Source organism: Nocardioides secundeburneus, from assembly GCF_039939255.1.
In the GTDB taxonomy this organism is placed as follows: Bacteria; Actinomycetota; Actinomycetes; order Propionibacteriales; family Nocardioidaceae; genus Nocardioides.
Genome location: NZ_JBDUUE010000006.1, coordinates 393,298 through 507,663, shown reverse-complemented (window position 1 = coordinate 507,663; position 114,366 = coordinate 393,298). Strand labels below are relative to the sequence as shown.

At 72.9% G+C, this 114,366-nt stretch carries 105 protein-coding genes and 1 tRNA gene (2 of these 106 cut by a window edge); 65 read left to right on the top strand and 41 right to left on the bottom strand.

Annotated elements, in window-relative coordinates; genetic code table 11:
* Positions 1 to 620: the 3' portion of an LCP family protein gene (locus tag ABFT23_RS18785; protein WP_347897941.1), read on the top strand. Its footprint begins 289 nt before the window's first position; only the last 620 of its 909 coding nucleotides appear in the window; its start codon lies off the left edge, out of view; the stop codon is at positions 618 to 620.
* Between the two features lie 213 nt (positions 621 to 833).
* Here ABFT23_RS18785 and ABFT23_RS18780 read toward each other — a convergent pair.
* Positions 834 to 906: transfer RNA gene (locus ABFT23_RS18780), tRNA-Arg, on the bottom strand.
* 94 nt (positions 907 to 1,000) lie between these two features.
* Between ABFT23_RS18780 and argS the strand changes: the two genes are divergently transcribed.
* The 25 genes from argS (at position 1,001) to ABFT23_RS18655 (ending at position 25,130) form a co-directional block, all read left to right on the top strand.
* The gene (argS, locus tag ABFT23_RS18775; RefSeq protein WP_347897939.1) at positions 1,001 to 2,668 is read left to right on the top strand and encodes an arginine--tRNA ligase; all 1,668 of its coding nucleotides are present in this window, start codon (positions 1,001 to 1,003) and stop codon (positions 2,666 to 2,668) included.
* Positions 2,665 to 4,071, top strand: a complete 1,407-nt coding sequence (lysA, locus tag ABFT23_RS18770) for a diaminopimelate decarboxylase (RefSeq protein WP_347897937.1) — start codon at positions 2,665 to 2,667, stop codon at positions 4,069 to 4,071. Before argS ends, lysA begins: the two co-directional genes overlap by 4 nt.
* Positions 4,071 to 5,393: a homoserine dehydrogenase gene (locus ABFT23_RS18765; protein ID WP_347897935.1), complete on the top strand. Its 1,323-nt coding sequence runs from the start codon at positions 4,071 to 4,073 to the stop codon at positions 5,391 to 5,393. The genes lysA and ABFT23_RS18765 overlap by 1 nt, the downstream gene beginning before the upstream one ends.
* Entirely contained in the window at positions 5,390 to 6,457 is a 1,068-nt protein-coding gene (gene thrC / locus ABFT23_RS18760; protein WP_347897933.1) for a threonine synthase, read from the top strand. Before ABFT23_RS18765 ends, thrC begins: the two co-directional genes overlap by 4 nt.
* The gene (gene thrB, locus ABFT23_RS18755) at positions 6,457 to 7,356 is read left to right on the top strand and encodes a homoserine kinase (RefSeq protein ID WP_347897931.1); all 900 of its coding nucleotides are present in this window, start codon (positions 6,457 to 6,459) and stop codon (positions 7,354 to 7,356) included. Before thrC ends, thrB begins: the two co-directional genes overlap by 1 nt.
* A 115-nt stretch (positions 7,357 to 7,471) precedes the next feature.
* Positions 7,472 to 9,322, top strand: coding sequence for a transcription termination factor Rho (gene rho / locus ABFT23_RS18750; RefSeq protein WP_347897929.1), 1,851 nt, complete (start codon positions 7,472 to 7,474; stop codon positions 9,320 to 9,322).
* A 1-nt stretch (position 9,323) separates the two neighbouring features.
* Entirely contained in the window at positions 9,324 to 9,692 is a 369-nt protein-coding gene (locus ABFT23_RS18745; RefSeq protein WP_347897927.1) for a response regulator transcription factor, read from the top strand.
* Positions 9,693 to 9,813: 121 nt separating this feature from the next.
* Positions 9,814 to 11,400, top strand: a complete 1,587-nt coding sequence (locus ABFT23_RS18740) for a sensor histidine kinase (RefSeq protein ID WP_347897925.1) — start codon at positions 9,814 to 9,816, stop codon at positions 11,398 to 11,400.
* Positions 11,401 to 11,485: 85 nt separating this feature from the next.
* Complete coding sequence (rpmE, locus tag ABFT23_RS18735; protein WP_347897923.1) at positions 11,486 to 11,710, top strand: 50S ribosomal protein L31; 225 nt, start codon at positions 11,486 to 11,488, stop codon at positions 11,708 to 11,710.
* Positions 11,711 to 11,788: 78 nt separating this feature from the next.
* The gene (gene prfA, locus ABFT23_RS18730) at positions 11,789 to 12,862 is read left to right on the top strand and encodes a peptide chain release factor 1 (protein WP_347897921.1); all 1,074 of its coding nucleotides are present in this window, start codon (positions 11,789 to 11,791) and stop codon (positions 12,860 to 12,862) included.
* Positions 12,859 to 13,710, top strand: coding sequence for a peptide chain release factor N(5)-glutamine methyltransferase (gene prmC, locus ABFT23_RS18725; RefSeq protein WP_347897919.1), 852 nt, complete (start codon positions 12,859 to 12,861; stop codon positions 13,708 to 13,710). Before prfA ends, prmC begins: the two co-directional genes overlap by 4 nt.
* 5 nt (positions 13,711 to 13,715) lie before the next feature.
* A complete protein-coding gene (locus tag ABFT23_RS18720; protein ID WP_347897917.1) occupies positions 13,716 to 14,375 on the top strand; it encodes an L-threonylcarbamoyladenylate synthase in 660 nt (219 codons plus the stop codon).
* Positions 14,368 to 15,558 carry a glycosyltransferase family 4 protein gene (locus ABFT23_RS18715; RefSeq protein WP_347897915.1) on the top strand — a complete coding sequence of 397 codons (1,191 nt, stop codon included), beginning with the start codon at positions 14,368 to 14,370 and terminating at the stop codon, positions 15,556 to 15,558. Before ABFT23_RS18720 ends, ABFT23_RS18715 begins: the two co-directional genes overlap by 8 nt.
* Before the next feature lie 114 nt (positions 15,559 to 15,672).
* Entirely contained in the window at positions 15,673 to 16,152 is a 480-nt protein-coding gene (locus ABFT23_RS18710; protein WP_347897914.1) for a hypothetical protein, read from the top strand.
* Between the two features lie 30 nt (positions 16,153 to 16,182).
* Positions 16,183 to 16,416: an AtpZ/AtpI family protein gene (locus ABFT23_RS18705; RefSeq protein ID WP_347897912.1), complete on the top strand. Its 234-nt coding sequence runs from the start codon at positions 16,183 to 16,185 to the stop codon at positions 16,414 to 16,416.
* Between the two features lie 22 nt (positions 16,417 to 16,438).
* Entirely contained in the window at positions 16,439 to 17,254 is an 816-nt protein-coding gene (atpB, locus tag ABFT23_RS18700; protein WP_347897910.1) for a F0F1 ATP synthase subunit A, read from the top strand.
* A gap of 77 nt (positions 17,255 to 17,331) precedes the next feature.
* Complete coding sequence (gene atpE / locus ABFT23_RS18695) at positions 17,332 to 17,535, top strand: ATP synthase F0 subunit C (RefSeq protein WP_300402666.1); 204 nt, start codon at positions 17,332 to 17,334, stop codon at positions 17,533 to 17,535.
* A 35-nt stretch (positions 17,536 to 17,570) separates the two neighbouring features.
* Positions 17,571 to 18,131 carry a F0F1 ATP synthase subunit B gene (locus tag ABFT23_RS18690; RefSeq protein WP_347897908.1) on the top strand — a complete coding sequence of 187 codons (561 nt, stop codon included), beginning with the start codon at positions 17,571 to 17,573 and terminating at the stop codon, positions 18,129 to 18,131.
* Between the two features lie 14 nt (positions 18,132 to 18,145).
* A complete protein-coding gene (locus tag ABFT23_RS18685) occupies positions 18,146 to 18,952 on the top strand; it encodes a F0F1 ATP synthase subunit delta (RefSeq protein WP_347897906.1) in 807 nt (268 codons plus the stop codon).
* A gap of 64 nt (positions 18,953 to 19,016) precedes the next feature.
* Complete coding sequence (gene atpA, locus ABFT23_RS18680) at positions 19,017 to 20,651, top strand: F0F1 ATP synthase subunit alpha (RefSeq protein ID WP_347897904.1); 1,635 nt, start codon at positions 19,017 to 19,019, stop codon at positions 20,649 to 20,651.
* Between the two features lie 8 nt (positions 20,652 to 20,659).
* Complete coding sequence (locus ABFT23_RS18675) at positions 20,660 to 21,580, top strand: F0F1 ATP synthase subunit gamma (RefSeq protein WP_347897902.1); 921 nt, start codon at positions 20,660 to 20,662, stop codon at positions 21,578 to 21,580.
* A 2-nt stretch (positions 21,581 to 21,582) separates the two neighbouring features.
* A complete protein-coding gene (gene atpD, locus ABFT23_RS18670; protein ID WP_347897900.1) occupies positions 21,583 to 23,037 on the top strand; it encodes a F0F1 ATP synthase subunit beta in 1,455 nt (484 codons plus the stop codon).
* Position 23,038: 1 nt separating this feature from the next.
* Positions 23,039 to 23,440: a F0F1 ATP synthase subunit epsilon gene (locus ABFT23_RS18665; RefSeq protein ID WP_347897898.1), complete on the top strand. Its 402-nt coding sequence runs from the start codon at positions 23,039 to 23,041 to the stop codon at positions 23,438 to 23,440.
* Positions 23,441 to 23,519: 79 nt separating this feature from the next.
* Positions 23,520 to 23,963, top strand: a complete 444-nt coding sequence (locus ABFT23_RS18660) for a DUF2550 domain-containing protein (protein WP_347897896.1) — start codon at positions 23,520 to 23,522, stop codon at positions 23,961 to 23,963.
* A gap of 3 nt (positions 23,964 to 23,966) precedes the next feature.
* A complete protein-coding gene (locus ABFT23_RS18655; RefSeq protein WP_347897894.1) occupies positions 23,967 to 25,130 on the top strand; it encodes an MFS transporter in 1,164 nt (387 codons plus the stop codon).
* Here the strand turns inward: ABFT23_RS18655 and ABFT23_RS18650 are convergent.
* Positions 25,054 to 25,809 (bottom strand): YwaF family protein, encoded by a 756-nt coding sequence (locus ABFT23_RS18650; RefSeq protein WP_347897892.1) that lies wholly within the window; start codon positions 25,807 to 25,809, stop codon positions 25,054 to 25,056. The two genes, ABFT23_RS18655 and ABFT23_RS18650, sit on opposite strands and share 77 nt — an antisense overlap.
* A 61-nt stretch (positions 25,810 to 25,870) precedes the next feature.
* Between ABFT23_RS18650 and ABFT23_RS18645 the strand changes: the two genes are divergently transcribed.
* Positions 25,871 to 26,590: an alpha/beta fold hydrolase gene (locus ABFT23_RS18645; RefSeq protein WP_347897890.1), complete on the top strand. Its 720-nt coding sequence runs from the start codon at positions 25,871 to 25,873 to the stop codon at positions 26,588 to 26,590.
* A gap of 135 nt (positions 26,591 to 26,725) precedes the next feature.
* Here the strand turns inward: ABFT23_RS18645 and ABFT23_RS18640 are convergent, their stop codons facing one another.
* Positions 26,726 to 29,890 (bottom strand): DEAD/DEAH box helicase, encoded by a 3,165-nt coding sequence (locus tag ABFT23_RS18640; RefSeq protein ID WP_347897888.1) that lies wholly within the window; start codon positions 29,888 to 29,890, stop codon positions 26,726 to 26,728.
* Positions 29,891 to 29,935: 45 nt separating this feature from the next.
* Entirely contained in the window at positions 29,936 to 30,508 is a 573-nt protein-coding gene (locus ABFT23_RS18635) for a cob(I)yrinic acid a,c-diamide adenosyltransferase (RefSeq protein WP_347897886.1), read from the bottom strand.
* Between the two features lie 17 nt (positions 30,509 to 30,525).
* Between ABFT23_RS18635 and ABFT23_RS18630 the strand changes: the two genes are divergently transcribed.
* From ABFT23_RS18630 to ABFT23_RS18605, 6 genes are all read left to right on the top strand, one after another.
* Positions 30,526 to 31,128, top strand: a complete 603-nt coding sequence (locus ABFT23_RS18630) for a hypothetical protein (protein ID WP_347897884.1) — start codon at positions 30,526 to 30,528, stop codon at positions 31,126 to 31,128.
* 61 nt (positions 31,129 to 31,189) lie between these two features.
* A complete protein-coding gene (locus ABFT23_RS18625; protein ID WP_347897882.1) occupies positions 31,190 to 31,495 on the top strand; it encodes an STAS domain-containing protein in 306 nt (101 codons plus the stop codon).
* Positions 31,496 to 31,571: 76 nt separating this feature from the next.
* Positions 31,572 to 33,569: a protein meaA gene (locus ABFT23_RS18620; RefSeq protein ID WP_347897881.1), complete on the top strand. Its 1,998-nt coding sequence runs from the start codon at positions 31,572 to 31,574 to the stop codon at positions 33,567 to 33,569.
* A gap of 49 nt (positions 33,570 to 33,618) precedes the next feature.
* Positions 33,619 to 33,819 carry a hypothetical protein gene (locus ABFT23_RS18615; RefSeq protein ID WP_347897879.1) on the top strand — a complete coding sequence of 67 codons (201 nt, stop codon included), beginning with the start codon at positions 33,619 to 33,621 and terminating at the stop codon, positions 33,817 to 33,819.
* Between the two features lie 42 nt (positions 33,820 to 33,861).
* A complete protein-coding gene (locus ABFT23_RS18610; protein WP_347897877.1) occupies positions 33,862 to 34,386 on the top strand; it encodes a ferritin in 525 nt (174 codons plus the stop codon).
* Positions 34,387 to 34,402: 16 nt separating this feature from the next.
* Positions 34,403 to 35,227 carry an FAD-dependent oxidoreductase gene (locus ABFT23_RS18605; RefSeq protein WP_347897876.1) on the top strand — a complete coding sequence of 275 codons (825 nt, stop codon included), beginning with the start codon at positions 34,403 to 34,405 and terminating at the stop codon, positions 35,225 to 35,227.
* A 9-nt stretch (positions 35,228 to 35,236) separates the two neighbouring features.
* Here ABFT23_RS18605 and ABFT23_RS18600 read toward each other — a convergent pair whose 3' ends face one another.
* The 5 genes from ABFT23_RS18600 to ABFT23_RS18580 all read right to left on the bottom strand — a co-directional run bounded on the left by ABFT23_RS18600 (position 35,237) and on the right by ABFT23_RS18580 (position 37,793).
* Entirely contained in the window at positions 35,237 to 35,569 is a 333-nt protein-coding gene (locus ABFT23_RS18600; RefSeq protein WP_347897874.1) for a hypothetical protein, read from the bottom strand.
* A 104-nt stretch (positions 35,570 to 35,673) separates the two neighbouring features.
* Positions 35,674 to 35,967, bottom strand: coding sequence for a hypothetical protein (locus ABFT23_RS18595; protein ID WP_347897873.1), 294 nt, complete (start codon positions 35,965 to 35,967; stop codon positions 35,674 to 35,676).
* Between the two features lie 5 nt (positions 35,968 to 35,972).
* Positions 35,973 to 36,560 (bottom strand): DUF952 domain-containing protein, encoded by a 588-nt coding sequence (locus tag ABFT23_RS18590; protein ID WP_347897872.1) that lies wholly within the window; start codon positions 36,558 to 36,560, stop codon positions 35,973 to 35,975.
* Positions 36,561 to 36,574: 14 nt separating this feature from the next.
* Complete coding sequence (gene nucS, locus ABFT23_RS18585; RefSeq protein ID WP_347897870.1) at positions 36,575 to 37,261, bottom strand: endonuclease NucS; 687 nt, start codon at positions 37,259 to 37,261, stop codon at positions 36,575 to 36,577.
* Between the two features lie 94 nt (positions 37,262 to 37,355).
* Complete coding sequence (locus ABFT23_RS18580) at positions 37,356 to 37,793, bottom strand: hypothetical protein (RefSeq protein ID WP_347897868.1); 438 nt, start codon at positions 37,791 to 37,793, stop codon at positions 37,356 to 37,358.
* A gap of 112 nt (positions 37,794 to 37,905) precedes the next feature.
* Between ABFT23_RS18580 and ABFT23_RS18575 the strand changes: the two genes are divergently transcribed.
* The 3 genes from ABFT23_RS18575 (at position 37,906) to ABFT23_RS18565 (ending at position 40,960) form a co-directional block, all read left to right on the top strand.
* A complete protein-coding gene (locus ABFT23_RS18575) occupies positions 37,906 to 38,421 on the top strand; it encodes a GNAT family N-acetyltransferase (RefSeq protein WP_347897866.1) in 516 nt (171 codons plus the stop codon).
* Positions 38,422 to 38,483: 62 nt separating this feature from the next.
* Positions 38,484 to 40,289 carry a 3-hydroxyacyl-CoA dehydrogenase family protein gene (locus tag ABFT23_RS18570; protein ID WP_347897864.1) on the top strand — a complete coding sequence of 602 codons (1,806 nt, stop codon included), beginning with the start codon at positions 38,484 to 38,486 and terminating at the stop codon, positions 40,287 to 40,289.
* On the top strand, positions 40,286 to 40,960 hold the full coding sequence (locus ABFT23_RS18565) for a GNAT family N-acetyltransferase (protein ID WP_347897862.1): 675 nt from the start codon (positions 40,286 to 40,288) through the stop codon (positions 40,958 to 40,960). Before ABFT23_RS18570 ends, ABFT23_RS18565 begins: the two co-directional genes overlap by 4 nt.
* Here ABFT23_RS18565 and ABFT23_RS18560 read toward each other — a convergent pair.
* Entirely contained in the window at positions 40,941 to 42,479 is a 1,539-nt protein-coding gene (locus ABFT23_RS18560) for an MXAN_6640 family putative metalloprotease (protein WP_347897861.1), read from the bottom strand. The two genes, ABFT23_RS18565 and ABFT23_RS18560, sit on opposite strands and share 20 nt — an antisense overlap.
* A 43-nt stretch (positions 42,480 to 42,522) precedes the next feature.
* Positions 42,523 to 42,939: an adenylyltransferase/cytidyltransferase family protein gene (locus tag ABFT23_RS18555; protein ID WP_347897859.1), complete on the bottom strand. Its 417-nt coding sequence runs from the start codon at positions 42,937 to 42,939 to the stop codon at positions 42,523 to 42,525.
* A gap of 88 nt (positions 42,940 to 43,027) precedes the next feature.
* Here ABFT23_RS18555 and ABFT23_RS18550 point away from each other — a divergent pair, with 88 nt between their 5' ends.
* Complete coding sequence (locus ABFT23_RS18550; protein ID WP_347897857.1) at positions 43,028 to 44,329, top strand: DUF445 domain-containing protein; 1,302 nt, start codon at positions 43,028 to 43,030, stop codon at positions 44,327 to 44,329.
* Between the two features lie 73 nt (positions 44,330 to 44,402).
* Positions 44,403 to 44,648: an RNA-binding S4 domain-containing protein gene (locus ABFT23_RS18545; protein ID WP_347897855.1), complete on the top strand. Its 246-nt coding sequence runs from the start codon at positions 44,403 to 44,405 to the stop codon at positions 44,646 to 44,648.
* A gap of 59 nt (positions 44,649 to 44,707) precedes the next feature.
* On the opposite strand, the gene ABFT23_RS18540 is transcribed toward ABFT23_RS18545, so the two are convergent.
* Positions 44,708 to 45,076 (bottom strand): FKBP-type peptidyl-prolyl cis-trans isomerase, encoded by a 369-nt coding sequence (locus tag ABFT23_RS18540; RefSeq protein WP_347897853.1) that lies wholly within the window; start codon positions 45,074 to 45,076, stop codon positions 44,708 to 44,710.
* Between the two features lie 198 nt (positions 45,077 to 45,274).
* Here ABFT23_RS18540 and ABFT23_RS18535 point away from each other — a divergent pair, with 198 nt between their 5' ends.
* Positions 45,275 to 48,430 carry a hypothetical protein gene (locus ABFT23_RS18535; protein WP_347897851.1) on the top strand — a complete coding sequence of 1,052 codons (3,156 nt, stop codon included), beginning with the start codon at positions 45,275 to 45,277 and terminating at the stop codon, positions 48,428 to 48,430.
* Between the two features lie 12 nt (positions 48,431 to 48,442).
* Here ABFT23_RS18535 and ABFT23_RS18530 read toward each other — a convergent pair whose 3' ends face one another.
* The 3 genes from ABFT23_RS18530 to ABFT23_RS18520 are packed head-to-tail and all read right to left on the bottom strand — an operon-like array spanning position 48,443 to position 51,349.
* The gene (locus ABFT23_RS18530; protein ID WP_347897849.1) at positions 48,443 to 49,951 is read right to left on the bottom strand and encodes an MFS transporter; all 1,509 of its coding nucleotides are present in this window, start codon (positions 49,949 to 49,951) and stop codon (positions 48,443 to 48,445) included.
* A 3-nt stretch (positions 49,952 to 49,954) separates the two neighbouring features.
* Entirely contained in the window at positions 49,955 to 50,386 is a 432-nt protein-coding gene (locus ABFT23_RS18525) for a CBS domain-containing protein (RefSeq protein ID WP_347897847.1), read from the bottom strand.
* Between the two features lie 9 nt (positions 50,387 to 50,395).
* A complete protein-coding gene (locus ABFT23_RS18520; RefSeq protein WP_347897845.1) occupies positions 50,396 to 51,349 on the bottom strand; it encodes an inositol monophosphatase family protein in 954 nt (317 codons plus the stop codon).
* A gap of 18 nt (positions 51,350 to 51,367) precedes the next feature.
* On the opposite strand from ABFT23_RS18520, the gene ABFT23_RS18515 reads away from it, so the two are divergent.
* The gene (locus ABFT23_RS18515) at positions 51,368 to 51,862 is read left to right on the top strand and encodes a DUF2231 domain-containing protein (RefSeq protein WP_347897843.1); all 495 of its coding nucleotides are present in this window, start codon (positions 51,368 to 51,370) and stop codon (positions 51,860 to 51,862) included.
* Here ABFT23_RS18515 and rsgA read toward each other — a convergent pair.
* From rsgA to ABFT23_RS18500, 3 genes are read right to left on the bottom strand one after another with little or no spacing between them, the layout of a single operon-like run.
* Positions 51,856 to 52,854, bottom strand: a complete 999-nt coding sequence (rsgA, locus tag ABFT23_RS18510; RefSeq protein WP_347897841.1) for a ribosome small subunit-dependent GTPase A — start codon at positions 52,852 to 52,854, stop codon at positions 51,856 to 51,858. The two genes, ABFT23_RS18515 and rsgA, sit on opposite strands and share 7 nt — an antisense overlap.
* A gap of 5 nt (positions 52,855 to 52,859) precedes the next feature.
* Positions 52,860 to 54,152, bottom strand: coding sequence for a 3-phosphoshikimate 1-carboxyvinyltransferase (gene aroA / locus ABFT23_RS18505; protein ID WP_347897839.1), 1,293 nt, complete (start codon positions 54,150 to 54,152; stop codon positions 52,860 to 52,862).
* The gene (locus tag ABFT23_RS18500; protein ID WP_347897837.1) at positions 54,153 to 54,677 is read right to left on the bottom strand and encodes a hypothetical protein; all 525 of its coding nucleotides are present in this window, start codon (positions 54,675 to 54,677) and stop codon (positions 54,153 to 54,155) included.
* A 55-nt stretch (positions 54,678 to 54,732) separates the two neighbouring features.
* On the opposite strand from ABFT23_RS18500, the gene ABFT23_RS18495 reads away from it, so the two are divergent.
* The 5 genes from ABFT23_RS18495 (at position 54,733) to ABFT23_RS18475 (ending at position 57,858) form a co-directional block, all read left to right on the top strand.
* The gene (locus ABFT23_RS18495; protein WP_347897835.1) at positions 54,733 to 55,530 is read left to right on the top strand and encodes an SOS response-associated peptidase; all 798 of its coding nucleotides are present in this window, start codon (positions 54,733 to 54,735) and stop codon (positions 55,528 to 55,530) included.
* Entirely contained in the window at positions 55,527 to 56,177 is a 651-nt protein-coding gene (locus ABFT23_RS18490; RefSeq protein ID WP_347897833.1) for an alpha/beta hydrolase family protein, read from the top strand. The genes ABFT23_RS18495 and ABFT23_RS18490 overlap by 4 nt, the downstream gene beginning before the upstream one ends.
* 63 nt (positions 56,178 to 56,240) lie before the next feature.
* On the top strand, positions 56,241 to 56,888 hold the full coding sequence (locus ABFT23_RS18485; protein WP_347897831.1) for a sigma-70 family RNA polymerase sigma factor: 648 nt from the start codon (positions 56,241 to 56,243) through the stop codon (positions 56,886 to 56,888).
* Positions 56,888 to 57,184 (top strand): mycothiol system anti-sigma-R factor, encoded by a 297-nt coding sequence (rsrA, locus tag ABFT23_RS18480; protein ID WP_347897829.1) that lies wholly within the window; start codon positions 56,888 to 56,890, stop codon positions 57,182 to 57,184. The genes ABFT23_RS18485 and rsrA overlap by 1 nt, the downstream gene beginning before the upstream one ends.
* Positions 57,185 to 57,213: 29 nt before the next feature.
* Positions 57,214 to 57,858: a hypothetical protein gene (locus ABFT23_RS18475; RefSeq protein ID WP_347897827.1), complete on the top strand. Its 645-nt coding sequence runs from the start codon at positions 57,214 to 57,216 to the stop codon at positions 57,856 to 57,858.
* Positions 57,859 to 57,930: 72 nt separating this feature from the next.
* Here the strand turns inward: ABFT23_RS18475 and ABFT23_RS22605 are convergent, their stop codons facing one another.
* The 5 genes from ABFT23_RS22605 to ABFT23_RS18455 are packed head-to-tail and all read right to left on the bottom strand — an operon-like array spanning position 57,931 to position 61,470.
* A complete protein-coding gene (locus tag ABFT23_RS22605; RefSeq protein WP_369797015.1) occupies positions 57,931 to 58,005 on the bottom strand; it encodes a 50S ribosomal protein bL37 in 75 nt (24 codons plus the stop codon).
* Between the two features lie 58 nt (positions 58,006 to 58,063).
* Positions 58,064 to 58,444 (bottom strand): thioesterase family protein, encoded by a 381-nt coding sequence (locus ABFT23_RS18470; RefSeq protein WP_347897826.1) that lies wholly within the window; start codon positions 58,442 to 58,444, stop codon positions 58,064 to 58,066.
* The gene (locus ABFT23_RS18465) at positions 58,441 to 58,926 is read right to left on the bottom strand and encodes a GNAT family N-acetyltransferase (protein ID WP_347897824.1); all 486 of its coding nucleotides are present in this window, start codon (positions 58,924 to 58,926) and stop codon (positions 58,441 to 58,443) included. The genes ABFT23_RS18470 and ABFT23_RS18465 overlap by 4 nt, the downstream gene beginning before the upstream one ends.
* Positions 58,926 to 60,602, bottom strand: a complete 1,677-nt coding sequence (locus ABFT23_RS18460) for an acetolactate synthase (protein ID WP_347897822.1) — start codon at positions 60,600 to 60,602, stop codon at positions 58,926 to 58,928. The genes ABFT23_RS18465 and ABFT23_RS18460 overlap by 1 nt, the downstream gene beginning before the upstream one ends.
* Before the next feature lie 25 nt (positions 60,603 to 60,627).
* The gene (locus ABFT23_RS18455) at positions 60,628 to 61,470 is read right to left on the bottom strand and encodes a DUF2785 domain-containing protein (protein ID WP_347897820.1); all 843 of its coding nucleotides are present in this window, start codon (positions 61,468 to 61,470) and stop codon (positions 60,628 to 60,630) included.
* Positions 61,471 to 61,534: 64 nt separating this feature from the next.
* Between ABFT23_RS18455 and ABFT23_RS18450 the strand changes: the two genes are divergently transcribed.
* Entirely contained in the window at positions 61,535 to 63,022 is a 1,488-nt protein-coding gene (locus tag ABFT23_RS18450; RefSeq protein WP_347897818.1) for a sensor histidine kinase, read from the top strand.
* Between the two features lie 43 nt (positions 63,023 to 63,065).
* Here ABFT23_RS18450 and ABFT23_RS18445 read toward each other — a convergent pair whose 3' ends face one another.
* Complete coding sequence (locus ABFT23_RS18445; protein ID WP_347897816.1) at positions 63,066 to 63,317, bottom strand: WhiB family transcriptional regulator; 252 nt, start codon at positions 63,315 to 63,317, stop codon at positions 63,066 to 63,068.
* Between the two features lie 211 nt (positions 63,318 to 63,528).
* Between ABFT23_RS18445 and ABFT23_RS18440 the strand changes: the two genes are divergently transcribed.
* Positions 63,529 to 63,912, top strand: a complete 384-nt coding sequence (locus ABFT23_RS18440) for a hypothetical protein (RefSeq protein WP_347897814.1) — start codon at positions 63,529 to 63,531, stop codon at positions 63,910 to 63,912.
* Between the two features lie 212 nt (positions 63,913 to 64,124).
* Here ABFT23_RS18440 and ABFT23_RS18435 read toward each other — a convergent pair whose 3' ends face one another.
* From ABFT23_RS18435 to sodN, 3 genes are all read right to left on the bottom strand, one after another.
* Complete coding sequence (locus tag ABFT23_RS18435) at positions 64,125 to 64,946, bottom strand: RNA polymerase sigma factor SigF (protein ID WP_347897812.1); 822 nt, start codon at positions 64,944 to 64,946, stop codon at positions 64,125 to 64,127.
* 1 nt (position 64,947) lies between these two features.
* Positions 64,948 to 65,361, bottom strand: a complete 414-nt coding sequence (locus ABFT23_RS18430) for an ATP-binding protein (protein ID WP_347897811.1) — start codon at positions 65,359 to 65,361, stop codon at positions 64,948 to 64,950.
* A 183-nt stretch (positions 65,362 to 65,544) separates the two neighbouring features.
* Positions 65,545 to 65,946, bottom strand: a complete 402-nt coding sequence (sodN, locus tag ABFT23_RS18425) for a superoxide dismutase, Ni (protein ID WP_347897810.1) — start codon at positions 65,944 to 65,946, stop codon at positions 65,545 to 65,547.
* A 57-nt stretch (positions 65,947 to 66,003) separates the two neighbouring features.
* Here sodN and ABFT23_RS18420 point away from each other — a divergent pair, with 57 nt between their 5' ends.
* From ABFT23_RS18420 to ABFT23_RS18410, 3 genes are all read left to right on the top strand, one after another.
* Positions 66,004 to 66,333, top strand: coding sequence for a S24 family peptidase (locus ABFT23_RS18420; protein WP_347897808.1), 330 nt, complete (start codon positions 66,004 to 66,006; stop codon positions 66,331 to 66,333).
* Positions 66,334 to 66,410: 77 nt separating this feature from the next.
* Positions 66,411 to 67,601, top strand: coding sequence for an NAD(P)-dependent malic enzyme (locus ABFT23_RS18415; RefSeq protein ID WP_457623695.1), 1,191 nt, complete (start codon positions 66,411 to 66,413; stop codon positions 67,599 to 67,601).
* 38 nt (positions 67,602 to 67,639) lie between these two features.
* Positions 67,640 to 68,572 (top strand): hypothetical protein, encoded by a 933-nt coding sequence (locus ABFT23_RS18410; RefSeq protein WP_347897806.1) that lies wholly within the window; start codon positions 67,640 to 67,642, stop codon positions 68,570 to 68,572.
* A gap of 7 nt (positions 68,573 to 68,579) precedes the next feature.
* Here the strand turns inward: ABFT23_RS18410 and zwf are convergent, their stop codons facing one another.
* Positions 68,580 to 70,022 (bottom strand): glucose-6-phosphate dehydrogenase, encoded by a 1,443-nt coding sequence (gene zwf / locus ABFT23_RS18405; RefSeq protein WP_347897804.1) that lies wholly within the window; start codon positions 70,020 to 70,022, stop codon positions 68,580 to 68,582.
* A 59-nt stretch (positions 70,023 to 70,081) separates the two neighbouring features.
* Between zwf and ABFT23_RS18400 the strand changes: the two genes are divergently transcribed.
* The 5 genes from ABFT23_RS18400 to ABFT23_RS18380 all read left to right on the top strand — a co-directional run bounded on the left by ABFT23_RS18400 (position 70,082) and on the right by ABFT23_RS18380 (position 78,284).
* Entirely contained in the window at positions 70,082 to 71,050 is a 969-nt protein-coding gene (locus tag ABFT23_RS18400) for a zinc-binding dehydrogenase (RefSeq protein WP_347897802.1), read from the top strand.
* A complete protein-coding gene (locus ABFT23_RS18395) occupies positions 71,050 to 71,745 on the top strand; it encodes an SDR family oxidoreductase (protein ID WP_347897800.1) in 696 nt (231 codons plus the stop codon). The genes ABFT23_RS18400 and ABFT23_RS18395 overlap by 1 nt, the downstream gene beginning before the upstream one ends.
* Before the next feature lie 168 nt (positions 71,746 to 71,913).
* Entirely contained in the window at positions 71,914 to 72,618 is a 705-nt protein-coding gene (locus ABFT23_RS18390; protein WP_347897798.1) for a hypothetical protein, read from the top strand.
* On the top strand, positions 72,615 to 73,454 hold the full coding sequence (locus ABFT23_RS18385) for a HoxN/HupN/NixA family nickel/cobalt transporter (RefSeq protein ID WP_347897796.1): 840 nt from the start codon (positions 72,615 to 72,617) through the stop codon (positions 73,452 to 73,454). Before ABFT23_RS18390 ends, ABFT23_RS18385 begins: the two co-directional genes overlap by 4 nt.
* Positions 73,455 to 73,508: 54 nt before the next feature.
* Positions 73,509 to 78,284, top strand: coding sequence for an Ig-like domain repeat protein (locus ABFT23_RS18380; protein ID WP_347897795.1), 4,776 nt, complete (start codon positions 73,509 to 73,511; stop codon positions 78,282 to 78,284).
* 112 nt (positions 78,285 to 78,396) lie between these two features.
* Here the strand turns inward: ABFT23_RS18380 and ABFT23_RS18375 are convergent, their stop codons facing one another.
* The 3 genes from ABFT23_RS18375 to ABFT23_RS18365 are packed head-to-tail and all read right to left on the bottom strand — an operon-like array spanning position 78,397 to position 81,166.
* Positions 78,397 to 79,872: an amidase gene (locus ABFT23_RS18375; RefSeq protein ID WP_347897794.1), complete on the bottom strand. Its 1,476-nt coding sequence runs from the start codon at positions 79,870 to 79,872 to the stop codon at positions 78,397 to 78,399.
* Between the two features lie 9 nt (positions 79,873 to 79,881).
* Positions 79,882 to 80,499: an HAD family hydrolase gene (locus ABFT23_RS18370; RefSeq protein ID WP_347897792.1), complete on the bottom strand. Its 618-nt coding sequence runs from the start codon at positions 80,497 to 80,499 to the stop codon at positions 79,882 to 79,884.
* Positions 80,500 to 80,536: 37 nt separating this feature from the next.
* Positions 80,537 to 81,166: a TetR family transcriptional regulator gene (locus ABFT23_RS18365; protein WP_347897790.1), complete on the bottom strand. Its 630-nt coding sequence runs from the start codon at positions 81,164 to 81,166 to the stop codon at positions 80,537 to 80,539.
* A gap of 121 nt (positions 81,167 to 81,287) precedes the next feature.
* On the opposite strand from ABFT23_RS18365, the gene ABFT23_RS18360 reads away from it, so the two are divergent.
* Genes ABFT23_RS18360 through ABFT23_RS18350 form a run of 3 tightly spaced genes read left to right on the top strand, consistent with a single transcriptional unit; the run spans position 81,288 to position 83,774 of the window.
* Positions 81,288 to 82,406 carry a flavin reductase family protein gene (locus ABFT23_RS18360; protein WP_347897788.1) on the top strand — a complete coding sequence of 373 codons (1,119 nt, stop codon included), beginning with the start codon at positions 81,288 to 81,290 and terminating at the stop codon, positions 82,404 to 82,406.
* Positions 82,407 to 82,419: 13 nt separating this feature from the next.
* Positions 82,420 to 83,538, top strand: a complete 1,119-nt coding sequence (locus ABFT23_RS18355) for a fatty acid desaturase family protein (RefSeq protein WP_347897786.1) — start codon at positions 82,420 to 82,422, stop codon at positions 83,536 to 83,538.
* 17 nt (positions 83,539 to 83,555) lie between these two features.
* The gene (locus ABFT23_RS18350) at positions 83,556 to 83,774 is read left to right on the top strand and encodes a hypothetical protein (protein WP_347897785.1); all 219 of its coding nucleotides are present in this window, start codon (positions 83,556 to 83,558) and stop codon (positions 83,772 to 83,774) included.
* A gap of 161 nt (positions 83,775 to 83,935) precedes the next feature.
* Here the strand turns inward: ABFT23_RS18350 and ABFT23_RS18345 are convergent, their stop codons facing one another.
* Entirely contained in the window at positions 83,936 to 84,547 is a 612-nt protein-coding gene (locus tag ABFT23_RS18345) for a hypothetical protein (protein WP_347897783.1), read from the bottom strand.
* Positions 84,544 to 85,896: an MFS transporter gene (locus tag ABFT23_RS18340; RefSeq protein WP_347897781.1), complete on the bottom strand. Its 1,353-nt coding sequence runs from the start codon at positions 85,894 to 85,896 to the stop codon at positions 84,544 to 84,546. Before ABFT23_RS18340 ends, ABFT23_RS18345 begins: the two co-directional genes overlap by 4 nt.
* Before the next feature lie 36 nt (positions 85,897 to 85,932).
* Here ABFT23_RS18340 and arr point away from each other — a divergent pair, with 36 nt between their 5' ends.
* Complete coding sequence (gene arr / locus ABFT23_RS18335; protein ID WP_347897779.1) at positions 85,933 to 86,406, top strand: NAD(+)--rifampin ADP-ribosyltransferase; 474 nt, start codon at positions 85,933 to 85,935, stop codon at positions 86,404 to 86,406.
* Here arr and ABFT23_RS18330 read toward each other — a convergent pair.
* Together ABFT23_RS18330 and ABFT23_RS18325 are read right to left on the bottom strand one after the other, a co-directional pair.
* Positions 86,397 to 86,819, bottom strand: a complete 423-nt coding sequence (locus ABFT23_RS18330) for an MmcQ/YjbR family DNA-binding protein (protein WP_347897777.1) — start codon at positions 86,817 to 86,819, stop codon at positions 86,397 to 86,399. The genes arr and ABFT23_RS18330 overlap by 10 nt on opposite strands.
* 4 nt (positions 86,820 to 86,823) lie before the next feature.
* Complete coding sequence (locus tag ABFT23_RS18325; protein WP_347897775.1) at positions 86,824 to 87,471, bottom strand: acetoacetate decarboxylase family protein; 648 nt, start codon at positions 87,469 to 87,471, stop codon at positions 86,824 to 86,826.
* 23 nt (positions 87,472 to 87,494) lie between these two features.
* Here ABFT23_RS18325 and ABFT23_RS18320 point away from each other — a divergent pair, with 23 nt between their 5' ends.
* The 5 genes from ABFT23_RS18320 to ABFT23_RS18300 all read left to right on the top strand — a co-directional run bounded on the left by ABFT23_RS18320 (position 87,495) and on the right by ABFT23_RS18300 (position 92,328).
* On the top strand, positions 87,495 to 87,815 hold the full coding sequence (locus tag ABFT23_RS18320) for an antibiotic biosynthesis monooxygenase family protein (RefSeq protein ID WP_347897773.1): 321 nt from the start codon (positions 87,495 to 87,497) through the stop codon (positions 87,813 to 87,815).
* Between the two features lie 62 nt (positions 87,816 to 87,877).
* Entirely contained in the window at positions 87,878 to 89,278 is a 1,401-nt protein-coding gene (locus ABFT23_RS18315; protein ID WP_347897771.1) for a glycine--tRNA ligase, read from the top strand.
* Positions 89,279 to 89,295: 17 nt separating this feature from the next.
* Positions 89,296 to 90,021, top strand: coding sequence for a hypothetical protein (locus ABFT23_RS18310; RefSeq protein WP_347897769.1), 726 nt, complete (start codon positions 89,296 to 89,298; stop codon positions 90,019 to 90,021).
* 37 nt (positions 90,022 to 90,058) lie between these two features.
* Positions 90,059 to 91,189 carry a tRNA dihydrouridine synthase DusB gene (dusB, locus tag ABFT23_RS18305; protein ID WP_347897767.1) on the top strand — a complete coding sequence of 377 codons (1,131 nt, stop codon included), beginning with the start codon at positions 90,059 to 90,061 and terminating at the stop codon, positions 91,187 to 91,189.
* A gap of 191 nt (positions 91,190 to 91,380) precedes the next feature.
* Entirely contained in the window at positions 91,381 to 92,328 is a 948-nt protein-coding gene (locus ABFT23_RS18300; RefSeq protein ID WP_347897765.1) for a hypothetical protein, read from the top strand.
* Between the two features lie 115 nt (positions 92,329 to 92,443).
* On the opposite strand, the gene ABFT23_RS18295 is transcribed toward ABFT23_RS18300, so the two are convergent.
* The 6 genes from ABFT23_RS18295 to ABFT23_RS18270 all read right to left on the bottom strand — a co-directional run bounded on the left by ABFT23_RS18295 (position 92,444) and on the right by ABFT23_RS18270 (position 113,979).
* Positions 92,444 to 98,839, bottom strand: coding sequence for a hypothetical protein (locus ABFT23_RS18295; RefSeq protein ID WP_347897763.1), 6,396 nt, complete (start codon positions 98,837 to 98,839; stop codon positions 92,444 to 92,446).
* Positions 98,836 to 105,138 carry a carboxypeptidase regulatory-like domain-containing protein gene (locus ABFT23_RS18290; protein WP_347897761.1) on the bottom strand — a complete coding sequence of 2,101 codons (6,303 nt, stop codon included), beginning with the start codon at positions 105,136 to 105,138 and terminating at the stop codon, positions 98,836 to 98,838. Before ABFT23_RS18290 ends, ABFT23_RS18295 begins: the two co-directional genes overlap by 4 nt.
* Positions 105,135 to 107,891, bottom strand: coding sequence for a carboxypeptidase regulatory-like domain-containing protein (locus ABFT23_RS18285; protein WP_347897759.1), 2,757 nt, complete (start codon positions 107,889 to 107,891; stop codon positions 105,135 to 105,137). The genes ABFT23_RS18290 and ABFT23_RS18285 overlap by 4 nt, the downstream gene beginning before the upstream one ends.
* A 1-nt stretch (position 107,892) precedes the next feature.
* Complete coding sequence (locus tag ABFT23_RS18280) at positions 107,893 to 110,247, bottom strand: carboxypeptidase-like regulatory domain-containing protein (RefSeq protein WP_347897758.1); 2,355 nt, start codon at positions 110,245 to 110,247, stop codon at positions 107,893 to 107,895.
* 188 nt (positions 110,248 to 110,435) lie between these two features.
* A complete protein-coding gene (locus tag ABFT23_RS18275) occupies positions 110,436 to 112,268 on the bottom strand; it encodes an ATP-binding protein (RefSeq protein WP_347897756.1) in 1,833 nt (610 codons plus the stop codon).
* Positions 112,261 to 113,979 carry an eCIS core domain-containing protein gene (locus ABFT23_RS18270; RefSeq protein WP_347897754.1) on the bottom strand — a complete coding sequence of 573 codons (1,719 nt, stop codon included), beginning with the start codon at positions 113,977 to 113,979 and terminating at the stop codon, positions 112,261 to 112,263. Before ABFT23_RS18270 ends, ABFT23_RS18275 begins: the two co-directional genes overlap by 8 nt.
* Before the next feature lie 78 nt (positions 113,980 to 114,057).
* On the opposite strand from ABFT23_RS18270, the gene ABFT23_RS18265 reads away from it, so the two are divergent.
* Positions 114,058 to 114,366 carry the 5' portion of a DUF4255 domain-containing protein gene (locus ABFT23_RS18265; protein ID WP_347897752.1) on the top strand. The gene runs 270 nt beyond the window's last position, so 309 of the gene's 579 nt are visible here — the first part of the coding sequence; its start codon is at positions 114,058 to 114,060; the stop codon falls past the right edge of the window.

The following is a 114,366-nucleotide window of genomic DNA, read 5'->3' as shown; positions in this document are numbered from 1 at the left end:
CCTACGTCACGATCCCCGGCTACGGCAGCGACCGGATCAACGCCGCGATGACCTACGGCGGGCCTCAGCTGCTCGGCGACACCGTCGCCGAGCTCGTCGGCATCGCGCCCGACTACATCTTCGTGACCCGGTTCCCCTTCTTCGAGGACATGGTCGACGACATCGGCGGCATCACCGTCGACAACCCGCGCGAGTTCGACGACGTCAACCTCAAGGACGACGGCTTCCCGGCCGGCAAGGTCAAGCTCAACGGCTACAGCGCAATGGCGTTCTCCCGCATCCGCAAGACCCTCATCGGCGGCGACTTCGACCGCTCGGCCAACCAGCAGCTGGTCCTGCGGGGCATCCAGAAGCGCATCCGCGCCCAGCACGGCACCAGCGGGTTCATCGAGAAGGGCGTGCTGACGGTCATGGAGCACACCGACACCGACCTCAGCCCGGCCCAGCTCTTCCGCATCGCCCACGCCATCGCCCAGGTGCGCCCGTCGCGGATCACCGGCTGCGTCGTCCAGGGCGGCATCGCCGACATCGGCGGAGCCTCCGTCGTCACCCCCGACACCGCCGCCGCGCAGCGCTACGGCGACGAGGCCCGCACCACGGCCGTCATCGAGGAGTGCTGACGAAGGCGACCATGGTCGCCTCGCGCAGATCAGCCACCGAGCGCCACGACGACGCCACCACGGACCGAGGACAACCGCCGCGAAGCGGAGCGGGCCGCGCGCTGACGTCTGACCGACGAGCGAATCGAGGGCGACGCGAAGCGAGCCCTCGAGCGAGCGAGGAGAGAAGACGTCAGCTCGGCGCGGCTCGCGCAGCGAGCAAATCCAACAGAGCGCCTCCGGCAGGATTCGAACCTGCGGCACCCGGTACCGGAAACCGGTGCTCTATCCCCTGAGCTACGGAGGCAGTGCGTCGTCGATGGAACGTCACGACGCGTGACGTGACACTACCCGGCAGAACCGGGAGGAAGCGAACCGGTAGCCGTCGATACGCTGGCCCGGTGAATCCGGCCCAGCTCTCCGCCACTGTCGTCGACGCCCTGACGTCGCTCGTCGACGAGGGCGCGCTCGTCCTCGCCGACGGCGTCCCGGCCGAGGTGACGGTGGAGCGACCGCGCGAGAAGTCGCACGGCGACTATGCGACCAACGTGGCGCTCAAGCTGGCCAAGCGGGCCGGGGTGAAGCCGCGCGACCTGGCCGACCTGCTGGCGGCGCGGCTGCGCGAGTCCGAGGGCATCGCGGCGGTCGACGTCGCGGGCCCGGGCTTCATCAACGTGACGGTGGCCGCGGGGGCCCAGGGCAAGGTGGCGGCCGACGTCGTCGCGGCGGGTGCGGCCTACGGGCGGCTCGACACGCTGGCCGGGCAGAAGATCAACGTCGAGTTCATCTCGGCCAACCCGACCGGTCCGCTGCACCTCGGGCACACGCGGTGGGCGGTGCTGGGCGACGCGATCGGCCGGGTGCTGGCGGCGGCGGGCGCCGAGGTGACGCGCGAGTTCTACATCAACGACCGCGGCGTGCAGATGAACCACTTCGCCGACTCGATCATCGCCGCCGCGCTGGGCGAGCCGACGCCGGCCGACGGCTACGCGGGGGAGTACATCGCCGACCTGGCGACGGCGGTCGGCGAGCGCGAGCCGGGCATCTTCGAGCTTCCGGCCGACGAGCGCCGGGTCGCGGTGCGGGCGGCGGGCTACGCCGTCCAGCTCGCCGAGCAGCAGGCGTCGCTGGCCGCGTTCAACACCCACTTCGACGTGTGGGCCTCCGAGGTGGCGCTGCACGAGTCGGGCTCGGTGCCCGACACCCTGCAGCGGTTGAAGGACCTCGGCCACGTCTACGAGCTCGACGGCGCGCTGTGGATGCGCACGACCGACTTCGGCGACGACAAGGACCGCGTGCTCATCAAGTCCGACGGCGAGCTGACCTACTTCGCCTCCGACACCGCCTACTACCTCGACAAGCGGTCGCGGGGCTTCGACCACTGCATCTACCTGCTCGGTGCCGACCACCACGGCTACGTCGGTCGGCTCAAGGCCATGGCGGCGTGCGTGGGCGACGACCCGACGCAGACGCTCGACGTGATGATCGGCCAGCTGGTCAAGATCCTGCAGGACGGCGCCGAGCTGCGGCTGTCGAAGCGGGCCGGCACGATCGTCGCGCTCGACGACCTGGTCGCGGCCGTCGGCGTCGACGCGCTGCGCTACTCGCTGGCGCGCTACCCGGCCGACTCGCCGCTGACGCTCGACGTCGCCGAGATCACTCGGAACTCGGCCGACAATCCCGTCTACTACGTGCAGTACGGCCACGCCCGCACGAGCCAGCTGGTGGCCAACGCCGCCAAGTTCGGCATCGAGCTGCCCGACGAGCTCGACGGCTCGCTCCTCTCGCACGAGCGCGAGGGCGCGCTGCTGCGGGCGCTGGCCGAGTACCCGCGGGTGGTCGCCTCCGCGGCCGAGCTGCGCGAGCCGCACCGGATCGCGCGCTACCTCGAGGACACCGTCTCGGTGTTCAACAAGTGGTACGACACCAAGGAGTGCCGCATGCTGCCGCAGGGCGACGAGCCCGTCGGAGCGGTCAACCGGGCCCGACTGGCGCTGGTCGTCGCCTCCCGCACCGTGATCGCCAACGGGCTCGACCTGCTCGGCGTCTCCGCCCCGGAGCGGATGTGAGCAGCACGACCCACGAGGCCGGCTGGGCGCACGCGCCGGGTGCCCTGCGCGGCCCGACGTGGTTGCGCGAGCCGGCCGACCCGAACGCGCTGGTGCCGTCGCTGTGGTCGACCACGGCCCACAAGGTCGACGGCGACCTGGTCGTCGGTGGGCTGGCGGTCGCCGACCTCGTGGCCGAGCACAACACCCCGGCCTACGTGCTCGACGAGGAGGACTTCCGGCGTCGGGCCCGCGCGTTCCGCGACGCGTTCGCCGACTACGACGTCTACTACGCCGGCAAGGCGTTCCTCTGCACGTCCGTCGCCCGGTGGGTGGCCGAGGAGGGCCTGCACCTCGACGTGTGCAGCAACGGCGAGCTCACCGTCGCGCTGCGCGCCGGCGTCGACCCCGCGCGCATCGGCTACCACGGCAACAACAAGACCCACCCCGAGCTGCGGCGCGCGGTCGCGGCCGGCGTCGGGCGGATCGTCGTCGACTCGTTCGTCGAGGTCGAGCGGCTCGCGGCGATCACCGCCGAGCTGGGGGCACGACAGGGCGTGATGGTGCGGGTCACCGCCGGCGTCGAGGCGCACACGCACGAGTACATCGCCACCGCGCACGAGGACCAGAAGTTCGGGTTCTCGATCACCAGCGGCGACGCCTTCGCGGCCGTCGGCCGGGTGCAGGCGGCGCCGGGTCTCGAGCTGCTCGGCCTGCACTCCCACATCGGCAGCCAGATCTTCGACTCCTCCGGCTTCGAGGTCGCCGCGCGCCGCATCCTGCGCCTGCACGCGCGCGTCGCCGACGAGCTCGGCGTGACCATGCCCGAGATGGACCTCGGCGGCGGGTTCGGCATCGCCTACACCACGCAGGACGACCCGTCCGACCCGGCGCAGCTGGCCACCGAGATGACCAAGATCGTCGACGACGAGTGCCGCGGCCTCGGCCTGCCGCAGACCCCGCGGCTGTCGATCGAGCCGGGTCGGGCCATCGTGGGCCCGGCGATGTGCACCGTCTACACCGTCGGCACCGTCAAGCAGGTCGCCCTCGACGGCGGCGCCGTGCGCACCTACGTGAGCGTCGACGGCGGCATGAGCGACAACATCCGCACCGCCCTGTACGACGCCGACTACTCGTGCACGCTGGCCAGCCGCACGTCGCAGGCGCCGCCGGTGCTGGCCCGCGTCGTCGGCAAGCACTGCGAGGCCGGCGACGTCGTCGTCCGCGACGAGTTCCTGCCCGGCGACGTCGCCCCGGGCGACCTGGTCGCCGTGCCCGGCACGGGTGCCTACTGCCGCTCGATGGCCTCCAACTACAACCACGCGCTGCGCCCGCCGGTGATCGCGGTGCGGGACGGCGAGGCGCGGGTGCTGCTGAGGCGAGAGACTGAGGACGATCTGTTGGCTACGGACGTAGGTGCTTGATGAACGAGGGCGGACAGCCTTTGAAGGTGGCGATCCTTGGCTGCGGCGTCGTCGGCTCGCAGGTCGTGCGACTGCTCGACGAGCAGGCCGGTGACCTCGCCGCGCGCGTGGGTCGTCCGGTCGAGCTGGCCGGCGTCGCCGTGCGCCGCATCGACGCGCCGCGCGACGTCGAGCTGCCCGAGGGGTTGCTGACCACCGACGCCGCCGGCCTGGTCGCGCGCGACGACGTCGACCTCGTCGTCGAGGTGATCGGCGGCATCGAGCCGGCCCGCACGCTCATCCTCTCCGCGCTCGAGCACGGCGCGAGCGTCGTCACGGCCAACAAGGCGCTGCTCGCCGAGGACGGGCCCACCCTGTTCGAGGCGGCCGAGAAGGCCGGACGCGACCTCTACTACGAGGCCGCCGTCGCCGGGGCCATCCCGATCCTGCGGCCGCTGCGCGAGAGCCTCGCCGGCGACCGGGTCACCCGGGTGCTCGGCATCGTCAACGGCACCACCAACTACATCCTCGACAAGATGGACACCTCGGGCGCCGGGTTCGCCGAGGCGCTCGGCGAGGCGCAGGAGCTCGGCTACGCCGAGGCCGACCCGACCGCCGACGTCGAGGGCTTCGACGCCGCCGCCAAGGCCGCGATCCTCGCCTCCTTGGCCTTCCACTCCCGCGTCACCGCCTCCGACGTGCACCGCGAGGGCATCAGCGAGGTCACCGCCGCCGACATCGCCTCGGCGCGCGAGATGGGCTGCGTGGTCAAGCTGCTTGCGATCTGCGACCTGCGCAGCGACGAGCGCGACGGCGTGGTCGAGGAGGCCGTCGCCGTCCGTGTGCACCCGGCGATGATCCCGCGCAGCCACCCCCTGGCCAGCGTGCGCGAGGCCTACAACGCGGTCTTCGTCGAGTCCGACGCCGCCGGCCAGCTGATGTTCTACGGCCCCGGTGCGGGCGGTGCGCCCACGGCGAGCGCGGTGATGGGCGACCTCGTCACGGTCGCGCGCAACCTCGGCTCGGGCGCCCGTGGCGTCGGCGAGTCGGCCTATGCCGACCGGGCGGTGCTGCCCATGGGCGAGACCCGCACCCGCTACCACGTCGCCATCGACGTCGACGACCGCGCCGGCGTGCTCGCCTCGGTCGCGCTCGCCTTCGCCGAGCACGGCGTGTCCATCCAGACCGTGCGCCAGGAGGGCCGCGACGACGACGCGAAGCTCGTCGTCGTCTCCCACGGGGCCACCGACGCCCAGCTGAGCGCCACCGTCGAGCACCTGCGCGGCATGGACGCCGTCCGCGAGGTCACCTCCGTGATGCGCGTCGAAGGAGCAGAGGAATGAGCACGCACCAGTGGCGCGGCATCGTCGAGGAGTACCGCGACCTGCTCGAGATCCCCGAGGGCACGCCCGCGGTCACCCTGCGTGAGGGCGGCACGCCCCTCGTGCACTCCGCGTGGCTCTCGGGGCTCACCGGCGCCGACGTGCACCTCAAGGTCGAGGGCGACAACCCCACCGGCTCGTTCAAGGACCGCGGCATGACCGCCGCGATCTCGGTCGCCGCGGCCGAGGGCGCCGAGGCGGTCGTGTGCGCCTCCACCGGCAACACCTCGGCCTCGATGGCCGCCTACGCCGCCAAGGCCGGGCTCAAGCCGCTCGTGCTGGTGCCCGAGGGCAAGATCGCCGCCGGCAAGATGGCCCAGGCGATCCTGCACGGCGCCCAGGTGATCATGGTCCGCGGCAACTTCGACGACTGCCTGTCGATGGCGCGCGGGCTGGCGGTCGACTACCCGGTCGCGCTCGTCAACAGCGTCAACCCGGTCCGGCTCGAGGGCCAGAAGACCGCCGCGTTCGAGATCGTCGACTTCCTGGGCGACGCCCCCGACTACCACCTGCTGCCGGTCGGCAACGCCGGCAACATCTCGGCCTACTGGCTCGGCTACACCCAGTACGCCGGCCTCGGTCGCTCCACCAAGCGCCCGGTGATGCGCGGCTTCCAGGCCGAGGGCGCCGCCCCGCTGGTCACCGGTGAGCCGTTCCCCGACCCCGAGACCCGCGCCACCGCGATCCGCATCGGCAACCCGGCCTCGTGGCACCTGGCCGAGCAGGCCGCGAAGGAGTCCGAGGGCCGCTTCGCCGCGGTCAGCGACGAGCAGATCCTCGCCGCCCAGCGCGAGCTGGCGCGCCGCGACGGCGTGTTCGTCGAGCCCGCGTCCGCGGCCGGCATCGCCGGGCTGCTGCAGGAGCTCGCGGCGGGGGAGTCCTACGCGGGCGCCACCGTCGTCGTCACGGTCACCGGGCACGGTCTCAAGGACACCGCCACCGCGCTCGAGGGCGTCGGTCCGCTCGTCGACACCGTCGTCGACGCCGAGGTGGTCGCGGCCGCCGAGGCCGCCGGACTCGCCTGATGTCGTTCGTCGCCGGGCCGGTGCGCGTGCGCGTGCCGGCCACGTCGGCCAACCTCGGCCCGGGCTTCGACACCCTCGGGCTGGCGCTCGACCTGCACGACGAGCTCGAGGCCGCGGTGCTGCCGTCCGGGCTCGAGGTCGTCGTCGAGGGAGAGGGCGCCGACGCCGTCCCGACCGACGACTCGCACCTCGTCGTCCGGGCCATGCACGCCGCGTTCGACGCCGCGGGCGAGCGGCCGGCCGGGCTGCGGCTGCGCTGCCTCAACCGGATCCCGCACGCGCGTGGCCTCGGGTCGTCGTCCGCGGCGATCGTCGGTGGTCTGGTGCTCGCCCGCGCGCTGCTGGTCGACCCGCTCGACGACGCCACGCTGTTCGCGCTGGCCTGCCGGCTGGAGGGTCACCCCGACAACGTCGCGCCGGCCCTGTTCGGCGGGTTCACGATCTCCGGACCGCACGACGAAGGCACCTTCTGGTCGACGACGTCGCCGGTGGCGCCCGGCATCGGTGCCGTGGCGTTCGTGCCGCCCGACGCCCTGTCCACCGAGGCCGCGCGCGGCCTGCTGCCGGCCACCGTGCCGCACGCCGACGCCGCCGCCAACAGCGGCCGGGCCGCGCTCCTCGTCGCCGCCCTCGCCGGTCAGCCCGACCGGCTGCTCGACGCCACCCGCGACCTGCTGCACCAGCACTACCGCGAGCCCGCGATGCCGGCCTCGCTGGCCCTGGTGGGCAGGCTGCGCGACGCCGGGCACGCGGGCGTCGTCTCGGGCGCCGGCCCCACCGTGCTCGTGCTGACGACACCCGACACCGACGTCGCCGCCCTGACCGCGCTGACGCCGCCCGGTTGGGTCGCGCACACGCTGCGGGTCGGCGTGCCCGGCGCCGCCGTCGTCGGGTGCTAGCCTGTGGCCGCGCCGTCAGGCGCGTCCGCCCGTGGTCCCCACGCGGTGCACCTCTCCCGACCCGGCTCTCTGCGGCCGCGTCGACGCCCGACTCGACTCGTCCCAAGGACCCCACGTGACGGAGACCCCCGCAGCCGAGAAGGCGCCGCGCAAGCGCCCCGCCGGCCTCAACGGCATGCTGCTCGCCGACCTCAAGGCGATGGCCCAGGGCATCGGCATCGAGGGCGCCGGCTCGATGAAGAAGGCCCAGCTCGTCGACGCCATCAAGGGCGTGCAGGCGGCGCACGCCGCCTCGACGGCGAAGAAGGCCGAGCAGCAGCCCGCCCCACCCGAGCAGCCCGCGCTCGACCTGCCCTCCGAGGCGCCGGCCGAGGCCCCGCAGCGGTCGAGGAGCCGGGCCAAGGCCGAGAAGCCTGCCGAGAAGCCGGCCGAGAAGCCGGCCGCCGAGGAACCGCCCGTCGAGAAGGCGGAGAAGGCGCCGCAGCGGGACCCTGAGCGCGAGTCGCAGCAGGACGGCCAGCAGGACGCTCAACAGGACGCCCAGCAGGACGCCCAGCAGGACGGTCAGCAGGACGGTGAGCCGCGCACCGGGCGCAACCGCCGACGACGCGGCCGCGACCGCAACCGGCAGAACCAGGACGACCAGGGCGGCCAGGGCGGCCAGGGCGGCCAGCAGGGGAGTCAGCAGGGCAACCAGGGCAACCAGGGCAACCAGGGCAACCAGCAGGCCAAGCAGGGCGGCCAGAACCAGGGCGGCAACCAGCACCAGGGCGGTCAGCAGCGCCAGGGCAACCGCCACGAGCCCGACACCACGATCCTCGAGGACGACGTCGTCGTGCCCGCCGCGGGCATCCTCGACGTCCTCGACAACTACGCGTTCGTGCGCACCGGTGGCTACCTGCCGGGTTCCGACGACGTCTACCTGTCGTTGTCGATGGTGCGCCGCTTCGGTCTGCGCCGCGGCGACGCGATCACCGGTCAGGTGCGGCACCCGCGCGAGGGCGAGCGCCGCGAGAAGTTCAACCCGATGGTGCGCATCGACAGCGTCAACGGCCAGGACCCCGACACCGTGCGCACCCGCGCCGAGTTCGACAACCTGGTGCCGCTGCACCCGTCGGAGCGACTGCGCCTCGAGACCGGCACGATTGACGTCGCGGGCCGCGTGGTCGACCTGACCGCGCCGCTGGGCAAGGGCCAGCGCGCGCTCGTGGTCGCCCCGCCCGACGCCGGCAAGACCATGCTCCTGCAGTCGCTGGCGGCGTCGCTCTCGGCCAACCACCCCGAGTGCCACCTCATGGTCGTGCTCGTCGACGGGCGTCCGGAGGAGGTCACCGACTTCCAGCGCTCGGTCAAGGGCGAGGTCATCGCCTCGACGTTCGACCGTCCGGCCGCCGACCACACCACGATGGCCGAGCTCGCCATCGAGCGCGCCAAGCGACTCGTCGAGCTTGGGCACGACGTCGTCGTGCTGCTCGACGGGCTCACCCGGCTCGGCCGCGCCTACGCCATGTCGACGCCGGCGTCGGGCCGCGTGCTGCCGAGCGGTGTCGACGCGGCCGCGCTCTTCCCGCCGAAGCGGTTCTTCGGTGCCGCGCGCACGATCGAGAACGGCGGGTCGCTGACGATCGTCGCGACCGCCACCGTCGAGACCGGCTCGGCGATGGACGAGTCGATCCTCGAGGAGTTCCAGGGCACGGCCAACGCAGTCGTGCGCCTGCGGCACGACCTCGCCGAACAGCGCCTGTTCCCCGCCGTCGACCCCGCCGCGTCGGGCACCCGGCGCGAGGACCTCCTGCTCGGCGAGAGCGAGGCGGCCGCGGTAGCCCGGCTCCGGCGGTCGTCGTCGGCCGGCGGGACGCCGACCCTGGCGGCGCTGCTCGACAAGGTGCGCCGCAGCCACACCAACGCCGAGCTGCTCAGCCGGCTGCAGAAGTCGGCCGCGGCGTCGGCCCGACGGGAGGCGTGACATGGCGAGGATCGTGGTGGCCGACGACGACGTCGACATCCGGGAGCTGGTCGAGTTCAAGCTCTCGACGATGGGGCACGAGATCGTCGCGGTCGGCGACGGCGGGGCCGCCATCGAGGCGTGCCGGGCGCAGCGTCCCGACCTGTGCGTGCTCGACGTCATGATGCCCGGCGTCTCCGGTCTCGATGCGATCCGGGTGATCCGGGCCGACCCCGACCTGCGCGACCTGCCCGTCATCCTGCTCACCGCCCGGGCCCAGGAGTCCGACGTCTCGACCGGCTTCGACTCCGGCGCCGACGAGTACATCACCAAGCCCTTCAGCCCGCGCGAGCTCGCTGCGCGGGTCGAGGCACTGCTCCAACGCGGCTGACGGCTGCCCGTCCGTCTCGGCGTCCTGGGCGAACGGCCGCCTCACCCGGCCCGCGCGTCTACGATTGGCGCGCCGGGCGCCGTTGGGGAGCGCTCGCCAGGGCGAAAGGCGCGTGGCGGTCGTGGTGCAACGCAGCGTCCCCGGTCGGCCGGTCGCCCGCCTGCTGTCGCCGGCCGTGTGGCAGCCGGCGGCACTCGCCGTCGCCGCGGCGGTGGTGTGCGTGCTCGGGGTGCTGCTCGCCGACCACGCCCTCCACCCGCTCTCCGACGAGGTCGAGCCCGCCCTCGGGGCCCACGACCGCTACACCGCCGCGACGGCCGCCATGGCCGCGGCCGCCGACGACTGGGCCCTCACCGGCGAGCCGTCGGCGCAGAGCGGCTACGCCGAGACCGACGCGATGCGCTTGGCGGCCGAGCTCGAGCTCGCCGACATCGTCGACGGCGACGCCGTGCTCGAGGTCACGGTCTCGGCCGAGCGGGCGGCGGTCGAGGCCTGGGTGCGCGGCTACGCCGCACCGACCATCGCCGCGCCGCCCGGTGCGCCCGACCCCGAACGCGCCGCCGTCGGCCGCGAGCTGGCCGCCGAGGTGCAGGGTGCCGAGCGTCGCACCGGCGCCGAGCTGGCCCAGCACCTCGCCGACGCACGCGACGCGGCCTCGCTCCGCCTCCGGCTCACCGCTCTCGCGGCCCTGCTCGTGCTCGTCGCGGCGCTCCTGCTCGTGGCGCGCACCCGGTCGCGGCTGGCGCGCGACGTCGCCGAGCCGCTGGCCGAGCTCGAGCAGGTCGTGCAGCGCATGCTGAGGAACGACCCGGAGGGACGAGCCGGAGCGCTGCGCGGCCCCCAGGAGGTCCGCTCGATCGCCCGCGCGCTCAACGACCTCGCCGACGCCGGCCTGCGCGCCCGCGCGGTCGAGGGCCGCATCCAGGACGAGCTGCACGTGCTCGACAGCGCCAAGGACGACTTCGTCTCCAACGTCTCGCACGAGCTCCGCACGCCGCTGACCACGATCAGCGGCTACCTCGAGATGGTCGCCGACGAGTTCGAGGGTCGCCTCGAGCCGCGCCACGCCCGCATGCTCGAGGCCACCCGGCGCAACGTCGTCCGGCTGCGGGCCCTCATCGACGACCTCCTGGCGCTGTCGCGGGCCGAGACCCGACCCTCCGAGCTCGAGCCGTCCGACGTGACCGCGATGGTCACCGACGCCGTCACCGACGTGCGCATGACGGCGGCGCGACGCGGGATCGCGGTCGACGTCGAAGCCCCCGACGAGGCGCTGCTCGTCGTCTGCGACCGGGCGATGCTCTACCGGGCGTTCCTCAACGTGCTCACCAACGCGGTGAAGTTCAGCCACGACGACGGCACCGTGGAGGTCACCGTCAAGCGGGTGCTGAACCGGGTCGAGGTCGCCGTCCGCGACCACGGCATCGGCATCCCGCGGGCCGAGCTCGACCGGCTCGGCACGCGGTTCTTCCGGGCCTCCAACGCGATGACCAACGAGATCGCCGGTACGGGACTCGGCCTGCGCATCGTGCAGACCATCATCGACAAGCACGCCGGCGACGTCGTCCTCGAGTCGGCCGAGGGCGTCGGCACCACCGTCTACGTCCGTCTGCGCCTGCACGGCGAACGAGCCGCACGCACGCGCACGAGCGACGACACCGGCGCCGACACCGCCCGTCCGGGCCTGCGGCACCCCTCGGAATTGTGAGAGGCCCCGCGGGGTTCACTACGATGTACCGGTTCCGGTTCACGCTGCGCGCCGTGCGGCGACCCGGGACGAATGAGAGGACACCATGAAGAAGGACACGCACCCCGACTACGTCGCCACCGAGGTCACCTGCACCTGCGGCGCGACGTTCACCACCCGCAGCACCGCGACCTCCGGCCGGATCCACGCCGACGTCTGCTCGCAGTGCCACCCGTTCTACACCGGCAAGCAGAAGATCCTCGACACCGGCGGCCGCGTCGCCCGCTTCGAGGCCCGGTACAAGAAGAAGGCTGCGGCCGACTCCAAGTAGCGCCTCCACGAGCGCCGGTTCCCGTCCGCGGGGCCGGCGCTCGTGCTGTTTCCAACCGCTGCCAGCTGAGGAGTCGTCATGTTCGAGGCCGTCGAGAGCCTGCTCGTCGAGCACCGTGAGCTCGAGGGACGCCTCGCCGCGCCCGAGACCCACGCCGACGCCCGGCTGGCCAAGAAGCTCAACCGGCGCTACGCCGAGCTGAGCGGGATCATCAACGCCTGGCGCGACTGGTCGACGCTCGGTGACGACCTCGGGGCCGCGCGCGAGCTCGCCTCGGAGGACCCCACCTTCGCCGAGGAGGCCGAGTCGATCGCGGCCCGCCTGCCCGAGGCCGAGGAGCGGCTGCGGCGCCTGCTGGTGCCGCGTGACCCGGCCGACGACAACGACACGATCCTGGAGATCAAGTCGGGCGAGGGCGGCGAGGAGTCGGCCCTGTTCGCCGGCGATCTGCTGCGCATGTACTCGCGGTTCGCCGAGCGCGCCGGCTGGTCGGTCGAGGTCATCGACGCCGCCGAGTCCGACCTCGGCGGGTTCAAGTCGGTCACCGTGGCCGTCAAGGCCAAGGGCACGCCCGAGCCCGGCACGGCGCCGTTCGGCCTGCTCAAGTTCGAGGGCGGCGTCCACCGGGTGCAGCGGGTGCCGGTCACCGAGTCGCAGGGGCGCGTGCACACCAGCGCCGCCGGCGTCCTGGTGCTGCCCGAGGCGGAGCAGGTCGACGTCGAGATCCACGACTCCGACCTGCGCATCGACGTCTACCGCAGCAGCGGGCCGGGCGGTCAGAGCGTCAACACGACCGACTCGGCCGTGCGCATCACCCACGTGCCGACCGGCATCGTGGCGAGCTGCCAGAACGAGAAGAGCCAGCTGCAGAACAAGGAGCAGGCGATGCGCATCCTCCGGGCCCGGTTGCTGGCCGTGGCGCAGGAGGAGGCCGACGCCGCCGCCGGCGAGGCCCGCCGCAGCCAGGTCCGCACCGTCGACCGCTCCGAGCGCATCCGCACCTACAACTTCCCCGAGAACCGCATCTCCGACCACCGCACCGGCTACAAGGCCTACAACCTCGACCAGGTGCTCGACGGCGACCTCCGCCCGGTGCTCGACTCCTGCAACGAGGCCGACCTCGCCGACCGGCTCGCCGCGCTCGAGCAGTGAGGCCGCGTTCGCTCCTGGGGGCCGCCGCGGCACGTCTCGAGGCCGCCGGCGTCGCCAGCCCCGAGCACGACGCCGCCGTGCTGCTCGCGCACGTGCTCGACGTCCCCCGCTCGCGGCTGGTGCTGGTCGAGGAGGTCGGCGAGCGCGAGATCGCTGCCTACGACGCCCTGCTGACCCGCCGGGCCGCGCGTGAGCCGTTGCAGCACCTCACCGGCGTGGCGGGCTTCCGGTTCGTCGAGCTCGCCGTCGGGCCCGGGGTCTTCGTGCCCCGCCCCGAGACCGAGCTGCTCGCCGGCTGGGCGGTCGAGGCCGCCGTCGGGCTCGAGCGGCCGGTCGTCGTCGACCTCTGCACCGGCTCGGGCGCGATCGCCAAGGCCGTGGCCCACGAGGTCCCGCACGCCGAGGTGCACGCCGTCGAGCTCGACGAGGGCGCGCTGGCGTGGGCCCAGCGCAACCTCTCCGGCACCGGCGTCGACCTGCGGGCCGGCTCGATGGACGACGCCTTCGACGACCTCGCCGGCTCGGTCGACGTCGTCGTGTGCAACCCGCCGTACATCCCGCTCGAGGCCTGGGAGTCCGTGGCCGCCGAGGCGCGCGACCACGACCCCCACCTCGCGCTGTTCTCCGGCGACGACGGCCTCGACGCCATGCGGGTGCTCGAGCGCCGGGCCCGGCTGCTGCTGCGCCGCGGCGGCGTCGTCGGCGCCGAGCACGCCGACGTGCAGGGCGAGTCCGCACCAGGGGTGTTCCTCGCCGCGGGCGGGTGGGCCGACGTCCGCGACCACCACGACCTGGCCGGACGACCGCGCTACCTGACGGCGCGGCTGAGCACGGGGCTGGCAGGATGACCCAGGTGAGCTCCGAGCGTTTCCCGACGTCGACCGACGACGAGCGCGAGGCGGCCATCGAGGCCGCGACCCTCGCCGTCCAGCGCGGCAACCTCGTCGTGCTGCCCACCGACACCGTCTACGGCATCGCCGCCGACGCCTTCGACGCCGACGCCGTCGCCGACCTGCTCGACGCCAAGGGCCGTGGCCGGGAGATGCCGCCGCCGGTGCTGGTCAGCAGCGCCACGACGCTCGACGCCCTCGCCCGCGAGGTGCCGGCCTTCGCCCGCGCGCTCGTCGAGGAGTTCTGGCCGGGGCCGCTCACGCTCGTGTGCCAGCAACAGGGCTCGTTGATGTGGGACCTCGGCGACACCCGCGGCACGGTCGCGGTCCGGATGCCCGACCACGACCTGACCCGCGAGATCCTCGAGCGCACCGGTCCGCTCGCCGTCAGCTCGGCCAACCTCACCGGCATGCCCGCGGCCACCGACGCCGACCAGGCCGAGGAGATGCTCGGCGACAAGGTCGCGGTGATCGTCGACGCCGGCGAGTCGCCGGTGGGGGAGGCCTCGACCATCGTCGACGTCACCACCGCGCAGGGCCGGGTGCTGCGGCACGGCGCGCTCAGCCTCGAGCAGCTCAACGAGGTCCTCGAGCCCCTGGGGGCGACCCTCACCGATGCGTGAGTACCTCGTCGTCTTCCTCGTCGCGGGAGCGATCACCTACCTGCTCACGGTCGTCGCCCGCGAGATCGCCGTCCGCACCCGGGCCTACGCGGCCGTGCGCGACCGTGACGTGCACGAGACGCCGACGCCCTACCTGGGCGGCATCGCGATGCTCGGCGGCCTCGTGGCCGCCTACGTCGTGGCCCAGCAGCTGCCGTTCCTGTCGACGTCGCTGAGCGCCTCGTTCACCTTCGAGGACGTCCGCGGCGTCATCGCGGCCGGCGCGCTCATCTGCGGCGTCGGGGTGCTCGACGACATCTTCGACCTCGACGCGCTCACGAAGTTCGGCGGCCAGGTGCTCGCCGTCGGCCTGCTGGTGCTCTCGGGCATCCAGTTCCGGTTCTTCTACACCCCGGGCGGCGGCCAGTTCGCTCTCGACGAGAGTCAAGGCGCGATCCTGACGGCGCTCATCGTCATCACGACCGTCAACGCGGTGAACTTCGTCGACGGACTCGACGGCCTCGCCGCCGGCGTCGTCGGCATCAGCGCGGCGGCGTTCTTCGTCTACTGCTACATGCTCTCCGACCTCAACGGCGTCACGCTCGCGACCACCGGGGCGCTGCTCTCGGCGGCCCTGGCCGGGGTGTGCACCGGCTTCTTGATCCACAACTTCCACCCCGCCCGGATCTTCATGGGCGACAGCGGGTCGATGCTCATCGGCCTGATGCTCTCGGCGACCGCCATCACGGTGACCACCCAGTTCTCCGACGAGGACATCGCCATGGGGGCCGAGGGGGCCCGGGCCAGCCTGCTGCCGATGCTGCTGCCGGTGGCCCTGCCGATCCTGATCCTCATCGTGCCGCTCATCGACCTGATCCTGGCCATCATCCGCCGCACCCGGGCGGGGCAGTCGCCGTTCGCGCCCGACAAGCTGCACCTGCACCACCGGCTGCTCGAGATCGGGCACAGCCACCGCCGTGCCGTCCTGATCCTGTGGATGTGGGCCGGATCGATCGCCGCGTCGACGGTGCTGGTGAGCCTGGTCAGCGACGCGTGGAGCCTGCTGGTCGTGGGCGGTCTGGCGGTCGTCGCGCTGCTGCTGACCTTCCTGCTGCCGCGTCTGCACGGGCCCGGCATCAGCCCGCCGCTCGACGCCCCGGCCCCCGAGCCGAGCCTCGACGTGGGGGCCACCGAGACTTTGTGATAGCATTCACAAGCACCTGAACGACACCTGAAGAGCACCCGTTCAGGGCACGCGCACCGCCCCCGACCGCCTCCGATCGATGCCCCCGTCGACCAGACAGAACGGCCGCCGACGATGACGACCGAGACCACCGCCCCGAGCAGGACGGCCCGCCCCTACGGCGTGGCCATGCTCGGCGTGGCCGTGTCCGCCGGCGCCGTCGCGGGCGTGGTCGTCGCCGTCCTCGGCGTCGTGCTCGGCGGGTCGACCGGGCTCGTCGGAGCGCTGGCCGGGGCTGCCGTCACGGTGCTGGTGCTGGCCACGGGGTTCGCCGTCGTCGACCTCGTCGCGGGGCTGATGCCGGCGGCCTCGCTGATCGTCGCCATGCTCACCTACACGCTGCAGGTCGCGGCACTGGCGCTCCTGCTCGGCGCACTCCGGGCCGCCGACGACATCGAGAGCTCGCTGAGTCCGTCCTGGTTCGGTGCCGGCGTCATCGCCGTGGCACTGGCCTGGACGGTGTGTCTGGTGAGGCACGCGATGCGCGCCCGGATCCCGGCCTACGACCTGCCCGAGCCCGTCGGCGTCGGTTCGGCGGAGGGGAGTGAACGATGAGCACGCACGACTGCTATCGTCCGGACCGCGATGAGCCGGTCCGACGACACTCCGCAGACCTCGCCGGAGGTCTCGTCCGGTGGCGACCCGTGGGCGGTCTTCGGCTACCTGGTGGCCGGGGTGCTGCTCTACGGCGGCGCGGGGTGGCTGCTCGACCGGTGGTGGGGCACCAGCTTCATGGTCGTGGTCGGCATCCTGTTCGGCGCCGGCCTGGCGATCTACATGACCTTCGCGCGCTTCCGGGCGCCAGCGGACAAGAACTGAGCGACGAGATGGGGAAGACCAGATGAGTGGCGAGCTTCGCGCCGAGGAGTTCCAGGCACCGGGCCCGGCCGACTTCAACCTGCCCCCGGTCGGTGGCGACTTCGGGTCGTTCCACCTCTTCGGCCAGGAGTGGGTGCTCGGCGTCACCAAGCCCATGATCCAGGTGGTGCTGGCCGCCGTCCTCGTCTTCGGGCTGTTCTACCTCGCCTCGCGCAAGCGCGCGATGGTGCCGGGCAAGCTGCAGTACATCGGCGAGCAGGGCTACGGCTTCGTGCGCAACTCGATCGGCCGCGACATCATCGGCAGCCACGACTTCCAGCGGTTCGTGCCCTACCTGTTCACGCTGTTCTTCTTCGTGCTGTTCAACAACTTCTTCGCCACGATCCCGTTCCTGCAGTTCCCGACCTTCTCGCGCGCCGGCATGGTCTACGGCCTGGCCGCGCTGACCTGGGTCATCTACAACGGTGTCGGCATCCGCAAGCACGGCCTCGTCGGCTACCTCAAGCTGCAGTGCCTGCCGAGCGGCGTCACGGGCCCGATCCTGGTGCTCATCGTGCCGCTGGAGTTCTTCTCCAACCTCCTCGTGCGACCGGTCACGCTGGCACTGCGTCTGTTCTGCAACATGTTCGCCGGCCACCTGCTCCTCATCCTGTTCGCCCTCGGCGGCGAGCACCTGATCGTCGAGCTGGGCGGGGCCTACATCGGCGTCGGCCTGCTCGCCTGGGTGCTGTTCATCGCCGTGGCGTTCCTCGAGGTCCTGATCCAGTTCCTGCAGGCCTACGTCTTCGTCCTGCTGACTGCCATGTACATCGCCGGCGCCCTCGCCGACGAGCACTGATCCACCTGCCCCACCTGCTGGACCCGCACCACCCCCTGACCCGCATTTGAAGTAGCACCAACCGAAAGGAAATCGCCGTGGACGGCAACCTCAACATGATCGGTTACGGCCTGGCCGCCATCGGCCCGGGTATCGGCATCGGTCTGATCTTCGCCGCCTACATCAGCGGTGTCGCTCGCCAGCCGGAGGCCCAGAGCCGCCTGCAGTCGATCGCCATCCTGGGCTTCGCGCTCGCCGAGGCGCTCGCGATCATCGGTATCGCCCTCGCGTTCGTCCTCTAGCAGCCGGCTCCGCGTAGGACCTGGAAGGACCTGTCATGCAGTCACTGATCGCGCCCGCCGTGACGCGCGCAGCCGGTGAGGGCGAGCTGAACCCGCTGCTGCCCCACCTCGCCGAGATCGTCCTGTCCCTGGTCGTCTTCGGACTGCTCTTCCTCGCCGTCAAGAAGTTCGTCTACCCGAACTTCGAGGCGACGTTCAACGAGCGCACGAAGGCGATCGAGGGCGGCCTCGCCGCGGCCGAGACCAAGCAGGCCGAGGCCGACGCCAAGCTCGCCGAGCTCGAGCAGCAGCTGGCCGACGCTCGTCACGAGGCCGCGCGCATCCGTGAGGAGGCGCGCGAGCAGGGCGCGGTGATCGTCGCCGAGATGCGGGAGCAGGCCCAGGCCGAGGCCTCGCGGATCGTCGAGCACGGCAAGGCCCAGATCGAGGCCGAGCGCCAGCAGGCGGTCACCTCGCTCCGGACCGAGGTCGGCACGCTCGCCACCACCCTCGCCGGCCGCATCGTGGGCGAGAGCCTCGATGACGACGAGCGCCAGAGCCGGGTCGTCGAGCGTTTCCTCGCCGACCTCGAGGCCGGCACGCCGGCCCAGAACTGAGAAGAGGAAGACCGATGGACCTGCGCGGAGCCTCAGCCGAGGCGCTCGCCACGCTCACCGCCGAGCTGGACACCCAGCTCGGCGTCGGTGACGCGGCCCGAGTGGCCGACGACCTCTTCTCGGTGGCGACCACCCTGCGCGCCGAGGGCGCGCTGCGGCGCTTCGCCACCGACGGCGCCGTCCCGGCCGAGGCCAAGCAGGGCCTGGTCGGCGAGGTCTTCGGCGGCAAGGTCGCCGAGGGCTCGCTCGCGGTGCTCAAGGCCGCGGTCTCGCGGCGCTGGACCGCGACCCGCGACCTGGCCGACGTCCTCGAGCACCTCAGCGTCGTCGCCCTGGTCAAGGCCACCGGCTCCGACTCCGGTCGGCTCGCCGACGAGCTGTTCGCCTGGTCCCAGACGGTCAAGGACAACACCGAGCTGCGCGACGCTTTGTCCGACCCCGCCCGCAGCACCGACGACAAGGCCGCGCTGGTCGGGCAGCTGCTCGACGGCAAGGCCCTGCCGTCGACCATCACGCTCGGCAAGCAGGCGCTCTCGGGCAGCTACCGCACGGTCTCGGCCGCGCTGGCTGCCTACCAGAAGACCGCCGCCGAGGTGCACGGCGAGGGCGTGGCCACCGTGCGCAGTGCCCGGGCCCTCACCGACGCCGAGACCCAGCGTCTCGCCGCGGTGCTCTCGAGCCAGTACGGCCGCTCGGTGCACCTCAACGTGCTGGTCGACCCCACGCTGCTCGGCGGCATCCGGGTCGAGATCGGTGACGACGTCATCGACGGCACCGTCTCGAGCCGGCTCGACGACGCCCGCCGCAAGATCGCCGGCTGACACCCACCCCCAGACCTGACGACGTACGACGTACGCGACACGACAGAGTAGAGAGAAGGAAACGATGACGGAGCTCTCGATCCGTCCGGACGAGATCCGGGACGCGCTGCAGAAGTACGTCGCCGACTACCAGCCCGACGCCGCCTCCAAGGAGGAGGTCGGCACGGTCGCCCAGACCGCCGACGGCATCGCGCGCGTCAGCGGCCTGCCGTCGTGCATGGCCAACGAGCTGCTGGAGTTCGAGGACGGCACCCTGGGCCTCGCGCTCAACCTCGACACCCGCGAGATCGGCGTCGTCGTCCTGGGCGACTTCGACAAGATCGAGGAGGGCCAGACGGTCCGCCGCACCGGCGAGATCCTCTCGGTCCCCGTGGGCGACGGCTTCATGGGCCGCGTCGTCAACCCGCTCGGTGCCCCGATCGACGGCCTCGGCGACATCGAGTCGTCCGAGCGTCGCGCGCTCGAGCTCCAGGCGCCCGGCGTCATGCAGCGCAAGTCGGTGCACGAGCCGCTCGCCACGGGCATCAAGGCCATCGACGCGATGACCCCCGTCGGCCGTGGCCAGCGCCAGCTCATCATCGGCGACCGCGCCACCGGCAAGTCGACGATCGCGATCGACACGATCATCAACCAGAAGCAGAACTGGGAGTCGGGCGACCCGACCAAGCAGGTCCGCTGCATCTACGTCGCCATCGGTCAGAAGGGCTCGACGATCGCCGCCGTCCGCGGTGCTCTCGAGGAGGCCGGCGCGCTGGAGTACACCACGATCGTCGCCGCCCCGGCGTCCGACAGCGCCGGCTTCAAGTACCTCGCCCCCTACACCGGCTCGGCCATCGGCCAGCACTGGATGTACGACGGCAAGCACGTCCTCATCGTCTTCGACGACCTCACCAAGCAGGCCGAGGCCTACCGCGCCGTGTCGCTGTTGCTGCGCCGTCCGCCGGGCCGCGAGGCGTACCCGGGCGACGTGTTCTACCTGCACAGCCGGCTGCTCGAGCGCTGCGCCAAGCTGTCCGACGAGCTCGGCGCGGGCTCGATGACCGGCCTGCCGATCATCGAGACCAAGGCCAACGACGTCTCGGCGTTCATCCCGACCAACGTCATCTCGATCACCGACGGCCAGATCTTCTTGCAGTCCGACCTGTTCGCGGCCAACCAGCGCCCGGCCATCGACGTCGGCGTCTCGGTCTCGCGCGTGGGCGGCTCGGCCATGACCAAGGCGATGAAGGCCGTCACCGGCTCGCTCAAGGTCGACCTCGCGCAGTTCCGCGCGATGGAGGCCTTCGCCATGTTCGCCTCCGACCTCGACGCCGCCTCGCGCCAGCAGCTCGACCGCGGCCAGCGCCTGATGGCCCTGCTCAAGCAGCCGGCCTACTCGCCCTACCCGCTCGAGGAGATGACGGTCTCCCTGTGGGTCGGCACCACCGGTCGTCTCGACAAGGTGCCGGTCGGCGACGTCCTGCGCTTCGAGCAGGAGTTCCTCGACTACCTGCGTCGCTCGCACGACGGCCTGCTCTCGGCCATCCGCGAGACGGCGAAGTTCGAGGACGAGGCCGGCCTCGAGGCTGCCTACGAGTCCTTCCTCGACCAGTTCGAGACCTCCGACGGCGGCTCGATCAAGGCTGGTACCGAGAGCGCCGAGGCGCTCGAGGACGAGGACCTCGAGCAGGAGACCATCGTCAAGCAGAAGCGAGGCTGAGCTCAGCCATGGCAGTTTCGCTGCGTGAGTACCGCGCGAAGATCAAGTCGGTCGAGTCGACCAAGAAGATCACCCGCGCCATGGAGCTCATCGCTGCGTCCCGCATCATCAAGGCGCAGCAGCGGGCCCAGGCCGCGGCTCCCTACGCCCGCGAGCTCACCCGCGCGGTGTCGGCGGTGGCGACGTTCTCCAACGTCGACCACCCGCTGACCACCGAGCAGGAGAACCCGAAGCGGGCGGCGGTCCTGGTCGTGACCAGCGACCGTGGTCTCGCCGGTGCCTACTCCTCGAGCGTGCTCAAGGAGGCCGAGCGGCTCGCCGAGCGGCTCCGCGAGGAGGGCAAGGAGGTCGACTGGTACATCAGCGGCCGCAAGGGCGAGGCCTACTTCCGCTTCCGTCAGCGCGCCGTCGTCCAGACCTGGACCGGGTTCTCCGACCAGCCGTCCTACGACGCCGCCGCCGAGATCGGCGAGACGCTGATCGCGGCCTTCCTCGAGGAGCAGGACGAGGCCGCCGGGCAGGGCGTCGACGAGGTCCACGTGGTCTACACGCGGTTCCGCTCGATGCTCACCCAGGAGCCCACCGCGGTGCGGCTCCTGCCGCTCGAGGTCGTCGAGGGCACCGAGGCACCCGAGAAGGGTGACGTCCTGCCGCTCTACGAGTTCGAGCCCTCGCCCGAGGCGGTGCTCGACGGGCTGCTCCCGCAGTACGTCCAGAGCCGGATCTACTTCGCCCACCTCCAGGCCGCGGCCTCCGAGCTGGCGGCACGCCAGAAGGCGATGAAGTCCGCGACGGACAACGCCGAAGAGCTCATCAAGAAGTACACCCGAATCGCCAACCAGGCCCGCCAGGCCGGTATCACCCAGGAAATCAGTGAGATCGTCGGTGGCGTCAACGCGCTCGCCGATGCGAACGCAGGGAGTGAGTGACCATGACCGCAACGCTTGACACGTCCCCCGAGGCTGGTGCGGCCGGAACCGGTCGCATCGCCCGAGTCATCGGCCCCGTCGTCGACGTGGAGTTCCCCGTCGACGCGATGCCGGAGATCTACAACAAGCTCCTCTCGACCGTGACGCTCGGTGGTGAGGAGACCGTCCTGCCGCTCGAGGTCGCCCAGCACATCGGTGACGGCATGGTCCGCGCCATCTCGCTGAAGCCGACCGACGGCCTGGTGCGTGGCGGTCTCGTGACCGACACGGGCGAGCCGATCACCGTGCCGGTGGGTGACATCACCCTCGGCCGCGTCTTCAACGCCACGGGGGACGTCCTGAACCTCGAGGAGGGCGAGACCTTCGAGCCCGCCGAGCGCTGGGGCATCCACCGCAAGGCACCGGCCTTCGACCAGCTCGAGGCCAAGACCACGATGTTCGAGACCGGCATCAAGGTCATCGACCTGCTGACGCCGTACGTGCAGGGCGGCAAGATCGGCCTGTTCGGCGGCGCCGGCGTCGGCAAGACCGTGCTCATCCAGGAGATGATCGCCCGCGTCGCCAAGGACCACGACGGTGTGTCGGTGTTCGCCGGCGTCGGTGAGCGCACCCGCGAGGGCAACGACCTCATCGTCGAGATGCAGGAGGCCGAGGTCTTCGACAAGGTCGCCCTGGTGTTCGGCCAGATGGACGAGCCGCCGGGCACGCGCCTGCGCGTCGCGCTGTCGGCGCTGACGATGGCGGAGTACTTCCGCGACGTGCAGGGCCAGGACGTGCTGCTGTTCGTCGACAACATCTTCCGCTTCACCCAGGCCGGCTCCGAGGTCTCGACCCTGCTCGGCCGCATGCCGTCCGCCGTGGGCTACCAGCCCAACCTCGCCGACGAGATGGGCACCCTGCAGGAGCGCATCACCTCGACGCGTGGTCACTCGATCACCTCGCTGCAGGCGATCTACGTGCCGGCCGACGACTACACCGACCCGGCGCCGGCGACCACGTTCGCCCACCTCGACGCCACCACCGAGCTCTCGCGCGAGATCGCCTCGCTCGGCATCTACCCGGCGGTCGACCCGCTGACGTCGACGTCGCGCATCCTCTCGGCCGAGTACATCGGCCAGGAGCACTACGACTGCGCCATCCGGATCAAGCAGATCCTGCAGCGCAACAAGGAGCTTCAGGACATCATCGCGATCCTCGGTGTCGACGAGCTGTCCGAGGAGGACAAGGTCATCGTCAGCCGGGCGCGCCGCATCCAGCGCTTCCTGTCGCAGAACACCTACGTGGCCAAGCAGTTCACCGGCATCGAGGGCTCCACGGTCCCCGTGAGCGACACCATCGAGGCGTTCAACAAGATCGCCGACGGTGAGTACGACCACGTGGCCGAGCAGGCGTTCTTCATGTGCGGCGGTCTCGACGACGTCGAGGCCAAGTGGGCCGAGATCCAGAAGAACCTCTGACATGGCTGACAACGACGGAGCACTGCAGGTCGAGCTCGTCGCGGCCGACCGGACCGTGTGGTCCGGTCGCGCCACGATGGTCATCGCCCGCACGGTCGAGGGCGACGTCGGCATCCTGCGCGGGCACGCCCCGCTGCTGTCGCTGCTGACCGACGCGGTCGTCGAGATCTCCGCCGAGGACGGCGACGTCGTCGTGGCGGCCGTCGACGGAGGGTTCCTCTCCGTCGCGGCCGACCGCGTGTCGGTGCTGTCCGAGCGGGCCGTGCTGGCCGAGGAGATCGACGTCGACGCCGCTCGTGCCGAGCTCGATCGCCAGCCCGAGGGCGACCTCGCCGAGGACGACGAGGAGCGGCGCATCCGCCGGGCCGAGGCCCGGATCCGCGCCGCCGAGAAGGTTCGCTGAACCGGCACCACCCTGTGTCCGGAGCGTGACCTCGCCCCGCTAGGGTGAACGCTCCGAGGCAGAGGAGCGAGCGGGCAACATGGCATGGTGGCAGTGGTTGCTCGACATCCTCGGCGCCATCCTCCTGCTCGTCCTGCTCTACGGTCTCGCCCTGGTCGTCCGCCGTCGCGTGATCGCCCGCCACGGCGGCACCTTCGAGCTCAGCCACCGCGCCCGTCCCCATGGGGACGGGCGCGGTTGGGTTCTCGGGGTCGGTCGCTACTCCGGCGAGACCCTCGAGTGGTTCCGGGTGTTCTCGATCTCGCCCCGGCCCAAGCGCACCTGGCCGCGCGACACGCTCAGCTACGACCAACGGCGTGAGCCGCTGGGCGCCGAGCGCCTCTCGCTCTACCCCGACCACCTCGTGATCCGCTGCGAGACCCCCGCGGGCGAGGAGGTCGAGCTCGCGATGAGCGCGGCTTCCCTCACCGGCTTCCAGGCGTGGCTCGAGGCGAGCCCGCCGGGCACCGACTGGAACCGCTGACCCGTGGTCGACTCCTCGGTCGGGCGCGTCGGTGTGGCGTTCGCGGCCAACGGTCTGCTCTACGCCGGTCTGGTCTCGCGGGTGCCGGACCTCCGCGCCGACCTCGATCTCGGCAACGGCGGGCTCGGCCTGCTGCTGCTCGCCATCGCGATCGGGTCGCTGCTGGCGCTGCCGACCTCCGGTGCCCTCGTCGCCCGCTTCGGTGCGGCCCGCGTCGTGCAGGTCGGGGTGGTCGCCGACGCGATCGGTCTCGTGGTCGCCGGCGTCGGCGCCGAGGTGCTCGGGTCGGTGCCGGTGACCGCCGCCGGTCTGCTGGTCTACGGGGCCGGCGTCGGCGCGTGGGACGTCGCCATGAACGTCGAGGCGGCCGAGGTCGAGCGGCGCCAGGGCCGCACGATCATGCCGAGGTTCCACGCCGGGTTCAGCCTCGGCACGGTGGCCGGAGCGCTGCTCGGCGTCGCGGTCGTCGCGCTCGGCGTGCCGATGACGGCGCACCTGAGCGTGCTCGCCGTGCTCGGCGTCGTCGTCGTGGTGCCCGCCAGTGCCGGCTTCCTGCCCTCCGCGCCGAGCGACGAGCCGGCCGGGTCGGCGCGGGCATGGCTCGAGCCCCGCACGGTGCTGGTCGGCCTGCTGGTGCTGACCTTCGCTGTCGGCGAGGGCTCGGCCAACGACTGGCTCGCCCTCGCGCTGGTCGACGGGCACGGCACCGCCCACTGGGTCGGTGTGGCCGGTTACGCGGCCTTCGTGACCGCGATGACCGCCGGGCGCACGCTCGCGCCCGCGTTGCTCGACCGCTGGGGACGAGCGCCGGCGCTGTGGGGCTGCGCGGCCCTCGTCGCCGGCGGGGTGCTGCTCGTCGTCCACGGCTCGGGATGGGTGGTCGGCCTCGGCTGCCTGGTGTGGGGTCTCGGGGCGGCATTGGGCTTCCCGGTCGGCATGAGTGCCGCCGCCGACGACCCGGCGCGGGCCGCCGCCCGGGTGAGCGTGGTGTCGACCATCGGCTACGCGGCGTTCCTCGCCGGGCCGCCGGTGCTCGGTGCCCTGGGCGACCGCGTCGGCACGCTCGACGCGCTCCAGGTGGTCGCGCTCCTCATGCTGCCTGCCGCAGCCCTGGTGCCGGCGACGCGTCGCTCGACGACCCACGCCGGAGCACCCACGGCAGCGTGATCAGCGCCCAGACGACGGTCATGATCACGACCTCGAGCACGACGTGGGTGGGCCACGGGCCGAGCAGGTCGAGCGGTGAGCTCACCGACGGCTTGCGGTTGAGGTAGCCGTAGTTGGCCCCGGTCGCGGCGTTGAACACCATCATCGTGACCACCCAGCCCACCGTGACCACCACCGCGAAGCGGAACCCGCGCCAGTCGGGCCGGTGCCCGAGCCCGAGGAGCAGGCAGATCGCCCACACGCTCGCGCAGTGCATCCCCCAGAACATCCACCACCGCGGGTCGGGGAACGCCTGCTGCAGCGAGGGCGTGACGATCGCCTGGGTGACCAGCGTGGTGCCCCAGAAGTAGAGCAGCGCCGTCGCCCCGGGGTGCCGGGTCCAGAGGGCGAGGGCGGCCAGCATCCAGCTCAGGTCGCACACCTGCAGGGGGAGCGAGGTGCCGAAGTCGAAGTCGCCCGGCAGCAGCTGCAGCGTCTGCAACGGAATCGTGAAGAGCAGGACGGCGATCGCCGCACCGCGGCGTACCCGCCGCTCGACGCCCGCGTCGCCGCGGGCGAGGCGTCGTCCGACGACGACGGCGCTCGCGCCCCCGGCGGCCGCGACCAGCATCAGGACGACGTGCTCGGTGCTGAAGGCCTGGAAGCGGTCGGCGGCGAGCGGCGTGATCGACATGGTCATGGGACCACCCTCGCCCGGCCTCGAGGCCGGCGCCTGAGTACGCGCACCCTAATCTCGGACCATGGGCGGGACGAGGACGCGCGTGGTGCTGGTGCACGGCTCGCGCCTGGCCAGCAGCCAGTGGCTGCCCCAGGTGCCGCTGCTCGAGCCCGCGGTCGACGTCGTGCTGGTCGACCTGCCCGGCCACGGCGTCCGGGCTGGGGAGGAGTTCACGCTCGAGCGGTGCGTCGAGGTCGTGCAGGACGCGGTCGCCGCCGAGCCCGGACCCACGGTCGTGGTCGGACACTCGCTCGGCGGTTACGTCGCCCTGGCCCACGCCGCCCGGCACGCGGCGTCGTTGGCCGGTCTCGTGCTCGCGGGGTGCACGGCCGAGCCGGTTGGCCCGGGCGCGGCGGTCTACCGCGGCGTGGCGGCGCTGACCGAGCGGATCGGCCCGGCCCGGATGACCCGGTTCAACGACCGTCTGCTGCGCCGGGTCTACCCGTCGGAGATGATCGAGCCGGTGATCGCCGGCGGCTACTACTTCGCCCCGACCCCGGCGGCCTGGCGCGAGGTGATGACGCACTGCCGGGCCTCGATGCTGCACGACGTCGCGTGCCCGGTGCTGTTCCTCAACGGGCGCTTCGACCAGTTCCGACTCGGGGTGCGGACCTTCCTGCGGGCGTGCCCGCACGCCCGGGTGCAGGTGCTGTCCGGCGCCTCGCACGTGGCCAACCTCGATCAGCCGGAGGCGTTCGCACGGGCGGTGCTCGACTTCGTCAGGATGGACCTACGACGCTAGGTCGTGGCACTCGTCGACGGTGCCGTGCCCAGGGTCTCGACACGCCGGATCGCCGGGGTGCTCTCCCAGTTCGCCCCCGGCGACGGCTCGCTCGATCACCATCACCAGCGCGGGCCGGCGCGAGCGCCGTCCGCGCTAGTCGAACAGCGCCCTGATGTCGTCGGCCGTGATGCTCTGCGCCGTGGCGCCCTCGCCGTCGATCACCTTGGCGAACAGCTCGGCCTTGCGGGCCTTGAGGTCCATGACCTTGTCCTCGATGGTGTCGGTCGAGACCATGCGGTACACCATGACCGACCGGGTCTGGCCGATGCGGTGGGCACGGTCGACGGCCTGGGCTTCGGCGGCGGGGTTCCACCACGGGTCGAGCACGTAGACGTAGTCGGCCTCGGTGAGGGTGAGGCCGACGCCGCCGGCCTTCAGGCTGATCAGGAACACCGGGACGTCGCCGTCGCGGAAGCGCTGGACGACGCCGGGCCGGTCGGTGGTCGAGCCGTCGAGGTAGACGGCGGGGATGCCGACGTCGGCCAGACGGTCGCGCACCCGCCGGAGGAAGCCGGTGAACGTGCTGAACACCAGCGCGCGGTGGTCCTCGGCGGTGACCTCGGCGAGGTGGTCGAGCAGCACGTCGATCTTCGCCGAGCCGACCCCCTCGTGGTCGGCGTCGACGAGTGCGGGGTCGAGCGCGAGCTGCCGGAGCTTGGTGAGGGCGGCCAGGATCGCTACCCGGTTGCCGTCGAAGTCGTCGACGAGGCCGAGGATGCGCTGGCGTTCGCGGGCCAGGTGCGTGTCGTAGAGCTTGCGGTGGCGCGGGTGCAGCTCGACCTCGAGCACCTGCTCCTGCTTCGGCGGCAGGTCGGCGGCGACGTGCTCCTTGGTGCGGCGGAGCACGAACGGCTTGATGCGCTGGGTGAAGCGGCGCAGCGCCGCGTCGTCACCCTGCTTCTCGACCGGTCGGACGACGTGCTCGACGAACGACCGGGGGCGCGGGTAGAGGCCCGGGGCGACGATCGACAGCAGTGCCCAGAGCTCGAGCAGGCGGTTCTCGAACGGCGTGCCGGTGACCGCGACGCGGAACGGTGCCTCGACGAGGCGCACGGCCGCGTAGGCCTTGCTCTGGTGGTTCTTGACCTGCTGGGCCTCGTCGAGCACGAGCCCGGCCCACTCGACGCCGGCGTAGGCCTCGGCCTCGAGACGCAGCAGTGTGTAGCTGGTGACGACGACGTCGGCACCGTCGGCGACGTCGGCGATGCTCTCGCCACGGCGCGCGGCCAGGGAGGTGACCGGACGGACCCGGAGCCCGGGCGTGTGCCGGGCCGCCTCGCCGACCCAGGCGGCCACCACGCTGGTGGGCGCGACGACGAGGAACGGCCGGTCGGTGGCCGAGCGGGTGTGCGCGACCAGGCTGAGCACCTGGAGCGTCTTGCCGAGGCCCATGTCGTCGGCGAGGACGCCGCCGAGCCGGTGCTGCCACAAGAACGCCAGCCAGTGGAAGCCGTCGCGCTGGTAGGCACGCAGGGTGGAGGTCACACCGACCGGCTCGGGCCGCGGGATGTCGACGAGGTCGCGCAGCGCGTGCGCCCGCCGGACCCACTCGGCGGCCTGCTCGTCGACGACGCCGAGCTCGTCGAGCTGGGCCCACAGGCCGAGGTCGTGGCGCCCGACGCTGATGCGGTCGTCGTCGGTCTCGCGCAGCTCGCCGGCGGCCCGCACCAGCGAGTGGAGCCGGGCGAACTCGGGGCGGTCGGTGCGGAAGAACAGCCCGCTCGGCAGGACGACGTACTCCTCATCGAGCGTCAGGGCGGCCAGCACGGAGGCCAGCGGCACCGACTCGCCGTCGACCCGGATGCTCACCCACAGGTCGAGCCAGTCGGTCTCGCCCTCCTGCTGGTCGGGCGGGGGCGCGTCGAAGGCGATGACCGGCACGGCGTCGCTCTCGCGGAACTCGGGCGGGTCGACCTCCACGACCTCGACGTCGTCGCAGGCCCGCCAGGCGGGCAGCTCGAGCAGCGACAGGTGCAGCACGTCGACGCCGCTCACCTCGCGCCGGGCCGGGTCGGGCGGCTGGGGCAGACGGGCGAGCACGGCCCGCTCGGCGCGCCGGTCGCGGCCGACGTGCTCGGCGTCGAGGTCGTGGACGTCGTCGCCGTAGACCCACTGCCAGGCCAGCGTGGCGGCGTCGGCACTGAGCCAGGTGGCGGTGAGCCGCAGCCGGGGCGGCACCTCCTCGGGCAGGTCGACGCTGGCGTCGCTGGAGCCGACCGGGAGCAGGCGGCGCAGGGCGACGAGCTCGCGGGGGAGTGCCTCGGACGCCTCGGGCGGCAGGTGCAGCGGCGGGCCGCCGAGCGCGCGGACCGGACCCCGGGCCAGGCGCCGGGCCAACCGGGCCAGGGTGAAGGTCTGGTCGCCGTGGTCGAGCAGCGCGGTGTGGGCCGGCTCGCCCCACAGGCCGACCTCGCGGCCGTGCCACAGCCGGCCCTCGTGGTCGAGGCCGACGACGACCTCGGTGCCGTCGTCGGAGCGGCTGACGTCGGCGGCCAGCGTGACCGGCTTGCCGGCCAGGTGCAGGGCGGAGAAGTGCTGCGTCAGCAGTGGCATGCCGCTCGCCTGCGCCTCGAGCAGCAGGGGCACGACGTCGGGGCCGAAGTCGCCGACGGTGGGCTCGCGCCCGGCGTACCAGTAGCCGCCGTGCCGCTCGAGGGCCGTGTGGAGCGCCCGGACCACCTCGAGCTGGGCGGGCTCGAACTGCTCGCGCTGCTGGGCCAGCGGCACCGACGACCAGCTGATGCCGGACTTGATCCAGTTGTTCTTCTTGCCCGGGCGCATCGGCCGCAGCCGCAGCAGCGGACCGGCCTGGTAGTACAGCCGCTGGGCGCGGCCCTCGTCGTAGGAGAGCTGCAGCGCGATGGGCACCGGGTCGGTCTCGGGCGGTGCGAGGGCGGCGAGGTCGTCGACGAGCTCGCCGAGCCGGTCGTGCCAGGTGCGCTCGACCGGGGCCAGGAACATCGCTCCGAGCCGGACGGCGACGGCCGCGCCGTGCTTGCACTGGTGGTGCACCGGGCACGAGCAGGTGCTCGCCACCGACAGCACGCCGTGGTAGGCCGAGGCGCGTACCCGGACCGCGTAGGGGCGCTGCTCGGTGCCCCACACGTCGGCGGTGGCCGTGACGACCTCGTCGGTCAGCTCGGAGATCTCGAGACCGTCGACGGCGTCGCCCTCGGCGTAGGGGCGGGCGCGCTCGAGCGTCGAGCGGCCGAAGTGCCGCGCGACCTCGGACGGGGTGAGCCGGTGCAGGACGTTCATGACTCCGCCATCGTGGCACGCGGCACCGACAGCGAGCGGGTGCTGCTACCGCTCGCCGCCCGGCACCCACAGCACGTCGCCGCGCTCGCGGTTGGCGTAGCGGGCCAGGATGAAGACGAGGTCGGAGAGCCGGTTGAGGTAGGTGATCGCCAACGGGTTCATCGTCTCGGCGTGCACCTCGTGCGCCGCCCACGCCGACCGCTCGGCCCGCCGGACGACGGTGCGGCACACGTGCAGGTGCGCCGCGCCGACGGTGCCGCCGCCGAGGATGAACGAGCGCAGACCGGGCAGCGTCTCGTTGTAGTGGTCGCACCAGCCCTCGAGCCGGTCGACGTAGTCCTGGGTGATGCGCAGCGGCGGGTACTCCGGGTCGGGCACCACCGGCGTGCACAGGTCGGCGCCGACGTCGAACAGGTCGTTCTGCACGTGGGTCAGGACGGCGACCACGTCGTCGTCGAGCTCGCCGACGGTGACCGCGAGTGCGAGGTGGGTGTTGGCCTCGTCGACGTCGGCGTAGGCGTGCAGGCGCAGGTCGTTCTTGGTGGTCACGCTCAGGTCGCCCAGGCGCGTCTCGCCGCCGTCGCCCGTGCGCGTGTAGATCCTGGTGAGGTTGACCATGCGGGCACAGTAGCCAGATGAAGGCAACGCGGTGGATGCCGGTCCTCCTGTCGGTCCCCGGCCTCGGGCTCGGGGTGGCGGGGTTGTTCCACCCGCACACGCTGACGCCCGCGACGGCCGAGCGCTGGTACGTGCTCCACGTGGCCGGGCTGGTCTTCTTCCCCCTCCTCGGCCTCGCCCTGGCGGCGCTGGTGCGTGGCCGGCACGACCCGGTCGCGTGGGTGGTGCGCCTCGGGGCCGCGGGCTTCGCGCTCTTCTACACCTCGCTCGACGTCATCTACGGCGTGGCCGCGGGGCGGGTGACGCGCGACATGGGGGAGGGCTACCAGCGCAGCGCCGACTTCAGCGCCATGCTCGCCACCGCGGTCGACCTCGGCGAGATCGGGTCGTGGTCACTGCTGGTCGCCGGGGTGGCGCTGGTCGTCGACCGCGTCCTCTCCCGGTCGTGGACGACGGCCGCGGCCCTGGTCGTGCCGGCCGGGGCCTGGCTGGTGCACGTCGACCACATCTTCTCGCCCGAAGGCGCCGTGGGAGCGGCCGTCATCGGCCTCGCGACCGGCGTGCTCGCGGCGCATGCGCGGAACTCTCCGGAAACTCGCTGGGAATCGAATGCAACCTGAGCGAAGTTGGACGCGTCATAGTGAGTACCGGAGCGACACCGGTTTCAACGAGGAGGCCGACGTGGACATCGTGACCGACGGACCCGTGCTCGTGCTTGCTGGCGACTTCGACGTGCGCAGCACGTGGGAGGTCCGCACCGCTCTCTACCAGAGGCTCACCGTCCACGACGACGTCGTGGTCGACCTGACCGCCGTCCACTCGGTCGACGTCACCGCCCTCAAGGTCCTCGCGGCCGCCTCGCGTCAGGCGGCCCGCGAGGGCCAGCACGTGACGCTGCGCGGCTGCAACGGCGCCGTCCGGCGCCTGCTCCACATGACCCACCTGATCCGGGTCGTCGAGGTCGAGCGGCACGCCGCCGCCGTCTGAGCAACCGCTCGCACTGTCGGATAGTTCACTCGCGAACAGGTTAACAGTCGGTAACCACGGTCCTAGGCTGCGCTGCATGACGCAGAAGGACAAGCCCTGGGTGATGCGCACCTACGCCGGCCACTCGACGGCGCAGGCGTCCAACGCGCTCTACCGCGGCAACCTGGCGAAGGGGCAGACCGGTCTGTCGGTCGCCTTCGACCTGCCGACCCAGACCGGCTACGACCCCGACTCGGTGATGTCGCGCGGCGAGGTCGGCAAGGTCGGCGTCCCGGTGCCGCACCTCGGCGAGATGCGCACGCTGTTCGAGTCGATCCCGCTCACCGAGATGAACACCTCGATGACGATCAACGCCGTCGCGATGTGGATGCTCGCGCTGTACCAGGTGACGGCGGAGGAGCAGAACCCCGACCTGTCGCCCGAGGAGGTCGCCCACCAGCTCGCGGGCACCACGCAGAACGACATCATCAAGGAGTACCTGTCGCGGGGCACCTACGTGTTCCCGCCCGAGCACTCCCTGCGGCTGATCGCCGACATGATCGCCTACACGGTCCACCAGATCCCCAAGTGGAACCCGATCAACATCTGCAGCTACCACCTGCAGGAGGCCGGGGCGACGCCCACGCAGGAGCTCGCCTACGCACTGTGCACCGCCATCGCCGTGCTCGACCAGGTCAAGGGCTCCGGGCAGGTCGACGAGGCCGACTTCGAGAAGGTCGTCGGGCGCATCTCCTTCTTCGTCAACGCCGGCGTGCGCTTCGTCGAGGAGACCTGCAAGATGCGGGCCTTCAACCAGCTGTGGGACGAGATCACCCGCGAGCGCTACGGCGTCCAGGACCCGAAGATGCGGCGCTTCCGCTACGGCGTCCAGGTCAACTCGCTCGGCCTCACCGAGGCCCAGCCCGAGAACAACGTGCAGCGCATCGTGCTCGAGATGCTCGGCGTCACGCTCAGCAAGAACGCCCGTGCCCGCGCCCTGCAGCTGCCCGCCTGGAACGAGGCGCTCGGCCTGCCGCGCCCGTGGGACCAGCAGTGGTCGCTGCGACTGCAGCAGGTGCTGGCCTTCGAGTCCGACCTGCTCGAGTACGACGACATCTTCGACGGCAGCCACGTCATCGAGGCCAAGGTGGCCAGCCTCGTCGAGGGCGCCAAGGCCGAGATGGACCGCGTGCAGGCCATGGGCGGTGCGATCGCCGCCGTCGAGTCGGGCTACATGAAGCAGGAGCTCGTCAGCGCCCATGCGGCCCGCCGGGCTCGCATCGAGAGCGGCGAGGAGGTCATCGTCGGCGTCAACCGCTACGAGACCACCGAGCCGTCGCCGCTCACCGCCAACCTCGACGAGGCCATCATGGCCGCCGACCCGCAGGCCGAGGCGGCGGCACTGGCCTCGATGGAGGAGTGGAAGGAGCAGCGCGACGACGACGCCGTCGCCGCCGCCCTCGCCCGCCTCGCCACCGTGGCCAAGACCGACGAGAACCTGATGGGTGCCACCCTCGAGGCCGCGCGGTCCGGCGCGACCACGGGGGAGTGGGCCGCCACCCTGCGTGAGGTGTTCGGCGAGTTCCGCGCCCCCACCGGCGTCAGCGGCGCCGTCGGGGTCGCCGAGGCCGGGGCCGAGCTCACCGAGGTGCGCGAGCGGGTCCGGGCCACCGGCGACGAGCTCGGCGGGCGGCTGCGGCTGCTGGTCGGCAAGCCCGGGCTCGACGGCCACAGCAACGGCGCCGAGCAGGTCGCCGTGAGGGCACGCGACGCCGGCTTCGAGGTGATCTACCAGGGCATCCGCCTCACGCCCGAGCAGATCGTCAACGCCGCGGTCGCCGAGGACGTGCACTGCGTCGGGCTCTCGATCCTCTCCGGCAGCCACATGGAGCTGGTGCCCGCCGTCCTCGAGGGCCTGCGGGCCGCCGGCCTCGACGACGTGCCGGTGATCGTGGGCGGCATCATCCCCGACTCCGACGGCCGGCGCCTGGTCGAGGCCGGTGTCGCCGCCGTCTACACGCCCAAGGACTTCGGCCTCACCGAGATCATGGGCGGCATCGTCGACGTCATCCGGGCCGCGCACGAGCTCGACTGAGGCCCACCTCACGTAGGTAAGGCTGGCCTCGGTGGCCTACCCTGGCTGTGTGGGCAAGGACAAGGCCAAGGGCAAGGTCGCCAAGCTGCCGAAGCTGAAGTGCTGCGAGTCGCGCAAGAAGTGCGGCCGCTGCCCGTTGCGGATGCTGAAGGAGGGCACCCTGCCCGCGGGCTATACGGTGAAGCGCCGCGTGCTCGTCCGCCTCGACGGCACGAAGGTCACCAAGAAGAAGCTCGCCAAGGCCGCCTGACCCCACGTCTGGTCTGCTGCCCCACCGACAGGAGCCACCCCCGTGTCCACCTCCCGGTTCGCCGCACTGCTCAACGCCCAGATCGGCAACGAGCTCGCCGCGCACAACCAGTACGTCGGCATCGCCGTGCACTACGACGCCCTGACCATGCCGCAGATGGCTGCCCTGTTCTACGCCCAGGCGCTCGAGGAGCGCGACCACGCCATGATGATGGTGCAGTACCTCCTCGACACCGACCGCGAGGTCGTCATCCCCGGCGTCGAGGCGCCCGTGCCGTCGTTCGAGGGCGTCGTCGCCCCCGTCGAGCTCGCGCTGGCGCAGGAGAAGCGGGTCACCGAGCAGATCAACGAGCTGCTCCGCACGGCCCGCGAGGAGTCCGACTTCGCCGCCGAGCAGTTCATGCAGTGGTTCATCAAGGAGCAGGTCGAGGAGGTCGCCACCATGAGCGACCTGCTCGCCGTGGTCAACCGCAACGCCGACGACATCGACGACATCGAGGACTACGTCGCGCGCGAGCAGGGCGGCGAGGGCACCGACGCCACCGCGCCGCGCATCGCCGGCGCCTGAGACGGGGCCCGCTGCCATGAGCCGGGTCATCGTCGTGGGAGCCGGCGTCGTCGGCCTGACCGTCGCGGTCCGGCTCCTCGAGGCCGGCCACCGCGTCGACGTCGTCGCCCGCGACCTGCCGCTCGAGACCACCTCGGTCGTCGCGGCCGCGCTCGTGCACCCCTACCGCGCCGGGCCGGTCGACCTCGTCGAGCGCTGGACGGCGCGCTCGGAGGCCGTCTTCGCCGAGATCGCCGCCAGCGCTGGCGGCGACCACGGGGTCCGCCTGCTGCCCGGGCACGACGCCGAGCGGGGGGAGGTCACCGCGCCCGTCGTCGACATGCCGTACTACCTGCGCTGGCTCGTCGCCGGCGTCGAGGCGCTCGGCGGCACCCTGACGCGGCTCAACCTCGGCGCGCTCCCCGCGCACGGCGACCTCGTCGTCAACTGCTCCGGGCTCGGTGCGCGCCTGCTCGGCGACGACCGCAGCGTGGTGCCGGTCGCCGGCCAGGTGGTGGTGGTCGACGGCGTCGCGCTCGACCGCTGGGCGCTCGACGGGCGCGGCCCGACCTACGTCGTCCCGCGGCGCGACGAGATCGTCGTCGGCGGCACGGCCGACGAGGGCGAGTGGAGCCGGACGCCGTCGCCGGAGGTCGCGCAGGAGCTGCTGCGCCGGGCGAGCCGGCTGGTACCGGAGCTCGCCGAGGCGCGCGTCGTGCGGCACAAGGTCGGACTACGGCCCGGCCGACCCGCGGTACGTCTCGAGCGGGTCGGCCGGGTGGTGCACTGCTACGGGCACGGTGGTGCTGGTGTCACGTTGTCGTGGGGGTGTGCCGACGACGTCGTCGACGTCGTCGGGTAGCCGGTCGGCTCAGAAGGCGCTGAGGTCCTCGAGCTTGGTGTCGCCGTCCTCGCCGTCGCAGGCGCCCTTCAGCGTGTCGGCGAAGGTGTCGCGCTGGTCGTCCGGCACGGACTCGATGGCCTCGACGGCGGCGTCGCCCTGCTCGCCGCCCTCGTTCTCGGCAGCCTCCTTGAAGGCGTCGAAGACCTCGTCGGTCGACATGCTGGTCAGCTCGTCGCAGGTGGTGTTCTCGTCGAGCTCGTCACCGCCGCAGGCGGAGAGCGAGACGGAGAGGACGACCGCGGCGATGGAGGCGCCGAGGGTCGTCAGGCGGGTACGGGAGGGGGTCTGGGAGAGGTTCACGCGGGTGAACCTAGCCCGTTCGCGACCGGGGCAAACCACGCCAAGGGCTCTGGCGGTCGAACGTGATCGGGCTCATACTGCGGCCCGCCCCGGGCGGACGTCGCTCAGTCGATCAGCGGGTCGAGCACGTCGTCGATCGTGGGGTCGCCGTCGGCGTCGGCACACGCGGTGACGAGCACGTCGACGGCGGCGTCCTGGTCGTCGGTGCTGGCGTCGAGGAACGTCTCGTTGTCGGAGCCGGCGTCGGTGGCGAGCTCGACCAGCAGGTCGCGGCGGTCTGACGCCGACATGGCGGTGAAGTCGCTGCACGCGGTGTCCTGGACGTCGCCGCCGCACGCGCCGAGCAGCACGGAGCCGGCGAGGACCGCGGCGGCGGCCAGGGCCCGACGAGCACTCATGCTCGTCACCGTAGCGACCGCCGGGTCACGAGACGGACCGCGACGACCCCGACCACGAAGCCCACGAGCGCGCCCGTGATCGGCCCCCACTCGGGCTCGACGGCCCGCCCGACCAGCGTGCACAGCACGACGACGAGGAGCACGCCGCTGGCGATCGCCACGTTGCGGAACATCTCGCGCAGGTAGACGCGGCTGAACGACTCGGCGGGCTCCGCCGTGGCGGGGTCCGGAGCCGGGGTCGTGGCCGGAACCGGGGTCGGGACGGCCGTGACGTCGGGGTCGAGGGCGATCGTCTGCACGACCGCGGCCGGGTCGATCGGCCCGTAGACGTGGGGGAAGGTCTGGCCGCCACCCGGCACGGCGGGCTCGACGACGACCGGCGAGGTGAGCAGGTCGGGGTCGATCACGAGCAGCACGAGCGGCTCGGTGACGTCGGCGTAGTAGCGCTGTCGCACCGCCTGCCACTGGTCGCCGCGGCTGGCGTGGATGAAGCCCTCCTCGGCGAGCGTGCGGCCTCGGGTCGACGTCGTGTAGGCGCCCGAGGCGCGGGCGGCCTCCCAGTCGGGGACGGTGGCGATGTGGAAGATGCGCACGAGGTGCCCGCGGCTCAGAAGAGCCGGTGCTCGGAGTCGTCGATGCCCCGCAGCGCGTCGTAGTCGACGACGGCGCAGGCGATGCCTCGGTCGGTGGCCAGCACGCGCGCCTGCGGCTTGATCTCCTGGGCGGCGAAGATCCCGCGGACGGCGCCGTTGCCGGTCAGCAGCGGGTCGCGGTTGAGCAGCTCGAGGTAGCGGGTGAGCTGCTCGACGCCGTCGATCTCGCCCCGGCGCTTGATCTCGATGGCGACGCTGAGCCCGGCGGCGTCGCGACACATCAGGTCGACGGGGCCGATCGCCGTCGGGAACTCGCGGCGCACGAGGGTCAGGCCGTCGGCGAGGGAGGCGGGGTGCTCGGCCAACAGCTCCTGGAGGTGCTTCTCGACGCCGTCCTTCTGCAGGCCGGGGTCGATGCCGAGCTCGTGGGAGGAGTCGTGGACGACCTCCTCCAGCAGGATGCGCAGGGTGTCGTCGGTCTTGGGGTTCGTCACGGTCCACTCGACGACGCCGTCGTCGGTGGTGCCCTCGCGGAAGGTGCACGGCGGGCTCATCCAGTTGAGCGGCTTGTACGAGCCGCCGTCGGAGTGGACGAGCACCGACCCGTCGGCCTTGATCATCAGCACCCGGGTCGCCATCGGCAGGTGGGCGGTCAACCGTCCCGCGTAGTCGACCTGACAGCGGGCCACGACGAGTCTCACGAGGGGTGAATCTACGCGTCGGGGGCGGCGCCGTGGCGCCGCCCCCGACGGGCGTGGTCGATCGGGGCCGGCGGCCCCGGGGTTCAGCGCTCGATCAGCTGGGCGCGTCGCTCGGCGCCTCGGCCGAGGGGTCGGGCGCGCACTGGGCGACGGTGTCGCTGTTGACGAACGCCTGGACCTTGTCGTAGTCGTCGTCGCTGACCTTCGGGCCGTCGGCGCTGTCCTCGATGTCGTCCTCGCTGGCGTCGGCGAGCTCGTTGACGAAGATCTCGAAGCCCTCACGGGCGTCGCCGTCGAGGCCCTCCGGGGTGCCGACCTCGGCGAGGTCCTCGGCCCAGGCGTTGACGTCGTCGACGTTGAGGTCGGTGCCGGTGAGGTAGCCGCGCTCGTCGAGCAGCATCGAGCAGAACTCCTCCTGCGAGGCGTCGGTGGGGGCGTCGTCGCCCGGACCGCCCCCGCACGCGGTGAGCGAGGCGGCCAGGGCGAGGGCACCGGCGGCGGGCAGGAGACGGCGTGTGGCAAGGTGGAGCATCTCGGGGGTCCTTTCACGTCGAGACGCCCGGGTAGCTTCCCGGGCGTCGTCGAACGTATTGCCCCCTCGTCCTGCTGTTGAAACCGGGTGGGGAGTTCTGGTGGATCCCGTGGTGACGCTCGTCCGGCCGGCCCGGCCCTCCGACCTGCGCCGTCTCGCCGCGATCGAGGACGCCGGCGGGCCGATGTTCGTCGAGCACTTCGCCGGTCGCGGCGTGCCGGCCCTCACCGCGCCCGCGCCGAGCGGTGCCGAGCGCGACGGGCACGGCTTCCTGCTCGTCGCCGCCGAGGACCGTCGCCTCGTGGGGTTCGTCCACGTCGTCCCGTACGACCTGCACGCCCACCTCGAGCAGCTCTCGGTGCTGCCGTCGCACCACCGCCGGGGCATCGGGACGGCGCTCGTCCGCGCGGCCATGGAGGAGGCGAGGTGGGCAGGCTTCGACCGGATGTCGCTGTGCACCTACCGCGACGTGCCGTGGAACGGGCCGTTCTACGCGGGCCTGGGCTTCGCCGAGGTCGAACGGCTCGAGCCCTTCCAGGCCGACCTGCGGGCCCGCGAGCGGCGGCTCGGCCTCGACGACGCCGGCCCGCGGCTCGTCATGGAGCGTCCTGTCGTCCGACCCGTGTGAGTTAAGTTACCGGCGAGTGAACATGGGTCCCGGTCGCGCGTGCTGCGTGCCATGATCCCGCCATGACGAGCACCGAGCCCGCGCCCGCGTCCCGCACCTTCACCACGATCGGCGTCGTCGGTCTGGGCACCATGGGAGCCGGCATCGCCGAGGTCTTCGCCCGCAACGGCTACGCGGTCGTCGGGGTCGAGCTGAACGACGACGGCGTCGCCCGCGGCCGCCAGCACCTCGAGCACTCCACCGGGCGCGCGGTGCGGCGCGAGAAGCTCACCGAGGCCGAGCAGGCCGACCTGCTGGCCCGGATCTCCTTCTCGACCGAGCTGAAGGACCTCGCCCGGGCCGACCTGGTGATCGAGGCGGTCGTGGAGTCGATGGAGGTCAAGAAGGCGATCTTCCGCGAGCTCGACGGCATCGTTGCCCCCGAGACCGTGCTGGCCACCAACACCTCCTCGCTCTCGGTCACCGAGCTGTCGTCGGCGACGCCGGCGCCGGGCCGCGTCGTCGGGGTCCACTTCTTCAACCCCGCGCCCGTGCAGGACCTCGTCGAGGTCGTGCGCACCGTCGTCACCGAGCCGTCGGTGCTCGACGACGTGCAGGCGCTGCTCGTCTCGCTCGGCAAGGCGCCCGTCGTGTGCGGCGACAAGGCCGGCTTCATCGCCAACACCCTGCTCTTCGGCTACCTCAACCACGCGGCCTCGATGTACGAGGGCCGTTACGCCACCCGCGAGGACATCGACGCCGGCATGCGCTTCGGCTGCGGCTACCCGATGGGCCCGCTCGCACTGCTCGACCTGATCGGCCTCGACACCGCCTACGAGATCCTCGAGACGATGTACCGCCAGGGTCGGGACCGGCTGCACGCGCCCACGCCGATCCTCAAGCAGATGGTCACCGCGGGGCTGCTCGGTCGCAAGACCGGCCGTGGCTTCTACACCTACGAGGCGCCCGACAGCCCGGTCGTGGTGGCCGACGACCGCACCCCGTCGGCCGACGAGGCGCCGCAGCTCAAGCACGACGTGCGCCAGGTCGGCGTCGTCGGCACCGGCACGATGGCCTCGGGCATCGTCGAGGTGTTCGCCAAGGCCGGCTTCGACGTGCTCTACGTCGGCCGCAGCCAGGACAAGGTCGACGGCGTCGTCACCGCGATCGCCAAGAACCTCGACAAGCAGATCCAGCGCGGCCGCAGCACCGAGGAGGCCAAGGCCGAGGCGCTGGCCAGGGTCACGGGCACGACCTCGCTCGAGGACCTCGGGTCGGTCGATCTCGTCGTCGAGGCCATCGCCGAGGACCTCGCGATCAAGACCACCCTGTTCGAGAACCTCGACGAGATCTGCAAGCCCGGCGCGATCCTGGCCACCACCACCTCGTCGCTGCCGATCATCGCCATGGCGCGGGTGACCAACCGTCCGCAGGACGTCATCGGCATGCACTTCTTCAACCCGGCGACCGTCATGAAGCTCGTCGAGGTCGTCTCGACGGTCTCGACCGACGACGACGTCACCGAGACCACCCGGGCGCTGTGCGCCCGGGTCGGCAAGGTCGCCGTCTCGTGCGGCGACCGTGCCGGGTTCATCGTCAACGCGCTGCTGTTCCCCTACCTCAACGACGCCGTCAAGATGCTCGAGGCGCACTACGCCACGGCCGACGACATCGACACCGCGATGAAGCAGGGCTGCGCGCTGCCGATGGGTCCGTTCGAGCTGCTCGACGTCGTCGGCAACGACGTCTCGCTCGCCATCCAGCGCGAGCTCTACCAGGAGTTCCGCGAGCCCGGCTTCGCGCCGGCGCCGCTGCTCGAGCACCTGGTCACGGCCGGCTACCTCGGGCGCAAGACCAAGCGCGGCTTCCGCGACTACTCGCGCCGGTGAGCACCGAGCCCGCCGATCTCGCCGATCTCGCCGGGCTCACCCGGCGTTGGGCCGAGGGCTGGGCGGCGTCGCGACGGATGAGCGTCGCCGAGCGCCCCGACGGCGTGCTCATCGTCGACGTCGGCGACGACAAGCGCCGCGCCGAGCTGCTGCTGGTCGAGCCGGACGACGCCACGCTGGCCGCCGTGGGGGCGGAGGTGGTCGCCGCCGGCGACCTGTGGGTCTCGGTGATGACGGCGCCGGACTCGGAGCCGGTCGTGCCGCCGGGACTCGTGGCGCTGGCCGCCCGCGACGCGCTGATGGTGCGCACGCCGGTGCACGACGGCACCGCACCCGACCCGTGCGTACGGCTCGTCGACGACGGCGACCGGCTGCTCGCCACCGTCGCGGGCGAGGGCGACGTCCGCATCGCGGCCCAGGGCCAGGTGGGCCTCGTCGGCACCGACGTGGTCTTCGACCGCATCGGCACCGACGCCGCCCACCGGCGCCGCGGCCTCGGCACGCTCGTCATGACCGCGCTGGCCGAGCACGCCGCGCGACGCGGAGGCGTCGAGGGCCTGCTGGTCGCCACCACCGACGGCCAGGCCCTCTACGAGCGGCTGGGCTGGCGCTCGGTGGGTCGGTTCACGACGTCGGCCGTGCGGCCATCGGTCAGCGCACGAACGCCTTGAGCTCGAAGCGCTGGCGCTGGTCGACCGGCGTGCCGCGGCACGCGAACGTCGTCCCGCGGTCGCAGCGGTAGCGCGTCGAGGCGTTGGCCAGCGTGACGGTGGCCGAGGCCACGGAGCCAGGGTCGAGGCGGAGCACGGCCCGGCCCCATCCGTTGCGGTTGAGCGCGATCGGACGACGGGTGGCCGTGCCGTCGGCGCCGACGACGAGCAGGGCGACGGCCGGGGAGCGCCGGGCGACCGGGCCCTTCACCGTGATCGTCAACCGGGTGCCGGGTCGCAACGACGCGTCGGGGACGAGCCGCACCGAGCGGGAGGTGAGGTGGTCGAGCCGGGAGACCACGGTGGTCCGGCGCTGCGCGCCGCCGAGGCGCCGGACGGCGACCGGGGCCGCCGGGTAGACCGAGCCCTCGGGGTAGGTGCGCGCGGGCACGGTGTTGCCCGAGGCGTAGTCGGCGAAGACCCGGGGGAGCCCGCCGCGCTTCGCCAGGACGTGCCGCAGGGCCTGTGCGGAGTCGTCGTCGGGCAGGCCGCCGGTGCCGGCACGACGCCAGACCTGGCGCACGACGTCGGTCCCGAAGCGCTGGCCGAGGTACTCCCAGAACGGCCAGTTGCCGTAGTGGGCGTAGCCGGTGGGCTCGAACCGGTCGAGCGGCACGCGGGGGCGGGCGAGCTGGCCGAAGCGCAGGTAGGCACGGTTGTCGTCGACGTCGTCGGCGTAGCGCTCCTCCATCCAGGTCGCGGTCGACTCGAGCAGCCACGGGTCCTCGGCGAAGTCGTAGGCGAACTGGACGGCGTGGAAGAACTCGTGGGCGGCGGTCACCCGCAGCGACTGCCGGGGCGCGCGGCCGTACTGGGACCGGGCGAAGTCGTTGTCGAGCACGCAGAAGCCGCTGGCCTGCTTCGGCTTGCCGGTCACGCGGCGCTCGGGGGCGCAGTAGCCGTAGACGCCGCGGCTGCCGACGTCCTTGAGGTAGACGTCGAAGCGGGCGTCGCCGCCGCGCCGTCCGTCGGGGGCCGGGGGCCGGTAGCCGAGGCGCTCGACGTGGTGTCGCCACACGTCCTCGAGCACGGCCAGGGTGGTGGCCGGCCACGAGGGCCGGGCCGGTGCGTCGGTGGTCGAGGTGACGTGGTGGACGCAGAAGTGCCGGCTGCAGGTCTTGGTCGACGGCACGGTGTACCCGTCGCCGTAGGGGTCGCGGGCGCGGTGCGTGGGCCGGGCCAGGAGGCTCTCGGCGAGGCTGTCGCCGTCGTCGCCGAGGCCCGGCCGGGCCAGGAACAGGTCGCGCAGCGCCAGCGTCGCCTCGGGGCGGTCGAGGTCGCCCGGCCGGCCGCGCAGGGCCTCGGTCGCGCGGAGCAGGGGCGGGGCGTCGATCTGCGGCTCTGCGTCGGCGGACGACGCGACCGCGCTCGCGACGGCACTGGCGCCGGAGGTCGCCGGTACGGCGGGCAGCAGCAGCGCCCCCGCCAGGACGGCGGCCGCGGCGAGCAGGCGTGGACGGGGACGGGGGAGTGAGGACAAGGGGAAGGCTCCGGGGAAGAGGAGTCGGACCTGCGGGGGTGGGTCAGGTGGTGCTGGAGATCTTCTCGATGAGCGCCGTGGTGGAGATGGCCGGCGTGCGAGGCAGATACACGACCTCGCAGACGTCGGCGAACTCGTCGAAGCGGCCCTGCCAGTCGTCGCCCATCACGAGCACGTCGGCGGCGTGCTCGAGGATATAGTCGCGCTTGAGCTCGAGGCTCTCCTCGACGAAGACGGCGTCGACCGGCTTGAGCGCGGCGACGATCTCGAGGCGCTCGGCCTGGCTGAACACGGGTTCGCGGCCCTTCTTGCGCAGGTTGAGGGCGTCGGCGGAGACGCCCACGACGAGCCGGTCGCCCAGCGCGGCGGCCCGCTCGATGACTCGCAGGTGACCGACGTGGAAGACGTCGAAGGTCCCGAAGGTGATGACGGTGCGCGGCGGGGAGGACGGCTCGGGCATGGGGGAGAGTGTTCCACGGACGGCCCTCCGAGCCGCGGATCCACGCGGGGGAGGGCCCGACCGGCTGCGATGCGCAAGACTCGCCGCCGTGACGACGCCTCCGCCCCGGCCGCCCGGTGGGGCGCCCACGAGCCCGCCCACCTCGCCGCTGGTCGACAGCAGTGCCGACGCCGAGCGCCGCCGCGGCCTGCGCAAGATGCGCACGGTCGCCGCGTCGTTGCTGGTGCTGGCCGCCGTCGTCTACGTGGCCACGCTCGAGCAGGACGGGTGGCTCGGCTTTGTCAATGCCGCGGCCGAGGCGTCGATGGTCGGCGCTATCGCCGACTGGTTCGCCGTGACGGCGCTCTTCCGGCACCCGCTCGGTCTGCCGATCCCGCACACGGCGCTGATCCCGCGCCGCAAGGACGACCTCGGGCGCGGTCTCCGCGACTTCGTGGGCGAGAACTTCCTGCAGGAGGCGATCATCCGCGAGCGGATCGGCTCGATCGGGGTCAGCGGCCGGCTCGCCGACTGGCTCGGCGAGGAGGCCAACGCACGGCGCGTCGTCGACGAGGTCGCCGACGTCGTCCGCATTGCGCTCGGCAAGGTCCGCGACGAGCACGTCGAGGCCCTGGTCACCGAGGCCCTCGTCCCGCGCTTCCACGAGGAGCCGATCTCCCCGTTGCTCGGCGGTCTGCTCTCCGAGGCCGTGCGCGACGACGTGCACCACGGCCTCGTCGACCTCGTGCTGCAGGAGCTGCACGACTGGCTGGAGGCCAACCCGCGCACGGTGCAGGACGTCATCGGCGAGCGGGCGCCGTGGTGGTCGCCCGACAGCCTCAACGAGCGGGTCACCGCACGCGCCCACCTCGAGATCGTGCGCTGGGTCCGCGACATCCGCGACGACGCCGACCACCGGGCCCGGGTCGCCTTCGACTCGCTGCTGGTGCGGCTCGCCGACGACCTGCTCACCGACCCCGGCACGCAGGCCCGGGCCGAGCGCCTCAAGGACCGGATGCTCGACCACCCGGCCGTCGTCACCTCGGGCATCTCGCTGTGGAAGGCGCTGCAACGCGCGCTGAGCTCTTCGCTCGCCGACCCCGACGGCGCCGTCCGCACGCGCCTGCTGACCGAGGCCCGTGGCTTCGCGGCCCGGCTCGCCGACGACGACGCGCTGCGCACGCGGCTCGACGGGCTGGCGGCCGATGCCGCGGTGTTCGTCGTCGACCGCTACGGCCGCGACCTGACTACCGTGATCACCCACACGATCGAGCGCTGGGACGGCAAGGAGGCCGCCGAGCGCATCGAGCTGCACGTCGGTCGTGACCTGCAGTTCATCCGCATCAATGGCACGATCGTCGGTGGTCTCGTGGGCCTGCTCATCCACGCGATCTCGGTGCTCATCCCGTGAGCGGTCGGCCACCGGTCCTGCCCGGTGGCCACGCCGGTTTTGTCATCCCCGGGCGCGGCGGGAGACTGGAGCCATGAGTGACGTGGTCAACGTGAAGATCGACGACGAGTCCATCAAGCTCGGGCAGTTCCTCAAGCTCGCCAACCTCGTCGAGTCCGGCTCCGACGCCAAGGCACTCCTGGCCGGCGGCGTCGTGCGCGTCAACGGCCAGCCGGAGACCCGGCGCGGCCGGTCGCTGGTGAACGGCGACCTCGTGCAGGTGGCCTCGGCCTCGGCCCGCGTCGCCGACGGCTCGACCCCCGACGACTTCCCGTGGTGACCACGCTCCGGTCGCGAGGCGCGACCGGAGCGTGCGGGTCGCCGATCAGCTGACCTCGATCAGCTGACCCCGATGAGGTCGACGACGAAGATCAGCGTCTCGCCCGGCTTGATGACGCCGCCGGCGCCGCGGTCGCCGTAGCCGAGGTGCGGCGGGATGACGAGCTGACGGCGTCCACCGACCTTCATGCCCTGCACGCCGGTGTCCCAGCCGGAGATGACCTGACCCACGCCCAGGCGGAACTGCAGCGGCGTGCCTCGGTTGTAGGAGGCGTCGAACTCCTCGCCGGTGGAGTGGGCGACCCCGACGTAGTGCACCGACACGGTCTGGCCGGCGGCCGCCTCGGCGCCGTCACCGACCGTCAGGTCGGTGACCACGAGCTCGGCGGGCGGGTCGAAGTCGGGAAAGTCGATCTCGGGCTTGTCCATGGACCCGACCCTACTGACCCCCGTGGGCGGGCGTCCTCGGGCATCCCCGCGCCAGGACTTGACAATCGCGTCGGTCACCTGTGCGGGTGCTCATGCTCCGCCGTGCGCGGGGTACGCAACGGTCAGCGGATCCCCCCATAGCCACGCCCGGCGTGGTTCCCCCCAGCTGCCCGCCTCTCGGTACCAGGAGCATCGTCCATGCGTGTTGCGCACCTGAACCTGCTGCGCCCGGCCGCCGCCGTCACGTCCCTCGTGATCGCGGTCGCCATGACCACCGGCCTCGGCTCCGCGCCGCCGGCCTCCGCGGCCGTGCCGCCGGGTGCGTTCGGCGGTGGGGCCCACGGCGACATCGTCCGGCTCGACGCGTCACTGCTCGGCGGCAGCCTGGCCGGGGTCGGCGTCGGGCACGCGCAGACGACCACCGACACCACGGCGACCCCCGACGTGACGTCGACCAGCGCGAACCTCGAGCTGGCGCTCGGCGGCACCGACCTGCCGGTCGACCGGATCACCCGGACCGCCCCGCCGTCCGGAGCGACGTCGCGGACCCTGCTGCCCGTCGACCTGGCGCCGCTGGCCACGGTGGGCGTGCTGCAGGGGGCGGTGACGGCTGCCTACACCGACGACGAGAGCTGTCCGCCCGTGTCCGGCGGTGAGCGGGTGGTCGGCTCGTCGCGCACGCGGCTGGCGGGCCTGACGGTGCTCGGCGTCGGTGGGCTCGGAGCCACCGCGACGGTCGACGCGTCGACGTCGACGACCTCGACGCGTCTCGTCGACGGTCCCGGCGACGGCGACGCGGTCGTGTCGACGTCGCGCACCGACGTCGGCAACGTCTCGCTGCTCGGCGGGGCCGCCGTGGTCGACGTCGCCAGCCCGGCCGTGCTCACCGCCACCGCGGACGGCACGCAGGGTGCGGCGTCGTACGACGCCCCGCTCGTCACCGTGGAGGTCGGCGGCCGGTCGCTCACGGTCGAGCCCGGCCCGGGCGGCCTCGAGGTGCCGATCGACCTCGGCCTGGTCAAGGCCGCCCTCGTGGTCAGGGTCGCGCTGCCGCAGGTGACGAAGGACGCCACCTCGGCGACCGCGACCCTGGCCTCGGTCGTCTCCGTCGACCTGCAGGTGAGCAGCCTGGGCTCGACGCTGGCCGAGGTCGGCCTCGACCTCGGTGCGATGTCGGCGGCGGCGAAGGCGCCGACGGGTGGGGTGCTGTGTGGCCAGCCGCCCGTGGCCGACACCGACGGCGACGGCCTCAGCGACGCCGAGGAGGCCGAGCTGGGCACCGACCCGACGAAGCCGGACACCGACGGCGACGGCCTGTGGGACGGTGCCGAGGTCAACACCCACGACACCGACCCGCTGAAGGCCGACACCGACGGCGGCGGCGTCCCGGACGGCGCCGAGATCGCCGCCGGGACGAATCCGAACGACCCGGCCGACGATGACCCTGCGTCCAGCGACGCCGACGGCGACGGGCTGAGCGACGCCGAGGAGGCCGAGCTGGGCACCGACCCGACGAAGCCCGACACCGACGGCGACGGGCTCAGCGACGGGGCTGAGGTCAAGACCCACGAGACCGACCCGCTCGACGCCGACACCGACGACGGCGGTGTGGTCGACGGCGTCGAGGTCGCCAACGGCACGGACCCCCTCGACGGCTCCGACGACGTCCCGGCCGCGGTCGACGCCGACGCCGACGGGCTGACCGACGCCGAGGAGGCCCAGCTGGGCACCGACCCGACGAAGCCCGACACCGACGGCGACGGGCTCAGCGACGGTGCCGAGGTCAAGACCCACGAGACCGACCCGCTGGTGGCTGACACCGACGAGGGTGGCGTGGACGACGGCGACGAGGTCGCGGCCGGCACCGACCCGCTGGACGCCTCGGACGACCAGCCGGTGGCCTCCGACGCCGACGGCGACGGGCTGAGCGACGCCGAGGAGGCCGAGCTGGGCACCGACCCGGCGGACGCCGACACCGACGGTGACGGGCTGGGCGACGGCGCCGAGGTGAACACCCACCAGACCGACCCGCTCGACGCCGACACCGACGACGGCGGCCTCGCCGACGGTCTCGAGGTCAGCTACGGTCTCGACCCGTTGGACCCGCTCGACGACCGCGCCTTCGACGACCCCGACGGTGACGGCCTCGACGGGGCGGAGGAGCAGGCGGCCGGCACCGACCCGGCCGACCCCGACACCGACGGCGACGGGCTGCTCGACGGCGCCGAGGTGAAGACCTACGGGACCGACCCGCTGGACGCCGACACCGACGACGGCGGCATCAACGACGGTCTCGAGGTCGCCCTCGGCACGAACCCGCTCGACCCCGTCGACGACGACCGGGGCGCCGACGCCGACAGCGACGGCCTGACGACGGCGCAGGAGCAGGCGGCGGGCACGGACCCGAACGACCGGGACACCGACGACGACGGGCTGCTCGACGGCGCCGAGGTCAACACCACCAGGACCGACCCGACCGACCCCGACACCGACGACGGTGGGGTCAGCGACGGTGTCGAGGTGTTCGCCGGCAACGACCCGCTCGACCCCGCCGACGAGACGGTGACCGCCGACTCCGACGGCGACGGCTTGACCGACGCCCAGGAGCAGCAGCTCGGCACCGACCCGCTCGACCTCGACACCGACGACGGCGGCACCTTCGACGGGGTCGAGGTGTACCAGGGCACGAACCCCCGCGATCCCGCCGACGACGCCGTCGACCCCGGCACGCTCGACCCCGACCGGGACGGGCTGACCACGGCCCAGGAGCAGGCGCTCGGCACGAACCCGCGTCGGGCCGACACCGACGGGGACGGCATCGACGACGGCCTCGAGGTGCGCGGTCCGATGCCCGGGCTGTACCGGGGCTGTCGTACCTCGCCCACGCGCGCCGACACCGACCGCGACGGGCTGCGCGACGGCGCGGAGCGCAGCGGCAAGCGCCTCGGCCAGGTCGTCACGCGCAAGGGCGGCAAGAAGAGGATCGGCCTCGTGCGGACGAACCCGTGCAAGGCCGACACCGACGGCGACGGCCTGCGCGACCGCGCCGAGATCCGGGGCACCAAGGTCAGGGTGCGAGTGCGGGCGCAGGGCAGGTTGTTCGGCGTGGGGTTCCGCACCACGAGCCCGGTGCTCAGGGACACCGACGGTGACGGTCTCGGCGACCGGCAGGAGGTCACCGGCGCGGCCAACAAGCGCCACGGCAAGCGCAAGAGCGACCCGCTGCACTGGGACACCGACCGGGGCAAGGTCTCCGACGGCCGCGAGGTGCGGGCCGGCTCCGACCCGTCCGACTCGCGCTCGTCGCCGAGCAAGCCTTTCGGGCGGGACGTGCCGAGCGGCCTGATGCCCTGACGACGGGGCCGGTCACCGACCGGCCGGACGCCCCTCGTCGTCGCAGGCCGACGCGAGGGGCGGGGCCCCGACCCCGCAGTGGCTCAGCTGCTGCAGGTCGGGGCTCTCGTGCTGGACCGGGCTGTCGTCGTGGTCGTCGTGGTCGTCGGCGTCGAGGACGTCGTTGCGCACGGTGGCCGCGGCCACGACCGCGCTCACGACGAGGACGCCGGCCGAGATCCACAGCGCGTGGGAGAATCCGTCGGACACGCCGTCCGTCACGCCGGCGAGCACCGGTACCGCGGCGACCGCCACGAGGCCACCGGTGCGGGCCACGGCGTTGTTGACGCCGGAGGCCATGCCGGCGTGCTCGTCGGGCGCCGCACCGAGCGCAGCGGCGGTGAGCGGCGCCACCAGGATCGACAGCCCGAGCCCGAACACGAGGACGCCGGGCAGCACGTCGGTCAGGTAGTCGGCGCCGGCCCCGACCCGGGCCAGCAGGAGGAGTCCGCCGGCGCACACCAGTGGTCCGAGGGACATCTGGAGCCGGGGGCCGATGCGGGCGGCCACCGCGCCCGAGCGGGCCGAGAGCAGCAGCATCAACGCCGTCACCGGGAGCAGGGACGACCCGGCCGCGACGGGGCCGAAGCCCGAGACCTCCTGCAGCTGCACCACCAGCAGGAAGAACACGACACCGATGCCGCCGTAGACGAGGAACGTGACGCCGTTGACCGCGCTGAACTGCGCCGAGCGGAAGGCGTCGAGGGGGAGCACGGGGTAGGCCGCACGGCGCTCGCGGACGGCGAACCCGGCCGCGCCGACGAGGCCGACGGCGACCGCCCCGACCACGAACGGTGCGCCGCGTGACGACTCGATGAGGGCGAAGGTGAGCCCGGCCAGGGCGACGGCGCCGAGCAGGCCGCCGACCCAGTCGACGTCGGTGCCGTCGGCGGCGTCGTCGTGGGTCTCGGGCACGTGACGCAGAGCGATCCACACCACGATCGCGGCGAGCGGGAGGTTGATGAGGAACACCCAGCGCCACGACGCGACGTCGACCAACCAGCCGCCGAGCAGGGGGCCGATCGCGGTGGCGACGCCACCGAGACCCGACCACGCGCCGATCGCCCGGGCGCGGTCCTCGGCGCGGAAGGTCACCTGCAGCAGGGCGAGGCTGCCCGGCGTCAGCAGGGCGGCCCCGACGCCCTGCACGGCCCGCGCGGCGATGAGCGTGCCGACGTCCTGGGCGAGGCCGCAGGCCAGCGACGCGACGGCGAACCAGATCACGCCGATCACGAAGACACGGCGTCGTCCGAAACGGTCGCCGAGGGTGCCGCCGAGCAGGATGAAGGAGGCGAGCGTCAGCGCGTAGGCGGAGACGGTCCACTGCAGGGCCGAGAACTCGGCGTCGAGCGAGCTGCCCAGCGCCGGGAGGGCCACGTTCACCACGGTGGCGTCGATGCCGGCCAGGGCCGAGCCGAGGATCGTGGCGAGCAGCACCCACCGCCCGGACGCGGTGGACAGCGAGAGCGACGGGGCGGCCACCCGCTACTGCTGGTGCACGTAGGAGTCGAGCTGGTCGCGCTCGAACTGCAGCTGGCCGATCTTGTACTTCACGACGTCGCCGATCGACACGATGCCGACCAGGGCGCCGTCGGCCACCACGGGGATGTGCCGGAAGCGCTTGGCGGTCATCGTGCTCATCACCGCGTCGAGGTCGTCGTCGGGCGTGCAGGTCTCGACGACGCTGGTCATGATCGCGGCGACGGTGTTGTTGATGACGGTGCCGTCGTGGTGCAGGTGCCGGACGACGTCGCGCTCGCTCACGATGCCGTCGAGGCTCGCGCCGTCGGCGCTGACGATGAGTGCGCCGATGTTGTGCTCGGCGAGCAGCGCGATGAGCTCGCGCACGCCGGCCTCGGGCGTGATGGTGACGACGTCGCTGCTGGGCTTGGCCTCGAGGATCTCGCCGATGCGCATGCGGTGAACCTAACGGTCCGGCTGGTCGCTGTCACGGTCGTCGCCGGGGCCGTCGCGGTCGTCGCGGTGACGGTGGTCGCTCAGGTGGCTGACCGAGCCGGGGCCCGAGGTCGGCCAGTCGGCGTCGCCCTCGTGGTCGTCGCGCAGGCCGCCCACGAACGACAGGGCGGCGTCGTGCAGGTGGCCGTTGGTGGCGAGCGCGTTGCCGCCCCACGGTCCGTCGCTGCCGTCGAGGGCGGTGAACCGGCCGCCGGCCTCGCGGACGATGACGTCGAGAGCGGCCATGTCGTAGACCTGCAGCTCGGGCTCGGCCACGATGTCGACCGCGCCCTCGGCGAGCAGCATGTACGACCAGAAGTCGCCGTAGGCCCGGGTGCGCCAGCACCGGCGGGCCAGCGACATGAAGTCGTCGAGCCGGCCGCGCTCCTCCCAGCCCGTGAACGAGGAGTACGACAGCGAGGCGTCGTCGAGGCGCCGGACGTCGGAGACCTGCATGCGGGTGGCCTTGAGCAGGGAGCGCCCGGTCCAGGCGCCGTGGCCCTGCGAGGCCCACCACCGCCGCTGCAGCTGCGGAGCCGAGACGACGCCGAGCACGACCTCGTCGTCGACCGCGAGCGAGATGAGCGTGGCCCAGACCGGCACGCCGCGCACGAAGTTCTTGGTGCCGTCGATGGGGTCGACGATCCAGCGGCGCTGCGAGTGACCGCTCGAGCCCTGCTCCTCGCCGGTGATCGCGTCGCGACTGCGCACCCGCGACAGCGTGCGGCGGATGCCCTCCTCGACGGCCTCGTCGGCGTCGGTGACCGGCGTGAGGTCGGGCTTGCTCATCACGTGCAGGTCGAGCGCCTTGAAGCGCGCGGTGGTGAGGGCGTCGGCGTCGTCGGCCAGGACGTGCGCCAGGCGCAGGTCGTCGGTGTAGTCGACTGGATTGCTCGGCACGGCCCTCACCCTATTCTCATGCATCTGGTTTAACGTTCATCCATGCTGATCGCCCCCCTGCTCCTGCGCATCAACGACCTGCCGGCCCATGCGCTGCTGGTCCACCTCACCGTGGTGCTCGTGCCCGCGGTGGCGCTCGGCGCGATCGCCTACCTGGTGCCGGCGTGGCGCTCGTGGCTGCGCTGGCCCCTGCTGGTCGGCGCGGCCATCGGCTTCGTCTCCATCTGGGCCTCCTACCTGAGCGGGGAGAACTTCAAGGAGAGCGTGTCGTTCTTCCAGGGCAACGAGCAGATCGAGAAGCACGAGGAGTACGCCGACGTCTTCCGCATCGTCGGCTCGGTCTTCACCTTGGCGCTGGTCGTCGTGACGGGCTGGCTGCACCAGCGCTCTCCGCGGGTCCGGCTGGGTGCCGCCGGGGTGGTCGCCCTCCTGGCTGTCGTCACGCTGGTCTACACCGTCCTGACGGGCGAGGCCGGCGCCAAGGCGGTCTACCCGCCCGAGAGCTTCTCCGACGCCGCCGCCACGCCGGCTCAGTAGTCGGCGCCGCTGCGTGCGGCCAGCAGCCGCCGGAACGAGGCCACCCGGTCGGGATCGGCCGCGCCGGCGGCGAGGGCCTCGTCGAGACCGCACTCCGGCTCGCCGTCGCCGTGGGTGCACCCGCGCGGGCACTCCTCGGTCATCTCGTCGAGGTCGGGGAACGCCTCGATGAGGTCTTCCGGTCGCACATGGGCGAGCCCGAACGAGCGGATGCCGGGGGTGTCGATGATCCAGCCGCCCTCGCCCCCGTGCTCGGGCAGCGGCAGCAGGTAGGCCGACGTCGACGTGTGCCGCCCGCGACCGGTCACGGCGTTGACGTGCCCGACCTCGCGCAGCGCGTCGGGCACGAGGGCGTTGACGAGCGTCGACTTGCCGACGCCGCTGGAGCCGACGAGCACGCTGGTGTGCCCGGCGAGCCGCTCGCGGACCTCGGCGAGGTCGCCACCACGTCGGGTGACCACCCACGGCACGCCCAGCGACCGGTAGGTCGAGAGCAGCTCGTCGGGCTCCTTGAGGTCGGCCTTGGTCAGGCACAGCAACGGCGTCATGCCGGCGTCGTAGGCGGCCACCAGGGCGCGGTCGAGCAGGCGCGGCTGAGGGTCGGGGTCGGCGAGCGCGGTGACGACGACGAGCTGCTCGGCGTTGGCGACGACGACCCGCTCGACCGGGTCGTCGTCGTCGGCCGTGCGTCGCAGCGTCGTCGTCCGGGCGACGACCTCGACGATGCGGGCGAGTGCTCCCTCGTCGCCGGAGGTGTCGCCGACCACGCGCACCCGGTCGCCGACGACCACGCCCTTGCGGCCCAGCGGACGCGCCTTGACGGCGAGCACGGTGACGCCGTCGAGGAGCAGCGTGAAGCGGCCGCGGTCGACGGTGACCACCACGCCCTCGACGGCGTCGTCGTAGCTCGGCCGCTCCTTGGTGCGGGGGCGCGTGCGCCGGCGGGGTCGCTCGTAGTGCTCGGGGTCGTGGTCGGAGTAGCCCCTGGACATCGCGCTCAGACCAGCGACGACCAGAAGCCGGCGAAGTCGGGGAACGTCTTGCTCGTGGTGGCGACGTCCTCGACGAGGACGCCGTCGACACCCGCGCCGATGATCACGCCGGCGTGGGCCATGCGGTGGTCGGCGTAGGTGTGGAAGACGCCGCCGTGGAGGGGAGCGGGGGTGATCGACAGGCCGTCAGGGTGCTCGACGACGCCGGCGCCGAGCGCGCTCAGCTCGGTGGCGAGCGCGGTGATGCGGTCGGTCTCGTGGCCGCGGATGTGGGCGATGCCGCGCAGGTGCGAGGGGCCCTCGGCCAGCGCGCAGAGCGCCGCGACGGCCGGGGTGAGCTCGCCGACGTCGTGCAGGTCGAGGTCGACGCCCTGCAGCCGCTCGGGACCGGTGACGCGGAGCCCGGCGTCGGGACCGCCGGTGACCGTCTCGACGGTGCAGCCCATCAGCGACAGGATCGAGCGCAGCTCGTCGCCGGGCTGCGTGGTCGAGGCCGGCCAGTCACGCACGGTCACGCGACCGCCGCTGACGGCGGCGAGGGCGAGGAACGGTGCGGCGTTCGACAGGTCGGGCTCGATGGTGACGTCGACGGCCTTCACGGGACCGGGCGCCACGGTCCAGCGGTTCGGCTCGCTGTCGTCGACGTCGACGCCGCGCTCGCGCAGCACCGCGACCGTCATCTCGATGTGCGGCAGCGAGGGCACCGGCTTGCCGTCGTGGCGGACGTCGACGCCCTGCTCGAAGCGGGCCCCGGCGAGCAGGAGGGCCGAGACGAACTGCGACGACGCCGACGCGTCGATGGTGACGGTGCCGCCGGGCACCGACCCGGTGCCGCGGACCGTGAACGGCAGGGCGCCGCGGCCGTCGTCGTCGACGCGGACGCCGAGGGCGCTCAGCGCGGTGAGCACCTCGCCGATGGGGCGCTGACGCATGTGCGGGTCGCCGTCGAAGGCGACCGCACCGGTGGACAGGCCCGCGACCGGCGGCACGAAGCGCATCACCGTGCCGGCCAGGCCGCAGTCGATGTCGGCGTCGCGGTCGAACGCCCCCGGGGTGACGGGCCAGTCGGCGTCGGCGGTGTCGACGTCGGAGCCGAGCGAGCCGAGCGCCGCGGCCATGAGCAGGGTGTCGCGCGAGCGCAGCGCCCGCCGCACGACGGACGGGCCGTCGGAGACCGCGGCCAGCACGAGCGCCCGGTTGGCCAGCGACTTGCTGCCCGGCAGCGAGACGGTGACGTCGACCGGGTCGTGCACGCGCGGTGCCGGCCAGGGGTCGGGCAGGGCGCCGCCGTCAGTCACTCAGGAGACCTTGGCCTTGACCAGCTTGGCCTCGCGGCGCGCCGACGTGGCGAGGTGCTTGGCCTCGCGACGGGCGTCCTTGGCGGCGCGTCGGGTGCGCCAGGCCACGCCCGGCTTGCCGTCGGTGTCGCCGGCGACGATGACCAGGGCGCCGAAGAGGGCGAGGTTCTTGAAGAACTGGATCTGCTGCACCTTCTTGGCGCCCGGGTCGGTCTCCTTCCAGAACGGGTGACCGGCGATCGTGGTCGGCGCGAGCGAGCCGGCGATGAGCGAGGCGCCCAGGCGCGGGGCACGGCCGGTGCCGAGGGCGAGCGCGCCGAGGACCTGGGTGGCGGCGTTGAGGCGCACCAGCGTCTCGGTGTCGTCGGGCAGCGGCACACCGGCCTTCTTCGCGGCCGGGACGATCTTGTCGGTCACCGTGGCAGCGGCAGGCGCGGCGGCGGCCGGGTTGCGCAGGTTGCCCTGGGCCAGCGCGATGATGCCGACGGCGATGAGGGGACGGGCGACGAGGCGGCTGAGACTCATGGCCCACAACTTAGTCCCCGGCGCATCGTCCGTGGACACCCCTAGGCTGGTCGTCATGTGCGGCAGGTACGCGTCGAGCCGACGCCCCGACGACCTCGCGGAGGAGTTCGACGTCGTCGAGACGCGCATCGAGGCCGAGCTCGAGCCCGACTACAACGTCGCGCCGACCAAGGACGTCTACGCCGTCGTCGAGCGCGTGCCGTCGGCGCGCGACGGCGAGGAACCGGTCACCACCGACCCGCAGCGGCAGCTGCGCACCCTGCGGTGGGGGCTGGTGCCGTCGTGGGCCAAGGACCCCGGGATCGGTAGCCGGATGATCAACGCCCGCATGGAGACCGTGGCCGAGAAGCCGGCCTACCGGCGTGCGTTCGCCAAGCGCCGCTGCCTGCTGCCGGCCGACGGCTACTTCGAGTGGTACGAGACCGCCGAGGTCACGGCGAAGGGCAAGCCGCGCAAGCAGCCCTTCTTCATCCGGCCCAAGGACCACGGCACCCTGGCCATGGCGGGCCTCTACGAGGTCTGGCGCGACCCCGCCCGCGACGACGACGACCCACACCGCTTCCGCTGGACCTGCACCGTGATCACCACCGAGGCCACCGACGACGTCGGCCGCATCCACGACCGCATGCCCCTCATGGTCGAGCCCGACCGCTGGGGCTCCTGGCTCGACCCGCGCACGCCCACCGACGACCTCCTCGCGCTGCTGGTGCCGGCCGCGCCCGGGCGCCTCGAGGCCTACCCGGTCTCCGCCGCCGTCGGCAACGTGCGCAACAACGGCGCGTGGCTCGTCGAGCCGCTCCCGGTCGACGACGACCCCGTCGACCCGGACGACGCCCAGGGGACGCTGCTGTGACCCGTCGGGAGATGCTCGTCGACACGCCCCACGGCGAGGGGCGCCTGGTCTCCGACAGCGCCCGCCGACCGATCGCCACGCTGCTGCTGAGCCACGGCGCCGGCAACGGCATCGAGACCCACGACCTCGAGGCGCTGGCTCTCGCGCTGCCGCGCAACGACGTCACGGTCGTGCGCTTCGAGCAGCCCTGGCGCCGCGCCGGCCGCAAGGTCGCCACCGCCCCGCCCACGCTCGACGCCGCCTTCGTCGCCGGCGCCAACAAGCTGCGCACCCGCTCGCCCCTGGTGGTGGGCGGCCGGTCGGCGGGCGCGCGCTCGGCGGCGCGCACGGCCAGGAGCCTCGGCGCCGTCGGCTGCCTGGCGCTGGCCTTCCCGCTCCACCCTCCCGGCCGGCCCGAGAAGACCCGGCTCCCCGAGCTGCGCGGGGCCAGCGTGCCGACGCTCGTCGTGCAGGGCGAGCGCGACTCCATGGGGCGGCCCGAGGCGTTTCCCGTCGACGTCGAGATGGCCGTCGTCCCCAGCGCGGACCACTCGTTCGTCGTCCCCAAGCGGGGCGGGCTCAGCCAGTCCGACGCGCTCGAGATCGTGGTCGAGTCGACGTTGGAGTGGATCGTGCGCGAGGTCGCGGGGAATGGGGCGGGGCGATGACGTGTTCCACCTGTCGTGATGGCCGTGATGGAGCGTCCCGCGAGCGACGTACGCTGGGACGCGATGACTGAGTTCCCAGACCTCGACGCCGCAGTCGAGCCCGAGCCCGTCGATCTCGACACCGAGACCGAGGCCGAGCGCTCCCTGCGCTTCGAGCGTGACGCCCTGCCGTTCCTCGACCAGCTCTACAGCGCGGCGATGCGCATGACGCGCAACCCCGCCGACGCCGAGGACCTCGTCCAGGAGACCTTCGCGAAGGCCTACTCGGCCTTCCACCAGTTCAAGCCGGGCACCAACCTGAAGGCGTGGCTGTACCGCATCCTCACCAACACCTTCATCAACAACTACCGCAAGAAGCAGCGCCAGCCGCAGCAGTCGATGTCCGAGGACGTCGAGGACTGGCAGCTCGCGCGGGCCGAGTCGCACAGCTCGTCGGGCCTGAAGTCGGCCGAGATGGAGGCGCTCGAGCACCTGCCCGACTCGCAGGTCAAGGACGCCCTCCAGCGCCTGCCCGAGGAGTTCCGGCTCGCGGTCTACCTCGCCGACGTCGAGGGCTTCGCCTACAAGGAGATCGCCGAGATCATGGAGACGCCGATCGGCACCGTGATGTCGCGCCTTCACCGCGGACGCCGTCAGCTGCGCGACATGCTCGCCGACTACGTGCGCACCAACGACCTCCTGCCGGCCGCCACCGTGGAGGCGAAGTCCTGATGAGCCACGACCACTCGCACGGCGACCTCCAGGCCGACCAGGACTGTGCCGACTTCCTCGAGCGCATCGTCTACTTCATCGACAACGAGCTCGACGACGCCGACTGCACCGCGGTCCGCGTGCACCTCGACTCCTGCAACCCGTGCCTGGTCAAGTACGACCTCCAGCGCACGGTGAAGTCCGTGGTCGCGCGCTCGTGCTCCGAGACGGCACCCGACGACCTGCGCGAGCGGGTGCGCCTGCGCATCCGTGAGGTGCAGGTGCAGATCACCACCTCCGTCGACGCGCGGGAGTAGACCCTCGGCGCGCGGGGTACACCGCGGTCATGCGTATCGTGCCGGCCGTGCTCCGTGGCCTCGTGCTCGTCCTCGTCGCCGCCCTGCTCGCCCTCCCCGGCCGGGCGGAGGCGCGCGACGACCTGCCGGCCGCCGGCGCCCGGGTGGCGCAGCCCGTCGAGGCGCGGGCGCGCGGCTGCGCGAACGGCCGGCCCAGCCAGGTCTACGGCGACCGCCGTGACGACGGGCCACGCGGCGTCGACGTCGCCGGACTCGGCGTGTGGAACAAGCGCGGCGACGCCTGCTACTGGGCCACCGTGACCGGTCGCTTCACGGCCCGCAAGGCGCAGGTGATCCGGCTGATCATCGACACCCGTGGCGACCGGCGCTACGAGTACCAGGCGTTCGCCTACAGCCAGAAGGACGGCGACAACCGCCGCGGCGCCTTCCTGGTCACCTACTACGAGGACGGCCAGGGCCACATCCGCTCGCAGTACGTGCCCTGCCGGCTGTTCAGCACCTTCCTGGTCGGTCAGGGCCAGATCCGTCTCGGCATCCCCAAGACCTGCCTCGGCTCGCCGCCGCGCATCCGGCTGCAGGCGGCGGTCTTCGACATCACCCGCTACCAGAGCGGCAACCGCTGGCGCGGTCTCGTCGACCAGGTGCCCCAGCGCGGCTACACGCGCCGCTTCTGAGCGGACGAGACACGAGAAGACCCCCGGTACCGCGATGCGGTCCGGGGGTCGTCTGCGCAGGCCTGAGGATGCTCAGGCGTTGGGGCGCTTGCCGTGGTTCGCGCCCTTCTTGCGGCGTGCGCGGCGCTTGCGTCCGGTCTTGCCCATGGTGACCTCCTGGAGTCGTGAACACCCCAGTCTCCCAGGTCGGGCCACGACGGCGAAATCAGAGCCGGGCGAGGAACCGCTCGACGTCGACCACGACCCGGGTCACCTCGCCCGTGGCCACGACCTTGCCGGCACCCCGGCCGCCCACGTGCCGGGCGGCGACGGTGAAGCGGTGCAGGCGTCCGTCGACGAACGTGGTGGACGCCGACACCTCGACCTCCTGGCCGACGGCGGAGGCGCCGCTGTGCTCGAGCGCGACCCGGGTGCCGACGCTGGTGGCGCCGTCGGCGAGGGTCGGCTCGAGGGCGGCACAGGTGGCGGCCTCGCACCACGCCAGCACGCGCGGGGTGCCGAGCACGGGCAGGCTGCCGGAGCCGACCGCCACGGCGGTGTCGGCCTCGGTGACGGTGAAGCTCAGCGTCGCGGTGAGGGTGCTCATCGCAGGGCCTTGGTGAAGGCGAGCAGGTCGACGCCGTCGTGGGGCGACCAGTCGCGCGTGGGGTCGCGCGTGAAGCCCAGGCGCGCGTAGAGGGCGTGCGCCGCCGTCATGTCGGCCAGGCTCGACAGGGCGATCCCGGTGGCCCCGGCGGCGCGCCACCGCTCCTCGACGTGCTCGACGAGGGCGCGGCCCGCGCCGGTGCGTCGCACGGACGGGTCGACGGCGAGCATCCGGAACTCGCCCTCGTCGTCGCGCGCGATCTCGCGCCACGGCGAGCCCGGGGGGCAGTTGGTGACGCTGCCGAGCAGGCGACCGTCGTCGTGGACGGCGACCCACAGCTCGGCCTGGTCGGCCCGGGCCGCGGTGTCGCGCAGCCGGGCGACGTAGGTGTCGTCGGGGCCGTGGGTGAAGTCGGCGTAGGCCGCGACGGTGATCTCACCGAGGCGCTCGAGGTCGGCCGGCCGGGCCAGTCGCACGTGCATCAGATGCCGAACGTGGCGCGCGGGTAGGCGGCCTCGACGTCGGTGATCACGTTGACCAGGTAGGGCACGCCGGAGGCGAACGCCCGGTCGAGCGCCGGCCCGATGTGGCGCGGGTCGGTGACGGTCTCGCCCGCGCCGCCCAGGGCCTTGACGACCTCGTGGTAGGCCGTGCGCGGGGCGAGGTCGGCGGCGACGTCGTAGCCGTAGAGCATCTGCATCGGGCCCTTCTCCAGGCCCCACGCGGAGTTATTGCCCATCACCATGACCACGGGCAGGCCGTGCCGCACGAGCGTGTCGACGTCCATCAGCGAGAAGCCGGCGGCGCCGTCGCCGAGCAGCAGCACCACCTGGGCCGACGGACGCGCGATGCGGGCGGCGATGGCGGCGCCCAGCCCGGCACCGAGGCAGCCGTAGGGGCCCGGGTCGACCCAGCCGCCGGGCCGCTTCGGCTCGACGTACTTGCCGGCGAAGCTGACGAAGTCGCCGCCGTCGCCGATCACCACGGCGTCGTCGGCCAGCCTCGGCACCAGCTCGCCGTAGATGCGGGCGGGGTGGATCGGGTCGGCCTCGGCGGTCAGCAGCGCGCGGTCGCGCTCGACGCCGGCCGCGACGGCGGTCTGCAGGGACGAGACCCACGCCGTCCAGTCGGGCTTCGGGCCGCGCTCGAGGGCGACCTGCAGGGCGTCGAGGAACGCCGTGAGGTCACCGGACGCCGTCGCCGCCGTCGCCGCGTGGCTGGAGAGCTGTCCGGGGGAGTCGGCGACGTGCACCACCTGGGCGTCGCCGAAGACGCCGTAACCGAGACGGAAGTCGAGCGGGGTGCCGACGACGACGACGAGGTCGGGCTCCTTGAGCGCCTGGCTTCGGGCCTTGGTGACCAGCAGCGGGTGACCGCCGGGGACCACGCCGCGGCCCATGCCGTTCGTGATCGTCGGCAGGCCGACCGCCTCGACCAGGCGCAGCGCGACCTCCTCGGCGCCGTCGGCCCAGACGTCGGTGCCGAGGATCAGCGTCGGCCTCGTCGCCGCCGCGAGCAGGCCGGCGATGCGCGCGACGTCGTCGGGGTCCGGGTCGGCGCCCCGTGGCCGTTCGCCGGTGGGAGCGGGTGACGTGGCGGTGTTGAAGAACTCGTCCATCGGCACGTCGACGAAGACCGGGCCGCGGTGCGAGGAGCCGGCGGTGCCGAACGCGGCGTCCATGCCGGCGAGCACGTCGGCGGCCGTGGGCAGGGTGGCGGCGTGCTTGGCGATCGAGGCCACGATGGGCGGCTGGTCGAGCTCCTGCAGGCTGCCCGTGCCCCACCGGTTCTGCGGCGCGCGGCCACCGACGACGACCATCGGCGACCCGGCGAACTGCGCCTGGGCGATCGCGCTGACGCCGTTGGTGACCCCGGGCCCGGCCGTCAGGACGGCGAGCCCGGGCACCCGGGTGAGCTTGCCCGTGGCCTCGGCGGCGAACGCCGCCGTCTGCTCGTGCCGGACGTCGACCAGCCGCACCGGCCGGTCGCTGTCGGCCGAGCGCACCGCGCCGTCGTACATCGGGAAGACGTGCGCGCCGGAGAGGGTGAACATCGTCTCGACGCCGTGGGCCTGCGCGGCCGCGACGGCGAGCTCGCCCGCGTGGCCGGTGATCTGGCCGGTGATCTCGCCGGTGACATCGCCTGTGGTCTCGCTCATGCTCGGCAACCTACCGAGCGGAGCCTCACGGGGTGCGGAAGGACGGGTTGGTCTCGCGGAGCAGGCCGACGAGGACCAGCATCAGGTCGGCCCGCACGGTGGGCGGCCGGCTGCCGAGCGCGAGCCGCAGGTAGAGCGCCCGGAGGAAGGACTGCGCGTCGGAGGTGGGCAGGAACGGGTCGCTGTCGCGCGCCCGCGAGTAGGGCGAGGCGCCGGCGGCGATGCGGTTGGCCCACGGCTCGAGCACCGTCATCGGCACCGAGCCGCGGCGCAGGACCGCGAAGGTGGCGTTGACGAGCCGGTCGGGCTCGCCGTGCATCAGTGGCTCGGAGCCCGGCATCAGCAGTCGGTCGGCGATCACGTCGAGGACGACGGTGAGCTCGGGCTTGCCGAGGTGGGGCGAGGCGGCCAGCACCCGCAGGGCGTCGGCGCCGTGCGCGATCGCGTGGGCCCAGCCCTTGCCCGGCACGTAGCCGCGGAGGTCCTGCTCGCGCAGCAGCCAGGTGGCGATCGCGTCGCCCCACTGCAGCACCTTGCCGCCGAGCACGAGGGGCCGGGCGTTGTCGCGCGAGATGCACTCGGCGAGCACCAGCACGCTGAAGGCCCGACGGAAGACCGAGTCGGTGCCCTGCTCGCCGAGACCGACGGACAGGCCCGCGACCATGCCGTCGCCCAGGCCGGGGAGCAGGTCGTCGTAGACGCCGCGCTCGACCCAGGTGGCCAGGGTCGGGTAGGCGGTGCCGTCGCGCCGGTCGGGGTCGGTGTCGCCGAGCATGACCGTGAGCTCCTCGGTCATCTCGGCCAGCGAGAGGTGTGGGGGGACCCGGAAGTCGTCAGCATGCACCTGCTTCCAATCGGCCCCGGACACGCGTTGCATCCTCTCACCACCGACCCCCGATTCGTCACCGGGGGAGCGGGCCTAACCTGACGTCGTGCCGTCGTTCACCGAGATCGTCCGGACCCGCACCGATCTCGGCCCGGCCGACGTCGCCTGGCTCCAGCTGCTCCAGGCCGACTGGCAGATCATCGCCGACCTGAGCTTCGCCGACCTGCTGCTGTGGCTGCCCGACCGGGCCGGCACGGGCTACTGGGCGGCCGGGCAGATGCGCCCGACCACCGGGCCCACCGCCTACGTCGACGACGTCATCGGCACCTTCGTCGAGCGCGGACGCCGTCCGCTGATCGACGCCGCCTTCGACCAGGCACGCACCGTGCGCGAGGGCGACCCGGAGTGGCGTGACGAGGTGCCGGTGCGCATGGAGACGATCCCGGTGGTGCGGGCCGGGCGCGTGATCGGCGTGATCGGCCGGCACACCAACCTCCTCGGGGTGCGCACCCCGAGCCGTCTCGAGCTGTCCTACCTGCAGACGGCGGCCGACCTGACCCAGATGATCGCGACCGGGCACTTCCCCTCGACGGGGCAGCGCAGCGACCACGCCGACTCGCCGCGCGTCGGCGACGGCTTCGTGCGGGTCGACGCCGGCGCGGGGGTGGTCTACGCCAGCCCCAACGCCCAGTCGGTCTTCCGCCGGCTCGGGCTCTCCGGCGACCTGGCCGGGCACGCGTTCCCCGACCTGGTGCGCGAGCTGGTGCCGCCGCGTCGTCGCCCCGACGAGGAGACGCTGAGCGCCGTCCTGGGCGGCCGCGCGCACCGCGACGTCGAGATCGGCGGCGACGGCCCCGAGGCGGTCTCGATCATCGTCCGCTCGATCCCGTTGCGACCGGCGGGCGAGCACATCGGCGGGCTGATCCTCGTGCGCGACGTGACCGACCTGCGCCGCCGCGACCGCGAGCTGGTCACCAAGGACGCCACGATCCGCGAGATCCATCACCGGGTGAAGAACAACCTGCAGACGGTCGCGGCCCTGCTGCGCCTGCAGGCGCGGCGCATCGACAACGACACCGCCAAGCTCGCGCTCGAGGAGGCGGTGCGCCGGGTCGGCTCGATCGCGATCGTGCACGAGACCCTCAGCCAGGCGGTCGAGGAGACTGTCGACTTCGACGAGATCGCCGACCGGCTCGGCGCGATGGTCACCGAGGTCGGGGCGCTGACCGGCCGGGTCGCCGTCCGCCGCGAGGGCACCGTGGGCGTGCTCACCTCCGAGGCGGCCAACGCGCTGGCGATGGTGCTCACCGAGGTGCTGCAGAACGCCGTCGAGCACGGCTACGACGACGCCGACCCGGGGGTCGACGGCACGATCGTGGTGCGGGTGACCCACGACGCCGGGCGCATGCGCGTCGTCGTCGAGGACGACGGCCGTGGACTCCCGGCCGGCTTCGACCTCGACGGCTCGACGAACCTCGGGCTCTCGATCGTGCGGACCCTCGTCGAGAGCGAGCTCGACGGCCAGCTCACGATGCTCGGGCGGGCCGGTGGCGGTACCAGCGTCGTCATCGACGTGCCGGGACCGGCGGGCTAGAACGGGCTAGGACGGGCTGGAACAGCCGGGTCGCGGGGCGGGCTCAGGCCGTGCGGACGCGGGCGCGGGCGTTGCGGCGCTTGAGGGCGCGGCGCTCGTCCTCGCTCAGGCCGCCCCAGACCCCGTGGTCCTGTCCGGCCTCGAGGGCCCAGGCGAGGCACTGCTCGCGCACGTCGCACCGTCGGCACACCTGCTTGGACTCCTCGATCTGGAGGATGGCCGGGCCGGTGTTGCCGATGGGGAAGAACAGCTCCGGGTCCTCGTCGAGGCACGCAGAACGGTGACGCCAATCCATGGCAGGTGGATCCTTCGAAGTCGATACGTGCAGGCAGGGATGCTCAGGCCTGCGGGCAGCCGTGAATCCTCGTGTGTGAAGGATTTCACGAACGCCGGACCACTGTTGCAACTATCGCGGCTGCGTTCAAGTGTTTCGCCCGGTCGGTTGCATCACAACCGGACCAGGTGGGTGGCTCCCCATTGCCAGAAACGACAGTACCCTCCTCGACGTGCCTGATGCGTCCGTCTCCTCGCCGCTGCCGCGCGGCCTCCTCCTCGCGGCCGTCGTCGTGGGCGTCGAGGGCCTGGTGCTGCTCGCGCTCGCCGTCGCAGGTCTCGTCGACCGGGTGCCGGGCAGCGTCGAGGTCTCCATCTCCGTCGCGGTGTTCTTCGCCGTCTACGGAGCCGGGCTGCTGTTCTGCTCGTGGGGCCTCACGCGCCTCGAGGGGTGGACCCGGGGGCCGGTGCTCATCACCCAGCTGATCGTGCTCGGCATCGCCTGGAACGCGCGCGAGAACGCCGCTCTGGCCCTCGGGCTGGCCGTCGTCGGCATCGTCACGATCGTTGCGATGCTGCGACCGGCGAGCGTCGCGGCGCTGCTCGGCGAGCGCTAGCCGGGGTAAGCGCGACACGTTGTTACCGAATGCTGGCCGTCGTGTTCTCGGCGCGTGGGCTGAGCGTGGGTCGCGCCTGCGTACGGTTGTGGTCGTTGGCCGAGGTCGCGCGGATCTGGGGGGATCGCACGACCGGGCCACGCACACCGTGACCCGCTCGGCCGCCTCTGGGGGAAGGCAGCCTCGAGCGGGTCTCGTGTGTTCTCTCGTCGCTAGTGATCAGCCGAGTCGAGGGACTCGCGCAGCTGGGCGAGGGTGCGGGTCAGCAGGCGCGAGACGTGCATCTGCGAGACCCCGATCTCCTCGGCGATCTGCGACTGCGTCATGTTCTTGAAGAACCGCAGCAGCAGGATCCGCTTCTCCCGTGCCGGCAGCTGCTCGAGCAGCGGCTTGAGCGACTCGCGGATCTCGACGTGGGCCAGGCCCTCGTCGTCGATGCCGATGGCGTCGAGCATGCTCGAGGAGTCGTCGTCGTTGTCGCTCGTGGCGTCGAGGGAGAGCGTCGAGTAGGCGTTGCTCGACTCGATGCCCTCGACGATCTCCTCCACCGTGCAGCCGATCGACTCGGCGAGCTCGCGCGGGGTCGGGGAGCGGCCCAGGGTCTGGGTCAGCTCGGCCGTCGCCGCGCCGATCTGCATGCGCAGCTCCTGCAGACGCCGGGGCACCCGGATGGCCCAGCCCTTGTCGCGGAAGTAGCGCTTGATCTCGCCGATGATCGTGGGCGTGGCGTAGGTGGAGAACTCGACGCCCCGGTCGGTGTCGAACCGGTCGATCGACTTGATCAGCCCGATGGTGCCGACCTGCACGAGGTCCTCGAACGGCTCGCCGCGGTTGCGGAAGCGGCGGGCGCAGTGCTCGACCAGCGGCAGGTGGAGGTGCACCAGCGCGTCGCGGGCGTGGGTGCGCGCGGCCTCGGAGGCGAGGTCGGCGCGCATCGCGACGAACAGCTCGGCGCTGCGGCGCCGGGTCTGCTCGATGCGGGTCTGGCGCTCGTCGGCGGCCGGGCCCTGCTCCCGAGTGTCGGGCTCTGCCATGTCAGGCGCCGTCGCCGAACGCCGACGAGGTCATGGTCATCTCGACGGCGAACCGGCCGCCCGCGGAGGAGATGTCGGCCGACGAGGCCAGGGTGTCGAGCACCTGCCAGGCGAAGCTGTCGAGGTCGGGCACCGGGTTGCCGGCGGCCTCGACGGCGATGCCGACGACCATGCGCCCCGGCGCGAGGTGGAACGTGGCGACGAGGTCGCTGCCCTCGTCGGCGTGCTCGAGCACCATGGCGTTGGCCTCGCCGACGGCGATGCGGAGGTCCTCGATGTCGTCGATGGTGAAGTCGAGGCGCGCGGCGAGGCCGGCGGTGGTGGTGCGCAGCACGGAGGCGTAGGCGCTGTCGGCCGGCAGGCGGAGCTCGACGTCGGCTCGTCCGACGGGCTGGTCGGGCTGGGTGACTGACATCGGTGAGGATCCTTCGTTCACTGGTGGGCCGACGGGGGCGACCCTACCGCCACCCGACCGGGGGCCGGGTGGGGTCGTGCCGACCACCTCACCGCGTGGGTCGGGGCCGTCGTCCAGACGCACGAACGCCGCGCTCCCCGGCCCGGTGGGCGGGGAGCGCGGCGTCCGCGGGTGGCCTCGGGATCAGCCCTTCTTGGTCTCCCAGAAGATCTCGGCGATCTCGTCGATCTTGGCGAGCAGCTGGTCGGCGACCTCGGCGTCCATGGAGCCCTTGGTGCCGGTGGCGCCGGCGAGCTTGGTGGCCTCGTTGACCAGCGTGTGCAGCTGCGGGTACTTCTCGAAGTGCGGCGGCTTGAAGTAGTCGGTCCAGAGCACCCACAGGTGGTGCTTGACCAGCTCGGAGCGCTGCTCCTTGATCAGCACCGCGCGGGTGCGGAAGTCGGGGTCGTCGTTGTCGGCGAGCTTGGCGATGACGGCCTTGATCGACTCGGCCTCGATGCGCGCCTGGGCCGGGTCGTAGACGCCGCAGGGGAGGTCGCAGTGGGCCTGCGCCTCGATCGTGGGCGCGAAGAAGCGGGAGAGCATGGGTTTCCTCTCGGGTCAGTCCAAGGAGACGGGTGGGCAGTTGCGACACTACTCCGCGTGGCGACCCCTCGATCCGCACCCCTGGGGATGGTGGTGGTCCGTGGCCGCTCGATGCTGCCGGGCCTGCGCGACGGCGACCGGCTGCTCGTCCGCTACAGCGCCGCGGTGCGTGTCGGAGCGGTCGTCGTGGCCCGGTTGCGCGACGGCACGGTGGCGGTCAAGCGGGTGGCCGGGCGTCTTGACACCGGGTGGTGGCTGCTGAGCGACAACGCCGACGAGGGGCTGGGCGACTCCCGCGCCTACGGCGCCGTCCCGGACGACGAGGTGCTGGCCGTCGCGTGGTGCCGGGTGTGGCCACGGCCGCGGGCGCTGCGCCGACGGGTGTGACCTGGATCTCCCGGGATGTCCCGAGACGTCGGGAGTGGCCGGTGAGCGGTGTGGAAGTATCGCGAACCGTGGCTGAGATGACTCCCGGACCCGTGTCGACCGACCACCCGCGCGCCGGCGACCCGGTCTTCGACCTGCACGTCGGGGGCAAGATGGAGACGGTCTCGACCGTCGCCCTCGCCGACAAGGACGACCTCTCGCTGGCCTACACGCCCGGCGTCGCCCTGGTGTGCGAGGCGATCGCCGCCGACCCGTCGCTGACCCAGCACTACACCTGGGTGCCGAACGTGGTCGCGGTCGTCACCGACGGCACCGCGGTGCTCGGCCTCGGCGACATCGGGCCCGCCGCGGCCATGCCGGTCATGGAGGGCAAGGCGGTGCTGTTCAAGCAGTTCGGCGGGGTCGACGGCGTCCCGATCTGCCTCGACACGACCGACACCGAGGAGATCATCGAGACCGTCGTGCGGCTCGCGCCGAGCTTCGGCGGCATCAACCTCGAGGACATCTCCGCCCCACGCTGCTTCGAGATCGAGGACCGGCTCAAGGAGCGCCTCGACATCCCGGTCTTCCACGACGACCAGCACGGCACCGCCGTCGTCGCGCTCGCCGCGCTCGAGAACGCGTTGAAGCTCACCGGCCGCGACGCCGCCACCACGCGCGTCGTCATCTCCGGCGCCGGTGCTGCCGGCGTCGCGATCGCCAAGATCCTCATCGAGGCCGGCATCACCGACATCGCCGTCACCGACCGCAAGGGCGTCGTCCACTCGGGCCGCAGCGACCTGACGCCGGTGAAGAAGGCGCTGGCCGAGATCACCGCCGACCGCGCCGGGCGCAGCGGCTCGCTCGCCGACGTCCTCGACGGCGCCGACGTCTACCTCGGCGTCTCCGGCGGCACGATCCCCGAGGAGGACGTCGCGCGCATGGCACCCGAGGCCATCATCTTCGCGATGGCGAACCCGACCCCGGAGGTGCACCCCGACGTCGCGCACAAGTACGCGCGGGTCGTGGCCACCGGTCGCTCGGACTTCCCCAACCAGATCAACAACGTGCTCGCGTTCCCGGGCATCTTCCGGGGCGCCTTCGACGTGCACGCCACCGCGATCACCGAGGGCATGAAGGTCGCCGCGGCCACCGCGCTGGCCGATCTCGTCGGCGACGAGCTGCGCGAGGACTACGTGATCCCCTCGCCGTTCGACCCGCGGGTCGGGCCGGCGGTGGCCACCGCCGTCGCGGCCGCCGCCCGCGCCGACGGGGTCGCGCGCCGCTGACGCGTTTGCCGGCCCGGCCACGGTGGCACGGTGCCGGCATGAGACGCGCTGTCGTGGCCCTCCCGGTCCTGCTGCTGGCCCTCGCCGGCTGCGGCGACGGCGGCAGCCCGGACGACGCCGACGACCCCAGCCCGAGCCGCACGACCGCCGAGGCGATCAGCGCCTGCGGCGACCTCACCGACGCCGACGTCGCGCGCCTGACCGGGCAGGGCGACGTCACGCACGTGGAGAAGCAGCAGCCGTTCGGCTCGGTGTGCACCTTCACCGCCGACGGCTCACCGAGCGTGATGATCCTGGCCGGCGGCGGTGCGACCACGGCCGCCGACATCGTCGAGCTGTCGACCCCGACCTCCGACGAGGGCGAGGTCAGCACCGAGGACGTCGAGGTGCCCGGCACCGACGAGGCGCTGCTCGTCACCGACACCTCCTACGACCTGACGACGACGTCGCTGGTCGCGGTCGTCGGCGACGTCGGCTACACCGTCTACGGCACCGGTCCGACGGCGGACGACGAGGGCCGCGTCGCGATCGCGGTGCTGACGATCCTGCTCGGCGGCACCTCCGACGTCCCCGACGCCGAGCCGCAGGCGCACCCGTGCGACGCCCTGACCGGCGAGGAGGTCGGCACCGTGCTCGACACGAGGGTCACGGCCCAGCGCGGCGAGCTGGGCGACGGTCTCCGCTGCACCTACGGCGGCCCCGACGGTGTCGGCGTCCTGGTCTACACCCTGGATCGCACGGCGCCGGTCGAGTCCCTCGCCGACAGTGCGGAGCGACAGGGGGCGGCAATCGAGGAGGTCCCGGTCGGGGACGGCGGCGTGGCGCGCCTCGTGCAGCGCGACAGCCTCGACGTCGCCACCGTGTACGTCGCGACCACGCGGGGTGTCTTCGTGCTCGACGTCGACGCCACCGACGATCCGGCCCGCTCGGTGGCGGTGGCCCGCGAGCTGGCGCCGCTGTTGGCGGGCTGAGCGGTCGTCAGCCGCCGGTGACGTTCGGGTCGCGCCAGGTGCGCTCGAAGGGCAGGCGCCAGGCGTGCGGGGCGACGAGCTGGTGGATCGCGTTGGGGCCCCACGAGCCCGGCGTGTAGCCGCGCACCGGCACCGGGTGGTCGAGCAGCTGCTGGGACTTCTCCCACAGCGTCTCGATGCCCTGGGCCGAGGTGAAGAGCGTGTGGTCGCCGCGCATCGCGTCGTGGATGAGCCGCTCGTAGGCCTCCAGCACCAGGCCCTTGCTCGTGGTGTCGTTGGTGGCGAACTGCATCGACAGCTTCTCCAGCTTCATGCCGGTGCCGGGGCGCTTGCCGTAGAACGACAGCGACATGCGCGACTGGTCGGCGAGGTCGAAGGTCAGGTGGTCGGGGCCCTGGGTGCCGGCGTTCGACCCGGCGGGGAACATCGACAGGGGTGGCTCCTTGAAGGCGATCGAGATGATGCGCGCCCCCTCGGCCAGCTTCTTGCCCGTGCGCAGGTAGAACGGCACGCCGGCCCAGCGCCAGTTGTCGATCTCGACCTTCAGCGCGATGAAGGTCTCGGTGTCGGAGTCGTCGCTGACCCCCTCCTTGCCGCGGTAGCCGGTGTACTGACCCCGGACGACGTTGTGCGGCTCGATCGGGCGCATCGAGCGGAAGACCTTGAGCTTCTCCTCGCCGATGGGCCCGGGCGCCAGGGTCGTCGGCGGCTCCATCGCCATGAACGCCAGCACCTGCATGAGGTGGGTGACGACCATGTCGCGGTAGGCGCCGGTGGACTCGTAGAACTTGGTGCGGCCCTCGAGCCCCAGCGTCTCGGGGACGTCGATCTGCACGTGGTCGATGAAGTTGCGGTTCCAGATCGGCTCGAACAGGCCGTTGGCGAAGCGGAACGCGAGGATGTTCTGCGCCGCCTCCTTGCCGAGGAAGTGGTCGATGCGGAAGACCTGGTCCTCGCTGAAGACCTGGTGCACCTCGTGGTTGAGCCGCTTCGCCGAGGCGAGGTCGGTGCCGAACGGCTTCTCCATGATCACCCGCGACCGCTCCACCAGACCGGCCGCGTCCAGCTCGTGGATGACGTCGAGCGCGGCCTTGGGCGGCACGCTCAGGTAGTGCAGCCGCCGGACGTCGTCGACCGGGCCGAGCTCGGCCTCGAGCTCGGCCACCACGGCGGCGAGCGCCGCCGGGCCGGCCGACGTCGAGACGTAGTGCAGGTGCTCGCTGAACGGGGCCCAGCGCTCGTCGGTGATCTCGCCCTTGCCGAACTCCTCGCAGGCCGCGCGGGCCAGCTTGTCGAAGGCCTCGCGGTCGAGCTCCTCGAGCGAGGTGCCGACGATGCGCATCTCCGGGACCAGGTCGGCCTCGTCGAGGCGGAGCAGTCCGGGCAGCAGCTTGCGCTTGGCGAGGTCGCCGGTGGCGCCGAAGAGGACGACGACGGTGGGGTGGTCCATGACCCTCACGTTAGGCCTCCCTCATGACGAGCAGGTGACGCACCACTACGGTCGAGGACATGTTCGCTGTCTACGCCGAGTCCTTCTCCGCTGACAACCCCCTCGACGGCCTGGTGCTCGGTGAGCGGCCGGAGCCCGAGGCCCCCGACGGCTGGACGACGGTGACCGTCAAGGCCGCCTCGCTCAACCACCACGACATGTGGTCGCTGCGCGGCGTCGGCCTCAAGCAGGAGCAGCTGCCGATGATCCTCGGCTGCGACGCCGCCGGGCTCGACGACGACGGCAACGAGGTCGTCGTCCACGCCGTCATCAGCGACCCGTCGTGGACCGGCGACGAGACCCTCGACCCGCGGCGGTCGCTGCTCTCCGAGCGGCACCAGGGCACGCTGGCCGAGCAGGTCGTCGTCCCGCGGCGCAACGTCGTCCCCAAGCCGGCCTCGCTCTCGTTCGCCGAGGCGGCGTGCCTGCCGACGGCGTGGCTGACGGCGTACCGCATGCTCTTCACCCGCGGTGGCCTCAAGGCCGGCGACACCGTGCTCGTGCAGGGCGCCGGCGGCGGGGTCGCCACGGCGTGCATCATGCTGGGCCGCGCCGCCGGGCTCAAGGTGCTCGCGACGAGCCGCGACGAGGCCAAGCGGGCCCGCGCGGTCGAGATCGGCGCCCACGAGGCATTCGAGTCCGGCGCCCGCCTGCCGGTCAAGGTCGACGCCGTCATGGAGACCGTCGGGCGTGCCACCTGGTCGCACTCGGTGCGCTCGCTGCGCCCCGGGGGCACGATCGTCACCAGCGGCACGACGTCCGGCCCGCAGCTCGACGACGCCGAGCTGACCCGCATCTTCTTCCTGCAGCTCTCGGTCGTCGGCTCGACGATGGGCACGCGCGACGAGCTCGCCTCGCTCGTCACGATGCTCGACGCCACCGGCACCCGGCCGCTGATCGACCGCGAGGTGCCGCTGACCGAGGCCCGCGACGGGTTCGCCGCCATGGCCGGCGGCGACGTGTTCGGCAAGATCGTGTTCACCGCCTGATGGGCACCCACCTCCTCACCGGCGCCGGCTCCGGCATCGGCGCCGCCCTCGCCGACCGGCTCCACGCCCGCGGCGACTCGCTCGTGCTCGTCGCGCGCTCGGTCGAGCGCGCAGGCGTGCTCGCCGGGCGCTACCCGGGCGCGAGCACGCTCGTCGTCGACCTCGTCGCGCCGGGCCTCGTGCCCGACCCCCTCGGGCCGCTGCCCGAGCGTCTCGACTCGGTCATCCACTGCGCCGGCGTCGTCGAGCTCGCGCCGGTGGCCGAGCTCGACCTGGTCTCGCTGAGCAGCCAGCTCAACGTCAACCTGGTCTCGCCGATGGTGCTCACCCGCCAGCTGGTGCCCGCCGTGCGGCGCGCGCGGGGCCTGCACCTGTTCGTGAACTCCTCGGCCGGCCTGACCGCGAGCGCGAGCTGGTCGGCCTACGCCGCCTCGAAGTTCGGGCTGCGCGCCTTCGCCGACTCGTTGCGCGCCGAGGAGACCGAGCACGGCGTCCGCGTCTCGACGGTCTACCCGAGCCGGACGGCGACGCCCATGCAGGAGAAGGTGCACCAGCAGGAGGGCCGCACCTACGACGCGTCGCGCTGGATCAGCGTCGACACCGTCGCCGACACGATCCTGCACGTGCTCGACCTGCCCGCCGACGCCACCATCCCCGAGGTCGTCGTCCGGCCGGTCGTGCCGCGCTCGGTCTGAGCCGCGCGCCTCCGGCGCGACGGTGGGTGCGTCGCTGCGACCCCGTTTCTTCACCTTCTCGTCGGCGCCGGGTCCCCGAGGACGAGCCAACCGTTCGACCGGCACCACGAGGGTCGTCCCGCGGTGCCCACGATCGGTGGGGCCGATCGGATCGACCCTCGGAGCACCGTGTCCCTGCTCGACCTCGCCGTGCTGCGGCGCCTCCCGGCGGTGGTCGTCGGGTGCCTGGCGTTCGCCGCGCTCGGCCTCGTGCTCGCCCCGCTGGCGTCGGCGCACCCCTTCGGCGACCCGCAGACCGTCGAGGTGACGGTCGACGACGGCGACGTCCGGCTGCGCTGGCAGGTCGGCGGCACCGACGACCTCACCGCGCTCGCCCTGGCCCTGGGCCTGCTGCCGCAGGACCGCGTCTACCTCGACGGCGCCACGATCTACGAGGACGGCGACGGCGACCTGCTCGCCGCGTCGCCGCGGCTCTCGGAGTACCTGCTCGACCGGGTCGACGTCCGCGCCGGTGGCACCGACTGCGACGGCGAGCTGCTGCCGGTCACCGACCTCGCGGCCGACGGAGCAGTGCTCTCGTTCGCGTGCGGTGCTCTCGCTGACGAGGCAGTGGTCGCCGTGCGCACCCTGACCGACCTCCACCCGGACTACCGCACGCTGGCCACCGGCCCCGGCGGTCAGCGCGCGGTGTACGACGACGACAACCCCGAGCACACCTGGTCCCTGACCGGTTCGCCCGAGGCGGGAGCGGCGGCCGGCAGCAGCGCCGCCGTGCAGCTGGGCTCGGTCGCGGGCCTGGTCGTCGTGGGGGGTGCGGCCGGGGCGTTCTACGTCCGCCGTCGCGGCCGCCGCGCGGAGGTGCCGGCCGGATGACGCCCGCGCTCGTCCCGATGCTCGGCCTCCCGTCCATGGGGGAGCGCCTCCCCGACCTCGTCACCTCGCCCGGCTTCGTCCCGTTCGCGCTGCTCGTCTCCTACGTCGCCGGCGCGGCCCACGCGGTCGCGCCCGGCCACGGCAAGAGCCTCGCCGCCGCGTACCTCGTCGGCAGCGACGGACGCCGTCGCGACGCCGCCTGGATGGCCGGCTCCGTCGCCGTCATGCACACCCTGTCGGTCCTCGTCGTCGCGGTCGCGTGGACCTTCCTCTCGCTGTCCGACCTGGTGCGGCTCGAGGCGCTCACGGCGTCGCTGCAGCTGGTCGCGGGCCTGCTGGTCGTCGCCACCGGCGCCTGGCTGCTGCGCCGCCGCCTGCGCGACGCCGGCGGGCACGGCCACGGGCACGGCCACGGCCACGGGCACGGGCACGGGCACGGGCACGGCCATGGGCACGGGCACGGCACCCAGACCATCGAGCGCACCGAGACCCACACCCACGCCCCCGTGCGCCGACGTCCGGGCGCCGTGCTCCTCGGCATCTCGGGTGGTCTCGTGCCGTCTCCATCGGCCTTCCTGGTGCTGGTGACCGGTCTCTACACCGGCCGCGCCGCACTCGCGCTCGCGCTCGTCGTCGCGTTCGGGCTCGGCCTCGCCTCCGTGCTGTACGGCGTCGGGCTCGCCGCACTCGCCGGCTCGGCCTGGCTCACCCGCGCCGCCGGCTCGCACCGCCTCCTCGGCCTCGCCACCCGCGTGGCCCCCGCTCTCGCCGCCGTCAGCCTCACGTTGCTCGGCTGCGCGGTCACGGCCCTCGCCGTGACCACCCTGCTCGGTTGACCGCACCCTTCCCGCACACCCTCCCTGCACACCCTCCCCAAGGAGCACTCGCGCATGACGCACTCCCCGCGTCCGCACCGTCGCCGCCTCGCGGTCCTGACGGCGCTGACCTCGCTGGCGGGCCTCGGCCTCGTCGGCGTCCCCGGACCGGCCACCGCCGGCCCCACGCTGCCGGCCACCGCGCCGACAGGGCCCGACGCCCTCGTGGGCGACCCGACGCCGCCGACCCTGACGCCGGCCGACGGCCGCTACGTCGAGGGCACGATCACCGTCGCCTCCGACGCCACCACGGCCGGTGACGACGTCACCGCGCTCACGGTCGACGGCACGCGGATCGACGCGACGGAGACCACCGGCAGCTCCCGGCTGTCGTTCGAGGTCGGCGACAACTCCATCGAGACCCGCTTCGGCAACTACGTCGTCGTCAACGGCGACCACCGCATCGACCTCACCGACGCCGTCAACGAGCGGGTCACGATCCCGGTCCCGAACGACGCGCTCACCACCGGGGACAACACGATCGAGGTCTTCACCGGCGCGATCGAGAGCTCCTGCGGGCGCAACTTCGACGACTTCGCGATCTCCGAGGTCCGCCTCGAGCTGCTCGGCGAGACCGCCGACGGCGAGGACAACGAGTTCACCTACTCCATGGGCGACGGCAGCTGCGGCACCAACACCTCGCTGCTGACCCGCGCCGAGCTGCACTTCTTCGTCGCCGGCGTGCCCGGCTCGACGACCGGGCTCACCACCGAGCTCGACACCCGCACCCTCGCCAACGGCCGCCACCGGATCGCCGCGACGACCGCGTCCGGCCAGACGACGTCGCACGTCGTCCGCGTCAACAACGCCCCCGAGGGCGCGCCGCGGATCTCCCCGACGGACGGCACCCTGGTCCGCGGCCAGCAGACCGTGACCGCCGCGACCACCGTCGACGGCTCGGGGTCGATCGCCGACCTGCTGGTCGACGGCGCCGTGCCGCCGGCGGCCACGACCCTCGCGGCCGGCACCGCGTCGTTCCGGTTCACGGTCGGCACGAACTCGATCGAGGCGCGCTACTACAACTACCTCGAGGTCAACGGCCACCACATCGACATCGGCGGCGACTGGGTCAGCGAGGCCGTCACCATCCCCGTGCCGCGGCACTACCTCGTGGCCGGCGAGAACGTCGTCCGGATCGTCACCGGCGACATCAACAGCGGCAGCGGTGCCACCCTGTGCGCGAACCGTGACGACTTCTCGCTGAGCGCCCTGTCGCTCGCAGTCGACGGCGGCACCGTCACCCCGGTCGGCAACGCCTCGACCTACGCGATGGGCGACGGCACCTGCGGCAGCAGCACCACCGCGCTGCCCGAGGCGACGCTGCGCTTCACCGTCGACGGCGTTCCGACCGCGCGCACCCTGCCGACGCTCGGCTCGGGTGACGCGCACCTGCGGATGTTCGTCGGCGGCAACGGCACCGAGGCCCGCTACGTCAACCACGTGCTGGTCAACGGCAACCGCATGGACCTCGGCGACTACGTCGGCGTGACCGCCGACCTGACGATCCCCAACGAGTGGTTGCTCCCGGGCATCAACGTCGTCGAGGTGGTCGCGGGCGCGGTCACCACGGAGTGCGGACAGAACTACGACGACTTCCCGCTCACCGACATCTCGCTCACCCCGGCTGCGGGCACGGCGACGATCACCCACCGGTCGACCAACGTCTCGGGCGCCGTCGTGCCGATCACCATCGGTGACGGCAGCTGCGGCAGCAGCTTCACCGGCACCCTGCGCGTGGGCCTCACGTTCGCCGTCGACGCCCCCGCGCAGGGTCTGCGGGCCGACGTCCGCACCGCCCTGCTCGCCGACGGCGAGCACACGGTCAGCGCGACGTCGGGCACCGGCCAGACCGCGACCCGCACCCTCGTGACCGACAACACCGCGCCGGTCATCGCCTCGAGCGTCCCGGCGACCGGTCAGCGGATCACCTCCGCCGTCGCGTTCGACCTCGACCTCGACGACCTCGCGGGCGTCGCCGGTACGCCGGTCACGACCCTCGACGGCGCCCCGCTCGCCCTCGGTGACCCGGTCGGGCCCGGCCTGGCCGCCGGCCAGCACACCATCGCGGTGCAGGCCACCGACTCGCTCGGCAACGCCGCCACCCGCGAGATCACCTTCACCAGCGCCGGCATCCCCGACGCCCCCGCGGCCCTGTCGCCCGTCTCCGGAGCCACCGGCGTCGGCCGCAGCGTCGACCTCTCGGCCCAGGTGGCCGTGGCCGGCGGCGGCGACGTCACCGCGACCTTCACCGCCGCCGACGTCGTCGTGCCGCAGACCGGCTTCCAGGGCGTCGCTGCGAAGGTCCCGACCACGCTCGCGGTCACCGGCGAGCAGAGCGTCGACACCTCCACGCTCACCCCGCTCGGCGACGGCGACCTCGCCTCGCCGTCCGGTCGCGACGTCGTCTTCCAGCGCTTCGACCTCGCCGTCGGCGAGACGCGCGCCCCGGTCGTGCGCTGGAGCGGCACCGTCGACCCCGAGCGCGTCGTCGCCCTCCGCGCCTGGGACGCCGACGCCCGCACCTGGGACGTGCTCGCCAGCTCGCGCGGCCGTCTCGAGGACGACACCGTGCTCACGGTCACCGCACCGGCGCGCTACGTCGACCGCGGCACCGTGCACGTGCTGGTCACCGGCGAGGACCCGTTCGCCGACGACATCGACGCCGGCTCGCAGGAAGGCTTCGCCGACCCGTCGGAGTACGACTTCTCGCTCGTCCACTTCACCGACACGCAGTACCTCTCCGAGGGCGCGGTCGAGCAGGAGACCGAGGCCGAGCGTGCGATCTGGAAGGCGGCGTACGGCGCCACCACCGAGTGGATCGCCGAGCACAAGACGTCGAACAAGATCGCCTACGTCGCGCACACCGGCGACATCATCGAGAACAACATCGACGCCCCCACCACCCCGGAGATGCAGGCGCAGGTCACCGGTGAGTTCGAGGTCTCCAGCGAGCTGCAGGGCACCCTCGACGCGGCCGGCGTGCCCAACCAGGTGATTGCGGGCAACCACGACAACCAGCGCGGCCGCGAGGAGGGCGCCGGCGCGATCTACAACCAGTACTACGGTCCCGGGCGCTACCAGGCGGCCGACGACACCTGGGGCACCGCGTCGTACGGCGGGCCGTGGAAGGAGGGGGACAACCAGAACAACTACGTCCTGTTCTCCGCCGGTGGTCTCGAGTTCGTCGCCGTCGGCCTGTCGTACGGCGTGACGCGCGAGGAGGCCGACTGGGCCACCTCGATCTTCCGCCGCTACCCCGACCGCAACGGCATCGTGCTCAGCCACGACTACCTGAAGCCGTCGACCAACAGTGACGGCCGCGGCTCCGGCTTCTCGGTCCCGGACGGCTCGCTGCTCTACCGGCTCGTCGTCGAGGCCAACCCCAACGTGTTCCTGGTCCTCGCCGGTCACGAGCACGGCGTCGGCACCAACATCAAGACCGGCGTCGGTGCGACCGTGACCCACGACGTCGTCGAGCTGCTCGCCGACTACCAGGCCTACACCGTCACCGCCGACGAGCTCGGGCTGACCGAGATCGGTGGCTACCTGCCGACCGACCGGCTGCGCTTCGGGGCCAGTTTCCTGCGGATGCTGCAGTTCGACGTCGACCGCGGCGAGATGATCGTCGACACCTACTCGCCGTTCCTCGACGACTTCGGAGCCGTCGACTACGACCCGGACAACCGCTACGAGGAAGAGGCGGACAACATGGTCCTGCCGGTCGACCTCACCTCGCGCAAGACCCAGTTCACCACCGACGACATCGCCGCCTTCGTGCCGCTCGAGACCGTCGGCACCGCGACCGTCGCGTCCGGCGCCACGGCCTCGACGACGTGGTCGGGCCTGGCCCCGCGGACGACGTACGGCTGGATCGCGACGGCGACCACGCCCGGCGGCGGTCGTGCCACGGCCGAGCCCGGCGTCTTCCGCACCACCCCGGCCCCGGCGTCGACGGTGACCGTCGCCGACGCCACCGTCGCGCACGCCGCGCCGGTCACGGTGCCGGTCCGGGTCGCCCCGGCCGCGGCGGGCGACGTCGCCACCGGCCCGGTCGAGGTCCGCGAGGGCGAGACGCTGCTCGGCACCGCCGACGTCGTCGACGGCGTCGCCACGGTGACCGTGCCGGCCGGGCTCGCGCCCGGGCGTCACGACCTCGTCGCGTCGTACGCCGGCGCCGGCTGGGTCGGCGGCGGCTCGGCCCCGTTCACCCTGACGGTCGGCGCGGCCGCGTCGTCGGTGACGGCCTCGGCTCCCACGGTCACCGCCGGCGCGGCGCCGGTCGTCACCGTCACGGTCGCCGGCCCCGTGCCCGCGACCGGTGAGGTCCGCGTCAGCGAGGGCTCGCGGGTGCTCGGCACCGCGACGCTCGCGGGTGGCACGGCCCGGGTCAGGCTGCCCGCCGGCCTGGCCGTCGGACGGCACCAGCTGCGGGTCGACTACCTCGGCAGCCCGCAGGTCGCGGCGGCGTCCACGACCACCACGCTGACGGTGACCGCCCGGCCCAAGGTCAGCTCGACCCTGGTCGCGCGCGCCACCCCGGCCTCGGTGCGGCGCGGGCGAGTCACGACCTTCGCGGTCACCGTGCGGGCCGGTGCGATCCCGACCGGACGGGTCACGATCATGCGCGCGGGTCGCCAGGTCGGCGCCGGCACCGTCGTGCGGGGCCGCGCGACCATCCGCGTGCGGATGAACCAGCCGGTCGGTCGCCGTACCTTCACCGTGCGCTACCTCGGCTCGGACGCCGTCCGGCCGAGCCGGACCACGGTGACGGTGCGGGTACGCAAGCGCTGACGGTCCGCGGCTGATCAGGCCGCTCCAGCACCACGTCGTCCGCCCCGGCGGGAGCCTCGGCTCCCGGCGGGGCGGAGGTCTCTGTCGGTGCGGCCCGGGCGCCGGGAGCAGGTCAGACGGGCGGTCGCCGGTCGGCCCACGGGCGGGCCTGCTCGAGCTGCGCGGCGACGCGCAGCAGCAGCCCGTCGCTGCCGAGCCGGCCGACCAGCTGCGTGCCGATCGGCAGGCCGGACGGCGTCCAGTGCAGCGGTACCGACATCGCGGGCCGGCCGGTGAGGTTGGCCAGCTGGGTGTAGGGCACCCAGCCGAGGTTCTGGGTGATCATCTGGTCGACGATCGGGGTGAGCCGCAGGACGCTTGCCGCGCGGGCGGTGAGCAGGGCGCGCTGGGCGAGCCTGATCGGCGCCGGTGCCTCGAACGCACCGATGCGCGGCGGGGGAGTCGCCGTGGTGGGGGTGAGCAGCAGGTCGTAGGACTCGTGGAACTCGGCGAGGCGGCGCACGTGCGTGTGCCGGTTCTCGATGGAGCGGATGAGGTCGACCGGGCTGGTCGCACGGCCCAGTGCGGCCATGGTGAGGGTGTCGTCCTCGAAGCCGCTGTCGCCGCTGCCCGAGACCCGCTTCGCCTCGTCGACCGAGAAGGCGCAGTAGGCGAACCAGCTGGTGAGGAAGTCCTGGGCGAGGGCGGCGTCGTCGACGGGGGCGCGGTCGAGCACGTCGACGTGGTGGCCGAGGCTCTCGAGCAGCTCGCCGGCCGCGGTGGCCGCAGCGAGCGCCTCGGGGTCGGGGGTGGGGTTGATCGCGCTGGCCGTGCACAGCCCGATGCGCAGGGTGCCGGGGTCCTGGCCGACCTCGTCGGCGTACGACGTGGCCGGCGTCGCGGGCAGGTAGGGCGACCACGGCGCCGCGCCGGCGAGGACGTCGAGCATGGCCGCGGTGTCGCGCACCGAGCGCGAGACGACGCCGTCGGTGGCGGTGCCGCCGAGGGGCTCGCCGCGGGCCGGGCCGGCGTTGACCAGGCCCCGGCTCGGCTTCAGCCCGAACAGCCCGCACGCCGAGGCGGGGATGCGGATGGAGCCGCCGCCGTCGCTCGCGCCCGCGCACGGCACGATGCCGGCCGCGACCGCCGCCGCCGAGCCGCCCGAGGAGCCGCCGGGCGTGTGGTCGGTGTGCCACGGGTTGCGCGTCGCGCCGAAGGCCACCGGCTCGGTGATGCCCTTGGCGCCGAACTCGGGGCTGTTGGTCTTGCCGAACACGGCCAGGCCAGCGTCGAGCCAGCGCCGGACGACGTCGGCGTGCTCGCCCGCGGGCGTCGTCATCAGGGACCGGGAGCCGCCCGAGGTCGGGTAGCCGGCGACGTCCTGGTGGAGGTCCTTGACCAGGAACGGCACTCCGGCGAACGGCCCGTCGGCGCCCTGCTCACCGGTGACCGGGGGCTCGACGTCGACGACGACGGCGTTGAGGGTCTCGTTGACCGCGTCGGTGCGGGCGCGGGCGGCGTTCATCAGCTCGGCGGCGCTCACCTCGCCGTCGCGGACCAGCGCGGCCAGGCCGACGGCGTCATGGGCGGCGTACTCCTCGTGCTCCATGCCGCGACCCTACTGAGCCAGGCCCTCCAGGAAGGCGCGAAAGCCGGGAACGCCCGTGAAGTGGTGCCCGGTGATGCCGAGCGACGTGGCGCCCTCGACGTTGACGAGCAAGTTGTCGACGAACACCATGTCCGACGAATCGATGCCGAGGTCGTCGAGCACGTGCTGGTAGATCGCCGGGTCGGGCTTGACGATGCCGAGCTCGGCGCTGAGGTAGATCCTCTCCATGAGCGTGCTCCACGGTGCGGTGCGGAACGGGTCGCCGAAGTCGAAGCCGGCGTTCGACAGCAGCGCCAGGCGCGTGCCGCCGTCGTGCAGCTCGACGAGCAGGTCGACGACGTCGGGCTCGACGTCGAGCCAGCTGGTGAAGTCGAGGGCCCACAGCTGCTGGATCGTCGGCAGCGACCAGGAGCGGCCGAGGAGCCGCCCGATCGCCGTCCAGTAGCCGACGACGGAGAGCGTGCCGGCGTCGAGCTCGAGCCGGTGCTGCTCGTAGGCCGCCTCGAACGTCTCGAGCGGGACGTCGGCCACGGCCGCGAGCGCCGTCCGGGCGCGGTGGGACGGCGGCCGGGAGATCACCTCGCCGTAGTCGAGGACGAGCACGCGGTCGGGGATCGAGAGGGCCACGGCTCGACCGTAGCGACGTCGTCGCCGTGCTCGGGGCTCAGTCGCGCGACTTCCACTGGAACGCGCCGATCAGCACCATGCGCAGCTGGGTGCGGGCGCGCTCGTTCACCGCCGTGACGGCGTCGGGTCGTCCGGCGCTCTCGACGATGTCCTCGGCGGTGGCGACCATCGCCATGACGATCAGGTGCGAGAGCACTTGGAGGTCCTCGCTGCTCCAGGTCTCGGTGCCGGGCAGGCGCGCGAGGTCGGTGGCGAGCTCGCGCTCGCACAGCTCGACCTGGTGGCGGATCGCGGCGCGGACGGCGAGCGGACCGGCCGCGCGCTCGCGCACGATGAACTGGAAGTGCTGACGCTCCTTCTGCACGTGGGTGACGAGCGTGTCGACGGACTGGTCGACGATGTCGCGGTAGGCCGGGTCGTGGCGCCGCACGTCGCGCAGCAGCGCGCGGAGCGAGACGAACGACTCGTCGACCAGCGCCAGGCCTAGCGACTCGATCGAGTCGAAGTGGCGGTAGAAGGCGGTGGGCACGATGCCGACCTGCTTGGCGACCTGGCGCAGGGAGAGCGCGACCAGGCTGCTGTCGTCGCACAGCTCGAGCGTCGCGTCGAGGATCGCGCGGCGGGTGCGCTGCTTGCGCTCGCCGCGCGTCTCGGTGGTGCCGGTCACCGACCCAGTCTAGGCGGTGGACGTGTGTCCACCCTCACGGGACGTCGTGCTTGACCGTATCGGGTGGTCCGACGAGACTTTTGGTGTACAGGTGTACACCGAACTCGTCTGGGAGGCTCCGATGAGCACCACCGCACCGCCGGCGTCCTTCGCGCAGCGCGTCCTGCGCTCCAAGGTCGTCGCCGCCCTCGCCTCGCCGCACGGGGTCGACCGCTACCTCGAGCTGGTGAACCCGATGTGGGCCGCCGAGGAGGTCCGCGCCCGCGTCGTCTCGGTCGAGCGCGAGAACCCCGACAGCGACGGCCCCGCCGTCGCCACCGTCACCCTGCAGCCCACCTCGACCTGGCGCGGTCACCGCGCCGGGCAGTACGTGCAGGTCGGGCTCGACCTGCCCGGCTCGGCCAGGCGGATGACCCGTTGCTTCACGATCTCCTCCGCGGCCTCGGTGCCGGGCGAGCAGATCACGCTGACGATCCGCGCGCACGACGAGGGCCAGGTCTCGAAGTGGCTGGTCGCCGCCGAGCCCGGTCTCGTGGTGCACCTGAGCCAGGCGCAGGGCGACTTCACGCTGGCCGAGAGCCCGGCGACGCCGACCAACAACCACCTGCTCTTCATCACCGGCGGCTCGGGCATCACCCCGGCGATGTCGATCGTGCGCACGCTGCTGCGCGACGGCTACGACGGCCGGGCCGGTCGCAGGGTCACCTTCCTGCACTACGCCCGCAGCGAGGCCGACCAGATCTTCGCCGCCGAGCTGGCCGAGATCGCCGCGGCCGACAACGACGTCACCGTGCACCTGCGCCACGGCGACCACGTGTTCTCCGACTTCGAGCTGCGGCGCCTCGTGCCGGCCTACGCCGACACCGACACCTGGGCCTGCGGCCCGGCGCCGATGATGGAGCTGGTCGTGGCCGCCTACGGCGACGACAACCCGCGGCTGCGCACAGAGCTGTTCAAGGCTCCCAAGCCCGCCGGCGTCGGCAGCGCCGAGGGCGACGTCACCTACACGGCGTCCGGGCAGGAGGCGGCGAACACCGGCGCCACCCTCCTCGAGCAGGCCGAGGCGCTGGGCCTCAGGCCCGAGTACGGCTGCCGCATGGGCATCTGCTTCTCCTGCACGACCCGCAAGACCGAGGGCACCGTCCGCAACGTGCTGACCGGTGCCACCTCGTCGCTGCCCGACGAGGACATCCAGATCTGCGTGACCGCCCCCGAGGGCGACTGCGCCGTCGAGCTCTAGAGAGGAACCGAGCATGTCCGCACTCCCGATGGACCCCGTGACCGAGGCGCTCGAGTCGATCGACCTCGAGGCCACCCGCAAGCTCACCGCCGAGCAGCTCGACGCGTTCGGCGCCGAGATGGACGCCATCCGCCAGCGCATCCTCGACGACCTCGGAGAGGAGGACGCCACCTACATCCGCAAGGTCGTCAAGATCCAGCGTGGCTTCGAGGTCGCCGGCCGCGCCCTGTTCTACCTGCCGCCCGCCTGGCCGCTCGCCGTCGGCGCGCTCGCGGTCTCCAAGATCATCGAGAACATGGAGATCGGCCACAACGTGATGCACGGCCAGTACGACTGGATGGGCGACCCCGGCCTCAACTCGCGCATGTACGACTGGGACAACGTGTGCCCGGGCGAGCAGTGGAAGTACAGCCACAACTACATCCACCACACGTTCACCAACGTGCTCGGCAAGGACCGCGACATCGGCTACGGCATCCTCCGCATGGACGAGGACCAGAAGTGGCACCCCTACTACCTCGGCAACCCGCTCTACGCGTTCCTGCTCATGGTGTTCTTCGAGTGGGGCGTGGCGATGCACGACCTCGAGGTCGAGAACATCGTCAACGGCACCCGCAAGATCGAGGAGAACAAGGCCCTCCACGCCGGCATCATGCGCAAGGTCAAGCGCCAGGCGCTGAAGGACTACGTGCTCTTCCCGGCGCTCACCGGTCCGCTCTTCCCGCTGACCTTCGCCGGCAACGCCACTGCCAACCTGATCCGCAACATCTGGGCCTTCAACATCATCTTCTGCGGCCACTTCCCGGCCGGCGTCGCGACCTTCACCGAGGAGGAGTGCGAGGACGAGAGCCGCGGGCACTGGTACTACCGCCAGCTGCTCGGCTCGGCCAACATCACCGGCGGCCCGCTGTTCCACCTGATGACGGGCAACCTGTCGCACCAGATCGAGCACCACCTGTTCCCCGACCTGCCCGCCCGCCGCTACCCGCAGGTGGCCGAGGAGGTGCAGGAGATCTGCGAGCGCTACGGCCTGCAGTACAACACAGGCCCGCTCGGCAAGCAGCTGTTCAGCGTGGCCAAGAAGATCTGCCGGATGGCGCTGCCGCCGAAGAAGTCCGCGGCCTCGGCCTGACCCGGCACACTGGAGGCATGAGCGACCCCGTGAGCCCCGACAAGCTGTCGCAGGCCGAGATCAACAAGGACTCCGTCCAGTCCGTCGCCGAGGCCGCCGCGACCGCGGTCGGCGAGGTGGCCACGATCATCACCGCCGCGGTCAAGGACGTCGCCACCGCCCTCGGCGGGTTCGCGACCGAGGTGTTCGAGATCCGCGAGTCGGCCCGGAAGGCGTCCGAGGACGTCGACGACTGAGCCCGGCTCGCGCTGGTCGAGGTGCGATCGACGTTGGTCGAGGTGCGACGAGCTCTGCGAGGAGCCTCGAGACCCGCCGACGATGGGCCTGGGTGCGCGGGGGCGGGTGATCTCGAGGCGAGGTCGCGGGCGACCTCGCACCTCGATCAGCGGTGGCCGGGTCAGATCAGGTTGCGGAGGCGGTCGAGGAGCGCGTCCTTGACGGCCTGCTCGACCGAGGCCGCGACCTGCTGGTTGAGCTCGTCGGCGTCGTCGAGGTCGTTCAGCAGCCGACGCAGGTCGAGGTCGTCGATCGCGCGATCGAGCACGTCGTCGGTCTTCAGGGCACCGTCGACGACGCGGTCGGGCAGGGCGCGGATGGCGGCCTCGAGGAACCGGTTGAGGTCGGCGTTGTCGAGGGCCTCGTCAGTGAGGTCGGAGATCGGAGGCAGGTCGCCGTCGTCGTCCAGCCGTTGGACGGCGGCGTGCAGGCCCTCGCGCAGGGCGTCGACCTCGGCGTCGGTGGGCTCGGCGCCCTGGCCGATCTCGAGCGTGAGCTCCTCGCGGCTGACGTCGAGACGGCAGGCGGCGCCGTCGATGCCGAGCAGCACGAGACGCTCGGTGAGGCCCTCGATGCCGTCGGACTGCGAGGTCACCTCGCGCGGGGCGCACGGGTCGGCGGTGCGGGCCGGCTCGAAGTCGCCGCCGTCCTGGGCGAGCTGGACGCCGAGCACGACCGCGACCAGCACGAGGGCGAGGGCGGGCAGGCCGAGGGCCCGGGCGGCGGGGCTCACGCCGGCCTCCGGTCCTGGCGGCGGCGGGGCACGAGCACGGTCAGCAGCGCCAGCAGCGCGATGCCGGCGCCGATGAGGAACGAGTCGCGGAACGCGCGGGTGGCGGCCCGCTCGAGCTGCTCGTCGAGGGCGGCCTCGAGGTCGCCGAGCGCCGGGCGGTCCTCGGGCGCGACCTCGACGCGGTCGAAGGCGGGGGACAGGTCGGGCACCCGGCCGCGCTCGCCCTGCAGCTCCTGGCCGAGGGACCTGGCCAGCGCGATCTTGTCGTCGGCCGGCAGGGGCGCGTCGATGACCAGGGCCGTGATCGCCTCCTGGGCCGGCTCCTGGGCGTCGAGCAGGTCGGCGGTGAAGACCGGCGTCAGCACGAGCAGCCCGGCCACGATGCCGAGGTGGCGTGAGCCGATCGTCCATGCGGCGTGCTTGGCGCGCGGCAGCCGCAGCTCCATCGCCCGGTAGGTGAGCTGGTCGACGGTGAGCCCGAGGCCGAGGCCGACGAGCGCCTGCGGGGCGATCGTCCAGGCGAGGTCGGACGACGGCGGGATGGCCAGCCCGACCAGGCCGCCGGCCACGAGCAGGCAGCCGGCTCCGACCTCGGCCGCGTGGGTGGGCCGCAGCAACCGGGCGAGCGGGTTGGCCAGCAGGGCGGCTGCCGGCACCACCGAGACGGTGATCGCCGCGGTCGCGGGGGAGTGCCGCCACCCCTCGACCAGCAGCAGCACGAGCAGGAACAGCGCTGCGGTGAGCGCCGCCGAGAGCAGGGCGAGGGTGAGGTTCGCCCGCAGGTCGGGCCGGTGGCGGTCGCCGGCCAGGGGCCGCGCCGTCCAGATAGCCAGCGCCGCCGGCACGGCCAGCACCGCGAACGGCACCTGGACGACGAAGATCGCCTGCCACGAGATCAGGTCGGTCAGCAGCCCGCCCGCGAACGGGCCGGCCGCGGTGCCGACCACGCCCGCCATCACCCAGGTCGAGACGCCGCGGCGCTCGCCGTAGGCCGCCACGAGCAGCTCGAGGCAGCCGACCAGGGCGAACGCGCCGCCGAGGGCCTGGAGGCACCGGGCGATGATGAGCACCTCGATCGAGTCCGCGAACGCGCACCACGCCGAGGCGCCCGCGAAGGCCGCGATGCCGACGGCCGAGAACAGCCGGGGCGGCACCTTCACCAGACCCATCGCCGTCGGGACGGCAACGACACCGAGCACCAGGTTGTAGGCGATCAGCACCCAGGCGACCTCGGTGACGGTGGCGTCGAGGTGCAGCAGGATGTCGGGCAGCGCGAGCGTGACCACCGCCGAGTCGGCGAGCACGAGGGCCACCGTCACGGCGAGCAGGGGGGCCACGGCACGACGCACGCGGTCATCCTGTCAGCGGGTGGGTGAGGATGAGGCATGGACACGAGCGAGGCCGCCGGCGAGCGTCCGGTGACGGTCGAGAACTGCCACGAGGTCGCGGGACCGTTCCTGCACGGCACGAAGGCGGTGCTCGCGGTCGGCGACGCGCTGGTGCCCGGGCACCACTCGAACTTCGAGCAGGGGCGAGTGATGAACCACGTCTACTTCACCACACTGGAGTCGACGGCGGCCTGGGGCGCGCAGCTCGCGACGGCACTGGCCGGGATCGACCCGGCGCTCGACCGCGGGCACGTCTACGTGGTCGAGCCGCAGGGGCCGTTCGAGGACGACCCGAACGTGACCGACAAGCGGTTCCCGGGCAACCCGACCCGCTCCTACCGCACCCGCGAGCCGCTCGTCGTCGTCGGCGAGGTCGACGACTGGCAGGGACACCCACCGCAGGCGCTGCAGCAGATGCTCGACGACCTGACCCGGCTGCGCGCCGAGGGTGCCGCCGTCATCTACGACTGAGCGGTGCCTCGGCTGCGCTCGTCGAGCAGCCGGACCAGCCTCGCGGGCGCCAGCACCCGGTAGCTCTCGGCCACCAGCTCCCCGACCTCGTCCCAGTCGGTGTCGTCGCCCAGCAGCAGACCCACGACGCCCGGCGCCCACGGCGGCTTGAAGAACGGCGGCCCGGCGTGCGTGAGGGCCAGCAGCTCCTCGCCCTGCGCGCGGAAGCTGATCATCTCCCGCGGTTCAGTGACGCCCAGGGCATAGGTGTCGCGGTCGGCCGTCATCACCATCACGTGGGCGAAGGTGCGGGTGCGCACCCGCCACCGGACGCCGTGCCAGGCGTCCTCCTCGTAGGCGTCGGGCAGGGCGAGGGCGTACGGCGCCACCCGGGCGACGTAGGCCGGGTCGGGCTCGGGACGTCCCTCGACCACGACCTCAGCCGAACGACATCCGGAAGTCGGCCATGCGGAACGAGGCGAGCTGTCGGGCCTCGCGCATGAACCCGAGCGGCCCGACGGTGTCGAAGTCCCAGCGGGCTCGCGCCGGGAGCGCCTTCGACGTCCCCTTCAGGACGGCGCCCTTCTCGCCGCCGCCCTCGGGCAGCTCGGGCTGCCGCGTCGTGCCCTTGAACGGCGTGCGCAGCGCCGCGCGCGAGACGTCGGTGAACGACGCCGAGGCGATCGGACGGCGCTTGAGCGAGGCCGACCACTCCGTCGACGACAGCGGACCCCGGTGGCTGGTCTCGAGGTCGAAGTCGCACAGGCCCTTGGGGATCGCCCACAGCTCGCGACCGCCGGCGACCGAGGCGGGGGAGTCGACCCAGATGTCGGTGATGGTGACCTTGCGGCCGTGGCCCTCGTCCTTCGCCAGGGCACGGGCGACGAGCAGCTCGGAGTAGGTGAGCGGGCTGCCCTCGTCGTAGGAGACGAACGCGGCGCCGTAGACACCCCGGGGGCGCAGGGCGCCGTCCGGCAGCCGGACGTCGTGACCCAGCCGGAAGACCGACAGCCACATCGAGCCGACCATCTGCCACGGGGCGTCGGGGTAGCTGACCTCGTCGTCGTACGGGAGCTCGGTGGTCATGGCCCCGAGACTAGGGTCGAACGGTGATCGTGGTGAACAGGTTCCGCGTGCCGGAGACCGACGGCGAGGCGTTCCGCGCCGACCTCCAACGCGCGCACGACGCGCTCGCGGCGCGGCCGGGCTACGTCGCCGGCACGATGGGGCGCAACGTCGACGACCCTGAGCTGTGGCTGCTGACCACGACCTGGGAGCACGTCGGCGCCTACCGCCGCGCGCTGTCGTCGTACGACGTCAAGCTGCACGCCGTCGCGACGCTCAGCCGGGCGCTCGACGAGCCGAGCGCCTACGAGTCGGCCGACCCCGGCACCGACCTCAATATCCGGGCGACGCGGTCGATAGGCTGAAACCCTCTCGACCCGACGATCGGCAGCCAGCCGACCGCACCCACCAGCACCAGGAGCACCCCGTGGCCAAGCCGCCCCCGTCCGCCGTCGACAACGTCGTCTCCCTCGCCAAGCGCCGAGGCTTCGTCTACCCGTGCGGCGAGATCTACGGCGGCACCCGCTCCGCCTGGGACTACGGCCCGCTCGGCGTCGAGCTGAAGGACAACATCAAGAAGCAGTGGTGGAAGTCCATGGTGCAGATGCGCGACGACGTCGTCGGCCTCGACTCCTCCATCATCCTGCCGCGCCAGACGTGGGAGGCCAGCGGTCACGTCGCGACCTTCTCCGACCCGCTCACCGAGTGCCAGAGCTGCCACAAGCGCTTCCGCGCCGACCACCTCCAGGAGGCCGCGGCCGAGAAGAAGGGCGGCGACACCAACCCCGACGACATCGACCTCGCCACGATCGCCTGCAGCAACTGCGGCACCCGCGGCGCCTGGACCGAGCCGCGCCAGTTCTCCGGCCTGCTCAAGACCTACCTCGGCGTCGTCGAGGACGAGTCGGGCCTGCACTACCTGCGCCCCGAGACCGCGCAGGGCATCTTCCTCAACTTCGCCAACGTGGTCACCAGCTCGCGCACCAAGCCGCCGTTCGGCATCGCCCAGATCGGCAAGAGCTTCCGCAACGAGATCACCCCCGGCAACTTCATCTTCCGCACCCGCGAGTTCGAGCAGATGGAGATGGAGTTCTTCGTCAAGCCCGGCGAGGACGAGGAGTGGCACCAGTACTGGATCGACGAGCGCACGCGCTGGTACGTCGAGCTCGGCATCGACAAGGACAACCTGCGTCACTACGAGCACGCGCAGGAGAAGCTCAGCCACTACTCCAAGCGCACCGTCGACATCGAGTACCGCTTCCGCTTCGCCGGCTCCGAGTGGGGCGAGCTCGAGGGCATCGCCAACCGCACCGACTTCGACCTCAAGACCCACGGCGAGGCCTCGGGCAAGGACCTCAGCTACTTCGACCAGGCCAACAACGAGCGCTACGTCCCCTACGTCATCGAGCCCGCGGCCGGCCTGAGCCGCAGCCTGATGACGTTCCTGGTCGACGCCTACGCCGAGGACGAGGCGCCCAACACCAAGGGCGGCGTCGACAAGCGCACCGTGCTGCGCCTCGACCCGCGCCTCGCACCGGTCAAGGCCGCCGTCCTGCCGCTGAGCCGCAACGCCGACCTGTCGCCGAAGGCCCGCGACCTGGCCGCCGAGCTGCGTCGTGGCTGGAACGTCGACTTCGACGACGCCGGCGCCATCGGCAAGCGCTACCGCCGCCAGGACGAGATCGGCACCCCGTTCTGCATCACCGTCGACTTCGACACCCTCGACGACGACGCCGTCACGATCCGCGAGCGCGACACCATGGCGCAGTCGCGGGTGCCGCTGTCCGGCGTGACCGCGTTCCTGGCCGAGCGACTCGTCGGCTGCTGAGGCCGTAGGGTCGAACCGTGACGACCCGACGCCCGCGCGCAGCGGTGGCGGCAGCCGTCACCGGGCTGCTGCTCGCAGCGTGCGGCGGCGGGTCGGACGACGGGCCCGACGGGCCCGACGGCGCCCCGGGCTCCGGCTCGACCTCGGCCCCGAGCCCGACCGCGAGCGGGACGCCGACGGCGTCCGAGAGCGCGACCGCGGCCGCGACCGGTGACGACTACCTGCCGGTGCCCGACGGCCGCGTGCTCGACCCGCCCGGCACGGCCCTGAGGTTCGGCGAGCCGGCGCTCGTGGCCTGGAAGCCGCGCCAGGACGTCGTCGGCGTCGTCGGCGTGCAGGTCGACCGGGTGCGGCAGACCACGCCGCAGCGCTCGCTCAAGAAGTTCACCCTCGACGCCCGGGCCCGGGCCTCGACGGTCTACTTCGTCTCCACCGTGGTGGGCAACGGCGGCGACACCGACCTGGGCGGTCGCCAGCTGCCGATCTACGTCGTCGACAGCCAGGACCGCCTCGTCGCACCGACCGGCGTCGACAGCGGCTTCGAGGCCTGCCCCGGCTCGACGCTGTCGGCCGTCTTCGCGCCGGGCGACCGGGCGCGGTCGTGCCTGATCTTCCTGGTCGCCCCCGGCGCCACGCTCACGCAGGTCATGTTCCGTCCGCCCGAGGGCGTCGTCCCGATCACGTGGACCGGCGACGTGACGGTGCTCGGGGCGAAGAAGCCCAAGGCCCGCCGCACCGGTTGATTTCGGTCTCGCCGCCCCGCCGCGCGATCATGGGGGAGTGACCGCACCGCTGCGCCTCGGCTCCCTCGTGGTCGAGACCCCCGTGGTGCTGGCCCCGATGGCCGGCATCACCAACGCCGCCTACCGTCGTCTGTGCGCCGAGCAGGGCGCGGGACTCTACGTGTGCGAGATGATCACCAGCCGCGGCATCGTCGAGCGCGACCAGCACACCCTGTCGATGCTGGTCTTCGACGAGCTCGAGACCACCCGATCGGTCCAGCTCTACGGCACCGATCCGGTCTACGTCGGCAAGGCCACCGAGATCCTCTGCGGCGAGTACGGCGTCGCCCACGTCGACCTCAACTTCGGCTGCCCGGTGCCCAAGGTGACCCGCAAGGGCGGTGGCGGCGCCCTGCCCTGGAAGCGCAACCTGCTCGGGCAGATCCTCGAGCACGCCGTCGCCGCGGCCGCGCCCTACGACGTCCCCGTGACCATGAAGACGCGCAAGGGCCTCGACGACGACCACCTCACCTACCTCGACGCCGGTCGCATCGCCCAGGAGTCCGGCTGCGCGGCCATCGCCCTGCACGGGCGCACCGTCGCCCAGGCCTACAGCGGCCGCGCCGACTGGGACGCGATCGGTGCGCTCGTCGACCACGTCGGGATCCCGGTGCTCGGCAACGGCGACATCTGGGAGGCCGCCGACGCGCTGCGCATGGTCGAGCAGACCGGCGCCGCCGGCGTCGTCGTCGGACGCGGCTGCCTCGGCCGGCCCTGGCTGTTCCGCGACCTCGCCGACGCCTTCGCCGGTCGCGACACGCAGGTGCTGCCCACACTCGGGGAGGTCGCCGTCATGATGCGCCGGCACGCCGAGCTGCTCAGCGGTCACCTCGGCGAGGAGCGCGGCTGCACCGAGTTCCGCAAGCACGTCTCGTGGTACCTCAAGGGCTTCGCGGCGGGCGGGCAGATGCGGCGCTCGCTCGGGCTGGTCTCCAGCCTCGCCGACCTCGACCGCCTGCTCGCCGACCTCGATCCCGCCGAGCCCTTCCCGACGTCCGAGCTCGGGGCGCCGCGCGGGCGCCAGGGCAGCCCACGCGACCGGGTGGTGCTGCCCGAGGGATGGCTCGACGACACCGACGGCACCACCCTCGACCTGCGCGAGGACGCCGGCGAGACCACGGGCGGCTGAAACCTTTTACTTTCCGTCGTCTGGCCGCCACGGCCGTCTGACCGGGGGTTTTGATCGTCGTGACCGACCGCACTGTCCACAGGTCCGGTCGAGATTCAGCGGGGCGCCGTCCGCTGTGCTTCAGTAGACGCTCGTGCCCGCCGCGACCCGGCGGGCACTGTCCTGACCTCGACACGCAAAGGATCAGCGCTGTGGGCGATCATCGCCGCAAGCGGGACACCGATGCCCGCGGCCTGTGGAAGGCCCTCTCCCGCCCTCGAGCGACCGTGATCGCCGGGCCCCTCGCCGTCATGGCCACCGCCGGAGCCGTGACCATCGGCGTCCTCGGCGCCGATGTCGCCACGACCTCGATGGCCGCTCCCGGCCCGGTTGCGGGCGAGACCGCCACGACGGCCGCGAGCCTGGCCGGCGTCATCCAGCGCCGCCCCTCCGTCTCTCGCGGGCTCGGCGGCGACCGCGCCGGGCTCACCGGTGCCGACGCCCAGACCCCCGCGCCGGCCCCGAAGCCGAAGGCACCCACCAAGTCCGAGCTGATGATGAAGCCGGCCGCGGTCAAGAAGGCCGTCACCACGGCGAAGAAGTCCGACACCATGCTCTGGACGACCGAGGCCCTCAACCTGTGGGACGAGCCCGGCGAGAAGGCCGGCAAGACCGGCGAGGTCCAGGCCGGCAAGCAGGTGCTGGTCACCGGCCGCGAGCTGTTCGGCCGCGTCGAGATCGTCTGGGAGGAGACCGAGACCCGCTGGGTGACCGCCGGCTACCTCACCGAGGACGAGCCCTTCACCCTCGGCGGCGACTGCACGAACGGCACCTCGGTGCCCTCCGGCGTCAGCGAGAACATCAAGAAGGTGCACGACGCCGTCTGCGCCGAGTTCCCCGACATCATGGTCTACGGCACCTTCCGCGGCGACGGCGAGCACTCGCAGGGCATCGCCGTCGACATCATGGTCTCCGGCGACGAGGGCTGGAAGGTCGCCGAGTTCGTCCGCCAGTACTACCGCGAGCTCGGCGTCAGCTACCTCATCTACTCCCAGCAGATCTGGTCGGTGCAGCGCTCCGGCGAGGGCTGGCGCGGCATGAGCGACCGCGGCTCGATGACGGCCAACCACTACGACCACGTGCACGTCACCACGTACTGACCTCGTCTGGTCGCTGGCTGGTGCGGCCGTCCGGGCGGTGCGTGGGTCGTGTGCCCCAGCACGGTCCATGGGCCGGCGACAGGCACACGACCCCAGCCCCGGGACGCCGGGCCGGTCAGCGGCGGACGAGCCCGAGCACCTTGGTCGTCGACCCGGTGCGGATGCCGACCCGCGTGCTCGGCGTCCACTTCCTCGGCAGGGTGTAGGTGGCCGACCAGGTGTAGAACCCGTCGCGCTGGCGGGTGGCGACCATGGTGGAGACCCGCTTCCAGCCGCCGCCGGGCGCGCGGACGACGAGCGCGGGCCGGCGCTTGGCGCCGCGGGTGATCGTCTCGACGCGGATGCGCTTGCCCGGGGTGACGGCGAAGCGTCCGGCCCGGTCGCGCGGTGCGCCGACGACCCACTCCTGCAGCTCGCGGTAGGTCAGCGAGGCGGTCGAGACGTTGCCGGCCTTGTCGGTGGCGCGCGCGACCACCCGGCGCACCTCGCGGTCGACGCGGGTGGTGGTGATCGTGCAGCCGGCGAGGCCGGACGTCGCGTCGCCGGCCACGCAGACGGCGCTGCGGGCCGGGCCGGGGTGCACCTCGCCGGGCTTGATGTCGCGGATCTGCAGCGTCGGCGCGGTGGCGTCGATGTCGACCGCGGGAGTCTGGACGAACACGGTGCCGCCGTCCTCTGCGACCGCGGCGAAGCTGGTGCTTCGTCGCACGCCGTCGCCCGAGACGGTCACCGCCGACGGACATCTCCCGATGATCGGTGATCCCGCGGGGGCACACGTGTACGTGAACGTCACCGGCCCGCGCTGCCACCCGGTCGGGACGGCCGCGGCGGAACGGGTGACGGTGGGGATGCCGCGGTCGACCTCTGCCGAGGCCTCGGCCACGTCGTCGTTGCCCAAGTAGTTGGCGGTGAGCCTCACCGCGGCGCCTGCCGGGATCTTGGAGGTGACCAGCGTGGCGGTGGCCCGGGTCCGGCCGCCCTCGGTGGCCACGACGATCGGCCGCGACTCGTTGAGCCGGTACTGGGTGGTCTCGAAGGCGACCGTGCCGCCGATGGTGGCGGGCAGCGTGGTGCCGGTGAAGGTCATCGTCGCCGTGACCGTCACCTGGTCGGTCGGGTCGCCCGCGTCGTGGCTGACGGTGACGTCGAGGTCGGGCGTGCCGCGCGCGATGTCGAGCGGTGAGCTCGCGTCGTCGTCGGGAGACGTCCACGTGACGAGGTCGCCCGGCTCGTCGACGACGAGCTCGGCGGTGACGTTCTTCGCCCGGTTGTTGAACGTCGACGCGTCCGGGGTCCACTGGATGCTGACGGGACGGGTGCCACCGGCCGGCACGCTGACCGGCACGCTGCCGATGGGCGCGGCGCGCCCGGTGATCGAGAAGACGACGTGTCCGGTCATCTGGGGAAGCGACTCGGCCTCGCGCACGTCGAGTCGCGGTGGGAGGTCGGGGCGCCGGGCGGTCACCACGGCCGTGATCCGGTGGTCCTCGCCGACGACACCGGGTTCGGGCCGAGAGACGCTGACGTCCGTCGTCAGGGATCGAGTTTCGACCAGCGCCGGTACCTCTGCGGTCTCCTCGTAGAGCCGGCTCTCCGGCACGGCGAATGTCAGCTCGCAGTCGCCGTCGGCGACCATCGTCACGTCCCGTCCCTCGACGCGGCAGATCGCCGGGGTCCGGGTGGTCACGGTGGCGGCGATGCCGCCGGTCGAGACGATCGGCGACCGCCACGTGGTGAGCACGGGCAGCGAGGCCGGGACCGTGCCGTCGGGGATCACCAGCGCCTGGGGCTCGCGGACGACGCTGACGGTCGCCTCGCCGTCGCTGGCCGCCCAGGTGAGCCCGTCGCTCGGCACCAGCGACCCGCGCAGCGTGTAGCTACCGACGTGATCGAGGCTGGCCGGTAGGTCGATGCGACCCGCACCGGAGTCGCGCGTCGCGGTCCAGATGGCCGGCGCGTCGGCGGGCGCGTCCGGGTCGACCAGCTCCAGCTCGATCGTGCCGGGCACGGCGACGTCCGTGGTCCCGCTGTCGCTGCCGATGGCCTCCGCGCTGATGGTGAAGTCCTCGTCGACGAACGCGTTCTCTCGACCGCCGGCCGGGACCAGGGTGAGCACGAGTCGGGTGGTGTTGATCCTGACCTGGAACGAGTGGGTCACGGTCGGCGCCGAGACCCAGCCGTCGACGTCGGGGGTGGAGACCTGCACGGTGCAGGTGCCGGCCCGCAGGAGCGAGACCTTGCCGGTCGTCGCGTCGTAGGAGCAGCGGGCCGGGACGACGCCGGAGGAGTCCGGCGTGCCGCTCGTGTCGGGCAGGACGACGACGCGCGGCTTCGCTCCGGGCGGGCCGTGGTCGATGACGGCCGCGAGGTCCCAGGGGCCGTCGCCGACGTAGGAGGCGTTGGACGCCGGCACCGGAGCGACCGACATCCGTTGGGTGCCGGGCAGCACGTCGAGCGAGACGGGCACCGACGACGTCAGCACGTTGGCGGCGTCGGCCGGCTCGAAGCGGACCTGGACCTGCAGCGCGCCGGTGGTCTGCGGCACGAAGCCGAACGTGGCGGAGGTGCCGGTCGCGGTGGGGTCGCTCGGCTGCCGCAGCTCGACGCCGGTGTCGGTGGTGAGCACGAACCGGCCGCGCACCGGGCGACCGTTCGAGACGCTGGTGGCGGTGACCGTGATCTGGTGCTCGACGCCGACGACGGCCTGAGCGACCGTCTGACCGACGATGCTCACGCGCGTGGACGCCGCCCCGACGGTGATCGTGACGGGGTCGGCGTCGTCGTCGGCGTAGCTCTCGTCGCCTTCCTGCGAGACCTGGAGGACGCAGGTGCCGATGCGGACGAAGTCGACGACCTGGGCACCGGCCGGACCGCTGACGGTGCAGGTGTCGGCCGGCAGGGTGCCGGGGCCGACCTCGGTGACGACGGGGTGCACCGAGCCGCCGCCGGTCGGGACCATGCGCCACTGCTCGAGCACGGTCGTGCTCGTGGGCGGCGCGATCGGCGTCGCGGGCGTGGTGAGCGGCGGCGTGACCACCCGGGTGATGAGCGGCGTGACGACCGTCGGGCCCTGGCTGACCTCGAACGTCGCGGGCGTCGGACCGGTCGTGCCGACGAGGGAGTGCGCCGGCGCGTCGGCCGGGGTGAAGGTCGCCACGACGCGGTACGTGCCAGCCCGGGTCGGGATGTAGGTGAGCAGCGGGCCGCCGGCGGGCCAGGTGACGGCCGGCGCGGTCGGGTCGGCGGGGAGCGAGGCGACCCGCGTCCACGAGGTCGGGTCGTCGGGGTCGGCGAGACGCTGCAGCGTCAGCCGTCCGCTGCCCTCGACCCGCTTCAGCGAGCCGGCAGCGACGTCGCGGGCGAAACCGCTCACGAGCACCGTCGTCCCGACGACGCCCGACGGCGGCTGCGTGAGGGTGATCCGGTAGGGCAGCGCGGTCACGGTGACGGTGATCCGCCGCGCGGGCGAACGGTCGTACTGGCCGCTGACGGCGTCCTGGTAGGCGTCGAGCACGCAGTCGCCCGGCGTGGTGAACCGGACCTCGGGGCCCGTGACGGTGCAGTGGACGACGCCGTCGGCCGCGGCGCGCGGCTCGAGCGTGAAGCCGCCACCGCCGGCGGTGCCGTCGAGCTCCGGCGTCCAGGTCTTCGTGGCGTAGGCCGGCGACGGCCGGGTGGTGTCGTCGAACGTCACCGTCTGGGGCAGCGGTCGCGAGTCGACGTGCTGGTCGGACTGCGGGCCGCCCTCGACGACCGCCTCGAACGCCACGCCGTCGGTCGGGGTGAACCGGACCACGAGTGCCTGACGCCCGGCGCGGGGCACGCGGTAGCGCACGACGGTGGTGCCGGCCGTCGGCGTGGAGGTGCTGGTGACCCCGGTGACCCCGGGCACGGTGACGGCGACGACGCCGGGGGCCGGCGCGCCCGGGTCGGCGGTGTCGGCGGCGTCGAGGACCTTGACGGTGACCGCGACGTCGGTGCCGAAGAAGACGTCGGGGGGGTCGGTGGTGACCTCGACGCGGACCGGTCGCTTCGAGACCGCGAAGACGACGGTGTCGTCCTGCTCGGCCGGGAGGTGGTTCGTCCCGCCCTCCTGGTCGAGCAGCAGCGGGCACGAGCCCTCGCGGAGGAAGGTCACGACGACCGGTTGCCCGGCGACCGTCGGGTTGGCGACCGAGCAGGTGGTCGTGCCCGGAGGCAGCGAGCCCGTCACGGGCTTGCCGGAGCCGCCGCCGGTCGCGAGGACCGACGCGGTGTCGCGGACGTGGACGCTGGTGTCGACGCCGGTGGGCGGCACGATCGTCTGGGGTGCCCGGGTCACGGTCAGCAGTCGGTCTCCGTGCGCGGTCTCGTAGACCGCGTCCTCGTCGTCGACCGGCGCGAAGGTGCCCCGCAGGAGCGAGTCGGTGACGACGGGCAGGTCGTCGACGGTCGCGGTGGCCGTGCCGTCGACGAAGGTCAGCGGCAGGCCGGCGACGGGCAGCAGGCCCTTGCTGGCCGTCAGCGTGCCCGTGCCGGAGAGGCGACGCGTGGCGTCGCGGTCGTCGGTCACCGTGGCGGTGACGACGACGCTGTCGCCGTAGACCGGTGACGCCTTGCTCACCGCCAAGGCCACGGTGACCTGGCGCAGGTCGACGCGCACCGGCGTGGTGATCTCGGCCCGCAGGTAGTGCTCGTCGCCCTCCTGGGTCGCGGTCACCACGCAGCTGCCGGCGCCGACGAAGCGGACCTCGTCGTCGACGACCGTGCACACGGTGCTCGGTGCGGCGGTGACGACGACGTCGGCCGCCGTCTCCCCGCGCCGCACGACCGGCGTCCAGGCCTCGTCGGCGTCGGACGATGTCGGTGGGGCGTCGTCGCCGGTGCCCCAGGCCAGCGACTGCGTCGTGCGCGCCACCGGCACGACGGCGGTCTCGGTGCCGGTCGTGTAGGGCGCGTAGCGCACGGTGTCGCCGGCGGTGAAGCTTGCCCTGGCGGTGTAGGCCTGGCTGCCGACGCCGGTGAACGACTGCGTGACGCCCCACAGGGCCGGCGCGACGGCGGTGGCGCTCGCACCGCTGCCGGGGGTCACGGTGGCCGGGGTGCCCGGTGTCGTGACCGAGGTGTGGGTGACGGCGATGGCGCCGGTGCCGGCGATCCGGGTGGTGCCGTCGACGCCGTCGACGGCCACGGCGCTGATGGTGACGGTGTCGCCGTGCTTCGGCGCGGAGCCGGCGACGACGGTGGGGGTGACCGTGTAGACGATCTCGACCGGACGACGCGAGACGTCGACGTGGGTCGAGACCGTCGGTGCGGCGTCGTACTCGGTGGTGGCCGGGTGCGAGGCGGTCAGGTCGCACCGGCCCGCACCGGTGAAGCTGACCGTGCGGCCCGAGACGGTGCAGACCGCGGACGACGAGGACGCCGCGGTGATCACCACGGCACGTGCGGCGTCGCCGCTGACGGACGCGGGGGCGAGCGAGGCGGCGGGGTCCCAGGTGTCGCCGACGTAGGCGGTGCCGGGCCGGTCGGCCGAGATCGCCGGGCGCTCGGCGAAGGTCGCGGTCTGCTCGGCGCGGCCGACCTCGACCGCGGTCGTCGTCGTCGCGAGCCCGTAGGCCGAGGCCGGGGTAGGCTGCATCGACACCGCGATCGGTACCGACCCCGGTCGGGGCGCGGTGATCTCGCGGGTGGCGACGCCACCCGTCCAGGTGACGTGCATCGGCCCGCCCGTGGTGGCCGTCTCGGAGCCGACGAGGATCGTGCCGGTGCCCGCGATCGTGGCGGCCGGCGGCGTGCCGCCGCCGGTGTCGGTCGCGGTGACGGTGATCGTCACGGTGTCGCGGTAGCGGTGCGGGTCGCTGACCGCGACGGTGAGCGTGACCGGCCGGGCGGCCACGGTGAAGACGACGGGGTCGCTGGTGCCGGCGTCGCGCACGTGCTCGACGCCGGCCACCGTGGCGGTGACGCTGCACTCGGCGCCGGCCGTGAGCAGGTCGACGGCGGTGCCGTCGGTCGTGGGCCGGCACGCGTCGGGAGTGGTGGAGGTGAAGGTGGGCGTGCCGTCGGTGTCGGAGCGCACGACGGGCTCCCACGGGACGCCGACGACCCGGCTCGTCGGCGCGTCGAGCTCGACGTCCTGGGGCAGGAGGCCGGCGGTGACCTCGATCGAGTCGCTGGCGCCGAGGTAGGCGTCGCCCTCGGCGATGGTCGCGGTGACCTCGCACGGCAGCGCCTGGTGAAGCTCGATCGTGCCCGCGGCCGCACCCGGCTCGCAGACCGTGTCGTCGTCGGTGGTGAACGTGACGGCGTCGCCGTCGAGGGCGCCGGTCGTGGCCGTCACGACGGGCGTCCACGTCTGGGTGGCGACCAACGGGTCGCTCGGCTCGGCGATCTCGATGGTGCGGGCCGTCAGGGCCGGGGGAGGCGGCGGGTCGTCGTCGGCGGCCGTCGCGGGGGCGGCGAGCGGGACCAGCGACAGCAGGCCCGCGGTCAGCGCGCCGACCAGCGCCGCGGGCAGGGCGCGCCTCACGGCGTGGCCTCGGTCGAGGCGTCGGTCTCGGGGGCCGACGACGTCGGCGCGTCCGGCGCGGCGGGCGCATCCGGAGCGGCCGGAGCGGCCGGCGCGGCCGGTGCCTCGGGCGCGCCCGCGGGACCGGGACGGGGACCGGTCGGCGGGTAGCTGTCGGGGTCGGCCTCGAGGTAGACGTCGATCGCGTCGAGGCTGGCGATGGTCACGACCTTCGCGTCCGGGCCGTGCAACCAGTCGCCCTGGAAGAGCCACGGGCCGCGCGGCAGCGACAGCATGACGGTGTCGGCGCCGAGGCTCACGGTGTACGGGGAGTCGTCCGGCGCGGGGTGGCGCTGGCCGTCGGGCGCGCTGACGGTGACGATGCCGTCCTCGCCGGCGACGAGGCCCTCGACGTGGACCCTCACGGCGACCAGCTTCTCGGTCGCGCTCACGTCGAAGTCGTCGTCGCCGGCGGTGCCGGTGACCGCGACGACGTCGAACCAGTCGGCGTCGGCGGCCGGCAGCACCGGGGTGACGGTGTAGGTGCCGGGCTCGACGAAGATCGCGGTCGCCGCGGCGGGATCGGTCACGGTGATGGCCGGTCCGCCGCCGGCGCGCTCGACGCGCAGCGTGGCGTCGGGGGCGAAGGGGCTCGCGGTGTAGGAGTAGTCGAGGCGCACGGCCTGGCTGGTCCAGCTCAGAACGATCGGAGCGGTGCCCGACCGCGGCACCTGGAGCGAGCCGTCGGGGCAGCGCAGGGTCGGGTCGGACGGCGGGGTGCCGCCGTCGACGGTGACCGTTGGGCCGGTGATGCGCCCGTGGTGCCGCTCGTCCTGCACGAGCGTGACGACGTAGCAGCCCCAGCGCAGCGAGAGCTCCGAGGCGGTGACGAGGCGGGCCGTGCCGGCGAGCCCGAGGGTGATCTCGGACCCCGGCGTCTGGCCCGTGGGCGTCAGCGTCACCTCGGTGCCGGTGAGGTCGTCGGACTCGAGCGCGCCGACGACCTCGGCGGTCAGCTCGCGCGTCTGGGCGACGAGCTCGAAGTCGCGCCGCACGGCGGTGCCGTTGAGCATCGTGAGCGTGTCGTCGGCGTAGGACTCGTAGCCCGAGGCCGAGACGGAGATCGTGTACTCGCCGTTGACGACGCCCTCCAGCTGGTAGCGACCGTCGGCGCCGCTGGTGACGGTGAGCGGGTCGCGCGACGCCGACAGGGCGGGTCCGTCGGCGGGGCAGAGGTCGGAGTCGGGGTCGGCGCAGGTCAGGGTGATCCGGGCGTTGGGCACCAGGAGCGGTGTCGATTCCTCCGTCACCGTGCCCGAGACCGTGCCGCGCACCCGCGCGACCACGACCCGGGCACGGGTGCCGGTCGAGCCCGGGACGACGTACACGCTCTGCGCCGGCGTGACCTCGAGGCCGGCCCCGTCGACCTGGATCCACCAGTAGCCGGGGACGAGGTCGGTGGTGGAGTGGACGAGGTCGGCGCCGGTGCCGGTCTCCTGCAGGGTGATCGGCACCTCGGTGGCGTCGGTCGTGTCGCGCACCAGCGTGACGGTCGCGTTGCGCAGCGGCCGGAAGCCGTCGGTGACCTCGACCGTGAGGTCGGTCGGGATCGCGTAGTGCCGGACGTCGGCGCGGGTGACGGCGCCGTCGGTCACCGACACGAGGGTGCCCGGCAGCGCGCCGGTGACCGTGGCCGGCGCCGTGCGCTGGCGGAACCCGGCCGACGGCGTCGCGGTCAGCAGCCACCGGCCCGCGGCGAGGCCGGGGCGGTCGAGGGTGCCGTGGACGGCGAACCGGCCCTGGTCGTCGGTCACCGCCGAGAACTGCTGCGAGCCCACGGCCGTGCACCACGCGCCGCTCGCGTCGACGGCGTCGCAGCGGGTCGCGGTGACGCGGCGCCCGACGAGCGCCTCGGTGTGCCGCACCGGTGCGTCCTGCTGGTCGAAGACCGCGAGCAGCGAGCCCTGGACGACGCCGAGGGGCTTGACCGTCAGGGTGCACTCGACCGTGCCGGTCGGCACGACCGTGACCCGGTGGGTGACGGTGCCGTCGGGCAGCGTGCACGAGAGCCGGACGTCGTCGCCGGCGGCCGGCGTGAGCGACGACGTGCCGCTCTTGTGGCCGGGCGCGTCGACGTGGAAGACGTAGTCGGTGTCGGTGCCGGCCACGATGTCGGTCAGCCGGACGACGCCGTCGGCGCCGGTGGTGCCGGTGACCTGGGGGACCGAGGCGTTGCGCAGCTCGGGCCGGACCCGGGCGCCGGCGACCGGCAGGTCGCCGTCGCCGCCGAGCACCTGCAGGCGCACGGTCGCCAGCCGGGTCATCACGATGGGCGCGTCGATGCTGCAGCTGGTGACGGTGGCGGTCGCGAGCTGGCAGGTGACGGTGCGGGTCGTGGGGGCGAAGCCCTCGGCGGTCAGCGTGATCCGGTAGGTGCCGGGCACGGCCTTGCCGCCCGCGGCGGCCGCGGTGTCGCCGGAAAAGCGACCGGCGTCGACCCAGGTCAGCGACGAGGCGCCGCCGGTGGTCTGCACGCCGGCGGTGACTCGTCGTCCGGTCGGGTCGGTGACGACGGCGGTGACCGGGGTGGTGAGGCCGGGGTTCGCCGGCAGCGTGGTCACCGGGAAGTCGACGTCGAGCAGAGCGGGGTAGATCTCGAGCCCGTTGACGGTGGTCGGGTCGAGCACGCGCTTGCGGAAGGTCCGCGTCTCCCAGCCGACCTTGCTGATCGTGATCGAGCGCATCGTGCTGGTGACGAACGAGGCGCTCGTGCGGCTCTCGGAGGTCCACGCGGTCGGGCAGTCGTCGTAGCGCGGCGGCTCGACGGCGATCCGGACGCCGAAGCAGCCGTCGGCGTTGGTGGTCGGGTCGGCGGTGTCGTAGGCGGCGCCGGTGCCGTCGTCGGCGAACCGGCTGGCGCCCTCCAGCACGACGTCGGCGTCGGCGACCGGTGCGTCGACACCGCGCAGGGTGCCGTGCACCCGCCCGACGAGGCTGGTGATGCGGTCGGTCAGCGGCAGCACGACCGTGCGGGTCGTGTTGGTGGCGACGTCGTCGACCGTCACCGACCCGGAGGTGTTCGGGCCGACGCCGCGCACGGTGTAGGAGACGGCCGGCAGCCCGGTGACCAGGGCGCGGCCGGTGGCGTCGGACATGCTCGCCCGCGACGTCGAGGGCGTCGGGGTCACGGTCACGGTCACGCCCTCGGCGGGGACGAGCACGTCGGTGGGGTCGGTGGCCGACGGCGGCGGGTCGTCGGGGAAGGCGGCCGGACGCTTGACCATGACCACCAGACGACCGAGGCGCTGCAGCTCGGTGGCGTAGCGCTGCACCCCGCGGCGCAGGTCGAGCACCGGCGGGGTGGACGGCGCCACGTACTCGAGGTCGGTCGAGACGACGGTGACGGTGTAGGCGCCCTCGGTGGGCACCTCGATGCGGTAGGTGGAGGCGCCGTCGACGAGCGCGGCGCACCACACCCGACGATCGGCCTCGACCCCGCGGTTGCGGTGCCCGCCGGCGGTGCACGCGGTCGGGTCGTCCTGGGGGTCGGTCGCCGCGCCGCCGCCGGCCACGATCCGCCCGCGCTCGATCGCGGTCAGGCACTCGTCGGCGGTGTGGTTGGGGCTCGCGGTGCCGGTCGTCTCGACCCACACGCAACTGGCCGGGACCGGTGCGGTGTTGGGCGCGCCGTCGACGGCGGCGAGGCTGAGGGTGCCCTCGAGCGCGGGCACGGGCACGAGCTCTGCGACCGGCGCCGTCGTCCGGGCGGCCTCGGCGACCTCGACCTGCACGCGCTGCGTGACGAAGCCGGGCGTCGAGACCGTGACGCTGTAGTGGCCGGCGACCAGGCCGCACGCGGCCGCGGCGTCGGACGCCGTGGGGCACCGCTCGCCGGGGGAGGGCAGCACGTAGGCGCCGTCGGCCGGGAACGTGTCGGTGAAGGTGCGGGTGGCGTCGGGGTCGGTCGCGGTCGGGGCCGGGGCGGTCAACGTGGCCGTGAGGCAGGCCTCGGTGCAGGTGAGCGCGGTGCCGTCGGCGGCGTTGCCGGTCGAGACCGCCGAGCCCGTGACCGTCGCGGTCGAGGGCTGGCCGCCGCCGACCGAGGGCGTCATCGAGACCACCGTCTCCCCGCGCGCGGCCCCGGCACTGACCCGGACGACGCGGCGCCATGCTTCGTAACCGAAGTAGTCGGCGCTGAGGGTGTAGACGCCCGGGTCGATGCCGCTCAGGCGGAACGTGCTGTCCTCGTCGTCGGAGGACGGCGTCGACGAGGTCGTCTTGTACGTGTGGTCGTTGTTCGACAGCGTGATGCCGGTGGCGGCGAGGGGGGTGTCGGCGTCGGCCCTGCGCTGGCGGTTCGCGGTGCGGGCGACCGGCTGCGTGCGGGCGGACGCCGTCGACCCGGCGTCGGGCTGGCCGCCGACGATGCCGGACACCGTGCCGGTGGAGGTCGAGAGCGTGACGGCGCCGAGCCGCAGCTCGCTCTCGCCGCGGCGGAGCACGACCTGCTGGCTGACCGGCTGGTAGCCGTCGGCGCTCAGCGTCGCGGTGTAGGTGCCGGGGGCCGGCACCCCCGGCACGAAGAACATGCCGGTGTCGCCCTCGGTGAGCGACGTCGCGCTGAGCGCGGTCTCCTCGCCGGCCGCGATCGAGACCGTGACGCCGCCGATGCCGGACAGGTGGCCGTTGCGGTCGATCGCGACGGCGCGACCTCGCACGAGGGCGACGCCGCTGGCCAGCTGGAGGTCGGCCGTGCCGGTGCCGGTCGCGGCGAGGGTGACGGTGCGCGCCTCGGTGCTCATGTCGTGGGCGGTGGCGGAGACGACGTAGGTGCTCGGCGTCGACAGCCCGGTGACCCGCCACGACCCGATCTCGCCCGACCCGCCGGCCGAGGTGCTGCTCGTGGTGATCGACGTGACGCCGTCGGTGATGGTCACGGAGGCGCCGCCGTAGGGCTTGCCGTCGGGGCCGGTGACCCGGCCCGAGAGCGTGCCCTCGCCGGCGACGAGCTTGATCTCCAGGGGCTCCTTGGCCGCCTCGGAGGCACTGTTCACGACGAAGCGCTGGGTCTGGTAGCCGGCCTTGGCGAAGGTGAGCAGGTAGTAGCCCGGGGCGGTCACGCCGCCGAAGGAGTAGGAGCCGTCGCTGCCGGTCTGCTCGCGCTGGGCCGGGCGGGCCTCGGGCGGCGCGGCGCTGGTGAACGCCGAGACCAGCCGCGGCTGGTCGGAGTCGATGCGCGACTGGTCGACGCCGATGCCGCGACCCTGCATCTCCTCGTCGACCAGCGAGCGCGGGTCGAGCGTCACCGTGACGCCGTCGGCCGCGTCGCCCACGACCGTGCCCGAGAGCTGGATGCCCTCGCCGTCGGCGCCGCCACCGGGACCGCCGGCCGCGTCGCCGCCGGGGCTGTCGCCTCCCTCGCCGCCGTCGTCGCTGCCCCCGGAGCCGTCGTCGGAGCCGGCGTCGTCGGCACCGGCGGAGGTGTCGGACTGCGCCGCCTGCTCCTCCGCGGACTGGTTGATCTTGCCGCCGAGCGCCGGGATGAGCACGACGGCGCCGGCGATCCAGACCGCCAGGACGGCGAACAGGGCCACGATCTTCAGCCCGGCCGGCCCCACCACGGTGCGCTGGGTCAGCGCGCCCTGGGCGATGCGCGTCGACTCCTGCGACAGGGCGGTCACGTTGAACGCGTAGCGGTAGCCGTAGCCGATCATCCGGGGCCGGCGCACCGACGCACGCGCGCGCACGCGCACCTCGTCGCCGGCGAGCACGGTGAGCTGTCGGTGCCGCAGGCGGATGCGACCGTTGCGCGGGTCGTCGGTCGTCAGGCGCACCTGGGCGGTCGCGCCGCCGCTGTTGCGGACGACGACGGTGAAGCGTCGCCCGGTGACCGCGGTCAGCTCGCTGGGCTCGACGCTCACGTCGACCTGGGTGCGCGGGTTGACCACGAGCAGCGTCTCGGCGAGGCCGGTGGCCTGCTCGTCGGACGGCGCCCGGCCGGTGGCCGGGTCGACCGCTTGCGCGGCCACCGAGACCGGGTAGGTGGCCGGCAGCGTGCCCGCCGGCGGTGCGATGGCGATGAGGACGTCGGCCGACTCGCCCGGCGCGAGGACGTCGGTGCGGACCGGCCCGGTGACCCAGCCGGGGTCGACGCCGAGCGGGGCCACGGCCAGCACCCGGGGGGCGCTCGCGTGGTTGGTCACGCGCACGGGCACCTCGATCGGCCGGCCGGCCGCGACCTTGATCGACGGCGCGACCGCCACGCCCGGACGCGGGGCGGGGTGGCGCGCGGGGCGGGACGAGCCGCTGGTCTCGGTCACTGTTCCCTCGCATCGAGCTGGACGTTGATCGTGGTGCTGCGCCGGACCGTGACGGTCTTCGACGCACGGATGGCGCCACCCGCGGTACGGCGGGCGGTGACCACGTAGGACTGCGGGGCGTCGACGTCGTCGAAGGTGAAGGTGCCGTCGGCGCCGGTGGTGACCTCGCGGTACACCGACCGGGGGTACTCGGAGGAGCGCGAGAGCTGCACGACCCACCCGGTGCCGGCACCCAGCACGGTGCCCGTGACGGCTGCCGGCTGGTCGAGCACGAGCACCAGGGAGTCCTGGTCGGTGCCGGCCACGACGGTCACGGTGCGCGAGACCGGCGTGACGCCGTTGCGGTTGGTCTCGAGGGTGTAGGTGCCGGGCGGCACCGCGTCGAAGCGGAACTCGCCCCGCCGCTGCTGCGGCACCGACGCCGACACGACGCTGTAGGTCGCCTCGTTCGAGACCAGCTGCACGACGGTCTCGCCGACCGCCCTGGTCGACCCGCCCGTGCCCTGCCGCTGCCGGACGACGCCCGCCACCGTGGCCGAGGACCGGCTGAGCGCGACCGAGACCCGGCCGCGGTCGTCGACCACGCCGCCGTCGCCGGTGACCGTGCCGTCGCCCGCGACCGTCACCGCCACGGTCTGCGAGGCGAGGTCGTCGCGGCTGAAGGTGATCGTGTAGTTGCCCGGCACCGGCAGGCCGGTCACCCGCCAGCGGCCGCGGGTCTCGTCGGTCGACGCGTCGGCGTCGGCCTCCTCGTCGCTCGCCTGGTCGCCGGACGGGTCTGTGGTGTCGGTCGCGGTCTGGATCGTCTGGGTGCCGTCGGTGACGGTGACGATCACGCCGGCCGCGTCGGCCAGGTCGGCCGGGTCGCGGAGCGCGACCGTGCCCTGCAGCGAGCCCGACGACCGGTCGAGCGTGACCTCGAGCCCGGTCAGCGACTGGCCCTGGCCGAGGCTGGCCGACAGGGTCTGCGAGGCGTAGCCCTCGAGGGTGACCACGAGCGTGAAGCTCGCCGGCGTCGGCAGGCCACGCACGGCGAAGGTGCCGGCACCGTCGCCGGTCAGGGTCATGGTGGTGACCGCGGTCTGTCCGCTGCTCGCGGTGACGGTCGCGCCCTCGAGGGGCTGACCGCCCGAGACGACCTGGCCGGTGATGACCCCGTCGCCCTGGCGCAGCGTGATCTCCACGCCGGTGCGCTCCTCGCCGGCCGAGACGTCGATGCGCTGGGTCGACGTCGCGTAGCCGGGCTTCTCGACGATCAGGTCGTAGACGCTCGGCGAGGGCACGTCGAGCAGCTCGAAGGCGCCGTCGGAGCCGATCGGCACCGAGGCGACCGTCGCCCCCTGGACGGCGGCCGCGGCACTCGGCGACGCGCCCTCGGGGGTGCCGACGGTCTGCGGGACGGCGCCCCCCGTGCCGCCGAGCAGGTCGAGGGGCCGCTTGAGCGTGAGGGTGGCGTTGGAGACGTCGAGACCGGCCACGGTGCCGGAGACCGAGGCCGGCACGCCGCCGATGGTGACGTCGAGGCCCTCTCGACGGCTGCCGGACTCGAGGGTGATCGTCTCGCCGTCGTCGGGCTCGAGCGCCTGCGGGTACCACAGCTGCACGAAGCCGGCCCCGCGGAAGCTGACCTTGTAGTCGCCGGCGTTGAGCTGACCGAAGCTCCAGGAGCCGTCGTCGCCCGTGGCGGAGGTGAGCAGCGGTGCCTCGGTGTCGTCGGCGGCGAACACGCTCACCTCGACCCCGGCGACCGGGGCTCCGGAGGTGAGCAGCTTGACGGTGCCGGACGCACCGGAGGAGCCGGTGACCTGCCGCGAGCTGTTGGCCGCGGCGACCTCGAGGGCGAGGTCGCGGTCCTGAGCCGACTGGGTGACGATCCGCGACAGAGCGACGGTGATGACCAGCGCGAAGACCGTGATGGCGACGAGCAGGCCGACCAGGCTGATCGGGCCGCGCGAGAGCAGCGCGCGCTGCACGAAGGTGGCCTGGGCGTGCGCCGGCACGTCGTCGCCCACCCGGGGGGACTTCTTGCGCTGCTGCTTGGCCTGCTTGGCCTGCACCTTGGCCTGCAGCCGCGCCGCCTCGCCGTCGTCGTCGGCGTCGGCGTCCGGGGTCGGGGCCGGCACGACCGGGGCCGGGACGGCGGCGGCGTCGAGCGCGGCCGCCTGGGTCGGGTCGAGCACGAACAGCTCGAGCGGGCGGATCGTGGGGCCACCGGTCAGCGGACGACGCGCGCTCGCACGGACGTCGACCATCGCGTGCTCGCCGGGGGCCAGGATCACCGTCGGCGGGTTGAAGGCGAAGCGGACGCGGTCCTCGGCGTCCTGGCCGTGCAGGCGCCCGTCGAGGGTGGTGTTGCCCTCGTTGGCGACGACCAGGCTGAGCCGCGCCGTGCGGCCCGCGGTGACCGCCATCGGGTCGGCCCGCACGGTGACGGCCGGGCGCTCGGGCACGGTGAAGACGACGTCCTCGACCAGGCTGTCGTGCGGCGGCGTCAGCTCGCGCACCTGGACGGCGAGGCGGCGCTCGCCGGCGTTCATGCCGGCCGGGACGGAGACCTGCACGTGCACGGTGCGGGACTCGCCCGGGAACAGCGAGATCTCGTCGCCCTCGACCTCGATCCACGACGGGTCGGCGCCCAGCACGCGCACCGTGTAGCCGCCGATGACGTCGCCGGTGTTGCTGATGGTGACCGCGATGGGCTGGGTGAGGCCCGGCACGAGGTCGAAGTGGCGGGGCGAGATCGCGAGGTGCACCTCAGTCGCCCTTCAGCTCGAGCACGACGTCGCTGATGACGCCGGCGTCGACGGTGACGATCGCCGTCTGCTGCCGGAAGCCGTCGGCGCGGGCGGTGACGCTGTAGCTGCCCGGCGGCAGGTTGTCGACCTGGTAGGCGCCGGTGCCGCCGATGCTGCCCGACCCGCCGGTGGTCGCCGTCCAGGTCTGGAAGCCGTTGGTGATGGTCACGACGGCGCCGGAGTAGGCCGCGCCGTTGCCGCGCCGCACGATGCCGCCGATGCTGCCGAGCTTGGTGTTGAGCCGCACGGTCAGCTCGGGCGGATCGCCGGCGTCCTCGAGCCGCACCGGGACGGTGGTGGGCGAATAGCCCTCGGCGGTGAAGGTGAGCGTGTAGTCGCCGGGGGCCGCGAGCCCGCTGAGGCTGAAGCTGCCGGCGACGCCCTCCGTCAGCGTGACCGTGGTCGGCACGGCCGGGGCGGTCCCGTCGGTGGTGGTCGACTGGGCCCCGCCGACGGTCACGGTCGCGCCGCCGACGCCGGTGCCGTCGGGGGCGAGCAGCCGTCCGCTGAGGGTGCCGGTACCGGCGGTGAGCTCGGTGACCACGCTCGTGTTGCTCTCGCCGGCCTCGAGGTCGACGATCTCGGTGGTGCTGCCGTAGCCGGGGGCGGTGAAGGTGAGCACGTAGGTGCCGGGGGTCGGCAGGTCGCCGAGGGTGAAGGCGCCCACGGCGCCCACGGTGGGCGTGATGACCGAGACGGCCTCGGTGCCGACGGTGGTGGAGATGGTCACCCCGCCGATGCCGTCGCCGCGGGCGTCGCGCACCGTGCCGCCGATGGTGCCGGAGTCGGAGCTCGGGACGACGCTCGGCTGCTGCCGGTCCTCGCCGCCGTTGACCCGCGTGGTGAGCGTCTTGGTCTCGTAGCCCTCGGCGCTGAAGCTGAGCTCGTAGGTGCCCGGGGCGGGCAGACCGGTGAGGCGGTAGGAGCCGCCGGCGTCGGTGACGTCGGTCGCGACGATTTCGGTGTTCTCGGGGATGTCGACCGCCCGCGCGGTCACCGTGGTCGGCACGTCGCTGAGCGACGACCCCTCGTCGACCGTGCCGGAGATCGTGGCCGGGCGGCCCTCAACGACGACGGCGGCGGCGTCGGTCGCGCCGCCGGGCGCGACCTCGAGCTCCTGGGCGCCGGCGCGACCGTTGGCGCTGCGGTACCAGACCGGCTCGAAGCCCTCGGCGGTGAACTGCAGGCGGTAGCTGGTGGGGAACAGCCCGGCGAGGGTGTAGGTGCCGTCGGACTGGGTGGCGGCCGAGCTGACCAGCACGGGCCCGTCGCGGCCCTCGCGGAACGCCTTGACCAGCACCCGGCCGACCGGGGCACCGTTGGTCGAGGCCGTCACGGTGCCGGAGACCGTGCCGCCCACGCCCGGCGGGACGATGCCGGTCTTGGCCAGCGTGCCCGGAGGGGCGCCGTCGGCGGCGCCACCCTCGCCGGGCGCACCAGACGCGCCCGGGCCGGCCCCGGAGCCGCTCTCGCCCTCGCCGTCGTAGCTGGTCAGGAACAGCGACGGCACGGCGGTCTTGGTGATCGGGTCGCCGGAGAACACCTGGGTGAGGCCGAGGAGGAACACCGAGGCCCACAGCGCCACGATGCCGAGCAGGATCAGGGCGGTCAGCAGGCCGCGGCTGATGATCGGGCGCTGGCGCAGCTGCAGCGTCGTGCGGGTGGTGAGGTCGGGGGCCCGCTCGGTCTCGGTGTCGAGGTCGGCCATCGCCGGGATGGTGTGGGTCCGCGTCGCGACGAGCTCGATGGCCGCCGTGCGGTCGATCTCGGCGCCGGTGATCATCCGCGGGCCCTTGAGGACGGCGATCACCGGCGTGCGGGCGCCGGGCTCGACCCGCAGCGCGCGCGGGTTGAAGCGCACGGTGCTGCGGCCGTCCTCGACTGTCGAGGTCAGGGCGACGTCGAGCGCGGTGTTGCCGGGGTTCTCGACCTCGAGCAGGAAGCGGCCGCTGCGGCGTGCCCGGATCGTGCGCGGGGTGCGGTGCAGCTCGACCTGCGGGTGGGCCGAGACGGACAGGTCGACGTCGAGGTGCTGGGTCGGGGCGCCGGTGCCGTGCGAGATCGCCTCGACGGTGATCGGGTGGCTGCCCGCGCGCAGGGTGCCGGGCACCGCGATGCTGAGGCGGACCCGGCCGGTGGCCCCGGGGAACAGCGGCAGCAGCTGCGGCTCGACGGTGACCGTGGCCTCGGGCAGGCCGAGCACCCGGGCCGAGACGCCGTCGATGAGGTCGCCGGTGTTGACGACGTCGACGTCGACCTCGACGGTGCTGCCCGGCTCGACCTGGAGGGTCCGGTGCTCGGTGGCTAGGCGCACGCGACCACCGCCCGACGGCGCGAGGGGTCGCGTCGGCACGTTGGCTCGCAGACGCTCTCCGTGCCGAACACCACTACCTACCGAGGGGGACTAGGACCGGACCAGACCAGGCTCGAATCTAGGGCCGGCGGGCACCGCGCGTGGCGAAACCGGGAAATACCCCCTGAGGTTCACCCTCCCGGGTCTGGTCAGTGGTTGTCATGGTCTCGTACGGCGGCCAGCCAGGGGCCGAGCTGGGCGTCCTGCGGGCGTCGTCCGAGCTTGGTCTGCTCGGTCACCACGGCCCGCAGGACGTCGACCATGCCGATGCCGGCCGGGCCGTCGTGCGGGTCGCGGGCAGCCGCCGAGAACGCGGCGGTGAGCGCGGCGTTGCGGATCGAGCCGCCGCTGAGGTCGAACTTCTCGGCCACGTAGGCCAGGTCGAGGTCGTGGCGCGGGGCGTGGCCCAGGGCGCGGTCCCAGATCCGCTCGCGCTCGCCCGCGCTCGGCACCGTGAAGTGGACCGTGACGTGGATGCGGCGCAGGAACGCCTGGTCGATGTTGCCCTGGAAGTTCGAGGTGAGCACGACGACGCCGTCGTAGGTCTCGAGGCGCTGCAGGAGGTAGCTGACCTCCATGTTGGCGTAGCGGTCCTTGGCGTCCTCGACCTTCGAGCGGCTGCCGAACAGCGAGTCGGCCTCGTCGAAGAGCAGCACGTAGTTGCCGGTGTGGGCGGCGGAGAAGATCTCCTCGAGGTTCTTCTCGGTCTCGCCGATGTACTTGCTCACCAACGCCGAGAGGTCGACGCGGAACATGTCCATGCCGAGCTCGTGCGCGATCACCTCCGCACTCGTCGTCTTGCCCGTGCCCGACGGGCCCGAGAACAGCGCGACGACGCCGGGGGAGGGGTAGAGCGACAGGCCCCAGTCGTCGTGCACCCGGCTGCGCTGGTGGTAGCGGTCGATCACCGCGCGCAGCTGGCGTTCCTGGCTCGGCGGCAGCACGAGGTCGTCCCAGCCGATCCGCGGCACGATGCGGGTCGCGTGCTTGAGCAGCGTGCCGGACGCCACGCGTCGCATCACCTCCAGGGGACCGCTACCAGCCGGCACCCCGGTCGCGACCCGCAGCTGCTCGGCGGTCGGACGCCGGGCCGGCGGGGCGGCGTCCGGGAAGACGGCCGACCACTCCTCGTCGGTGACCGCGGACGACGGCGTGACGATCTCGGTCCAGGGACGGCGGGGGGCGGTGGCCAGGTCGATGGGGTAGGTGGAGCTGAGGCTCCAGGCCAGGTGGTCCGACCGCTCGACCCACTCACGCGTCAACGCGGTCACGCCGCCGTCGGCCAGGTCGAGCACGACACCGGCCCCGAAGACGGTCGCCTGCCGCACCAGGACCCGCCAGCCGCGGTCGTCCGCCGGAGGGGTGGTGAGCAGGAAGACCAGTGGCTGCAGGGCGCGGACGGACTCCTGCTGGCGCCTGACCCGGTCGGGCCCGTGCACCAGCACTAGGTCGTGCTCGCCCATCATCGACGCGGGCAGCGCGACCACCTCGGTGCCCGCCGCGAGCTCGGGGTCGAGGGACAGGTCTCCGAGGAAGGCCCAGGCGACCCGGGCCGGGACCGCGACCCGGCTCGTCGACAGGGACCCCCCGGGCTCGAGCTCGAGCAGACCGCTGCTCCGCAGGCGTCGCTCGTCGGACAGGGTGGCCACGGCGCCGCCCCCGAGCAGGGTGCCGAGGGTGTCGAGGGTCAGCCGCGGCCCGGGGTGGCCCTGGAGCGCGGCCACGAGCTCCTGGAGGCCGGGGTCGAGGTCGATGCCGACCACGAGGGCCAGCACCCGAGTCTCCTCGTCGTCGAGCTCGGCGCTGGCCGCGATGCCGTCGAGCAGGTCGTCACCCAGCGCGACGTCGTCGGGGTTCGTCGAGGAACCGACGGGCTCGCCCGGGGCGAGCTCGACTCCGCGCCGGTGCGCCTCGCTCCGGAGGACCGCCGCCGCGAACGCTGCCCAGGGGGCGTCGTCCGACGGAGGACCGGCCTCAGGCACCGCTGGACTTGATGAGTGCCGCGCGCCGCGAGAGCTCGCGGTAGTAGCTGTCGGCGCCGACGCCGTCGGCAGCCTCCGCCGAGGCGGCCGACTTCTTGATCGACTTGCGCTTCTTGTTCAGCTTGAAGTCGTGCCACTTGGGGGCCGCGAAGATCTTGAGGATCTCCGCCTTGCCCTTCGTGAAGCCCACCTCGAGGTGCTTGGCCATGAACTCGCGACGGGTCTCGCCCGAGTCGAGCGGACGATCCATCCACTGGCTGGCCTTCACGTCGCCGCCGGTGCTGAAGTTGCCCTGCATCGAGACCCCGGCGTTGGCCATCGACTGCGCGATGGCGCCGGCGATGTAGTCCCCACGGTCGGTCATGAAGAACAGCGATCCGGCGACCATCCGCGAGTCGTCGACGTCGCCGCCGGTGCGACCCTTCTCCCAGAGCCCGTCGGCGAAACTCTCCTTCATCGGTACTCGCACGTTGGCCTGGCCCGGATCGACGCTGTCGATGAGCTGAATGCTCTTCGACGTCAGGTCGACGAACCAGTTGCCGGCGTTCGCGTTCACGACGCGGTCCATGTTGCCCATGAAGGCGTCGATGGCGGTGATCCGGCCGAGGGCCCGCAGGTGCTGGGGGTCCATGACCAGCTTGCGGTACTCGGTCTTGTCGTCGTCGCCCTTGCGGTCGGCGTAGTTGGCGGGATCGGCCAGCTTGTCGGCGCCCTCGCCCTCGGCGTACGTCATCGCTACGGGCTTGTTCTTCGTCGACAGCAGCGCGTTGAGCACGTCCATCCGCGCGGCGTTCTTCGGGTCGTCGCCCACGTCGACGCCCTGCTGGGCGAGCTCCTGGCCGCGCTTGTCCCACGAGTCGTCGAGGTCCTTGCCGAGCAGGAACGAGACGTCGCCCTGCTCGCCCTTCGTCAGCGTGCGCTGCTTGACGCTGCTGGTCTTGGCGGCCTTCTTCTGCATCTTCGCGGTCAGCTCGCCCAGGCCCACCGGCTGGTCCTCGCCCTTGACGACGAGCTTGTCGCCGTCGTCGGGGTGGCTGAGGACGATGATCGGGCGCGAGGAGAACACCGAGACCGAGTCGGCCTGGTGCAGGTTGAGGTTCTTGGCCTTCATGTCCCACTTGCGGTGGATGCGCCGGGCGCCGCCGCCCTGCTGGCGGGTGTGGGCGATCTCGTGGGCCAGCACCCGCTCGCCCGCCGCGGTGCCGGGGGAGAACTCGCCGGAGCCGAAGAAGATGTCGCTGCCGGTGGTGAAGGCGCGCGCGGAGATCGAGCGGTTGAGGTCGGCCGACTCGCCGTCGGTGTGCACGCGGACGTCGGCCAGCGAGGTGCCGAAACCGGCCTCCATGCGACGTCGGACGTCGCCGGGCAGCGCCGAGCCGGAGCCGCGCTTGCCCTCGATGCGGGTGGTGAGGTCGTCGGAGATCGCGCCGCCCTCGAAGCCGACCTCGGGCGCGCCGGTCGACGGGGCGGCCTGGCGAGCGATGCCGTGGCAGCCGTTGTGGACGTGGGACTCGCCGCCCTGGGCCTGGGCGAGATCGCTCGACTCGCCCGACTGGAGCCGGTTGATGACCTCGTCGGCGACGCGGTCGGCGTCGATCTCGGCGCGGTCGTCGGCCGCGCCGACGACCAGCGGGGCGGCCGTGCGGCGGACCGGGACGGCCTCGACCTTCTCGATGTCGTCGGTCTCGGGCGTCGCGAACGAACGGGCCATGCCCGCATCTAAGCGCCTGTCCTGCGCCACGTCATCCGTTCTGGCCCGAAACCCCCGAGGGCATGCAAAACTCGCGGCGTGTTCATCCAGAACGTGGACGCTGGTCTAGAGCGGATGGTGCGCGAACGCCTCCCGCTCCCGGAGGAGATCGGCGACGTCGTCTTCGACGCCCCCACCTCCACCTGGTCCGCCCAGCTCTCGCGGATCACCGTCAGCCTGTTCCTCTACGACGTCCGGCGCAGCAGCCAGCCGTCGCGCTCGGCGACGGTGCGCGTCGGTGACGACGGGCGCGGCCTGCGCCGTCGTCCGCAGCCGATGGTCGAGCTCGGCTACCTGATGAGCGCCTGGGCCGGCAGCCCGAGCGACGAGCACCAGCTGCTCGGCGAC

Bases quoted from the DNA above. Each gene is read 5' to 3' on its own strand.
- rpmE (WP_347897923.1), top strand. From the start codon at position 11,486: ATGAAGAAGGACACGCACCCCGACTACGTCGCCACCGAGGTCACCTGC.
- rsrA (WP_347897829.1), top strand. From the start codon at position 56,888: ATGAGCCACGACCACTCGCACGGCGACCTCCAGGCCGACCAGGACTGT.
- ABFT23_RS18685 (WP_347897906.1), top strand. From the start codon at position 18,146: ATGGACCTGCGCGGAGCCTCAGCCGAGGCGCTCGCCACGCTCACCGCC.
- ABFT23_RS18710 (WP_347897914.1), top strand. From the start codon at position 15,673: ATGACGACCGAGACCACCGCCCCGAGCAGGACGGCCCGCCCCTACGGC.
- ABFT23_RS18605 (WP_347897876.1), top strand. From the start codon at position 34,403: ATGAGCCGGGTCATCGTCGTGGGAGCCGGCGTCGTCGGCCTGACCGTC.
- ABFT23_RS18650 (WP_347897892.1), bottom strand. From the start codon at position 25,809: ATGACCATGTCGATCACGCCGCTCGCCGCCGACCGCTTCCAGGCCTTC.
- ABFT23_RS18395 (WP_347897800.1), top strand. From the start codon at position 71,050: ATGGGCACCCACCTCCTCACCGGCGCCGGCTCCGGCATCGGCGCCGCC.
- ABFT23_RS18665 (WP_347897898.1), top strand. From the start codon at position 23,039: ATGGCTGACAACGACGGAGCACTGCAGGTCGAGCTCGTCGCGGCCGAC.
- ABFT23_RS18540 (WP_347897853.1), bottom strand. From the start codon at position 45,076: ATGGACAAGCCCGAGATCGACTTTCCCGACTTCGACCCGCCCGCCGAG.
- ABFT23_RS18380 (WP_347897795.1), top strand. From the start codon at position 73,509: ATGACGCACTCCCCGCGTCCGCACCGTCGCCGCCTCGCGGTCCTGACG.
- ABFT23_RS18765 (WP_347897935.1), top strand. From the start codon at position 4,071: ATGAACGAGGGCGGACAGCCTTTGAAGGTGGCGATCCTTGGCTGCGGC.
- ABFT23_RS18630 (WP_347897884.1), top strand. From the start codon at position 30,526: ATGAAGGCAACGCGGTGGATGCCGGTCCTCCTGTCGGTCCCCGGCCTC.
- prfA (WP_347897921.1), top strand. From the start codon at position 11,789: ATGTTCGAGGCCGTCGAGAGCCTGCTCGTCGAGCACCGTGAGCTCGAG.
- rsgA (WP_347897841.1), bottom strand. From the start codon at position 52,854: ATGTCCAGGGGCTACTCCGACCACGACCCCGAGCACTACGAGCGACCC.
- ABFT23_RS18705 (WP_347897912.1), top strand. From the start codon at position 16,183: ATGAGCCGGTCCGACGACACTCCGCAGACCTCGCCGGAGGTCTCGTCC.
- ABFT23_RS18545 (WP_347897855.1), top strand. From the start codon at position 44,403: ATGAGTGACGTGGTCAACGTGAAGATCGACGACGAGTCCATCAAGCTC.
- ABFT23_RS18745 (WP_347897927.1), top strand. From the start codon at position 9,324: ATGGCGAGGATCGTGGTGGCCGACGACGACGTCGACATCCGGGAGCTG.
- ABFT23_RS18435 (WP_347897812.1), bottom strand. From the start codon at position 64,946: ATGGCAGAGCCCGACACTCGGGAGCAGGGCCCGGCCGCCGACGAGCGC.
- ABFT23_RS18470 (WP_347897826.1), bottom strand. From the start codon at position 58,444: ATGAGCACCCTCACCGCGACGCTGAGCTTCACCGTCACCGAGGCCGAC.
- ABFT23_RS18465 (WP_347897824.1), bottom strand. From the start codon at position 58,926: ATGCACGTGCGACTGGCCCGGCCGGCCGACCTCGAGCGCCTCGGTGAG.
- atpA (WP_347897904.1), top strand. From the start codon at position 19,017: ATGACGGAGCTCTCGATCCGTCCGGACGAGATCCGGGACGCGCTGCAG.
- thrC (WP_347897933.1), top strand. From the start codon at position 5,390: ATGAGCACGCACCAGTGGCGCGGCATCGTCGAGGAGTACCGCGACCTG.
- ABFT23_RS18495 (WP_347897835.1), top strand. From the start codon at position 54,733: ATGTGCGGCAGGTACGCGTCGAGCCGACGCCCCGACGACCTCGCGGAG.
- ABFT23_RS18620 (WP_347897881.1), top strand. From the start codon at position 31,572: ATGACGCAGAAGGACAAGCCCTGGGTGATGCGCACCTACGCCGGCCAC.
- ABFT23_RS18385 (WP_347897796.1), top strand. From the start codon at position 72,615: ATGACGCCCGCGCTCGTCCCGATGCTCGGCCTCCCGTCCATGGGGGAG.
- ABFT23_RS18690 (WP_347897908.1), top strand. From the start codon at position 17,571: ATGCAGTCACTGATCGCGCCCGCCGTGACGCGCGCAGCCGGTGAGGGC.
- ABFT23_RS18325 (WP_347897775.1), bottom strand. From the start codon at position 87,471: ATGACCACCGAGCTCCCGTACGACGACGAGGTCAGCTACCCCGACGCC.
- ABFT23_RS18355 (WP_347897786.1), top strand. From the start codon at position 82,420: ATGTCCGCACTCCCGATGGACCCCGTGACCGAGGCGCTCGAGTCGATC.
- ABFT23_RS18675 (WP_347897902.1), top strand. From the start codon at position 20,660: ATGGCAGTTTCGCTGCGTGAGTACCGCGCGAAGATCAAGTCGGTCGAG.
- ABFT23_RS18360 (WP_347897788.1), top strand. From the start codon at position 81,288: ATGAGCACCACCGCACCGCCGGCGTCCTTCGCGCAGCGCGTCCTGCGC.
- ABFT23_RS18525 (WP_347897847.1), bottom strand. From the start codon at position 50,386: ATGCGCATCGGCGAGATCCTCGAGGCCAAGCCCAGCAGCGACGTCGTC.
- ABFT23_RS18430 (WP_347897811.1), bottom strand. From the start codon at position 65,361: ATGTCAGTCACCCAGCCCGACCAGCCCGTCGGACGAGCCGACGTCGAG.
- ABFT23_RS18400 (WP_347897802.1), top strand. From the start codon at position 70,082: ATGTTCGCTGTCTACGCCGAGTCCTTCTCCGCTGACAACCCCCTCGAC.
- ABFT23_RS18645 (WP_347897890.1), top strand. From the start codon at position 25,871: ATGGGCGGGACGAGGACGCGCGTGGTGCTGGTGCACGGCTCGCGCCTG.
- ABFT23_RS18500 (WP_347897837.1), bottom strand. From the start codon at position 54,677: ATGAGTCTCAGCCGCCTCGTCGCCCGTCCCCTCATCGCCGTCGGCATC.
- ABFT23_RS18375 (WP_347897794.1), bottom strand. From the start codon at position 79,872: ATGGAGCACGAGGAGTACGCCGCCCATGACGCCGTCGGCCTGGCCGCG.
- ABFT23_RS18350 (WP_347897785.1), top strand. From the start codon at position 83,556: ATGAGCGACCCCGTGAGCCCCGACAAGCTGTCGCAGGCCGAGATCAAC.
- ABFT23_RS18660 (WP_347897896.1), top strand. From the start codon at position 23,520: ATGGCATGGTGGCAGTGGTTGCTCGACATCCTCGGCGCCATCCTCCTG.
- ABFT23_RS18640 (WP_347897888.1), bottom strand. From the start codon at position 29,890: ATGAACGTCCTGCACCGGCTCACCCCGTCCGAGGTCGCGCGGCACTTC.
- ABFT23_RS18475 (WP_347897827.1), top strand. From the start codon at position 57,214: ATGCGTATCGTGCCGGCCGTGCTCCGTGGCCTCGTGCTCGTCCTCGTC.
- ABFT23_RS18485 (WP_347897831.1), top strand. From the start codon at position 56,241: ATGACTGAGTTCCCAGACCTCGACGCCGCAGTCGAGCCCGAGCCCGTC.
- arr (WP_347897779.1), top strand. From the start codon at position 85,933: ATGGACACGAGCGAGGCCGCCGGCGAGCGTCCGGTGACGGTCGAGAAC.
- atpD (WP_347897900.1), top strand. From the start codon at position 21,583: ATGACCGCAACGCTTGACACGTCCCCCGAGGCTGGTGCGGCCGGAACC.
- ABFT23_RS18635 (WP_347897886.1), bottom strand. From the start codon at position 30,508: ATGGTCAACCTCACCAGGATCTACACGCGCACGGGCGACGGCGGCGAG.
- ABFT23_RS18460 (WP_347897822.1), bottom strand. From the start codon at position 60,602: ATGAGCGAGACCACAGGCGATGTCACCGGCGAGATCACCGGCCAGATC.
- ABFT23_RS18580 (WP_347897868.1), bottom strand. From the start codon at position 37,793: ATGCTCCACCTTGCCACACGCCGTCTCCTGCCCGCCGCCGGTGCCCTC.
- ABFT23_RS18570 (WP_347897864.1), top strand. From the start codon at position 38,484: ATGACGAGCACCGAGCCCGCGCCCGCGTCCCGCACCTTCACCACGATC.
- ABFT23_RS18410 (WP_347897806.1), top strand. From the start codon at position 67,640: ATGAGACGCGCTGTCGTGGCCCTCCCGGTCCTGCTGCTGGCCCTCGCC.
- zwf (WP_347897804.1), bottom strand. From the start codon at position 70,022: ATGGACCACCCCACCGTCGTCGTCCTCTTCGGCGCCACCGGCGACCTC.
- ABFT23_RS18445 (WP_347897816.1), bottom strand. From the start codon at position 63,317: ATGGATTGGCGTCACCGTTCTGCGTGCCTCGACGAGGACCCGGAGCTG.
- ABFT23_RS18415 (WP_457623695.1), top strand. From the start codon at position 66,411: ATGACTCCCGGACCCGTGTCGACCGACCACCCGCGCGCCGGCGACCCG.
- ABFT23_RS18535 (WP_347897851.1), top strand. From the start codon at position 45,275: ATGCGTGTTGCGCACCTGAACCTGCTGCGCCCGGCCGCCGCCGTCACG.
- ABFT23_RS18515 (WP_347897843.1), top strand. From the start codon at position 51,368: ATGCTGATCGCCCCCCTGCTCCTGCGCATCAACGACCTGCCGGCCCAT.
- ABFT23_RS18715 (WP_347897915.1), top strand. From the start codon at position 14,368: ATGCGTGAGTACCTCGTCGTCTTCCTCGTCGCGGGAGCGATCACCTAC.
- ABFT23_RS18520 (WP_347897845.1), bottom strand. From the start codon at position 51,349: ATGCATGAGAATAGGGTGAGGGCCGTGCCGAGCAATCCAGTCGACTAC.
- atpB (WP_347897910.1), top strand. From the start codon at position 16,439: ATGAGTGGCGAGCTTCGCGCCGAGGAGTTCCAGGCACCGGGCCCGGCC.
- ABFT23_RS18555 (WP_347897859.1), bottom strand. From the start codon at position 42,939: ATGCCCGAGCCGTCCTCCCCGCCGCGCACCGTCATCACCTTCGGGACC.
- sodN (WP_347897810.1), bottom strand. From the start codon at position 65,946: ATGCTCTCCCGCTTCTTCGCGCCCACGATCGAGGCGCAGGCCCACTGC.
- ABFT23_RS18270 (WP_347897754.1), bottom strand. From the start codon at position 113,979: ATGGCCCGTTCGTTCGCGACGCCCGAGACCGACGACATCGAGAAGGTC.
- thrB (WP_347897931.1), top strand. From the start codon at position 6,457: ATGTCGTTCGTCGCCGGGCCGGTGCGCGTGCGCGTGCCGGCCACGTCG.
- ABFT23_RS18595 (WP_347897873.1), bottom strand. From the start codon at position 35,967: ATGAGTGCTCGTCGGGCCCTGGCCGCCGCCGCGGTCCTCGCCGGCTCC.